General features: G+C 42.8%; 105 protein-coding genes, 1 pseudogene, 1 riboswitch and 2 other annotated features (2 of these 109 running past the window's edge). Of the genes and pseudogenes, 75 read left to right on the top strand and 31 right to left on the bottom strand.

What is annotated here, in order from left to right:
- Window positions 1-35, top strand: partial view of a lysophospholipid acyltransferase family protein gene (locus IGI69_RS10105; protein ID WP_005229679.1) — the final stretch only. 601 nt of this gene lie to the left of the window's left edge; 35 of the gene's 636 nt are visible here — the last part of the coding sequence; its start codon lies beyond the left edge, outside the window; its stop codon occupies window positions 33-35.
- Window positions 36-88: 53 nt separating this feature from the next.
- Here the strand turns inward: IGI69_RS10105 and IGI69_RS10100 are convergent, their stop codons facing one another.
- From IGI69_RS10100 to anmK, 3 genes are all read right to left on the bottom strand, one after another.
- Window positions 89-1,180 (bottom strand): DUF871 domain-containing protein, encoded by a 1,092-nt coding sequence (locus IGI69_RS10100; RefSeq protein ID WP_438740711.1) that lies wholly within the window; start codon window positions 1,178-1,180, stop codon window positions 89-91.
- A gap of 117 nt (window positions 1,181-1,297) precedes the next feature.
- A complete protein-coding gene (locus IGI69_RS10095; protein ID WP_016610823.1) occupies window positions 1,298-2,593 on the bottom strand; it encodes a PTS sugar transporter subunit IIC in 1,296 nt (431 codons plus the stop codon).
- A 21-nt stretch (window positions 2,594-2,614) separates the two neighbouring features.
- Window positions 2,615-3,775, bottom strand: a complete 1,161-nt coding sequence (gene anmK, locus IGI69_RS10090) for an anhydro-N-acetylmuramic acid kinase AnmK (protein ID WP_438740708.1) — start codon at window positions 3,773-3,775, stop codon at window positions 2,615-2,617.
- A gap of 254 nt (window positions 3,776-4,029) precedes the next feature.
- Here anmK and IGI69_RS10085 point away from each other — a divergent pair, with 254 nt between their 5' ends.
- Genes IGI69_RS10085 through IGI69_RS10075 form a run of 3 tightly spaced genes read left to right on the top strand, consistent with a single transcriptional unit; the run spans window position 4,030 to window position 11,463 of the window.
- Window positions 4,030-5,151: an exonuclease SbcCD subunit D gene (locus tag IGI69_RS10085; RefSeq protein WP_438740706.1), complete on the top strand. Its 1,122-nt coding sequence runs from the start codon at window positions 4,030-4,032 to the stop codon at window positions 5,149-5,151.
- Window positions 5,152-5,153: 2 nt separating this feature from the next.
- Window positions 5,154-8,282 (top strand): AAA family ATPase, encoded by a 3,129-nt coding sequence (locus IGI69_RS10080; protein WP_438740704.1) that lies wholly within the window; start codon window positions 5,154-5,156, stop codon window positions 8,280-8,282.
- A gap of 16 nt (window positions 8,283-8,298) precedes the next feature.
- The gene (locus IGI69_RS10075) at window positions 8,299-11,463 is read left to right on the top strand and encodes a DEAD/DEAH box helicase (protein ID WP_438740702.1); all 3,165 of its coding nucleotides are present in this window, start codon (window positions 8,299-8,301) and stop codon (window positions 11,461-11,463) included.
- A gap of 47 nt (window positions 11,464-11,510) precedes the next feature.
- Here the strand turns inward: IGI69_RS10075 and IGI69_RS10070 are convergent, their stop codons facing one another.
- Window positions 11,511-12,245: an HAD family hydrolase gene (locus IGI69_RS10070; RefSeq protein ID WP_087627686.1), complete on the bottom strand. Its 735-nt coding sequence runs from the start codon at window positions 12,243-12,245 to the stop codon at window positions 11,511-11,513.
- 244 nt (window positions 12,246-12,489) lie between these two features.
- Here IGI69_RS10070 and IGI69_RS10065 point away from each other — a divergent pair, with 244 nt between their 5' ends.
- The 5 genes from IGI69_RS10065 to pepF all read left to right on the top strand — a co-directional run bounded on the left by IGI69_RS10065 (window position 12,490) and on the right by pepF (window position 19,112).
- Complete coding sequence (locus IGI69_RS10065; RefSeq protein WP_438740700.1) at window positions 12,490-14,226, top strand: ABC transporter ATP-binding protein; 1,737 nt, start codon at window positions 12,490-12,492, stop codon at window positions 14,224-14,226.
- A gap of 708 nt (window positions 14,227-14,934) precedes the next feature.
- On the top strand, window positions 14,935-15,333 hold the full coding sequence (spxA, locus tag IGI69_RS10060) for a transcriptional regulator SpxA (protein WP_003127030.1): 399 nt from the start codon (window positions 14,935-14,937) through the stop codon (window positions 15,331-15,333).
- A 152-nt stretch (window positions 15,334-15,485) separates the two neighbouring features.
- Window positions 15,486-16,136 carry an adaptor protein MecA gene (locus IGI69_RS10055; RefSeq protein WP_005229698.1) on the top strand — a complete coding sequence of 217 codons (651 nt, stop codon included), beginning with the start codon at window positions 15,486-15,488 and terminating at the stop codon, window positions 16,134-16,136.
- Window positions 16,137-16,236: 100 nt separating this feature from the next.
- Window positions 16,237-17,226, top strand: a complete 990-nt coding sequence (locus IGI69_RS10050; RefSeq protein WP_115232513.1) for a competence protein CoiA — start codon at window positions 16,237-16,239, stop codon at window positions 17,224-17,226.
- Window positions 17,227-17,294: 68 nt separating this feature from the next.
- On the top strand, window positions 17,295-19,112 hold the full coding sequence (gene pepF, locus IGI69_RS10045; protein ID WP_115232512.1) for an oligoendopeptidase F: 1,818 nt from the start codon (window positions 17,295-17,297) through the stop codon (window positions 19,110-19,112).
- 130 nt (window positions 19,113-19,242) lie between these two features.
- Here the strand turns inward: pepF and IGI69_RS10040 are convergent, their stop codons facing one another.
- Both IGI69_RS10040 and IGI69_RS10035 read right to left on the bottom strand, forming a co-directional pair.
- Window positions 19,243-19,899: a ClpXP adapter SpxH family protein gene (locus IGI69_RS10040; RefSeq protein WP_005229705.1), complete on the bottom strand. Its 657-nt coding sequence runs from the start codon at window positions 19,897-19,899 to the stop codon at window positions 19,243-19,245.
- A gap of 108 nt (window positions 19,900-20,007) precedes the next feature.
- Window positions 20,008-20,583, bottom strand: a complete 576-nt coding sequence (locus IGI69_RS10035; protein WP_438740696.1) for a CYTH domain-containing protein — start codon at window positions 20,581-20,583, stop codon at window positions 20,008-20,010.
- A gap of 196 nt (window positions 20,584-20,779) precedes the next feature.
- Here IGI69_RS10035 and IGI69_RS10030 point away from each other — a divergent pair, with 196 nt between their 5' ends.
- From IGI69_RS10030 to mgtE, 4 genes are read left to right on the top strand one after another with little or no spacing between them, the layout of a single operon-like run.
- Entirely contained in the window at window positions 20,780-21,448 is a 669-nt protein-coding gene (locus tag IGI69_RS10030) for a GTP pyrophosphokinase (RefSeq protein ID WP_005229708.1), read from the top strand.
- Between the two features lie 5 nt (window positions 21,449-21,453).
- Window positions 21,454-22,251: an NAD kinase gene (locus IGI69_RS10025; RefSeq protein WP_026008090.1), complete on the top strand. Its 798-nt coding sequence runs from the start codon at window positions 21,454-21,456 to the stop codon at window positions 22,249-22,251.
- 4 nt (window positions 22,252-22,255) lie between these two features.
- Entirely contained in the window at window positions 22,256-23,155 is a 900-nt protein-coding gene (locus IGI69_RS10020) for an RluA family pseudouridine synthase (protein WP_074932946.1), read from the top strand.
- 17 nt (window positions 23,156-23,172) lie between these two features.
- Window positions 23,173-24,537, top strand: a complete 1,365-nt coding sequence (gene mgtE, locus IGI69_RS10015; protein ID WP_010749430.1) for a magnesium transporter — start codon at window positions 23,173-23,175, stop codon at window positions 24,535-24,537.
- 56 nt (window positions 24,538-24,593) lie between these two features.
- On the opposite strand, the gene IGI69_RS10010 is transcribed toward mgtE, so the two are convergent.
- Window positions 24,594-25,430, bottom strand: coding sequence for an AraC family transcriptional regulator (locus IGI69_RS10010; RefSeq protein ID WP_010749431.1), 837 nt, complete (start codon window positions 25,428-25,430; stop codon window positions 24,594-24,596).
- Window positions 25,431-25,574: 144 nt separating this feature from the next.
- Between IGI69_RS10010 and IGI69_RS10005 the strand changes: the two genes are divergently transcribed.
- Both IGI69_RS10005 and IGI69_RS10000 read left to right on the top strand, forming a co-directional pair.
- Entirely contained in the window at window positions 25,575-27,326 is a 1,752-nt protein-coding gene (locus tag IGI69_RS10005; RefSeq protein ID WP_010749432.1) for an ABC transporter ATP-binding protein, read from the top strand.
- Window positions 27,313-29,094 (top strand): ABC transporter ATP-binding protein, encoded by a 1,782-nt coding sequence (locus tag IGI69_RS10000; RefSeq protein ID WP_016610838.1) that lies wholly within the window; start codon window positions 27,313-27,315, stop codon window positions 29,092-29,094. Before IGI69_RS10005 ends, IGI69_RS10000 begins: the two co-directional genes overlap by 14 nt.
- 61 nt (window positions 29,095-29,155) lie before the next feature.
- On the opposite strand, the gene IGI69_RS09995 is transcribed toward IGI69_RS10000, so the two are convergent.
- On the bottom strand, window positions 29,156-29,797 hold the full coding sequence (locus IGI69_RS09995) for a copper homeostasis protein CutC (protein WP_015509972.1): 642 nt from the start codon (window positions 29,795-29,797) through the stop codon (window positions 29,156-29,158).
- 102 nt (window positions 29,798-29,899) lie between these two features.
- On the opposite strand from IGI69_RS09995, the gene IGI69_RS09990 reads away from it, so the two are divergent.
- From IGI69_RS09990 to IGI69_RS09970, 5 genes are all read left to right on the top strand, one after another.
- Window positions 29,900-30,742: a methyltransferase domain-containing protein gene (locus tag IGI69_RS09990; RefSeq protein WP_005229724.1), complete on the top strand. Its 843-nt coding sequence runs from the start codon at window positions 29,900-29,902 to the stop codon at window positions 30,740-30,742.
- A 353-nt stretch (window positions 30,743-31,095) separates the two neighbouring features.
- The gene (gene trmL / locus IGI69_RS09985; protein WP_005229727.1) at window positions 31,096-31,599 is read left to right on the top strand and encodes a tRNA (uridine(34)/cytosine(34)/5-carboxymethylaminomethyluridine(34)-2'-O)-methyltransferase TrmL; all 504 of its coding nucleotides are present in this window, start codon (window positions 31,096-31,098) and stop codon (window positions 31,597-31,599) included.
- Between the two features lie 17 nt (window positions 31,600-31,616).
- Window positions 31,617-32,270, top strand: a complete 654-nt coding sequence (locus IGI69_RS09980) for a histidine phosphatase family protein (RefSeq protein WP_142968244.1) — start codon at window positions 31,617-31,619, stop codon at window positions 32,268-32,270.
- A gap of 20 nt (window positions 32,271-32,290) precedes the next feature.
- Window positions 32,291-34,945, top strand: a complete 2,655-nt coding sequence (gene recD2, locus IGI69_RS09975) for an SF1B family DNA helicase RecD2 (protein ID WP_438740692.1) — start codon at window positions 32,291-32,293, stop codon at window positions 34,943-34,945.
- Between the two features lie 101 nt (window positions 34,946-35,046).
- Window positions 35,047-35,274 carry a hypothetical protein gene (locus IGI69_RS09970; RefSeq protein ID WP_005229738.1) on the top strand — a complete coding sequence of 76 codons (228 nt, stop codon included), beginning with the start codon at window positions 35,047-35,049 and terminating at the stop codon, window positions 35,272-35,274.
- Window positions 35,275-35,377: 103 nt separating this feature from the next.
- Here the strand turns inward: IGI69_RS09970 and IGI69_RS09965 are convergent, their stop codons facing one another.
- Together IGI69_RS09965 and IGI69_RS09960 are read right to left on the bottom strand one after the other, a co-directional pair.
- The gene (locus IGI69_RS09965; protein WP_438740689.1) at window positions 35,378-36,001 is read right to left on the bottom strand and encodes a response regulator transcription factor; all 624 of its coding nucleotides are present in this window, start codon (window positions 35,999-36,001) and stop codon (window positions 35,378-35,380) included.
- On the bottom strand, window positions 35,998-37,107 hold the full coding sequence (locus IGI69_RS09960; RefSeq protein ID WP_438741523.1) for a sensor histidine kinase: 1,110 nt from the start codon (window positions 37,105-37,107) through the stop codon (window positions 35,998-36,000). The genes IGI69_RS09965 and IGI69_RS09960 overlap by 4 nt, the downstream gene beginning before the upstream one ends.
- A gap of 86 nt (window positions 37,108-37,193) precedes the next feature.
- Between IGI69_RS09960 and IGI69_RS09955 the strand changes: the two genes are divergently transcribed.
- From IGI69_RS09955 to IGI69_RS09945, 3 genes are read left to right on the top strand one after another with little or no spacing between them, the layout of a single operon-like run.
- On the top strand, window positions 37,194-38,126 hold the full coding sequence (locus IGI69_RS09955) for an ABC transporter ATP-binding protein (RefSeq protein ID WP_015509966.1): 933 nt from the start codon (window positions 37,194-37,196) through the stop codon (window positions 38,124-38,126).
- Between the two features lie 14 nt (window positions 38,127-38,140).
- The gene (locus tag IGI69_RS09950) at window positions 38,141-39,286 is read left to right on the top strand and encodes an ABC transporter permease (RefSeq protein ID WP_121261029.1); all 1,146 of its coding nucleotides are present in this window, start codon (window positions 38,141-38,143) and stop codon (window positions 39,284-39,286) included.
- Window positions 39,273-40,445: an ABC transporter permease gene (locus tag IGI69_RS09945; RefSeq protein WP_016610845.1), complete on the top strand. Its 1,173-nt coding sequence runs from the start codon at window positions 39,273-39,275 to the stop codon at window positions 40,443-40,445. The genes IGI69_RS09950 and IGI69_RS09945 overlap by 14 nt, the downstream gene beginning before the upstream one ends.
- A gap of 53 nt (window positions 40,446-40,498) precedes the next feature.
- Here IGI69_RS09945 and IGI69_RS09940 read toward each other — a convergent pair whose 3' ends face one another.
- Complete coding sequence (locus tag IGI69_RS09940; RefSeq protein WP_121261031.1) at window positions 40,499-41,470, bottom strand: diacylglycerol/lipid kinase family protein; 972 nt, start codon at window positions 41,468-41,470, stop codon at window positions 40,499-40,501.
- A gap of 646 nt (window positions 41,471-42,116) precedes the next feature.
- Here IGI69_RS09940 and bsh point away from each other — a divergent pair.
- Complete coding sequence (gene bsh / locus IGI69_RS09935) at window positions 42,117-43,091, top strand: choloylglycine hydrolase (RefSeq protein ID WP_121261033.1); 975 nt, start codon at window positions 42,117-42,119, stop codon at window positions 43,089-43,091.
- A gap of 60 nt (window positions 43,092-43,151) precedes the next feature.
- Here bsh and IGI69_RS09930 read toward each other — a convergent pair whose 3' ends face one another.
- Window positions 43,152-43,679 (bottom strand): FUSC family protein, encoded by a 528-nt coding sequence (locus IGI69_RS09930; protein ID WP_074535165.1) that lies wholly within the window; start codon window positions 43,677-43,679, stop codon window positions 43,152-43,154.
- A 390-nt stretch (window positions 43,680-44,069) separates the two neighbouring features.
- On the opposite strand from IGI69_RS09930, the gene IGI69_RS09925 reads away from it, so the two are divergent.
- The 3 genes and pseudogenes from IGI69_RS09925 to IGI69_RS09915 all read left to right on the top strand — a co-directional run bounded on the left by IGI69_RS09925 (window position 44,070) and on the right by IGI69_RS09915 (window position 44,768).
- On the top strand, window positions 44,070-44,327 hold the full coding sequence (locus IGI69_RS09925; protein WP_074535166.1) for a hypothetical protein: 258 nt from the start codon (window positions 44,070-44,072) through the stop codon (window positions 44,325-44,327).
- A gap of 21 nt (window positions 44,328-44,348) precedes the next feature.
- Window positions 44,349-44,405 (top strand): annotated as a pseudogene (locus IGI69_RS09920) (hypothetical protein); the annotation flags it as partial.
- Window positions 44,385-44,768, top strand: coding sequence for a sunset domain-containing protein (locus IGI69_RS09915; RefSeq protein WP_081343849.1), 384 nt, complete (start codon window positions 44,385-44,387; stop codon window positions 44,766-44,768). The pseudogene IGI69_RS09920 and the gene IGI69_RS09915, both read left to right, overlap by 21 nt.
- A gap of 174 nt (window positions 44,769-44,942) precedes the next feature.
- On the opposite strand, the gene IGI69_RS09910 is transcribed toward IGI69_RS09915, so the two are convergent.
- Entirely contained in the window at window positions 44,943-45,395 is a 453-nt protein-coding gene (locus tag IGI69_RS09910) for a hypothetical protein (RefSeq protein WP_142968240.1), read from the bottom strand.
- Between the two features lie 506 nt (window positions 45,396-45,901).
- Between IGI69_RS09910 and IGI69_RS09905 the strand changes: the two genes are divergently transcribed.
- Window positions 45,902-46,411 (top strand): QueT transporter family protein, encoded by a 510-nt coding sequence (locus IGI69_RS09905; RefSeq protein ID WP_005229760.1) that lies wholly within the window; start codon window positions 45,902-45,904, stop codon window positions 46,409-46,411.
- An 84-nt stretch (window positions 46,412-46,495) separates the two neighbouring features.
- Here IGI69_RS09905 and cbpA read toward each other — a convergent pair whose 3' ends face one another.
- Entirely contained in the window at window positions 46,496-47,134 is a 639-nt protein-coding gene (gene cbpA / locus IGI69_RS09900; protein WP_005229762.1) for a cyclic di-AMP binding protein CbpA, read from the bottom strand.
- A gap of 155 nt (window positions 47,135-47,289) precedes the next feature.
- On the opposite strand from cbpA, the gene rpmG reads away from it, so the two are divergent.
- The 4 genes from rpmG to IGI69_RS09880 all read left to right on the top strand — a co-directional run bounded on the left by rpmG (window position 47,290) and on the right by IGI69_RS09880 (window position 49,905).
- Entirely contained in the window at window positions 47,290-47,442 is a 153-nt protein-coding gene (gene rpmG, locus IGI69_RS09895) for a 50S ribosomal protein L33 (RefSeq protein ID WP_005229764.1), read from the top strand.
- A 12-nt stretch (window positions 47,443-47,454) separates the two neighbouring features.
- Window positions 47,455-47,625: a preprotein translocase subunit SecE gene (gene secE, locus IGI69_RS09890; RefSeq protein ID WP_005229766.1), complete on the top strand. Its 171-nt coding sequence runs from the start codon at window positions 47,455-47,457 to the stop codon at window positions 47,623-47,625.
- A gap of 118 nt (window positions 47,626-47,743) precedes the next feature.
- A complete protein-coding gene (gene nusG, locus IGI69_RS09885) occupies window positions 47,744-48,286 on the top strand; it encodes a transcription termination/antitermination protein NusG (protein WP_005229769.1) in 543 nt (180 codons plus the stop codon).
- A gap of 128 nt (window positions 48,287-48,414) precedes the next feature.
- Window positions 48,415-49,905, top strand: coding sequence for a DUF1576 domain-containing protein (locus tag IGI69_RS09880; protein WP_015509956.1), 1,491 nt, complete (start codon window positions 48,415-48,417; stop codon window positions 49,903-49,905).
- A 152-nt stretch (window positions 49,906-50,057) separates the two neighbouring features.
- Here the strand turns inward: IGI69_RS09880 and sdaAA are convergent, their stop codons facing one another.
- Window positions 50,058-50,930 carry an L-serine ammonia-lyase, iron-sulfur-dependent, subunit alpha gene (gene sdaAA, locus IGI69_RS09875; RefSeq protein ID WP_010749448.1) on the bottom strand — a complete coding sequence of 291 codons (873 nt, stop codon included), beginning with the start codon at window positions 50,928-50,930 and terminating at the stop codon, window positions 50,058-50,060.
- 14 nt (window positions 50,931-50,944) lie between these two features.
- Window positions 50,945-51,610 carry an L-serine ammonia-lyase, iron-sulfur-dependent subunit beta gene (sdaAB, locus tag IGI69_RS09870; RefSeq protein WP_005229781.1) on the bottom strand — a complete coding sequence of 222 codons (666 nt, stop codon included), beginning with the start codon at window positions 51,608-51,610 and terminating at the stop codon, window positions 50,945-50,947.
- A 319-nt stretch (window positions 51,611-51,929) separates the two neighbouring features.
- Between sdaAB and rplK the strand changes: the two genes are divergently transcribed.
- From rplK to rplL, 4 genes are all read left to right on the top strand, one after another.
- Entirely contained in the window at window positions 51,930-52,352 is a 423-nt protein-coding gene (gene rplK / locus IGI69_RS09865) for a 50S ribosomal protein L11 (RefSeq protein WP_005229787.1), read from the top strand.
- A gap of 100 nt (window positions 52,353-52,452) precedes the next feature.
- Entirely contained in the window at window positions 52,453-53,142 is a 690-nt protein-coding gene (rplA, locus tag IGI69_RS09860) for a 50S ribosomal protein L1 (RefSeq protein WP_005229790.1), read from the top strand.
- Window positions 53,143-53,205: 63 nt separating this feature from the next.
- Window positions 53,206-53,332 (top strand) — a sequence feature (ribosomal protein L10 leader region).
- Between the two features lie 65 nt (window positions 53,333-53,397).
- Window positions 53,398-53,898 (top strand): 50S ribosomal protein L10, encoded by a 501-nt coding sequence (rplJ, locus tag IGI69_RS09855; RefSeq protein ID WP_005236672.1) that lies wholly within the window; start codon window positions 53,398-53,400, stop codon window positions 53,896-53,898.
- Window positions 53,899-53,959: 61 nt separating this feature from the next.
- Entirely contained in the window at window positions 53,960-54,331 is a 372-nt protein-coding gene (gene rplL, locus IGI69_RS09850; RefSeq protein ID WP_003127081.1) for a 50S ribosomal protein L7/L12, read from the top strand.
- 118 nt (window positions 54,332-54,449) lie between these two features.
- Here the strand turns inward: rplL and IGI69_RS09845 are convergent, their stop codons facing one another.
- The gene (locus tag IGI69_RS09845; protein ID WP_005231922.1) at window positions 54,450-54,623 is read right to left on the bottom strand and encodes a hypothetical protein; all 174 of its coding nucleotides are present in this window, start codon (window positions 54,621-54,623) and stop codon (window positions 54,450-54,452) included.
- Between the two features lie 148 nt (window positions 54,624-54,771).
- Window positions 54,772-55,791 carry a branched-chain amino acid aminotransferase gene (locus tag IGI69_RS09840; protein WP_005229799.1) on the bottom strand — a complete coding sequence of 340 codons (1,020 nt, stop codon included), beginning with the start codon at window positions 55,789-55,791 and terminating at the stop codon, window positions 54,772-54,774.
- A 210-nt stretch (window positions 55,792-56,001) separates the two neighbouring features.
- Here IGI69_RS09840 and IGI69_RS09835 point away from each other — a divergent pair, with 210 nt between their 5' ends.
- Entirely contained in the window at window positions 56,002-56,970 is a 969-nt protein-coding gene (locus IGI69_RS09835; protein ID WP_175496481.1) for a pyridoxal-phosphate dependent enzyme, read from the top strand.
- 201 nt (window positions 56,971-57,171) lie between these two features.
- Here IGI69_RS09835 and IGI69_RS09830 read toward each other — a convergent pair whose 3' ends face one another.
- Genes IGI69_RS09830 through IGI69_RS09820 form a run of 3 tightly spaced genes read right to left on the bottom strand, consistent with a single transcriptional unit; the run spans window position 57,172 to window position 60,360 of the window.
- A complete protein-coding gene (locus IGI69_RS09830) occupies window positions 57,172-57,996 on the bottom strand; it encodes a TPM domain-containing protein (RefSeq protein WP_201689435.1) in 825 nt (274 codons plus the stop codon).
- Window positions 57,993-59,114, bottom strand: coding sequence for a TFIIB-type zinc ribbon-containing protein (locus tag IGI69_RS09825; RefSeq protein WP_438740683.1), 1,122 nt, complete (start codon window positions 59,112-59,114; stop codon window positions 57,993-57,995). Before IGI69_RS09825 ends, IGI69_RS09830 begins: the two co-directional genes overlap by 4 nt.
- 16 nt (window positions 59,115-59,130) lie before the next feature.
- Window positions 59,131-60,360, bottom strand: a complete 1,230-nt coding sequence (locus IGI69_RS09820; RefSeq protein ID WP_438740681.1) for an SPFH domain-containing protein — start codon at window positions 60,358-60,360, stop codon at window positions 59,131-59,133.
- Between the two features lie 283 nt (window positions 60,361-60,643).
- Between IGI69_RS09820 and dnaX the strand changes: the two genes are divergently transcribed.
- The 14 genes from dnaX to IGI69_RS09750 all read left to right on the top strand — a co-directional run bounded on the left by dnaX (window position 60,644) and on the right by IGI69_RS09750 (window position 72,894).
- Window positions 60,644-62,365 (top strand): DNA polymerase III subunit gamma/tau, encoded by a 1,722-nt coding sequence (gene dnaX / locus IGI69_RS09815; RefSeq protein WP_438740679.1) that lies wholly within the window; start codon window positions 60,644-60,646, stop codon window positions 62,363-62,365.
- A gap of 20 nt (window positions 62,366-62,385) precedes the next feature.
- Window positions 62,386-62,700 carry a YbaB/EbfC family nucleoid-associated protein gene (locus tag IGI69_RS09810; RefSeq protein WP_005229811.1) on the top strand — a complete coding sequence of 105 codons (315 nt, stop codon included), beginning with the start codon at window positions 62,386-62,388 and terminating at the stop codon, window positions 62,698-62,700.
- 14 nt (window positions 62,701-62,714) lie between these two features.
- Window positions 62,715-63,311, top strand: a complete 597-nt coding sequence (gene recR / locus IGI69_RS09805; RefSeq protein ID WP_005229813.1) for a recombination mediator RecR — start codon at window positions 62,715-62,717, stop codon at window positions 63,309-63,311.
- Window positions 63,312-63,331: 20 nt separating this feature from the next.
- On the top strand, window positions 63,332-63,979 hold the full coding sequence (tmk, locus tag IGI69_RS09800; RefSeq protein WP_005229815.1) for a dTMP kinase: 648 nt from the start codon (window positions 63,332-63,334) through the stop codon (window positions 63,977-63,979).
- A gap of 32 nt (window positions 63,980-64,011) precedes the next feature.
- On the top strand, window positions 64,012-64,341 hold the full coding sequence (locus IGI69_RS09795) for a cyclic-di-AMP receptor (protein WP_005229817.1): 330 nt from the start codon (window positions 64,012-64,014) through the stop codon (window positions 64,339-64,341).
- 14 nt (window positions 64,342-64,355) lie between these two features.
- The gene (gene holB / locus IGI69_RS09790) at window positions 64,356-65,288 is read left to right on the top strand and encodes a DNA polymerase III subunit delta' (RefSeq protein ID WP_142968236.1); all 933 of its coding nucleotides are present in this window, start codon (window positions 64,356-64,358) and stop codon (window positions 65,286-65,288) included.
- Between the two features lie 29 nt (window positions 65,289-65,317).
- Entirely contained in the window at window positions 65,318-66,118 is an 801-nt protein-coding gene (locus IGI69_RS09785) for a PSP1 domain-containing protein (RefSeq protein WP_005229821.1), read from the top strand.
- 19 nt (window positions 66,119-66,137) lie between these two features.
- On the top strand, window positions 66,138-66,485 hold the full coding sequence (locus IGI69_RS09780; protein WP_026008088.1) for a DNA replication initiation control protein YabA: 348 nt from the start codon (window positions 66,138-66,140) through the stop codon (window positions 66,483-66,485).
- Between the two features lie 70 nt (window positions 66,486-66,555).
- Window positions 66,556-67,416 (top strand): 16S rRNA (cytidine(1402)-2'-O)-methyltransferase, encoded by an 861-nt coding sequence (gene rsmI, locus IGI69_RS09775; protein WP_438740677.1) that lies wholly within the window; start codon window positions 66,556-66,558, stop codon window positions 67,414-67,416.
- Between the two features lie 171 nt (window positions 67,417-67,587).
- The gene (locus tag IGI69_RS09770; protein ID WP_005229828.1) at window positions 67,588-68,805 is read left to right on the top strand and encodes an ammonium transporter; all 1,218 of its coding nucleotides are present in this window, start codon (window positions 67,588-67,590) and stop codon (window positions 68,803-68,805) included.
- A gap of 16 nt (window positions 68,806-68,821) precedes the next feature.
- Window positions 68,822-69,163 (top strand): P-II family nitrogen regulator, encoded by a 342-nt coding sequence (locus tag IGI69_RS09765; RefSeq protein WP_438740675.1) that lies wholly within the window; start codon window positions 68,822-68,824, stop codon window positions 69,161-69,163.
- A 195-nt stretch (window positions 69,164-69,358) separates the two neighbouring features.
- On the top strand, window positions 69,359-70,909 hold the full coding sequence (locus IGI69_RS09760; protein WP_074536951.1) for an IS1182 family transposase: 1,551 nt from the start codon (window positions 69,359-69,361) through the stop codon (window positions 70,907-70,909).
- 184 nt (window positions 70,910-71,093) lie between these two features.
- A complete protein-coding gene (gene dinB, locus IGI69_RS09755) occupies window positions 71,094-72,218 on the top strand; it encodes a DNA polymerase IV (protein ID WP_005229832.1) in 1,125 nt (374 codons plus the stop codon).
- A 19-nt stretch (window positions 72,219-72,237) separates the two neighbouring features.
- Window positions 72,238-72,894: a DNA alkylation repair protein gene (locus IGI69_RS09750; RefSeq protein ID WP_074535176.1), complete on the top strand. Its 657-nt coding sequence runs from the start codon at window positions 72,238-72,240 to the stop codon at window positions 72,892-72,894.
- A 137-nt stretch (window positions 72,895-73,031) separates the two neighbouring features.
- Here IGI69_RS09750 and nrdG read toward each other — a convergent pair whose 3' ends face one another.
- Both nrdG and nrdD read right to left on the bottom strand, forming a co-directional pair.
- On the bottom strand, window positions 73,032-73,628 hold the full coding sequence (gene nrdG, locus IGI69_RS09745) for an anaerobic ribonucleoside-triphosphate reductase activating protein (protein ID WP_005229836.1): 597 nt from the start codon (window positions 73,626-73,628) through the stop codon (window positions 73,032-73,034).
- Window positions 73,629-73,711: 83 nt separating this feature from the next.
- Complete coding sequence (gene nrdD / locus IGI69_RS09740) at window positions 73,712-75,907, bottom strand: anaerobic ribonucleoside-triphosphate reductase (protein ID WP_034869343.1); 2,196 nt, start codon at window positions 75,905-75,907, stop codon at window positions 73,712-73,714.
- 287 nt (window positions 75,908-76,194) lie between these two features.
- Here nrdD and IGI69_RS09735 point away from each other — a divergent pair, with 287 nt between their 5' ends.
- The 6 genes from IGI69_RS09735 to IGI69_RS09710 all read left to right on the top strand — a co-directional run bounded on the left by IGI69_RS09735 (window position 76,195) and on the right by IGI69_RS09710 (window position 83,039).
- Entirely contained in the window at window positions 76,195-76,959 is a 765-nt protein-coding gene (locus IGI69_RS09735; protein ID WP_005229848.1) for an ABC transporter ATP-binding protein, read from the top strand.
- Window positions 76,949-79,003, top strand: coding sequence for an FtsX-like permease family protein (locus IGI69_RS09730; protein ID WP_438740671.1), 2,055 nt, complete (start codon window positions 76,949-76,951; stop codon window positions 79,001-79,003). Before IGI69_RS09735 ends, IGI69_RS09730 begins: the two co-directional genes overlap by 11 nt.
- Window positions 79,004-79,191: 188 nt before the next feature.
- A complete protein-coding gene (locus tag IGI69_RS09725) occupies window positions 79,192-80,274 on the top strand; it encodes a M42 family metallopeptidase (protein WP_010749523.1) in 1,083 nt (360 codons plus the stop codon).
- 9 nt (window positions 80,275-80,283) lie between these two features.
- Window positions 80,284-81,069 carry a DUF975 family protein gene (locus tag IGI69_RS09720; RefSeq protein ID WP_240934886.1) on the top strand — a complete coding sequence of 262 codons (786 nt, stop codon included), beginning with the start codon at window positions 80,284-80,286 and terminating at the stop codon, window positions 81,067-81,069.
- A gap of 206 nt (window positions 81,070-81,275) precedes the next feature.
- Complete coding sequence (locus tag IGI69_RS09715; RefSeq protein ID WP_060793059.1) at window positions 81,276-82,016, top strand: MBL fold metallo-hydrolase; 741 nt, start codon at window positions 81,276-81,278, stop codon at window positions 82,014-82,016.
- A gap of 18 nt (window positions 82,017-82,034) precedes the next feature.
- Window positions 82,035-83,039, top strand: a complete 1,005-nt coding sequence (locus IGI69_RS09710) for a lipoate--protein ligase (protein ID WP_087627656.1) — start codon at window positions 82,035-82,037, stop codon at window positions 83,037-83,039.
- 45 nt (window positions 83,040-83,084) lie between these two features.
- Here IGI69_RS09710 and proS read toward each other — a convergent pair whose 3' ends face one another.
- Together proS and IGI69_RS09700 are read right to left on the bottom strand one after the other, a co-directional pair.
- The gene (proS, locus tag IGI69_RS09705) at window positions 83,085-84,518 is read right to left on the bottom strand and encodes a proline--tRNA ligase (RefSeq protein ID WP_142968228.1); all 1,434 of its coding nucleotides are present in this window, start codon (window positions 84,516-84,518) and stop codon (window positions 83,085-83,087) included.
- 41 nt (window positions 84,519-84,559) lie between these two features.
- Window positions 84,560-84,764, bottom strand: a binding site (T-box leader).
- A gap of 96 nt (window positions 84,765-84,860) precedes the next feature.
- Window positions 84,861-86,702, bottom strand: coding sequence for a hypothetical protein (locus IGI69_RS09700; protein ID WP_438740668.1), 1,842 nt, complete (start codon window positions 86,700-86,702; stop codon window positions 84,861-84,863).
- Window positions 86,703-86,880: 178 nt separating this feature from the next.
- Here IGI69_RS09700 and IGI69_RS09695 point away from each other — a divergent pair, with 178 nt between their 5' ends.
- On the top strand, window positions 86,881-87,399 hold the full coding sequence (locus IGI69_RS09695; protein ID WP_167827059.1) for a S24/S26 family peptidase: 519 nt from the start codon (window positions 86,881-86,883) through the stop codon (window positions 87,397-87,399).
- Window positions 87,400-87,461: 62 nt separating this feature from the next.
- On the opposite strand, the gene IGI69_RS09690 is transcribed toward IGI69_RS09695, so the two are convergent.
- From IGI69_RS09690 to IGI69_RS09675, 4 genes are read right to left on the bottom strand one after another with little or no spacing between them, the layout of a single operon-like run.
- On the bottom strand, window positions 87,462-88,142 hold the full coding sequence (locus IGI69_RS09690; protein WP_081116613.1) for an energy-coupling factor transporter transmembrane component T: 681 nt from the start codon (window positions 88,140-88,142) through the stop codon (window positions 87,462-87,464).
- On the bottom strand, window positions 88,069-89,481 hold the full coding sequence (locus tag IGI69_RS09685; protein WP_438740665.1) for an ABC transporter ATP-binding protein: 1,413 nt from the start codon (window positions 89,479-89,481) through the stop codon (window positions 88,069-88,071). Before IGI69_RS09685 ends, IGI69_RS09690 begins: the two co-directional genes overlap by 74 nt.
- Window positions 89,478-90,080, bottom strand: coding sequence for an ECF transporter S component (locus tag IGI69_RS09680; RefSeq protein WP_005229875.1), 603 nt, complete (start codon window positions 90,078-90,080; stop codon window positions 89,478-89,480). The genes IGI69_RS09685 and IGI69_RS09680 overlap by 4 nt, the downstream gene beginning before the upstream one ends.
- Window positions 90,073-90,696: a YkoF family thiamine/hydroxymethylpyrimidine-binding protein gene (locus IGI69_RS09675; RefSeq protein ID WP_194193740.1), complete on the bottom strand. Its 624-nt coding sequence runs from the start codon at window positions 90,694-90,696 to the stop codon at window positions 90,073-90,075. Before IGI69_RS09675 ends, IGI69_RS09680 begins: the two co-directional genes overlap by 8 nt.
- A gap of 93 nt (window positions 90,697-90,789) precedes the next feature.
- A riboswitch (TPP riboswitch) is annotated at window positions 90,790-90,889 on the bottom strand.
- A 321-nt stretch (window positions 90,890-91,210) separates the two neighbouring features.
- Between IGI69_RS09675 and IGI69_RS09670 the strand changes: the two genes are divergently transcribed.
- The gene (locus IGI69_RS09670) at window positions 91,211-92,749 is read left to right on the top strand and encodes a zinc ABC transporter substrate-binding protein AdcA (RefSeq protein WP_034869348.1); all 1,539 of its coding nucleotides are present in this window, start codon (window positions 91,211-91,213) and stop codon (window positions 92,747-92,749) included.
- A 66-nt stretch (window positions 92,750-92,815) separates the two neighbouring features.
- Complete coding sequence (locus tag IGI69_RS09665; RefSeq protein ID WP_034869351.1) at window positions 92,816-93,826, top strand: plasmid pRiA4b ORF-3 family protein; 1,011 nt, start codon at window positions 92,816-92,818, stop codon at window positions 93,824-93,826.
- A 93-nt stretch (window positions 93,827-93,919) separates the two neighbouring features.
- Here the strand turns inward: IGI69_RS09665 and IGI69_RS09660 are convergent, their stop codons facing one another.
- Window positions 93,920-95,035, bottom strand: coding sequence for an NAD(P)/FAD-dependent oxidoreductase (locus IGI69_RS09660; protein ID WP_438740662.1), 1,116 nt, complete (start codon window positions 95,033-95,035; stop codon window positions 93,920-93,922).
- A 118-nt stretch (window positions 95,036-95,153) separates the two neighbouring features.
- On the opposite strand from IGI69_RS09660, the gene recQ reads away from it, so the two are divergent.
- The 15 genes from recQ to IGI69_RS09585 all read left to right on the top strand — a co-directional run bounded on the left by recQ (window position 95,154) and on the right by IGI69_RS09585 (window position 114,837).
- Window positions 95,154-96,920, top strand: coding sequence for a DNA helicase RecQ (gene recQ, locus IGI69_RS09655; RefSeq protein WP_142968220.1), 1,767 nt, complete (start codon window positions 95,154-95,156; stop codon window positions 96,918-96,920).
- Window positions 96,921-96,976: 56 nt separating this feature from the next.
- Window positions 96,977-97,396, top strand: coding sequence for a GNAT family N-acetyltransferase (locus tag IGI69_RS09650; protein ID WP_087627649.1), 420 nt, complete (start codon window positions 96,977-96,979; stop codon window positions 97,394-97,396).
- A 57-nt stretch (window positions 97,397-97,453) separates the two neighbouring features.
- Complete coding sequence (locus tag IGI69_RS09645; protein ID WP_438740659.1) at window positions 97,454-98,194, top strand: MurR/RpiR family transcriptional regulator; 741 nt, start codon at window positions 97,454-97,456, stop codon at window positions 98,192-98,194.
- 450 nt (window positions 98,195-98,644) lie between these two features.
- The gene (locus IGI69_RS09640; RefSeq protein ID WP_167823176.1) at window positions 98,645-99,010 is read left to right on the top strand and encodes a hypothetical protein; all 366 of its coding nucleotides are present in this window, start codon (window positions 98,645-98,647) and stop codon (window positions 99,008-99,010) included.
- A 45-nt stretch (window positions 99,011-99,055) separates the two neighbouring features.
- The gene (locus IGI69_RS09635; protein ID WP_438740656.1) at window positions 99,056-101,371 is read left to right on the top strand and encodes a lectin-like domain-containing protein; all 2,316 of its coding nucleotides are present in this window, start codon (window positions 99,056-99,058) and stop codon (window positions 101,369-101,371) included.
- A gap of 300 nt (window positions 101,372-101,671) precedes the next feature.
- Complete coding sequence (locus IGI69_RS09630; protein WP_438740654.1) at window positions 101,672-103,816, top strand: glycoside hydrolase family 3 N-terminal domain-containing protein; 2,145 nt, start codon at window positions 101,672-101,674, stop codon at window positions 103,814-103,816.
- A 223-nt stretch (window positions 103,817-104,039) separates the two neighbouring features.
- Window positions 104,040-105,041: a LacI family DNA-binding transcriptional regulator gene (locus IGI69_RS09625; RefSeq protein WP_438740652.1), complete on the top strand. Its 1,002-nt coding sequence runs from the start codon at window positions 104,040-104,042 to the stop codon at window positions 105,039-105,041.
- Between the two features lie 13 nt (window positions 105,042-105,054).
- Window positions 105,055-105,981 (top strand): ROK family protein, encoded by a 927-nt coding sequence (locus IGI69_RS09620; protein WP_428215125.1) that lies wholly within the window; start codon window positions 105,055-105,057, stop codon window positions 105,979-105,981.
- Window positions 105,982-106,029: 48 nt separating this feature from the next.
- On the top strand, window positions 106,030-106,977 hold the full coding sequence (locus IGI69_RS09615) for an ABC transporter permease (protein WP_016610970.1): 948 nt from the start codon (window positions 106,030-106,032) through the stop codon (window positions 106,975-106,977).
- 12 nt (window positions 106,978-106,989) lie between these two features.
- Window positions 106,990-107,865: a carbohydrate ABC transporter permease gene (locus tag IGI69_RS09610; RefSeq protein WP_005236529.1), complete on the top strand. Its 876-nt coding sequence runs from the start codon at window positions 106,990-106,992 to the stop codon at window positions 107,863-107,865.
- Between the two features lie 18 nt (window positions 107,866-107,883).
- Window positions 107,884-109,527, top strand: a complete 1,644-nt coding sequence (locus IGI69_RS09605) for a hypothetical protein (protein WP_016610972.1) — start codon at window positions 107,884-107,886, stop codon at window positions 109,525-109,527.
- A gap of 13 nt (window positions 109,528-109,540) precedes the next feature.
- Entirely contained in the window at window positions 109,541-110,119 is a 579-nt protein-coding gene (locus IGI69_RS09600; protein WP_438740649.1) for a hypothetical protein, read from the top strand.
- Between the two features lie 164 nt (window positions 110,120-110,283).
- Window positions 110,284-111,912 carry a PTS transporter subunit EIIC gene (locus IGI69_RS09595; RefSeq protein WP_008381549.1) on the top strand — a complete coding sequence of 543 codons (1,629 nt, stop codon included), beginning with the start codon at window positions 110,284-110,286 and terminating at the stop codon, window positions 111,910-111,912.
- Window positions 111,912-113,243, top strand: coding sequence for a 6-phospho-alpha-glucosidase (locus IGI69_RS09590; RefSeq protein ID WP_438741521.1), 1,332 nt, complete (start codon window positions 111,912-111,914; stop codon window positions 113,241-113,243). Before IGI69_RS09595 ends, IGI69_RS09590 begins: the two co-directional genes overlap by 1 nt.
- Window positions 113,244-113,463: 220 nt before the next feature.
- The gene (locus IGI69_RS09585) at window positions 113,464-114,837 is read left to right on the top strand and encodes a gluconokinase (RefSeq protein WP_438740647.1); all 1,374 of its coding nucleotides are present in this window, start codon (window positions 113,464-113,466) and stop codon (window positions 114,835-114,837) included.
- A gap of 18 nt (window positions 114,838-114,855) precedes the next feature.
- Here the strand turns inward: IGI69_RS09585 and IGI69_RS09580 are convergent, their stop codons facing one another.
- Window positions 114,856-115,343: the 3' portion of a MurR/RpiR family transcriptional regulator gene (locus tag IGI69_RS09580; RefSeq protein ID WP_438740645.1), read on the bottom strand. The gene runs 253 nt beyond the window's last position; only the last 488 of its 741 coding nucleotides appear in the window; its start codon lies beyond the right edge, outside the window; it ends in the stop codon at window positions 114,856-114,858.

Below are 115,343 nucleotides of genomic sequence, written 5' to 3'. Positions count from 1 at the left end.
TTTATCAAATCGATGAGTCCAAAAGAGAAGATTAATACCTAAGAAAAGCCGCTGACCCTTTTGTGATCAGCGGCTTTTTTCTAATGAGTTAATCCAATAATTCGAAAGCAAATTTGGTCCACGGTTTTAAATATTCCAACAAAGGCAGCTCGTCACTTGAAATGGCGCCGACTTTGTTTTTTCGCGTGTCTTGGTGAGGGGTCAAAACGATCTGCAATTCGTTTTTGTATTGGCCAAAGGTATCATTGCCGATAACGATGTCCCCATAGCCAAAAGGTTCTTGGTTTGTATGAGGGAAGTTTTCGATGGGACGGTACTTCACCCGTGACTGTGTGGAACGAGCGACTAACGCATTACTGTCACCACGACGAAAATGATTGGTTTCGGCTAATATTCTCCGTTCGATTTCGCTGGCCTCTGCGTCTACGGAAACGCCAAAGGTCAGCTTGTAACGATCGATCGCCGCCAGAGCTTTCAGCTCTGCATCCGACGCATAAGCATTGCCGATAATCACGGTATCGATCAACCCAGAAGCAAAAAGCAGCTTCCCTTGCAGTGCCAATGGTAAATCTCGACAAGATTCTAAGGTCGGTAAGCCATCATTGACTTCCCAAGGGCCGATTTTGGCTGATTGACTAGTGATGAAGGCGGCTGTTTTCAACCCGTATTTTTTAAAACGTTGGCTGCAGCTGCGGAAAAAAGCATCCGTTAAGCCTGTGCCTCGTTGGGGGTAAAAATTGTGGCAGCCATATAAAAAAGGTTCATTGGCTTGATAAGAAAGGATATTTTCTAAATAGTTCACATCATTACTCATATTCAATTCAATCGCCAAGCCAAATGGATTAAAGGTCAGCTGGGCTTCTTTACTGCCATCAAACCCTTGATCCAAGCGGATACCGTCCGCACCTAATTCTGCAAAGAAGCTAAGATCGTTATAAGAGATCGCCAGATCACTAAAAACAGCAGGCGAAATATCTAATATCGTTTCAAAGCCAAGGTTCTTGGCAAAGCCGATAATCGAAGAGAATTTTTTTCTGACGGTCTCTTTGCCTTCACTGACTTCTAGCATACTCATAAATAAGCGAGAGTAACCAAGGGCAGCAGCTTTTTTTAAATAGTCTTGATCCAGTAAAGGATCGCTATGGTCGGGGTAAATCGAAAGGCCAATTTCTCGTTTCAATGGTTTTCCTTCTTTCTAAAAAACCGCACGAAGCACCTCTTGGCATTGGAAAAAGCTGGTGAGGAAGGCTTCTTCTGTTTGTCTTGGTGGGTGCTTCGTACGACCTTTATTTACACATTATTGTACGACTGGTTGATTTTCTTTTTCCAATTCGTTTTTGTCATAGATTTTTACGAATGGGTAATAGATCAGGATCGATAAAAGAATCAAAAGAACATTCAGCACGATCGCACGCCAATCGCCGCCAGTCGCTAAGAAAGCGCCAATTGGTCCAGGCAATGTCCAAGGGGCATTGACCGTAACTGCATTGACTAAACCAGCTGAGGTAGCGACCCACGCAATGACGCCATTGATCAGTGGTGCAATGATGAAAGGTGGGATCAAGATTGGGTTCAAAACGATCGGTGTACCGAAAATCAGTGGTTCGTTGATGTTGAAAATAGCTGGAATCAAGGCTGTTTTTCCTAGTTTTGAACCGAATTCCGATTTGGTGCGAAACGCTAACAAGATAGCCAAACCAATCGTTGAACCAGCCCCACCGATCCAGATGAACCATTGATAAAATGGTTCGGCTGCGATATTGGGAATCATATCTCCTGAAGCAAGCGCAGTCGTATTTCCTTCCAATAACTGCAACCATAATGGACGAGCCAGTGAACCAACGATAGAAGCACCATGGATCCCGAATGACCAGAAGAAGGTCGTCAAGAAGGTGATCAAAAGCACACTTGGCAAGGTGTCTGCGGCACTGACTAAAGGATCAACGACTTTTGCCACGATCGTGTGCCAGTCAAAGCCGATATAGTAAGTGATCGCACCCATTCCTAAAATAATGACTAAGGTAGGGGTCAAGGCTTCGAAAGAACGAGCGACTGCAGGGGGGACTTGTTCTGGCATCGTGATTTTAAATTTCGATTTGTCCGTTAACCGATAGATTTCAACGGCAAGAATCGAGGTGATGATCGCCACGAACATACCAGCACTCCCTAAATTGGCCATTGGCAAGACAAAGCCGACCGTTCCAGCAGCATCCAAGGCTTCTGCTGGGATATTGACAGGGGTGAAGGTCAGTAAGAAGGCGGTCGTAGCTAGGATCCCGCCAGAAAGACCATCAAGCTTATAAGAGCGAGAAAGACTGTATCCGATCCCGAATGCCGCATACAAGCTCATAATGTACATCGTCATTCGATAAGGCAATAAGATCGTTGTGGCATTGCTAGACAAGAATTGATAGATGCCCCAACTTTGAGGCAGCGGTGGAAAGGCTAAAATCATAAAGAACGAACTGACGATGATCAATGGCAAGGTTGAAACGATCCCGTCACGAACCGCCCGCAAGTGACGCTGGCTGCCAAGTTTTTCCATCGGTCCTGCCAAATGGCGCTCGATGAATTGAGTGAATTTATCTAACATGGTTTATCCTCCTAAGGTGTTTTACATTTTTGCTTCCCATGGATTCGGAATGATTTTCCCTAAAATCACGCCTTGGGCTGCCCCGGTTGCTGCTGGGGCATTATTGACACGGCTGTGAAGGGTTTCATTTCCTAAGATGGCAAAAGCCACCGCTTCTTTGGCATCGTTGGAACCGCCAATGTCATCTTGTGTTCCAACGGCTACTGATTCTGGTAAATAGCCTTGGATCAGTTCAATCAGCAGAGGATTGTGGGCACCGCCGCCCGAGAGAATCACCTCCAGATCGTTTGTTCCCAACTGAGGAAAAATGAACCGTTGGTAACTGTCAGCGATGGAAAAAGCGGTGAAATCGGTTAAAGTCCTCACCAAGTCTTCAGGTGCTGCTTCGGGATACTTGGTCAATAACTGCTGCACGAAATGTTTTCCAAAAAGCTCACGCCCGGTGCTTTTCGGCGGTTGCTGGGACAAATAAAAATGAGTTCTTAATTCCTTTTGCAAGGTGGGTATAATTGCTCCCGCACGGGCTGTTTCACCAAACGCATCATAAGGCTGGCCGAATAACTGAACCATTAATTCATCGATGACCATGTTTCCTGGACCTGTATCAAAGGCATACAGCTCGTTTAAGCTGCCACTTTTTGGTAGTACAGTAACATTGCCGATGCCGCCAATATTTTGCAGCAAACGATTTTTGCTGTCTGATTGATAGAGCAGATAATCTGTATAAGGAACAAGAGGGGCGCCTTGACCGCCAGCAGCCATATCCATCACTCGAAAATCGGCGACGACTTTCGTTTGTAAGCCATAAGCGATAATCGAAGGTTCGCCAATTTGCAAGGTGCTGTTTTTCGCTGGATCAGAATCGGGGGAGTGCCAGATCGTTTGTCCGTGGCTGGCAACAAAGTCAATGCTTTTTTCTTCAATACCAGCCTTTTGGCAGAGGATTTGACACGCTTTCAAAAATTGATACCCTAGTTCAGTATTTAATTGGCAGATGAGGGGAACATTTGATTCCACCGGATCACAAGCGGTTTTTATTTGTTCCTTCAATTCTTCACCAATGGGTAGTGTGATCATTTCCAACAGCTGTACAGCAGTTTCGGTGCCGTAGCCATTGATTTTTACTAAAGCAGCGTCGATCCCATCCAAACTGGTTCCTGACATTAGTCCTATTGCAAGCATAGCGTTTCTCCTTTCTTTTAGAATAGTGATGAAAGCGATTGTTGAATTCGATTTCACACTCATTGTAAATGAAGTGTAATTATATTTCAAGATATAAATTTATAATTGAAAAAACATTTCAACATAATGATGTCAGGTGTTCGCTCTTTTTATCAAAAATGGGTGGTAAGTGAAATTTCGCTGGCAGAGAGATGTCTAACGATCAGGGAAAGTGGTATAATGGTTGGAAGGATATTTTTTAAGAAGGTGAAGAAATGCGCTTTATACATACAGCTGATTGGCACATCGGAAAAAAACTACATGGCTATGATCTGCTGGAGGACCAGCGAGCAATTATCGATCAAATCATTGCGATCGCTTTAGAAGAAAAAGCCGCTGCCATCGTCATTGCAGGTGATCTGTATGATCGTTCCGTTCCCGCTGTCGATGCGGTCAAATTATTGAATGAAAAAATCGCAGAAATCAATCTAACGAATGAACTGCCTTTATTGGCTATCTCAGGAAACCATGATAGCCCAACGCGGCTAGAAACTGGTAGTCAGTGGTTTCAGCAAACACGTTTTTATCTGTCCACCAGCATCGAACAAAGTTTACAACCGGTCGAGTTTGACGATACACAATTCTTTTTGCTGCCTTATTTTGAACCGATCGAGGCGCGCTTATTTTTTGACGAACCGTTAACGAAAATTTCAGATAGTGTCCAAAGAGTGATCGAGGAGATGACCAAGTACTTTGATTCGTCAAAAAAACAAGTGTTAGTGACCCATTTTTTTGTGGCGGGCGCTAGCCAAACGGATTCTGAAACGAAAATTCAAGTTGGCGGATTGGACAGCGTGCCGACCACAGCTTTTGCACCTTTTGATCGAGTCGTTTTGGGGCATTTACATGCCAATACCGCCCTGAAACATCCGAAAATCGGGTACAGTGGCTCTCCGCTGAAATTTTCCCTTTCTGAACGGACGAACCAAAAAGGGGTCTATCTTGTTGATACTGTAAAAGACACAAATGAATTTATTCCCCTGACACCAAAAAGGGATATCCAGCAACTGACAGCCTCCTTTGAGGAGTTGATCGATCCGGTTTTTTACCGTGAGCTGGATCGTGAGGCGTTTTGGCATTTTCTGCTGACGGATCGTGCTGTGATTCCAAATATGATGAATCAGTTGCGAAAGATCTATCCATTTATTTTGTCTGTCGAACGGTTGAATGGTCGAGAACAGACGAAAAAAAGACAGATAACGACACGAGAAACCGACCCGCAGGCCTTGATCAGTCATTTTTTTCAAGAGATGACGGGAGATTCCTTGCTCGATGCACAAACCAAGTGGATCGAACAAGGATTAAATGAAGCATTTGTCGTGGAAAAGAGGGAATAGTCATGCAACCGAAGTCTTTACAAATGAAAAATTTTGGTCCATTCATTGATGAAAAATTGGATTTTAGTCAGCTGCAAGCTGGCGGTTTGTTTTTGATCAGCGGCAAAACGGGTGCAGGAAAAACGACGATTTTCGATGGCATGACGTTTGCCTTGTTCGGTGAAACATCGGGGAATCTGCGCTCAGGCAAAGAAATGCGCTCGATGTTTGCTTCACCAACCGAAGAGACCAGCGTCACCTTTACTTTTGAACATCAGCGTTTTACCTACCAGATCCAACGGAAACCGGAACAGACCTTAGCAAAAAAACGTGGTGACGGGGTCACCAACCAAACGGCAAAAGTCCAGCTAACGATTTTTGACGCCGAAGGCAAAGAGAAAAAGCAGATCAGTAAACGCACAGAAGTTGATGCATTTATCAAGGATCTGCTGCAGCTGGATGCCAAACAGTTTTTTCAAATCATGATGTTGCCGCAAGGAGAATTTCGTAATTTTTTGATTGCCAGCAGCAATGAGAAAGAACGCGTTTTACGGAATTTATTTGGCACGGAAATGTATCAACAATTTAATGAATGGTTGAAAGAGCAAGTCAAAGCACAAAGTAAAAAGCTTGAGCATCAGCAGCTGCTCGCCTCGCAAATCATGGAGCGCTTTGAATGGGAAGAAGCGCAGGAGGTTTTAACGGTTGCGGAAGGTCTGACTTTGTGGGCGCAGGATTTAGAAAAACAGCAGGCGCAGCTTCAGCAGTTATTACACAAAAAAGACCAAGCGATCCAAGAAATGAAAGCTGCGCAAGACGCTTTTTACCGTGCAAAAGAAATTGAAAATGCACGGATCGAATGGCAAGGTCTACAAGAAAAAGCCCGAGAGCTGCATGCTAAAAAAAACGAGATCGCTCAGAAAAAAGCACAGTTGAACCAGTTGGTGTGGGCGCTTGAACATCAAGAAATTATGCAGCAAAAAGAAGAACGAGTGAAAGAAGCACAGCAAGCTACTCAGCAAATCAACGAAACAAAACAGCAGCTGCAAGAAATTCAGCAGCAACAAGTAAGATGGCAAGACCAACGAGCGTTGATTGACGGCATCAAGAAAAAACAGGAAGCTGCTAGTCAAAAAGTTCAACGAATCCAGCAGCAGATCCCGCTAGCACAGCGCACACAAGCGCAGCAAGAAGAAGTGGTGCAACTTGAAAAAGCCGCACAGCAACAGACCACCGAATTAACGAAGATAAACCAAGCGCAAGCAAGTGCCAAAGCGCAAGCGCAGCATCTGGCAGAAGAAATCGAAGCATTGCGAGGGTTTCAAGCAGAAGCGGTGAAATTAGTAGAAACGCAGGCTCTGGTAGAAAAATGGCAGCAAGCAAAAGCGCAGTTTCGTGAAGCCGAGCAAAAAGCAGGGGAACAGCAACAAATTCATTCGGAGTTGGTTCTTGAACAACAGCAATTAGCAGCATCCTTGCTGGAGCTGCAAAAAACGTTAAAACAAGAAACCAGTCAAAATGCTCGAATGCAAATTGCTCGGCTTCGTCTATTACTGGAAGAAAATGAACCCTGTCCGGTTTGCGGATCATTGGATCATTCGAATACACAAGAGCACACGACCTATCGCATCGAAGACATCATTGCCAGTGAACAAAGACTTGAGCAAACACAAGAAAAATTGACGAAGATCCAGCAGCAAGTATCGGCAAATCAAACGCTGCAGGAGCAAGCCACATTGCGAATCAGCGAATGGCAAGCCACCAGTGCTGCTGCGCAGAAGCAAGTGGCATTCGCTTGGACTACAGTTCAACAGGCATTTGCTGCCTTGAAGCCGTTAGAACACCAAGAGGCGATTACCGAGGAAACGACGGTAGCGGAATTAAAGAAACGGCAATCTTTCAATCAACAAAAAGCCGCATCTTATGAAGACGCACAGAAGAAACATCAGGCAGTAAATGAGAAATTAGCAACGTTAAATGAGTCCTATCAGCAAGTCAGTGAGCAAGCGGAAAAAGCCCAAGAAGCGCGCCAGCTTGCGGAGGGGAAATTGGCTTCTTTACAGGAACAACTTGCAGGCGCAACGTATGAACAATTACAAGCCGATTTAGCAAAAACCAATGGTTTACTGATGGAATATACGCAACAAATTGAGGCTGATGCCCGACAAGAAGCGCAGATAAACGAACAGCAAGCGATTCTTTCAGAGAAACTGAAAAATCTGCAGCAATTTTTTGAAGAAAAGCAAGCGGCTAAGACAAAAGCAGAACAACGACTGACGCAGCGACTCCAAGAAGCTGGTATGACGGAAGAAACGATGCGGGAATTGATTGCCCAAGCCGCTCAAACAACCGTTCTCTCAGAAGAAATCAAAACCTATGAGCAAGAAATGGTGTTTGTTCAGCAACGGCTAGCATTGTTAGATGCACAGTTAAAAGAGCAAGCTGCGATAGATTTAAACCAATTGGAAGCTGACTACCTTCAGTTGCAGACCGTGATGGAGGAACTACAGCAAGAAACAGTTCGCAAACAGGAGAAAGTCAACGGCAATCAACGGTTGTTTGACGAGCTGCAGGTCATTTATCAGCAAAATGTCGAAGAACTGGCCCAATTAGGCCAACTTCAGCAGTTGGCAGAAACCATCAACGGCGAAAACGTCAAAAAAACCAGCTTGGAACGGTATGTACTGCAGCAATTTCTGACAGAGATCTTAGAAGTCGCCAATGAACGCTTGGCTCGGTTGACTCGTGGCCGCTATCAATTTGAATTAGCGGATAAAGTCGGGAGCTATCGAAGCTCAACAGGCTTAGAAATTGACATATATGACGATAATGCGGGACAAGTCAGAAGAGCTCATACACTTTCAGGCGGCGAAAGCTTTATTGCTGCCTTAGCGTTGGCGATCTCTTTGGCGGATGTGATCCAGCAACGAGCTGGTGGGATCGAGATCGAAGCCCTCTTTATTGATGAGGGCTTTGGATCGCTTGATGAAGAATCATTGGAAATGGCGATGGAAGCATTAGAAATGATCGAAAATGAAGGGCGCATGATTGGGATCATCAGTCATGTTCGAGAACTGCGGGCAAGAATCCTGCAGCAAGTTTTCGTAGAAACTAACGGCAGCGGGCAAAGCCGGATCCGAATAAAAGAATAAGGAGAGGAGGGCTCTTATGAAGTGGAGTATTCCAGAAAAAGTAATTGAGCGTGGCAGAACGTATGTCAACGAAGATCGCGTCTTATCTGTCACACCAGACAAAGAAAAAAATGTGTGGCACGCAGAAGTATTGGGGACAGAATTGTACTTAGTGACCTTAGATGCTACAGCCAAAGAGGTAGATTATTGCCAATGTCCGTACTGGGAAGAGCATCATTATTGCAAACACACGGTGGCAGTCGAACTTTATCTACGCAAACAAGGGAAAACACGAAAAATCAATGAGCAAACCCCCATCAAAAAAGCCTTTTCTGCTTCAGAGATGTTTTCCAACGGCTTTGCCCGCTTAGGGAGCGAAAAAGAAACGAGCCAACCCTTACAGGTTGAATTTCGGATAGATACCATCGCCACCAATCCTTACCATCAAGAAATGGATATCTTAGGGATTTCCCTCAAAGTCGGCCATCGTGGCACCGCACGGACCTATGTCGTTAAAAACATTTATAAATTTTTGCAGATGTACCAAGAAAACAAGCAGTACGCAGCGAATAAGCAGCAGACCTTCTTTCTATCTGCGGATGCCTTTGATGAGAAAAATCGAGCCTTGTTGAATCGATTGGCAGGAATCGCGCAAACGCAACAGTTAATCGGGCAAGCAGGCATTCAGATCAGTGGTAAACTTGACAAAAAGTATTTGCTGCTACCAGTTGAGTTCGGCAAAGAATTGTTGTTACAGTTAAACGAAGTCTATACGCAAATAACCATTGGTGAAACAAAAGTCAATGAAGCCGATTTTCAAATCGGTGAACCTTTGTCGTTTTCAGTCACAAAACAGGAGGATCATTTTCCGCTGGAATTCGTGAAAGATTTTGACCATTTACTTAGCTATTATAATTGGGGTCTGCTGGATGGAACCTTTTATGAACTGACTGTCGAACAAAAGGAAATCTATGTCACGATGCAACAGTTGTTTAAACGATTTGAACAGCCAGTCATCGACTATCCGAAAGAAGAACTAGCGAATCTTTTTATGAAAGTATTGCCTTATTTGCGAAAAATCGGGCGTGTCCAAGTAGCACCTGAAGTTCAAAATGAAATCGAAGAGTCTGAATTGAAAGCTGTCTTTTCGTTACGGAAAATCAAAGGACAAGTCGATTTACAAGTAGACTTCACTTATGGAGAAGTCGTTTTTTCAAGTGATGAAAAACATCACTATATGCCAGAAAATCATCCCGAGATTTTACGTGATTTTCAACAAGAAGCACGAATTGAAGCGATTGTTGAAACCTTTGGCTATCAAGCGAGCACTAAAAATTGGCAAAAAAGCTTACCTGCGGGGGAACAACTTTATACCTTTTTTACAAGGGAGATCCCTGTTTTAAGGCAATTAGGTGAAGTCCGTATCGGCAAGAAGCTGCGGGAACTTTACCTTGACGCCCAACACCATCGACCAGAAATCGTTATCGAAGAAAATGGTTCTTGGTTGGATATCAAGTTTGATGTCAGCGGCATTCAAGAGTCAGAGATCAATGAGGTCTTGCGCAGCCTGTTACAGTCTGCACAATTTTATACCACTGAAAATGGGCAAGTCCTTTCATTGGAATCGGAAGAGTTTCAAGAAGCAAGTGCTGCCCTGAAAAAATTGCGTCTTTCACTAGAAGCGAAGGATGGGGCGATCCAAGTTCCTTTGAATCAAGGGCTGCTCCTGCAAGAGCAGTTTGCTGATCAAGCCAGCTTTAGTGCCGGTTTTCAGCAAATGACGGAAGACTTGATCCATCCAGAAAACTTTGAGGCGCAGCTGCCAGAAAACTTGCATGCTGAGTTGCGACAATACCAAGAAGTTGGCTTCCGTTGGTTAAAAATGTTGAGCCACTATCAATTTGGCGGTATCCTTGCTGACGAAATGGGGTTAGGGAAGACCGTTCAGACGATCAGCTACTTACTTTCAGAAAAACAAGAGAAACAAAAATTGAATGCATTGATCGTGGCACCGGCGAGTCTAACATTCAACTGGCAACAAGAAATCAAACGGTTTGCGCCAACGATTTCCGCGTCTGTCATCAGCGGAACGAAAGAAGAGCGCGAAGGGCAGATGGCGCAGCCAGCGGACGTCCGCATCACTTCTTATGCAAGCTTGCGGCAAGACATTGATGCCTATCAAGCACTAGATCTGACTTGTTTGATTTTAGATGAAGCGCAAATGGTCAAAAACAGTGCGACCAAAACGGCACAGGCCTTGCGCTCCTTGGAAGTTCCACAGCGGTTCGCCCTCAGCGGCACACCGATCGAGAATAACTTAGAAGAATTGTGGTCCTTGTTCCAAATGATCATGCCGGGCTTTTTCCCGAACAAGCAGAAATTTAAAGAGCTGTCTACGCAAGAAATTGCGAAAATGATCAAACCCTTTATTTTGCGAAGAGACAAAAAATCCGTGCTGCATGATTTGCCGCAAAAATTGGAAACAAATTATTACAGTGTTTTAACAGAAGAACAAAAGAAAATCTATTTGGCGTACTTGCGGCAAATGCGGGAAGAAATCGCGCAAATGGATTCTACGTCTTTTCGTAAAAATCGAATCAGTATCTTAGCTGGTTTGACTCGACTGCGGCAAATCTGTTGTGACCCACGATTATTCGTGGAGGATTATGAAGGGTCTTCTGGGAAACTTGAACAGGTCAAAGATTTACTCTTAGCAGCCAAAGAAAATGGGCGTCGTGTGCTGTTATTTTCTCAGTTTACTAGCATGCTTTCGATCATTGAAGAAGAGCTAGCACAAGAAGGGTTTGAGTCCTTTTACTTGCGAGGCAGCACACCGCCGCAAGATCGTTTGACGATGGTCGATGCCTTCAATAGTGGAGAAAAGGACGTCTTCTTGATCTCGTTAAAAGCAGGAGGAACAGGACTGAATCTGACCGGCGCAGACACCGTGATCTTATACGATTTGTGGTGGAACCCGGCGGTAGAAGAACAAGCCGCTGGACGAGCCCATCGGATCGGTCAAAAAAATGTTGTCGAAGTCTGGCGAATGATTGCTGAAGGAACCATTGAAGAACGAATGGATGCGTTGCAACAAGAAAAACGTGAGCTTTTCCAAAAAGTGATCCAAGGCAATGAAACACAGCTTCAACAAATGACAGAAGAAGATATTCGCTTGATATTGAGTATCGGCGAAGAAAGTTAGCCAATCAAAAAGATGGACCTGCCGCAGGAGCAAAGGTCCATCTTTTTTTAGTTATACATGTATGCAGGCACTTGCATCAGTGTGTCAATACTGTCTTGCAGCTGTGAAAAAGCAGTGATCGATGCATCTGGTAAGTCTTCCAATCCACTAGGCGCTTGACGGAGACGATGATTGAACCACAAAGCTTGCCAACCGGCTTTCTTACAGCCAACCACGTCATTATCAAAATTATCACCAACGTACAGTGTGGTTTCCGGATCAAGAGCAAAGGCGGTTTCTGCCAATTGGAAAATTTCTAGTTGCGGCTTTTGATAACCAGTTGCTTGTGAAATGATCATATGCTCTGGTTTGATCCATCGAGTCAGTTGCAACTGATCCAATTTTTTTTGCTGGTGGTCAGTGGGACCATTGGTAATAATTCCTAGTTTGACTGGCAATGTGGACAAATAGTTCAAAGTTGACTCAACTTCAGGATGCAGTGTGATGGCATCTAGTTCTTGTTCATAACACAGCTGAAACATACAGCTTTCTTCCATTGTAATAGGTAAGTACCCTAAATCCGTTAATGAATGGGTCAGTCGAAAATAACGAAAATGATCTAGCGTCCATTCATTTGCCAATACCCGTCCAAACTGCTCGTCACTGTGCACCCGAAACCGTAAGTAAAGAGCAGTTAAATCTTTGTGGGCTATTTGTGGGAAACAGGAGGTTACGGCATTGCGAAATGGTTGTTGCTGGTCATATAAGGTATCATCGACATCAAAAAGAATACTAGTGATCAAAAAAGACACGCCTTTCAGAGTTAGTGAAAATTTTCAGTTTGTTTTCGAATCAATCATAAGCCATTATTCCTGTAAAAAAAAGAGGGAAATCCCTGTAAAATAAAGGTTTTATTTACTGTTTTTAGAAATCCGCGTCTTTATAGGTTTTCAAAATTATAGTGAATTTTACCCATTTTCACATGTTTCTCATTTTGCATTTCTACTGAGAGTTGCTTATAATGATAGCTATTGAGGAGGGGGAAATGTGTTAAAAAGGTTTTTTCGTTATTATCGACCGTATCGGTCACTATTTATACTCGACTTTACTTGTGCGGTATTTGCTGGTTTATTGGAACTAGCCTTTCCAGTTGCCGTCAACCAAGTAATCGATAAGATCATGCCCCAGAACAACTTTCGCCTAATACTGTTGGCTTGCTTAGGCTTGTTCTTGTTTTATGTGATCAATACTGTGTTGCAATATGTCGTGGTTTTTTATGGTCATAAACTTGGGGTCAATATTGAAACTGATATGCGTCAAGAGTTATTTCGACATCTGCAAACGCAATCTTTTGAATATTATGATAATCAAAAGACTGGCAAGCTGATCAGTCGTTTGACTACGGATCTCTTTGAGATTTCTGAAGTCGCTCACCATGGGCCAGAAGATGTTTTTATTACCATCATGACTTTGGTCGGTTCATTCCTATTGATGTTAAATATGCATGTTCAATTAGCTGTGGCAACATTTGCGTTGATTCCCTTGATCACGATCGCCTTGGTTTTTTTCAATAAGAAAATGACCAAAGTCAACACACAGATCTATGATAATCTCGGTGAGTTCAACGCCGGAGTGGAAGCATCTGTCAGTGGCATTCGAGTGACACAATCATTTGCCAATGAAACGTTTGAACATAAACGCTTTGACGGGTTAAGTGAGATTTATCGGCAGTCTAAGATCCTTTTTTATAAGGTAATGGCAATCAGTTCAGCGTACAATTATTTCTTGATTCGGTTGATCAACTTGTTTGCTCTGATCTTTGGTGCCTACTACGTGATTCGTGGTGAACTGACGAACGGTCAGTTCGTAGGGTTTATTTTATTGTCAAATGTCTTTGTTAGACCAATTGAGAAGGTTAATACGATGATCGAAAGCTATCCGAAAGGAATCGCTGGCTTCAAACGCTTGACCGAAGAGTTGGATAAAGAACCGACGATCAAAGACAAGCCAGGGGCACGGGCAGTAACTTCCTTAAAGGGAGACATCGTCTACCATGATGTTTCTTTTTCCTATGCGGATGCGACGAAAGTCTTGAATCACATCGACTTGTCGATCAAAGCGGGTGAGACGATCGCCTTCGTTGGGCAAAGTGGTTCAGGGAAAACAACGTTATGCAACTTGTTGCCGCGGTTTTATGAAGTCACGGAAGGCGCCATTACGATTGATGGCATCAATATTCAGGAGATGACCTTGGCATCTTTACGTCAGCAGATTGGTACGGTGCAGCAAGATGTTTTTCTTTTCCCAGGAACGATTCGAGAAAATATTGCTTATGGCAAACTTGATGCAACAGAAGAGGAGATTTTAAAGGCAGTCAAATTGGCACACTTAGAAAAAGTCATTGATCAAATGACGGATGGCTTGGATACGGTCATCGGTGAACGAGGCGTCAAATTATCGGGTGGCCAAAAGCAGCGGGTAGCGATTGCTCGGATGTTCTTGAAAAACCCGCCGATTTTGATTCTAGATGAAGCAACTTCAGCGTTAGATACCGAAACGGAACAAGTGATCCAAGAATCATTGAATTCTTTGGCAGATGGGCGTACAACCTTGATCATTGCCCATCGCCTCGCAACGATCAAACATGCGACACGAATCATTGTCGTTAGTGAGAAGGGGATCTTAGAAGAAGGAACCCATGAAGAGTTGATGGCGAGAAAAGGGCATTATCGTGCATTGCATGATGCTCAATTCGCTCGTGACCGAGAACCAACACTCGCTTAGAAGAAAGACATGGTAAACGATCAGTTCAAGAATAGTACAGTCTATTATGCTTTGTCAGTGACCAAGCAACAAATTGGCTGGCTTCTTGGATTGATCGTTTTTACTGAGTTTTTTGTGAGAGACCCTTTTCATTTATAAGCAGATGTTCATTTCTGCTGCTGTTTTATAGCAGATTATGACAGAAATGCTTCTATGGTTTTCTGATTAAAAAGGAATGTGATACAATAAAACCAAGAAGAAAGAGAGTGGTTGCGATTACTAGCACAAAAAAATAACATTCATTTTCATTGTAGCGCGATCGTTTCTCGGCAAAGGAAGGATCGTGAAAAAGTTCTTTTGAAAACGATTGAGCGACTGCCTTGGTTTTTCTCTCAGTTTTTGATTACATCTGTAATTGTTGTAGTAAAATTAAAAAACGTTGCCTTCTGTTAAAAGAATATTTTAATATTCTGACATCTTTTTGATACACCTTTGACACACTGTTGTATAAAAGGAGTAATATTAAAAAAAAATTTGAGTTTTCTCATTTAAAAATAAACTTTTTGAAAGAAACCTTTTGCCTTAAAGGTTTCGCTTTTAATATAACTTTCGAGTTTTATTAAAAAATATGAGATTTAGACTAGATTTTTTTTAGTTAAACCTGTATAATTGAAATCAAGCGAGGGAACAGGACTTGCTTGATTGAAAATTAAAAAGGAGAGATGCACGTTGTTGACACTATACACTTCCCCAAGTTGCACATCTTGTCGCAAAGCTCGTGCGTGGTTACAAGAGCACGAAATCCCTTTTGTTGAAAGAAATATTTTTTCAGAACCGTTAAATATTTCTGAGCTTAAGGCAATTCTACAGATGACAGAAGATGGCACAGAAGAAATTATTTCCACCAGATCCAAAGTATTCCAAAAGTTGAATATGGATCTAGATGACCTGCCCCTAAAAGATTTATTGACACTTGTTCAAGAAAACCCAGGATTATTGCGTCGTCCGATCATGATTGATGAAAAACGATTGCAAGTTGGGTTCAACGAAGATGAAATTCGTCGGTTCTTACCTAGGGATGTTCGCCAACTGGAACTAAGACAAGCGCAATTAATGGCAGGATTATAAATTTGACTTCATCGACTCGCTTTCTCTTTGAAAGTGAGTCTTTTTTTGAGTTTTTACGTTTTTCTTAAGAGGATATTCGTTTTCTCTTTACTTTTTATCAGGTTTCGATACAATGAACCTATAGTGAGTAGCAAAAGTGAGGTGTAGCTAATATGGAAATGGAACATATCAATGAGAACACCATTCGTGTATTGATCAAAAGTGAAGACTTAGCTGCGAGAGGCATCACTTTTCTTGACCTTCTAGGAAATCACAATGAAATTGAAAACTTCTTTTACAGTATTCTTGAAGAAGTTGATATTGACGAAGAATTTAAGGGCAGTGAAGCTGTAACTTTCCAAGTCTTGCCTAAAGGCGATGGGTTAGAATTGTTTATTAGCAAAAATCTTCCACCAGAAGGAATGGAAAATTTTGATGAGATGAACGATGAAGCGAATGAAGACATTACCGACATGTTGAAAAAGCATGTGGCGGCTCAATTACAAGAGTCGGAGCAAGCAGAAGACATCGGCAATCGCTTTGTATTCGAGTTGTTGCGATTCGAAGATATGATTCAATTGGCATCCGAAGTATATTTGGATTCCGTTGCAACCAATCTTTACCAAATGGGTAACCATTATTATATTGAAATTCGATTCATGGATGCAGAGGTTACTGATATTGAAGTGGAAAATGCACTTTCTTATTTGATGGAATTTGCCCAACGGACATCAGTGACGCCAGAGGTTTTATCTGAATATGGTCAGTTGATCATGGAAAACGATGCACTTGAATTGACTCGTTTCTACTTCAAGAATGATTAATGAATGAAATTCATTTCCAGCCAAGAACATGTTGCTAATGTTCTTGGCTTTTTCAATTGTGTTTGATGAAAATGGCGTATCTTTTATTGAGGTGAGTTAGATGCTGAAAGCATTGAACCAAAGAAAAGAAGTCATTGCAGCGAAAGGGAGAAAGAAAGCATCAGGTCCTTTTTATTGCCCAGGGTGTCACCAAGAAGTGACTTTGCGGCAAGGAACCAAACGACAGCCCCACTTTGCCCATCAAGCAACTGCTGATTGTCAGACTTACAGCGAAGGGGAGACGAAGGAACACTTGGAAGCCAAACAACTATTGTTTGAATGGTTTCAAGATACAGGGATTGAGATCGAAGCCTTTTTGCCTAAACTCCAACAGCGTCCTGACCTTTGTTATAAGAATATCGCCATTGAAGTACAGTGTTCTTCCCTCAAGTTTTCACGTTTTCTTGAAAGAACCAGCACGTATTTAGCAAACGGCTATCGACCATGGTGGATCTTAGGGGAGAAATTGCATCCGAAACGCCAATGGTCACTTTTGGCAAAAGCCTGCTGTAGTTATCAGGCAACTGGTTTTTGTTTGTGGCTGATTGATACGCAAAATCAATCCTTAATGAAGTTAGAACAAATCAACTGGCACTATCAAGAAGGAGTCAGCAGTCAACAAAGCGATGCTCGAAAAGGGGCGCCTTACCATAAAGAAACACTTCGCCCTTTGTGCAAAGGACAAAGATCAAACCATCACCGTCCTCCTGAGTGGCTTGCTGCAGACTATCAGGTGTGGTTGATACAAAAACTGCGAAAGAACCTGCCAAAAATCCGTGTGATCCAAGAAATATTGTATCCGTTAAAAGGCAATGTCTCCCAGCTGCCTATGTGGTGCTATTGTGCAAGCAGCTTTGGCATTTTATTTGAGCATCGAATATTGGTTTTTCGCTTTCTTTATTTAAGTGACTGTCCACTTCGTTTTGATCAATGGGTGGCACGACTGCGGCAGCTGGATTGGCAATGGCAATTCCCGTTACTGGATCAACGGGAAATTTTGCGCGGACTCTTTCAAGAATGCCAATATTTAGAAAATTCGGTTTCTTTTTAAGCCAATGATTTGGTTTCACTGAAAAGTATGATAAGATATTTTTAACCAATGAACAAGGAGTGAAGGGAATGTCAGAAACAAAACAATTACCAGCACGTGAATCGATTCCAGTCGAAAAAACGTGGGACTTAACGAAAATCTATGCCGATGATGCGGCTTTTGACATAGAATTTCAAGAGATCCAAGCACAAGTCAAAGAAGCAAGTCGTTACCAAGGTACTTTAGCCGATGGGCCGCAAGCCTTCTTATCCGCATTAGAATTTGTTTTAGCGCTTTCTCGTCGTTTAGAGAAACTCTATGTATACAGTCATTTGAAAAACGATCAAGATACTGCCAATACGACGTATCAAGGCTTGTATGCAAAAGCAAGTAACTTAGTTGCGCAAGTAAGTGAAGCCGTTGCTTGGTTTGATCCTGAGCTATTGACAATGTCTGATGAAACGATTTGGGACTATTTCGATCAAGAGCCGAAACTAGCTGTTTATCGTCATATGATCGAAAAAACCATCAACGAACGTCCACATGTCTTGCCAGCGGAGCAAGAAGCGTTATTAGCTGGTGCTGGCGAAATTTTTGGGGCACCTGGCAACATTTTTTCTGTTTTAAACAATGCTGATTTGGATTTTCCAGTAGTTGAAGATGAAAACGGGGAAAAAGTGCAGTTATCTCATGGTGTATACGGTGAGTTGATGGAAAGCACGGATCGGTCTGTCCGTGAAGCAGCCTTTAAAGGTCTTTATGGTGTCTATGAGCAATTCCGCAATACCTTTGCCCAAACATTAAGCACCAATATCAAAGCCCATAACTTTAAAGCAAAAGCCCGCAAATTTGATTCGGCACGGCAAGCCGCTTTGAGTGCCAACCACATTCCTGAAAGTGTCTACGATACATTAGTGGATGTCGTCAATCAGCACCTGCCATTGTTGCATCGTTATATGGCATTAAGAAAACGCCTGTTGGCTGTCGATACGTTGCATATGTATGATGTTTATACGCCGATTTTAGGGGAAGCACCCATTCGATATACCTATGAAGAAGCGGTCGAAAAAGCGAAAGAAGCGTTAAAACCATTAGGTGAAGAATACCTTGCGGTGGTTGAAGAAGCCTTCAGCAATCGGTGGATCGATGTCGTTGAAAACAAAGGCAAACGCAGTGGCGCGTATTCTTCTGGTGCCTATGATACGCTGCCATATATCCTGATGAACTGGAATGATCGATTGGATCAACTCTTTACTCTTGTTCATGAAATGGGACACAGTGTGCATAGTTACTTTACACGTAACAACCAGCCTTATGCCTATGGGGATTATTCGATCTTTTTAGCGGAAATCGCTTCAACCACCAATGAAAATATTTTGACAGAGTATATGCTGCAGACTGAAACAGATCCACGGGTCAAAGCTTATGTCTTGAATCATTTTCTCGATGGCTTCAAAGGAACGATTTTCCGTCAAACACAATTTGCCGAGTTTGAACACTTCATGCACGTGGAAGATGCGAAAGGAACGCCATTGACCAGTGAGTTCTTAAGCGAGAACTATGCCGAGTTAAATGCAAAATACTACGGACCTTCTGTTGAAAAAGATCCTGAGATTCGTCTTGAGTGGTCACGCATTCCGCATTTCTATTACAATTACTATGTTTACCAGTATTCAACCGGATTTTCGGCAGCTTCTGCTTTAGCGAAGAAAATCTTAGCAGGTGAACCAGATGCCTTAACCAACTATTTGAACTATTTGAAAGCTGGACGCAGTGATTATCCAATCGAAGTCATGAAAAAAGCGGGCGTCGATATGACAAAAGCAGATTATATTGAAGACGCGATGAAAGTATTTGAGCAACGCTTGAATGAATTGGAAGAACTCGTCAAAGAAATTGAAGCATAATTGAAAAGCGAACCAATCCGTAAAGGATTGGTTTGTTTTTTTGTTTGTCCACAATAAAAAACGCTGCGCAGCGAGCCAAACACAAGATCATCGTTTGGCTCGCTGCGCAGCGTCGCTATTGAATAGGGTTTCATAAAAGAATCAACCCGCGATCAATTTCATGAATAGTGGAAAGTTTTGGTGCTTTCAAAGACTGAGCTTTTTGCAAAAATGTATCGAGTTCTGTTGCTGTACCACAGACGAGCGGAAGACTTCTCAGTTCCTCTGATCCTTCTAAAAGGACCCCATATTCTTCTTCACTTGAAAAATCATACACCACAGCAGAGGGTGTGATCGTGATGCCCATATCTTTGGCTACACGCTGATCGGTGGCAAAGTTCTTTTTCACTAGCTCAGAGGATCGATCTTCTAGGAACATCTCTAAATCACCATTCGTTTCAGAAAATAATTCTTTCACTAAGGCATCGCTATATTCTTGTCTTTCGATCCCTATCCGTTGTTGCAGTTTCAACAAGAAATCCCGCGCAATTTTTTTCCCTTGCAACTGAGCGGCCTTATAGTCCAGTGATGCAGCATAGATTTGGTTGGTCTGTTCATTTCGCAAGACCAAATCCGTCTTATTCATGGACAAATAGTCCATTGAGACACCTACGGAAAACAAGTTAACGAAAGGTAGGATCTGCAAATGGATTTTTTTGCGGCTGGTGTTTAATTTATTGAGAATCTCTTTTTCGATATCATAACAAATAGGCCCAATCGGATTAATAAATAAAAACAGTTCGATCATTTGAATCTCTCCCCAATTAAGATTCTTTTATACCTTGAAAAACAAAATAAGTATGTTTTATTAAATATAGCAAAAAAACGCGAAAAAAGTAAGCAAAAGGACAGCTTACTATGATTTTTCTTCAACGGCTCGGATGATCTTGTTTTTCGCTGGTCGGTAAGGAACGCCAAAGAGACGTAACAAGGAGTGAAAGGCATCTTTCCCTTTAATCGGTTCGTTGACTTCTAACTCCAACTCATAATCATGCTGTTGACCATACCAGCTTTCATCTAACGCGAGCAATCCTTCTTCAATCGGAAATTCCGCCCGTTTCGTTTTTAATGCTGCGATCATACGTAACGTGTCAGGCTCGATACCTGCCGCTTTTAGGCGCTGAGCAACGATACCCGTAGGTAGAATTTTTTCTGAAGCAATCAATGAAGCTGCGGACGTTTTCGTCAAAGGATCAGTCGTCTCTAATAACCCGTGCTCAATGGGGGTTTTTAGCGTTAATTCCGCATTGGTAGCAGTCGTGCGAATACGCAAGCCAAAGTGCTTTTCCCGCAGCTTATGATCTACCGTATCAAAATAGTAATTGGTTTGTATCTTAAATGCTTCTTCTGACAAATTGTAATAAGCAAGCAGCTGGTGGTATTCTTTTTCCGTCAACATCGTCTTGTATTCGATCTCTACTTGTTCGCCCATCGTTTCTCACTCTCTTTCTATTGCAACCATAGTGTACGCTGTTTCAGCTATTCCGTCAAAGAAACCAAACAAAGAAAAGCAGAGATGTTGGGGGAGAGACAAAAAATCTTTTGTTTCTGCTCTTCTGTTCATTCAGTTTTATTCCAAGAGTATGGTAGAATAAGAGGTATGTTATGAACAGAATCGAGGGAGAAGAATGATTCGAGATTGGGAAGAATTCTTAGCGCCTTATGAACAGGCGGTTTCAGAATTAAAAGTAAAATTAAGAGGCATACGAAAACAATATCGGGAACAAAACAAGCATGTTCCCATTGAATTTGTCACTGGGCGGGTCAAGCCAGTGGATAGCATTTTAACGAAAAGTAAATTACGTGGGATTGCTTTGGATCGGCTTGAAGAAGAGATGTCTGATATCGCTGGCTTGCGAATCATGTGTCAATTTGTGGAAGACATTCACCAAGTCGTTGAACTCTTACGAACACGCAAAGACATGAAAGTGATCATTGAACGGGACTATATCACCAATAAAAAAGCCAGTGGCTACCGTTCGTATCATCTAGTGATCGAATATCCCGTTCAACTGATCGACGGGGAAAAAATTATTTTAGCTGAGATTCAAATTCGGACACTAGCGATGAATTTTTGGGCAACGATCGAACATTCACTAAACTACAAATACCAAGGGGAATTTCCCGCTGAAATCAGTGAACGGCTGCGTCGGTCGGCAGAAGCCGCCTATCAGCTAGATGAAGAAATGTCCAATATCCGTGAAGAGATCCAAGAGGCACAACGGTTATTTTCACATGGGAAAGGCAAGCGAGGCGGACATGATCAGAACCCGTTGCCAAAGGGGGAAACGGAATGAAAGGTATCCGCGTGGCAATCGTCCATAATCAAGAAAGCAAGTCGGTAGAAGTGACAAAGCGTTTAACTACGCTTTTAGAACAGTCAGAAAATAAGATCGATCAAGACAATCCTGAATTAGTGATTTCTGTTGGGGGAGATGGCACGCTCCTTTCTGCTTTTCACTTGTACAATCATAAGTTGGATCAAGTACAGTTTTTAGGCGTCCATACGGGTCATCTCGGCTTTTACACGGACTGGCGAGATTATGAATTGGAAGAACTAGTCGAGTCATTATGCAATGACCATCAAAAAAGCGTCAGCTATCCGTTATTAGATGTCCGTATCACGTATGCGAATGGGAAATCAGACAAGCATTTCCTAGCATTGAATGAATCAACGATCAAGCGCGGCAATCGCACGATGGTTGCCGATATTTCTATTAAAGAAGACCTCTTTGAAAAGTTTCGCGGCGATGGCTTATCGATCTCAACGCCCACCGGCTCCACTGCTTATAACAAGAGTGTTGGTGGGGCAGTCTTGCACCCAAGTATCAATGCCTTTCAATTGGCAGAGATTGCTTCGTTGAACAATCGTGTCTTTCGGACCCTTGGTTCGCCGATCGTCGTGGGTCACCATGAATGGGTCAAAGTACAACTGCAGCAAAGCACCGACTATTTAGTGACGATCGATCAGTTTACCATCGAACAAGAAGAAATCGATGCTATCTATTACCGTATTGCCGATGAACGGATTCATTTTGCGTCTTATCGGCATATGCATTTTTGGAATCGGGTCAAAGATTCCTTTATTGGAGAAGAATAAACCCATGGAATTTACGTATCACTATACTGGACAAGGACAGCAAGTCAAATACTTTTTGAAGGAACAAGGGGTGTCCAAAGGACTGTTAGCAAAAATCAAATTTCAAGGCGGAAAGATATTTGTCAACGATCACGAGCAAAACGTCTTGTTTTCTTTGGCGCAAAATGATAGGGTAACTATTGTAATTCCTCCTGAAGGGGAACATGAGACGATGCTGGCTGACCCGACACCGATTGAGATCGTGTATGAAGATGCCCATCTGTTAGTCGTGAATAAGCCAGCAGGCATCTCATCGATCCCTGCGCAATATCATCCGACTGGCACGATGGCCAATCGCGTCAAGGCCTACTATCAAGCGCAGCACTATGAAGATCAAGTGATTCATGTAGTCACGCGGTTAGACCGTGACACATCAGGACTGATGCTTTTTGCAAAACATGGGTTTGCCCATGCGAAGCTGGATAGCCAGTTGCGAAAGAAGCAGGTCGTAAAAAAATATCAAGCCCTCGTTGCTGGTGAACTGCCCGCACTTTCTGCCCATGGTGAGATTGAGCTGCCGATTGCTAGGGACCTGACGTCACTATTGAAACGCAAGGTCAGTGACGAAGGAAAAGAAGCACGGACGGAGTATTGGCTAAAACAACGCAATTCAGATTGCGCTTTAGTTGATATTCAGTTACACACAGGCAGGACACATCAAATAAGGGTCCATTTTTCTGCAATCGGTTGTCCCTTATTAGGAGACGAGATGTATGGCGGTACAATGGCTCTTGGGATCAAACGACAAGCATTACACTGCTGTCAGCTGCAATTTCAGCATCCCTTTACGAATGAACCGTTGGCTTTTAAGCTGCCCTTACCAGCAGACATGGCCGCTGTTTGCTCAGCCATGGATAGGCAATAACAAATGAGGTGAAGAGATTGGATGAAAATCAAGAATTAACTGAACGGTTTGATCAACTGAATCAAGCATTAAAAGACAATGATATCCAGGGATTTCGTGAGGCGTTCTTGGATCTGCATATCTACGAGCAGGGTCAGTTCTACCAATCTCTAGAAGCAGCCGATCGACAAATCGTCTATACGTATCTTTCACCGAAAGAATTGGCAGACATGTTTGACGTCATTGAAGAAGATGATGAACACATGGTGGACTATCTTTCAGAGATGCGCCCAGCCTATGCGGCTGATATGTTGGCGCAAATGTATACCGATAATGCGGTTGACCTGCTGAATACTCTGGATAAAAAACAAACAGCAAAATATTTGAGTTTGATGACCGCTGAAGCTGCTAGCGAAATCAAAGAGCTGTTGCACTATGAAGATGAAACTGCTGGATCGCTGATGACTACCGAGTTTGTTTCCATTGTTGCCAACCAAACGGTTCGTTCAGCGATGTATGTCTTAAAAAATGCCGCAGATGTTGCCGAGACGATTTATTATATTTACGTCGTGGATACTGATAATAAGCTTGTGGGCGTTATTTCTTTAAGAGACTTGATCATCAATGATGAAGATACCATGATCGCGGATATTTTGAACGAGCGGGTGATGTCGGTCCATGTTGGAGATGACCAAGAGGATGTCGCTCAGACCTTCCGAGATTATGACTTTCTCGCATTGCCAGTCACCGATTATGACGATCACCTATTAGGGATCGTAACCGTCGATGATATCATCGACGTTATCGATGATGAAGCAGCCAGTGACTACTCTGGTTTGGCAGGGGTCAATGTGGAAGAAGTCAGTGAGAACCCGATCAAAGCGTCTTCGAGACGCTTGCCTTGGCTTATCACCTTACTCTTTCTCGGAATGGCCACCGCCAGTCTGATCAGTCATTATGAAGAGTTGGTCAGCGAAGCAAGTATTCTCGCTGTCTTTATCTCACTGATCACTGGGACCGCCGGTAATGCTGGTACCCAATCTTTAGCCGTAGCCGTTCGTCGTCTGGCGATCAATGATGACAAAGAAAACAGCTTTATGAAGACGGTGGTAGGTGAAGTGCTGACGGGACTGTTCACAGGTGCCATCACGGGGTTGACGATTTTTGCTATCGTAGCTGTCTGGAAACAAAATCCGATTCTAGGGTTTGTGATTGGAATGGCGATGATGTGTGCCATCACAGTAGCCAACTTAGCGGGAAGTTTGATTCCGATGCTGATGGACAAACTAGGTTTTGACCCAGCAGTGGCAAGTGGTCCGTTTATCACGACCCTTAGCGATTTGACCAGTGTTTTGATCTACTTCAACATTGCCAGTCTTTTTATGAACTATTTTATTCAATGAATAAAAAAGAGCAAGCCGATGATTCTTCATTCGAAGGAAGGTCATCGGCTTGCTCTTTAATTTTTTGGTTTTGGCAATACCCCAGAAGGAGAGACACCATAAAGTTTTTTAAAAGACTTGCTAAAGTGATAAGCATCCTGATAGCCCACAGCAGAGGCGACTTCTTTGATCGTGAGGTTTTCATTTTTTAACATGTCTTTGGCACGCTTTAAGCGAATCTCAATCAAGTAGTTGATGGGACTGACACCCGTCGCCTCTTTAAAAATCTTTGAAAGGTACGTCGGGCTGAGAAATTGATCCTGTGCGAGCTTCTCTAACGTGATTTCTTCTTTGTAATGATTTTCCAAGTAATAGACCGTATAGTTGACGATCTGTTGTTGTCGTCGTTGGCTTTTGGAAAGGTAAGGCACAACATTGATATGGTCTTCATTTAGTCCACGTAAAATGTAGACGAGCATCTCCATCAAAACAGCCTTTTGCATCAATTGAAACTCATCCCGCTCTTCACTGCTTTCTCTCACCAACTGCCAGGCTTTTTCCAAAACTTGATGATGGTATTTGCCTAGCTCCAACAAGGGGTGTTTGTTAGGGAAAAAATTCCGTTTAAACCCTTCCAAAGAAATATTTTTTAAACCAATATGCAGCTGATGGGAGCGAGTGCCCTTAGGCTGCAATTCGCAGTGATCGACGCCAGGATTGAAAAGCATGACGCTGCCAGCACGGATTTTTTTCGCTGGTTCTTTTTCAAAATAATAAGTACTTTCTCCTTCTAATAAGACGCTGATTTCTAAAAAGTCATGATGGTGCATTTCGCCATGACTTTCTGATTGCGTCCATGGGTCAAAGAGATAGATGATTTCTGGATTAAACGTGCGAGGGTTAACTAAATTCATGGCTGATTCACTCCAATTGGGTGCTTATTTCCTGTAAAAAAAGGGAATGGTGCTTCTTACTAATATTTTACATCAAAATGAGTAAGAAAAACCATTCAAATCGCTTTTCAAAACGCTAAGCTTAACAACGAGAGGGGGAATTAGATGAGTAATACACAATGGATCTGGCGCTATGCCAAAAAGAACCGGGGAAAAATCATATTGGCAGTCCTGTTTTTAGTGATCAATGCAGCGCTGATCATTGTTAATCCGTACTTGGGAGGAATGGTGATCGATGATGTCATCAATCAGCAAAAAACGCACTTATTGATTCCATTATTGTTGATCATGATCGCAACGACCGTCATTCGTACCATTGTCCGCTACAGTTATCAAATTTTATTTGAACGGGTCGGGCAAAATACGCTATACGATTTACGGGAAGATTTGTATCAGAAGCTGCAAGAATTGGATTTCGACTTTTTCAATCACACTCGTGTGGGAGATATTATGGCACGGATGACTGGTGATACCGATGCCATTCGCCACTTTGTTTCTTGGGTGACCTACAATATCGCTGAATGTATCTTGTGGTTCTTTTCAGCGGTGGTGGTTATGAGCTTTATTGATTGGAAATTGATGTTGGCGCTGGTGGCTGTCACACCGATCATATTTCTGTTGACCAATCGCATGTCTAAGAAAGCACACCCGTTGTTTTTTGACATTCGTGAGAGCTTTTCGCGCTTGAATTCAATGGTGGAAGAAAATATCGGCGGCAATCGAGTGGTGAAAGCTTTTGCTCGTGAAAATTTTGAGATTGAAAAATTTCGCTCTTACAACGAAGATTTTAAGACCCGCAATATGGCATCTGCCAAAGTATCCCGTACCTATCTGCCATGGCTTGATGGCTTAGCAGGAAGTTTGTCAGTCATTGCCTTGATTTTGGGTGGGATCTTCGTTATCAACGGCGAGATGACATTAGGGGATCTTGTTGCGTTTAATGGCTATCTTTGGATGTTGAATAATCCTATGCGCATGAGTGGTTGGTTGATCAACGATGTGCAGCGATTTTCTGCAGCCTGTATCAAAATTCGGCAAATGTTGGCGCAAGAATCGAAAATTCCTGTTCATCAACAAGAAAAATTAGAGCCAATCAAAGGATTTGTAGAGTTTAAAGATGTTTCCTTCCACTTTTCGGATGATCCGAATCAAAATGTGTTGGAAAACATCAACTTCAAAATTGGCCCTGGCCAAACGTTAGGGATCTTAGGGGAAACTGGGTCAGGGAAAACGACGTTAGTGAATTTGGTTGGACGCTTTTATGATCCCACTGAAGGGGAAGTATTGATTGATGGAAAAAACGCCAAAGAGTATCCCGTGCGCCAAATGCGGGAAAACATTTCAATGGTGATGCAAGATGTTTTCTTGTTTTCCAATACCATCTCCGACAACATTGCTTTTGGAAATCCTTTAGCTGATGAAGGCTTTATTCGGCAAATGGCGGTAGTCGCTGATGCAGATACCTTTATTTCTCGGATGCCTCAAGGCTATGAAACGATCGTGGGCGAGCGAGGTGTGGGGCTTTCTGGCGGACAAAAACAACGGATCTCCCTAGCACGGGCCTTAGCCAAAGATCCATCGATCTTGATTTTGGATGATACGACGTCTGCCGTCGATATGGAGACAGAATCGAAGATCCAACAGGAGCTGACAAAATTAACAGGAGAGAAAACGACGTTTATCATTGCGCATCGGATCTCCTCTGTTCGAGAAGCCGATCAGATTCTGATGATGGAAAAAGGACGAGTCGTTGAACAAGGGACCCATGAAGAACTTGTCAGTCTGCGGGGCAAATACTACGAAGTGTATCAAAAACAATTAGGCTTGTCAGGAGGTGAAGACGATGGCGAGAAATAAATTTGATGTGGATGAGGAATTAGACCAGGAGTTTAGCTGGAAGGATTTCAAACGCTTGTCACAATATGTCGTTCCTTATAAAAGAAGTATTGCGAAAGTACTATTTACGATCATTCTGGCAAACTTAGCAGGAATGTTGGCGCCCGTGTTTACAAAGATCGCGATCGATTCATCGATTCCTGAGAAAAATGTCAACCAATTGCTGCTTCTTGGAGCTGCCTTTCTAGTGACCTTGATCGTTATCGGCGTCTGCATGCGTTACCGTATCTACCATATCACGAATATTGGTCAAGACGTATTGAAGGATATGCGCTTTGATATTTTTGAACATCTGCAGCGACTGCCTTTTTCTTATTTTGATACAAGGCCCCACGGCAAGATCTTGATTCGCATCGTAAACTATATCAATACACTGAGTGACCTATTGAGCAACGGCCTGATCAATTTGATCTCGGATGTTTTCAACGTCATCATCACCTTGATCTTTATGTTTGCGATCGACTTCAAATTGACCTTGTATTCCCTTGCGTTGCTGCCAATTTTGTTCATCATGGTGATGGTGATCAAGAATAACCAGCGCAAAGCCTATCAGGTGTTGAGTAATAAACAATCCAATCTAAATGCTTACATTCATGAAAGTATTGCTGGTATCAAGATTACTCAATCCTTTGCGCGAGAAGAAGAAAATGCTGAGATCTTCCAAGAAGTCAGCAATGATTACCGGACTTCATGGATGAAAGCTGTCAAAATTCAGTTTCTGATGTGGCCAGGGGTGCAAAACATTTCAGTCATTACGACTTGTTTGATTTATTTTGTCGGCATTCGTCAGATCGGTGTCGATGTCAGCACAGGTACTCTGATCGCTTTTATCAGTTATATCAATAATTTCTGGAATCCAGTCATCAATATCGGGAATTTTTATAATTCTTTGATTACAGCAACAGCCTATCTTGAACGAATTTTTGAAACGATGGATGAAGTCCCAGATATCGAAGACAAACCAGATGCAAAAGTATTGCCGACGATGAAAGGGACCGTTGATTTTGAACACGTGACCTTCCGATACGAAGAAGGCAAAAACATTCTTTCTGATGTTAACTTCCACATTGAACCTGGGGAAAGTATTGCTTTGGTTGGTCCTACTGGTGCAGGGAAGACCACGATCATCAACTTGCTGAGCCGCTTTTATGATGTCAATGAAGGCAGTGTTAAAGTGGATGGGATGGACGTTCGTGACGTGACGCTGGAATCGCTGCGCTCACAAATGGGTGTCATGCTGCAAGATACCTTTATTTTCTCAGGAACGATCATAGAGAATATTCGCTATGGAAAATTAGATGCGACAGAAGAAGAGATCATCGAAGCAGCGAAGATCGTCCGTGCCCACGACTTTATCACGGAGTTGAAAGACGGCTATCAAACCGTCGTCGAAGAACGAGGAAGTACTTTATCTGCAGGGCAACGGCAACTGATTTCCTTTGCCCGAGCGTTGTTGGCTGATCCAAAAATTTTGATCTTAGATGAAGCGACCTCAAGTATCGATACGAAGACAGAAGAATTGCTGCAAGAAGGATTGTTGAAGCTGTTAGAAGGCAGAACCTCATTTATCATCGCTCACCGACTGTCCACGATCAAAAATTCTGATCGAATCTTTTACGTGGCAGGGGGGACAATCGCTGAATCGGGTAACCATGATCAGCTAATGGCACAAAAAGGCTTGTATCACCATTTGTATCAATCACAATACGACTTATTGCAAGCCATCTAAAAGAATCCCCACAAACGATAGAAACGCATCGTTTGTGGGGATTTCTTTGTGTCCTTCAAGCTCAATCGTTAAGGTCAACAATTCTGGTTCCATGAACTTCTTTTACACCTAGTGTATCGGCAACTTCTTGGGCATTTTCAAAGGAAATGCCACCGCCAGGTAAAATCGTTAAACGCTCACCAGCATAGGCGATCAATTCTTTCAGACGATCGAAATTTGCTTCGATTGGAGTGCCTGCAGCACCACCATGGGTCAAAATCCGCTGTACCCCATGCTCAGCTAACCAATCGATCGCCTTGAATTGGCGCGCTGCAGGAATCGCGTCGAACGCCATGTGAAAAGTAACCTGCAAGCCTTCTGCGGTTTCTAACAGTAGCTCCAATGCTTCTTCGTCCAACCAGCCGCTAGGTGTTAAGCAACCTAGAACAACGCCGTCTGTTCCTAATTTTTTTGCTTCGATCAAGTCGGTATGCATGATTTTCAATTCTGTATCATTGTAAACAAAATCACCGCCCCGAGGTCGAATGATCGTCATAACGGGTATTCCTTTTTCGCCAGCATATTGCAGAACTTCTTCTTGCACGCCGGTACTTGGTGTTGTTCCGCCGACTGCTAAATTATCACAGAGTTCGATGCGCTTTGCACCTCGGGCGATTGCTAAGGGAATATTGGTATAGTTTTCTGCACAAAATTCTTTTAACATGATTTACCTCCATTTGATGGGTGTTCAATTGATTTGTTATTCTATCCACTAGCATTCTACCACAAGAATATGCTAAAGTAGAGCAGAGATGAGGGAAGTTGAATGTTAAAAAAAATCGATCGCGGGCGCCTATTTTTAAACGCCCATTATCACTTGTTTGAATGTCCATTGTGCCGCCAAGCATTTTTCCCGACCGAAAATGGCTTGGTTTGTCCAAATCGTCATCGATTTGACTTATCAAAGAAAGGCACACTTTTCTTTTTGGATCATCAAGTCAAAGCAGATTATGATCAAGCACTGTTTTTGCCGCGTCAACGAATGATCGCTAGCGGCATGTATGCACCAGTCCTTGAGACCATCAAAGCAGCTTTGGGAGATGCTAAGCATCTTTTAGATGTTGGCTGCGGTGAAGGCAGTTTTCTGGCTCAGCTGGTCAATGAAAAGACTCAGGCGGCTGTCGGCTTTGATATTGCCAAGGACGGAGTCTATCTAGCAACCAATCAAAACGTACCAGCTTTTTGGTGTGTGGCGGATCTGACCAACCTGCCGTTTGCTGAAGCGAGCTTTGATACGATTTTCAATCTATTTTCGCCGTCAAATTATGGGGAGTTTAACCGCATTCTAAGAAAAGGCGGACAGCTGATCAAAGTGGTTCCTGCGGCGGACTATTTAAAAGAGCTACGAGCCGCTTTTTATCCTGATAACGAAACAAAACAGCAGTATTCGAATGAACGGGTCGTTAGCAAATTTTTTGAACACTATCCCAACGCATCCCGTCAAAGAGTGACGCATGTTTTTGCGATCCCTGAAGAAAATCGTCAAGATTTACTTGCCATGTCCCCGTTAGAGTGGGGGGCTTCGGAGGAACGCAAAGAAAAGCTGCGACAAACCCCTTTGACACAGATTACGGTTGATGTTGAGGTGTTGATTGCGAAAATTTCCTGAAAATATTTTGAACTTTTTTGTTATTTACTCTTGCAATCATGCCATGGGAGTGATATATTGTTCTCAAGTCATTTTTCATTGGTTTTTATCAGGTTCCTGTTCTGATAAAAGTTAGTGAAAAGAGCTTCACTAACGTAACGACTCGCAGTGATCGACACCGAGTTGGTACGTTTTTTTTATGCCCAAAAAAGCGCCCAAAAAATGTTGTTTCTAGAAAAACAAGCGTGCCAAAATATGGTACTATAGAAGTTATTGAAGTAGTTACTGAGCATGCAATGGAAAACGTAACGTTTAACGACACAAATCAATGCGAGAACCGATCGGCAGTAACCGATCGAAAGGAGTTTTTATCTATGAATCACATCGTTCTTTTTGAACCTCAGATCCCAGCCAATACGGGGAATATTGCACGGACGTGTGCAGCAACAAATACTCATTTACACTTAATCGAGCCTTTAGGCTTTTCAACGGATGACAAGCAATTGAAGCGTGCTGGGCTTGATTATTGGCATGATGTCAATATTACCTATCATAAAGATTTAGCTGCTTTTATGGACTTTTTAGGAGCGCGTCCGTTGTACCTGATCTCGAAATTTGCTAATCGAGTGTATTCTGATGTCGATTACACCGCAGATGACGATCAGTTCTTCATTTTTGGGAAAGAAACGACGGGGCTTCCAGAAAGCTTTATGCGAGAGCATGCCGAAAAATGCTTGCGGATTCCGATGAATGATGAGCACGTTCGTTCCCTTAATCTTTCAAATACGGCTGCGTTGATCATTTATGAAGTTTTGCGGCAGCAAGGCTTCCCAGAGTTGGAATTGACGCATCATTACGAGAACGACAAATTAGACTAAGAAGCGAGGCTTTTTCGATGCAATTATACTTTACCCGTCACGGAAAAACAGAGTGGAACCAAGCACGCCGCTTTCAAGGAATGCTGGGGGATTCGCCGTTATTGCCAGAAAGTTATGACGAGATCAAATTACTCGGTGATTATCTGGCAGCTATTCCTTTTGAGAAGATTTACTCAAGTACATCTTTGCGAGCAAAAGTGACTGCCCAAGAGATCCAAGCAAGACTCCAACACCCTGTTGAAATCATTTATAATGAGAACCTGCGAGAAATCGGACTCGGTGAATTGGAAGGTCGGTCCATCGATGAAATGCATGAGAAGTATCCCCAACAACTGACTGATTTGCGTAATCACTTGGATAGATACGATCCCAGTGCCTTTAAAGGTGAGCCGATCCAAGAAACATTGAGCCGAATCGAGACCGTCGTCATGGATGCGGTGATGCAGCATGAAGGCCCATTATTGTTCGTCGGTCATGGAGCATCCTTTACGGCTGCTATCCAGTGGCTTGCAGGCAAACCATTAGCCGAATTAAGAGAGCAAGGTGGATTAGTCAATAACAGCGTTAGCTTATTAGAGACGAATGAACAAAAAGTATTGCCTTTTAAACTAAAACTTTGGAATGAAGCAAGCTTTTTAAGCAATCAGGCAGGATTAGACGCTTTATTGTAAACCATGAAAGGAGCGGCACCATGATTCCAGAAAGAACGTTTTTTGTCGGCCATGTTGCCGCCATCTTTTTCCAGAATCCCAGCAATTTTTATAAAGTACTATTAGTTAAAGTCACTGAGAATAATGCCGACTACAAAGACTCGGAGATCGTCGTTACTGGTAGTTTCGGCGAAATCCAAGAAGAGGAAAAGTATCGGTTTTTTGGTGAGCTGGTCAATCATCCCAAGTATGGCGTCCAGTTGAAGGCCGAAAGCTACCAACAAGAACAACCAACCTCTGAACAAGGGTTGATCGCCTATCTTTCTGGAGAAAAATTTCCTGGGATCGGCAAGAAGACCGCTGAAAAAATCGTTGATCTTTTAGGAGAAGAAGCGATCGACCGGATGCTGGAAGAACCAACATTGTTGGAGCAGATTCCAGGATTGAATGAAAGTAAGCAAAAAATGATTTTAGATACCGTTCGGCAAAATCATGGGATGGATCAAGTGATCGTTGGCTTGAGCCGTTATGGTTTTGGTAGTCAGCTTTCTTTTGCAATCTACCAAGCCTACAAAAATGAAGCATTAGAAATTATCGAAGAAAATCCTTATCAGCTGGTGGAAGACATTGAAGGCATTGGCTTTAAACGTGCAGATGGCATCGCTGAGCAACTAGGGATCGAAGCATCGTCACCGCAACGGTTTCGAGCGGCGGTCTTGCATCAGATCTTTGCCCAGTCCTTGCAGACGGGTAATACCTTTATCCACGCCCAGGACTTGTTAGAGCAGACACTGCGTTTATTAGAGACGAGTCGACCTATTGAGATCGCGCCAGACGACCTGGCATCAACGATCATTCAATTAGTGGAAGAAGGAAAAATCCAGCAAGAAGAAACTCGTTTATATGAAAACAGTTTGTACTTTTCTGAGTGGGGAATCGCTAGTTCCATCGAACGCTTGCTTTCTCGCAAAAAAGAGATCGTGTATCCTGAGAAAACAATCAGCAAAACGCTGCGAAAAATTGAGAAGCATTTAGGAATCACCTATGGGTCTTCGCAAGAAGAAGCAATCAAAGAAGCCATTCGTTCGCCATTGTTTATTTTGACAGGAGGACCTGGTACTGGGAAAACGACGGTGATCAATGGGATCGTACAATTGTTTGCTGAGTTGAACGATTTGGACTTAGAGCCATCAAAATACAGCGACGAAACCTTTCCGATTCTCTTGGCAGCACCGACTGGTCGAGCCGCCAAACGAATGAACGAAACGACTGGCTTGCCAAGTGGTACGATCCATCGTTTGTTAGGCTTGAACGGACGTGAAAAAGCGCCATCGATCAGTCCAAAAGAATTAGAAGGCGGCTTACTGATCGTCGATGAGATGTCTATGGTGGATACATGGCTGGCGAATACCCTCTTTAAGTCGATTCCTACGAACATGCAAGTGATTTTTGTGGGGGATAAAGATCAGCTTCCTTCTGTGGGGCCAGGACAAGTTCTTCATGACTTGCTAGCGATCAATGCGATCCCGAAACAAGAATTGACGGAGATCTACCGCCAAGGCGATGGGTCAAGTATTATTCCACTCGCCCATGCCATAAAAAACGGGCAGCTGCCTGCAGATTTTACACAAAACCAAAAAGATCGTTCTTTCTTTGCGTGTGATGCTTACAAAATCGAACCGTTGATCGCTCAGATCGTGAAACGGGCAAAAGACAAAGGCTACACGCCGCAAGATATTCAAGTGTTGGCACCGATGTATCGTGGGGCAGCGGGTATCGATGCCCTTAATAAAATGATGCAAGAGATCTTTAACCCCAATGATGGGACCAAAAAAGAGGTGACCTTCAATGATACGGTGTATCGTATCGGAGATAAGGTCTTGCAGTTGGTAAACTCTCCTGAAGATAACGTGTTTAATGGCGATATGGGCCAAATCGTTGGGATCACTCTAGCCAAACAGTCGGAAGACAAGGTCGACGAGCTGGTCATTCAATTTGATGCCAACGAAGTGACCTATAAGCGGAATGAATGGAACAAGATCACGTTATCCTACTGTTGTTCGATCCATAAATCTCAAGGCAGTGAATTTCAAATGGTTATTTTGCCGATGGTTCATCAATACCAACGCATGCTGCAGCGCAATTTGCTATATACTGCTGTGACCCGTAGCAAAGAGATGCTGATTTTACTTGGTGAACCACAAGCGTACCAAACTTGTGTCAACCACGAATCTGCGACTCGTTTAACGACGCTGAAAGAACGCATCAATGGCACAGAAAAAATGACGCCGTTACAACGAGCAAAATTGGCCCAATTTGAAGAAGCGGATGATCCATTTTATGAGGATTCCTCTGTTGACACGAAAGTAAAAACGTCTTCGACGAAGATAAAGGAGCAATCCAGCACTGAAGTTAGTGCTAACAAGCAAGCGGTAGAAAAGACCTCAGATAGTGGGCTTGATTTGTTTGCTTTTGCCGAGACGGAACCGTCAGCATCAAATCAGACAGAAATGGCAAAGCCTCTTTCAGGGGATAAGGTTCTAAGTGAAGGGACTACGGGGGAAGAAGCACTCATCGAAGAAACGCCAAACGATGGTGTATTGACCTTAACGATGGTCAAAAAGCATTTAGTGGATCCAATGATTGGCATGAAGGATTGTTCTCCATACGACTTTATGCCCGCAAAAAATGGTTGATTCAAAGATGAGAAAATACTAAAAAAGGGTCGTTAGTGAGCGCTTTCTTTTGGTTTTTTAGCTTCTTATGCTAAGCTAAAATCAAAAGGAGGCGTTACGTTATGGCGAAAGAAACCGAAGATAAATTAGCAAAATTAGCAAAAGAATCTGGCAACGACTTTAAAAAATTAGATGAGATGGAAAAAGAATTCAAATTGGATGAAAGTCCTGAGTCAGAACGAGGCGATCGGGAAGAATCAGGGTTAGAAAAAACGTTAGATAAGGCGCCGATTTTTCCGCCTAACACACCGAATAACCCAACGAATCCTGGCAGTCCTGGAAATCCATAGCTTGTCCACAAAAATACTATGACAGTCGGATAATCGAGTAGAAAACAAAAAGCCTGAAGAATGCAGCTTCGCATTCTTCAGGCTTTTTTGCAATCGATGAGGTTTACTGTAAATGCTGATAATAATAGATCGCTAATTGCGTGCGATCCCGCAACTCCAGCTTTTCTAGTAATTGACTGATGTAATTACGAATGGTTCCATCACTCAAATACAAGGCATCAGCGATTTCTTTATTATTTTTACCCGCTGCTACTTCTTTGATGATCGCAAGTTCACGTTCGCTAAAAGATGCTTGATTATCTATCGCTGGTTGGTTCTTCATCATTTGCGTGAAGGTCCCGACGATCTCATTCCCAAACACGACTTGCCCATTGTATGCGGCTTTGACAGAAGGGATGATCGCTTGCAGGTTCTGTTTGATCAAATATCCTTTGACACCGATAGAAAAGGCTTCACGAATGTATTCTTGATCTTTGAAGGTGGTCAAAAGCAAGAGGATCGCTTGGGGAAATTTAGCCAGTATTTCTTTGGCAGCAGCGATCCCAGTTTGTTCCGGCATACGGATGTCGGTCAACAAAACGTCAGGACGATGGGCTTCGTAAAGAGCAATGGCGTCTTTGGCACAATGACCGATATCCAACACCTGAATCTCTTCTGTGCTTTCAAGAATGGTTTGTAACGAGGTCGTCACGAACGGGTCATCATCAATAATGACTACAGTAATCATTGGTGTTCCTCCTTTGGTAAAATGATCGTCAACTGAAAGCGTTGGTTTTCTTGCAAAATATGAACTTGACCTTGTAGCTCCTGGACCCGTTGACGCATCGTTTTTAGACCGATTCCGCTGTTTGCAGTTTGGGGTGAATTGACGTCCTCGTTGGTGATCTGCAAACGGTAAAAGGCGGGCAACGTGCGAAAATGCACGACAACGGTTTTGGCATGACTGTGTTTGATGCTGTTGGTCAAGGCTTCTTTGATGACCATTAAGAAACAGTTTTGCTGTGCTTCGCTCAATCCTTCAAACAAGTTTCCTTCAATCGTTACGGAAGAGGGGAAATCAGCAATCATAAACTCTATGGCCTGCGGAAAAGAAATCGAGGTTTCATGGAGATCATGAACACTTTGCCGAATGCGATCCATCCCAGTGTGAACCGTTGCACTCAAATTTGCTAACGGCACATTTAATTTCGGCTCTTGATTGATCATTTCAAGCGCACCAATTTGTAAAATGGCACTCGAAAGTAGATGGCCGACATTGTCATGGATATCTCGCGCGATTCGATTTCGTTCTTCCGCGATTTGTAAGGCTAATTTTGTCTCTTGTGACAGGGCTAATGCTTTGTTTTGTTCCGATAACTGCTGCTGCTTTTCCCAATGGGTATCTTTTGAAGCAATATATTTTTTCTCAAGATCGATCATTCGCTGCTCTTTTTTTCGTAAATAAAAAGCGAAAAGCAGTAGCAGGATGATAAAGGCGAGCTCAGTGGGTGAATGGTTGCCAACCGTCGAAATCAACAAAAAACCTAATAGGAATAAACCATCATCTTGTCTTTCTTTTGGAGCGATCACCCGCATCATTGCGGGCAAAAAGAGGGCAAGCGCTGGCCAAAAGGCACATAGCAGCAACAGAATAACTTGAAAAAACCAGCTTGGTTTCTTAGGCAGCAAATAACTGACGCCAGTAAATAAAACAGCGATCAGCAGATAGATGACTTGCACAGCAACAAATCCTTGGTTTACCAATAAGAACAATGAGATAGCGAGGAAAAAGCCCGCTTCGGTGAGTGGTCGATAGTTCGTCATAGGAGACTCCTTCATTGTGACAAATGTCATGGTTGGTTTAGCCAATCGTCACTAGTTTCTTTCCTTGAACTTTATTATAGTCAGATTAACAAGAAATTTGGAAGGAGTTTTTCATCATGATTATCGAAATTGATAAATTAGTAAAACGCTATGGTGATTTTGTGGCATTGAACCATTTTGATCTGCAAGTTCAAGAAGGAGAAGTTTTAGGATTATTGGGACCAAACGGGAGCGGAAAATCCACCGCCATCAACTGTATGCTCTCTTTGTTAAATTATGACAAAGGGACCATTAAACTGTTTGGATCAATCATGACGCCGGAAAATTATGCCGTCAAGGCAATGATTGGCGTCGTTCCTCAAGATGTTGCCGTCTTTGAAGAACTTAGTGTGCAAGAAAATATCGATTACTTTTGCGGTTTATATGTTGCTGACAAACAGAAACGCCAAGCCTTGATCGAAGAAGTGATTCAATTAGTGGGATTGGAAAATTTTGTGACGTTTCACCCAGGCGAGCTCAGCGGTGGGTTGAAGCGACGATTGAATATCGCCTGCGGGATCGCTCATAAGCCGCGCTTGATCTTTTTAGATGAACCCACGGTAGCGGTCGATCCTCAAAGTCGGAACAAAATTTTAGAAAGTATCAAAGAACTGAATCGTCAAGGAGCGACGATTGTTTATACGACCCATTACATGGAAGAGGTGGAGATTCTTTGTGACCAGATCGTGATTATGGATCAAGGACAGGTGATTGCTAAAGGAACCAAAGAATCTCTAAAAGATATGGTACGGACAGCGGATCGTTTGACCATCGATATCCCCTTACTGCCTGAGCCTGTATTGACAACGATTCAGCAAACCATTGCTTCTGATGGGATCGCCTATAAAAACGGTCAGCTTGAAGTAACAACGACGGAGCTGAATACAGTTTTATTACCGATTCTGACGCTCTTACAAGCAGAGCATATCACTTATGGAAAAATTGCAACCAAAGAAGCCACCTTGAATGATGTCTTTTTAGAGATCACGGGCAAGGAATTGAGAGACTAAAGGAGGGAATCACAATGTTTTGGCATTTTTATAAATACCGCACAAAAGTGTTGCTGCGAAATAAATCCATGCTATTTTGGACGTTGGCGTTTCCTATCCTCTTAGGTCTAATGTTTATGGCTGCCTTCGGGGAGATCGATCAAGCGGGCAATCTAGAAACGATCACAACGGGGATCGTAAAGACTGGAGATCAATCAGCGCTTTCGGAAAATTTTTCCACCGTCCTTGAACAAGTAAAAATCAATGAAAAACCATTATTTGAACTCGAGGAATTACAAGAGGCAGAGGCAGCTGAGAAGCTGACTGCCGGTGATTTAGCTGGGTATTATCTGATTGATGATGAAACCATTTCTCTGCATGTGGGCCAAGCGGGCATGAGCCAGTCGTTGATGAAAAATGTAATGGATCAATTTTTACAACGCACAGCAATCATTGCTAGTAAAGCGGCAGAACTTGAGAGCCTTGATCTGGCACCAATTCTATCGGCTTTTGAGCAGGAAGCGACTTTTCAAGAAGTGAATGCTGATCGTGACATGAGTTTCAAAAGTTTCTATTTCTTTACGTTGATCGGGATGGCGATCCTCTACGGGACGATGTGGGGTGTCCGCAATGTCCAGGATCAGCAAGCCAATCAATCCGCGAATGGTATTCGGCTTTCCTTGATACCAAGGAAACGGACATTGGTTTCAAGTGCGAATTTAGCGGCAAGTTTTACGATTGTGTTAGTCGAAATCTATCTTATCTTAGCCGTCTTTCGTTTTGTCTATCAAGTAGACTTCGGCGAACGTTGGCAGTGGTTACTGCTGGTTGCCGCATTAGGATCATTGTGTGCGATTTTGCTAGGGACATTGATTGGGAATCTGACACCAAAAATGAATTTGGTGCAAAAGGACGGAATTTTGGTCTCCGTGACGATGGCAATGAGCTTTTTTGCCGGGATGATGGGCTCGGAACAAATCAAGTATTGGCTTGATCTGCATGTGCCACTGTTGGGGCAAGTGAATCTCGTCAATTTGATCAGTGAAAGCCTGTATCAATTGTACTACTATACAGATTTGACTAGCTTTTATACCAATCTTCTATGGCTGACTGGCTTTATCGTCCTATTTGCCATCGGGAATGCTTGGATCGAAAGAGGGGTGCGCTATGACGCTTTATAAAACGATTTGGACTTTGCTTAAAGCAAATAAGTCGAACTTACTGATTGGGGTATTGATCACTGTTGTTGTCACATTCTTTTATGCACAAAGCATCGATGTCGAAAACACCTCTTTGCAAGAGGCAAAAATTGCTTTGATCAGTGAGGAGGAGTCGCCTGTCGTGGATGGTCTCCGAGCCTATTTAAAAGAAAAGCAAACCTTGGTCACGTTGGATGGCACCTCGCAAAAACAAATTGATGATGCGCTTTATTTTAATCGTGTAAACATCGTCTTGCATGTGCCAGCAGATTTCACTCATCAAGTTGAGGCAGGCAAGATGCCGACGATCGAGATTCAAAGTCGACCCGATGCCTTTTCTAAAACAGTCGTCACTCAGCAAGTGAACACTTTTTTACAAACAGTCCTTTTGTTTCAGGAGGAAGGCAAAACCGTCGCAGCGGCAATAGAACAAGCGCAATCTGCACTGGCGGTCACAGGGGATGTGAAGCTGAGTGCAGAGTATGGGCAGCGAATGAAAAAACTGTTGACTGGCATGACCTTTAACTTATTGTCTTATGGGCTCTTTCTCTCGGTATTTAGCGGGTTTGGTGTGATCAACTTGGCATTCAATCGCAAAGAAATCAGCAAGCGAAACCAGAGTGCACCACTTCCGAAGCGTGTATTGCAGCGGAAAATCCTTCTAAGTTTGATCAGCTACTCGCTACTCTTGACCTTCGGCTTTCTACTACTGATGGTGCTATTAGTGATTCGCACGTCTTGGGATACAGCAGCCTGGTACCACATTTTGAATACGTTCTTGTTTTTATTGCCAGTTATCAGCTTTTCAGCTTGTGTCACTTCCCTGGTGAAAAACTCAGAAGCAATCGGTGGGATCAGCAATATCTTCATAACAGGAAGTTGTTTTGTCGGTGGTGTCTTTGTATCCGCGAATTTCCTGCCAGATATCGTCAATAAAATTGCAGCGTTTACGCCAACCTATTGGTTTGTACAAAACAATACATTGATCAGTGAAACCCTCACTTATAATCAAGCGTTCACAGAATCCTTTTGGTTCAATGGCTTCGTACTAGTCGCTTTTGCTGCCGTGTTTTCAATGCTCCAATTTATTTTGGGAAGAGAAGGAAGCCGTCGTTGGCAATACCACTCGGCGAAAAATTAATGATCGAACGGATAGAAAAACGATACAAATCAGCAGCGATTTGTATCGTTTTTTTATGGGCACCAGAATAATTGTGAAGCCGTGGTAAAGGTAATATCAAAGGGGCGTTGCCCCATTTCCTCGCCATCTTCTTGTCCATGTTGAGGAACGGTGGAGATGATTCTCAGCTTCGAAGTGGAAAGATGGTGAAAGTAACGTGAATTCATGTGTTTCTTTCGCATCAGTAAGCCGATCAGCCAAAAAATCTTAAAAAGCGACACACGTTCGACAAGAACGAAATCAAACTTTTTCTCTTTGACTGAAGCAGTTGGGGCAATCGCCACACCGCCGCCAAAGTAAGGATGATTGGTCGTGGTACATAAAAAAGCTTTTTTGTAACTGAACTGCTGCCCATTGCACTCAACTAAGATCGGGAAGCCTTTTTGGCGAAACAAAACCCGAATAATCGCAGCGATATAGGAAAAGGAGCCAAGATTAAACTTATTTAGATTGCTTTTTGCCACAGAGTGATTGGTGGTATAGACGATTGCCGCATCAAGACCAATTCCGACATTATTAAGAGCAATGCCATTTTCTTCTTGGATCTGCTCCTCATAACGGATAATGGTCAATTCTTGAGGCTTAGTAGTACCAGCAATTTTCCAAAATGCTTTTTCTGGTTCCCGCGGCAACTCGATACTCCGAGCAAAATCATTTCCTGAACCAGCAGGGATATAGGCAACGGGGATTTGTTGTTGTTCAAGTTGTAACTCTGATACTACTTGGTGCAACGTTCCATCACCGCCGATAACCACCAATAATGGATAAAGCATCTCGCCGTTTTCTAAATAGACCTCATCCCAAGGAATGAGGCGCTCTTTTAAGAGTTTTCGTGTAATCGTTCGTTCATCACCTGGAGACTTTGTTAAATAGACTTGATGGGGGAAACGATGTTTTTTTACGATTTTTTGCACACGTTCCACCGCTTTTTTTCCTCGTCCACTGCCTGAGACAGGGTTCACGAGGAAGTGATAATAATAGTTCATTTTATGAATAGCTCCATATCGTTTTTTCGTTCAATGCGATTAATTATAGCATGTTTCGACAGAAGGAGGGGGGACGATGCCTGAAAAAAAGAGCAAAAAAATAGATTCGACGATTGTGCTTTCTAGGTTCTCAAAGGTTCTTATGTCCACTTTGATCCTCAGGTAACGATGCCCATCGCCGAATCCTATTCAATTAGTAAGGAGTAACTCAAATTCCCACATCCTTTGTCTTTTATTCTAAGTTGACAACAATTCTTTTCTTGCAGAACCTGCTTCGTCTGCTTTACTGGGAATCCTTGCTCCTTACACTTACAGTATAGCAGGTTTTCCTGTTTTGGCAATCGCTTACAACGTTTGTTTTGTGCTTTTTAGAGAATTTTAAACTTTCTAAATGAAAGGTAAAGAAAAAAATAAACTTCCTCTTTTCGCACCAAATTCGGAAGCTGTCGTCCAAGTGTTCCCGAAGTGTGCAAACTGTGAGAAGGCAGGCATTTAGGTTGAAAATTTATTTGAATTTTAGTTCATATTAAAATAATTATAGAGTGTCTAATTATCTTTTTATTAATACTGCTTCCGTTTCACTTGTTAAAAAAATGCGATAGGAGTAAATTAAAGGTGTAAAAAACTTATTTTAGGAGGAATTAGGATGTGTACTGCGCTAACGTATGTAACGAAGGATCATTATTTTGGCAGAAATTTTGATTACGATATTTCTTATAAAGAAGTGGTGACCATTACTCCGAGAAATTATCAATTGAAATTTCGCAAAGTAAGTGAAATAGATCACCATTATGCGATGATCGGGATTGCTGCTGGAGTCGCTGAATACCCACTCTATTATGATGCGGTCAACGAAAAAGGCTTAGGTATCGCTGGTTTGAATTTTCCAGAAAATGCTGTATACAATGAGTTTCAAGAGGGGAAAGAAAATGTCACGCCTTTTGAATTCATCCCATGGATACTAGGACAATGCGCTACCGTGGAAGAGGCAAAAGCCCTGTTGGCGAAGGTTAATCTGGTAAAGATCAATTTTAGTGAAGAACTACCATTATCGCCATTGCATTGGATGATTGCTGATAAAAAGAGCGCCATCGTTGTTGAGAGTATGAGTGATGGTCTTCATATTCATGAAAATCCGGTCGGGGTCTTAACGAATAATCCGCCATTTAACTACCAGTTATTCAATTTGAATAACTACCGTGTGTTATCATCGAAAACACCAGAAACGCATTTTTCTGACAAGCTGGATTTTGATGAGTACAGTCGTGGAATGGGGGGCTTAGGTCTTCCAGGAGATCTTTCTTCGATGTCTCGTTTTGTCAAAGCGGCATTTACCCGATTGAATTCCGTTTCTGGAGAATCTGAATCCGAAAGCATTAGTCAGTTTTTCCATATTCTAGGTTCTGTCGAACAGCAAAAAGGACTATGTGATATTGGAAATGAAAACTATGAATACACGATTTATACTTCTTGCTGCAATACAGATAAAGGGATCTATTACTATCGTACGTATGAAAATAGTCAAATCGTTGCAGTCGATATGAATAAAGAAGATTTGGAAGGCAATGTACCGATCGCTTATCCATTAGTTGAAGACCAACAAGTATTTTTCAGTAACTGATCCATTTTTAAAACCCCATCTCAATGCCGTTTTGAGATGGGGTTCTTTTTCTGCTTTGTTTCAAACCGAATCGCTCTGACTCGGTGTTGCCTTCGTTTGTGCAGTGCGTTTATTGGGAAATGGGAAAAAGCGATTCACCAGTATGGCGATCGTCATGCCTATGAAGCTGTCAATAATCCGATTAAAGGCATACAAGTATGATTCAGTTTGAGGAATCATAAATAAAATCGTCAATAGTGTGGCACAGGCGCCAACTGTTCCCTCGGAGTAATCAAATTTGACCAATAAAGCGATCATCAACATGATCACTAAAGGGATCGCAATGATTTGTATAACGGACGAATGTCCGAAAAAGTTAAATATCGCAATACAAAACACGGAAGCGATTGCGCCAAAGCTGTTGCCGGCAATCCGATGTTTCCCGTATTTGACAGTGTTTTCATGGTCTTCTCGTAATGTGAAAACAGCTGTGATCGTCGATACAACATACGTTTCACGATTCAAAAGAAAACTAATCAAAATACATAGAAATACGCTAATGCCAGTTTTTACATTTCTTAAGCCAAAGGTCAATCCAAATAATTTCAATCATGCCATCCTCTCAAAACAATTTCAACGAAATAGATTATACCATATCGCAAGCACTCATATTTTAGATTTTCAGAAAAATGAACAACGATTCTTTCATCGTGCGTTGAGAGGTAAATTCTACCAGTAGTCGAAAAGCTAGTTTTATCCTATGCACTTATCAACTTTGAGTATTGAAAGGAATACAATAAGTAAACCTAACTTAAAATGAATTGATTTTCGCATTCCTCGTTTAAAGCTCCTTTCCATTTCCATGAGTGATCCTTCTTTTGATTTTTCAGTCCTGTTATCATTTATATAAGTTGTTTTGATAAAAAACTACTTATTGTTTATAAAAAGTTTGTTTTTTAGATATTATATTGAGATAATCAAAAATAAGGATGGGATAAAATGAAAAAAGTTTCTGTATTACTTGTTTTCTTACTTGGTTTTGTTGTTTTTCCAGTGACAGTTTTCGCTGCTTCTTCACCGAGCGTGAGCTATCAAACGAATGTCCAGTCTCAAGGGTGGCAATCATGGAAAACAAACGCTCAGACGTCAGGGACTACAGGAAAAGGGAAGCGACTTGAAGCAATCAAAATAAAAATTACAAACGAAAAATATAAAGGAAGTATTGAATATAAAACATCCATTCAGAAACAAGGATGAGAAAAATCTTTTAGAAAAAATGGTGCGCTATCTGGTACAAGCGGTAAGGGGCAACGTTTGGAAGCGATCCAAATCAAACTTACCGGTGAGATCGCTAAATATTATGATGTCTATTATCGAGTCAATGCACAACAATTTGGCTGGATGGGCTGGGCAAAAAACGGGCAGTCCTCAGGAACTTCTGGCTTTGGCTTTCAATTGGAAGCAATTCAGATTAAGCTGGTAAAAAAAGGTGGGAAAGCACCTGGAACGACGAATAATGGCTTTCGAGATGGACGAAAAAAATATGTAGATAAACGGGGCAAAGGGTTGATCAAAGGGTCAAAACAAAAGATTTATCACCTGCCGGGCAGTCAATACTATAAGAAAACGACCAGTCCGATTCGTATGTTCAAGACAGAGGTGGAAGCTTACAAAGCGGGCTTTCGACCAGCTAAATAGAGAAAGACTCAGTCAATGTGTACACAATCGGGCACTTGAAACTGGTTCGATCACTATAAACAATTCCTTCACCTCAGCGGGAAAGGAGTTTTTTATTCCATAGTATTTTTTGCTAGATATGAGGATTCACAAAGTAAGTTTACTGGCTGCCCGCTTTATAGGCTGATCCTTTTTTTAGCGAGGTTTCAGCACAAAGCTACCATCTTCATCGTTCATTCCTTCAATAAATGTAAAAATAATATTTTTACCATCTCTTTCAAGGAAGAAGTAGGACATCTCAGTTTCATATTCTGGATCTTGCATCACTAGCTGATTGTCTTCAAGGGTATAGTTGTAGGTATACTCGAATTCTTCCCAGACTACCCCATCAAAAGCTACTCCAAGCTCTTCCAGTTCATCATCTTCTTCTGATTGTAGCGAGCTATTATCGGTACCAATAGTAAGATTCGTTTCACTAAATGTGGCTGTCATCACTGCATACTCACCATCATCATCATCTATCTCAATAAGCCAGTCATTTTTTTGTAAGTCTTCTTTTGTGATATTTTCATTACCATTACCATTTCCACAACCAACAGCTATGACCATCAGAAGGAGAGTTATTAAGCTGATCGCTATTTTTTTCATTATTACAACTTTTCACCTTTTTATTTTTGTTTATTTGAGTATATTGTAACATATTTATTGCGTACCTCGTTAAAGTAAAAAAATATGATTATCCATCACGTGATTTGCGACATCGATTACAAGTGCTTCTCTCCCTTCTTTTTTTTAGTTTTGCTATCTGAAAGATCAGCATGACTAGCGGTACTTTTTTATTAGTAAGCGTAGGCTTTGCAAGAGTATTTCTCATTGAGTTTGCTTTCCAAAAGTATGCTTTTATTGGAAGCCGAAAAGAAAAGCTACCCCATGAGCCGTGACTAGCTTGTTTAAGTAGAATAAAGAAGCACTGAATGAATGGCAATCGGTGAGAAACTTGACTTAGAAAAAGCTTTTAAGGTGATTTAGAAAAGGATTTGGCTGGTTTAACATTGATATATGGCTATTAATGTGTATAATAAGTACTTGTGCGAAGCGCACCGCGGTTCATCAACCATCCCGCGTAATCAAAACTCGGAGAAAGTAGGGATCAAATGGAAAAATCAACAAATCTAACCAATCAACGTTTGCGTGTCGTCGCAGCCAATGGGATCATTATGGCACTTTATGTTGCTGTAACGGTTCTGGTCGCACCAGTCGCCTCAGGAGCGATTCAATTCAGAATATCTGAAGGGTTGAATCACTTAGTCGTTTTCAACAGAAAATTGATGTGGGGTGTCGTCGGTGGGGTCGTTGTGTATAACTTGTTCTTTGGAATGGGGATCTTGGATGTCGTATTCGGCGGTTTCGGAAGCTTTTTAGCCTTAGGAGCAACTGCCTTGGTACATAAGAAGATTCCAAATGTTTTCTTAAGACTCGCATTTAATACAATTGTTTTTTCATTAAGCATGTTCCTGATTGCGATTATGCTAAACATCACCTTAGCATTACCTTTCTGGCCAACCTTTGCAACAACGGCATTGAGTGAATTTATCGTGATGACGATCACTGCACCTGTGATGTATATCATCAATCGTGCCGTTCGTTTCGATAAGCGCGTTTAAAAAAAATCTTGTTTTTTGCTTTGATGGTTCTCAAAAAACAAGAAAAAAGATCATTCCTTTCTTTCTTAGGAATGATCTTTTATTTTATTCTGCTTTTAGGTCTTCGATCTCCACAACTTTGAAATTTTTTGCTTCCAGTTGAGAAACGATCTTGTCGCATAATTCTTTTGATGTGTTCGCTGGTAAAGTGATCATCGTACGACGGATAAATTCATCTTTACCGATATCCAGTGTGATACAGCTGGCAATACTGCTGTATTTTGCGATTATTTTTGCGATGACTGCTAAGTCGCCTTGTTGACCAGTTGATGCGATCGTCAACACATAGCTTCCTTGCTCAACACTCCATGACTGTGACAACATGTTCAACAAAGAACTGTGTGTCAAGATGCCATAAAATTGATTGTTTTCATCTAATACAGCAATATAAGGCAATTCTTTGATCGTGAAGAAAACGTTAAAGAAAGAAGAATTGACATAAATAAATTTGGTCGCATTTTTTAGTAGATAAGTGACTGGCAAAGTCATGTCGCCGCCGTTTGCTTTGTGGCGATAAATGTGCATTTTATAAATATTTCCTCTGAAAATCTTGCCTGATTCATCTAGGATAGGCACACAACGATAACCAGATTCTTCCAAAATTGCCAGCGCTTCTTCTAAAGTAGCTGTTTCTTTTACCGTTGTTAAATCGCGTTTTTTGTAAACCATTGTTTTTAATAACATAATTTTCCCTCCCAAATACCCATTTAACACCATTATCATACCACAAAATTAGAAGAAACTATATTTTTACGACAGAAAATCAAAAATTGACACATTCTTAAATAAATGGTATTTTTAGTGTTGGAAAACTTTATAAAAAGGGGGAGGACACTAAGATGGCAACAAAAAAAGCTGCTTTGGCTTGTTCTGTCTGCGGATCCCGCAACTATTCAAAATCAGTCAGTGAAGGTAAAAAAGGCGAACGCCTTGAAATCAACAAATTTTGCAAGTATTGTAATCAATATACGTTGCATCGTGAAACGAAGTAAGGAGGGAATCAAATGAAATTTTTGAAAAATGTTGTTGAAGAAATGAAAAACGTTTCTTGGCCATCGAAAAAGCAATTACGTAAAGATACCTTTGTGGTGATTCAAACAACCATTATTTTTGCATTGATGTTCTTTGTGATGGACACACTGATTCAAACAGTCTTCAATTGGATCCTAAAGTAAGACTTCTTACTGATAGCGCTAGTCATTTATCGCAAATCATGCTATAATCGCTTTGAGGAAAAACTTCGGTGCAGCTGAGGTTTTTTTATTTTACAAAAAGATGGGGAGTCCGAAAAAAATGGAATCTTTTGAAAAAAATTGGTATGTACTGCATACGTATTCTGGCTATGAAAACAAAGTAAAAGCGAACCTAGAGTCACGTGCACAAAGCATGGGTATGGGTGATTATATTTTCCGTGTCGTCGTTCCCGAAGAAGTAGAAACAGAAGAAAAAAACGGCAAAACCAAAGAAATCGTTCATAAAACATTTCCTGGCTATGTATTAGTTGAAATGGTCATGACGGATGAATCTTGGTACGTTGTACGTAATACTCCTGGGGTAACAGGTTTCGTTGGTTCCCATGGTGCAGGAAGCAAGCCAGCGCCTTTATTACAAGAAGAAATCAATTCAATTTTACGTTCGATCGGTATGAGCACTCGGACAGTTGAACTGGAAGTAGAAATTGGCGAAACCGTCAAAATCATCGAAGGTGCGTTTTCTGGTCTAGAAGGACAAGTAGCAGAAATCGATGAAGAAAAACAAAAACTAAAAGTGAACATCGATATGTTCGGTCGTGAAACGAGTACAGAACTTGATTTTGAGCAAGTAGATAAGATTTAACTACTGGATTCACTAGCAAGAATGACTCTTTTACGGTAAAATAACAGTAATGAGAATAAAGTGGACCAATTCGTTGGCCCACTTTTTTTCTCAAAATAAGTAAGCGCTTTATAAGAGGAAGGGGTCCTATGTCAAAACTAGTCACTTTTTTTAGAGTAAAGTTTCACAATGATTTTCATCCCCATGGTAAAGGGATGATCTCTGTACATAATGGATATAGCTTGTTATTTCTTTTCAATTTGCTGCTATTTTTCTTTGCTATGTTGTTTTTTGATCCAATGGTGGCAATCGAAGAGCTCAAGTTGATTTTGTTTTCGGAAAGTCATTTAGTCACCGATTATATTGCCATGACCTCGGTAGGGACGGCTTTGTTAAATAGCAGTCTGATGACCTTTGTAGCGATCTCGATTTGCTATCACTATCGGGTACCGATCACGGGCGGTGCAGTCTCTGCGATCTTCATGGTGACTGGCTATGGTTTTTTTGGAAAAAATCTCCTTAATTTTATCCCAATATTTTTAGGCGTTCGACTGTATTCGTATTTTATGAACGAACCATTGAAAAAATTTCTGTTGATCGCCCTCTATGGGTCATCGGTTTCCCCAATCGTCAGCTATTTTGCTTTCAATGATTCCTTACCACCATACTTTAGTCTAGTGATGGGGTATGGCATTGGGATCTTCACCGGTTTTTTGATGGTTCCTATGGCCTTATACTTTCAAGCGCTGTTTCAAAGCGTCAGTCTATACAGTGCGGGATTTACTTCAGGGATGCTATGTACACTGGTCGCTGCCATCTGCCGAATGTTTGGCTTGACGATCGAGCTAAGAACATTAGTATCTCAAGAGCAGCAACCTCGATTGATTTTTATGATGCTGGTTTTAGGAGGGGTATTCGTCGGCTATGGCTTGTTGATGGCGATCAAGAAAAAACGATTGAATATGCGAGCGATTTGGTCGCATAGTGGCAAAATCGAGCGAGATATTTTAAGGGATACTGGCGTTTATAATACGATGATCAATATGGGGTTAATGACATTCTTGTTAGTGGCTTACGTTGTCAGTATTGGAGCGGTTTTAAATGGACCAGTTATCGGTGCGATCTTTTGTGTCATCGGCTTTTCTGCTTGTGGCTCTCATGTGTTTAACTCGCTGCCTTTATTGGCAGGGGTGACGATCGCCAATCTATTGAGCGTATACACCATCAACGAGACGGTTACAGTCACGTCAGCGATTTTTGCGATGATGCTCTGTGCAGTAACGAATGCCTATGGCTGGAAAGGCGGCTTGGTGGTCGGTTTTGTCCACGCCTCAATGGTACTGAATATTGATTTCTTACATGGAGGTTTGAATCTGTATAACAATGGTTTTTCTGGCGGGCTCGTCGCCATGATGATCATTCCCTTATTGGATCTCAGCAAACAGCTCTGGCAAAAATCAGCCGATCAGGCACAAGCTACCCAGGAAGAAAAACCACAAATGGACTTGAAAGCACAAGAAAGCGAGCAGCCATTGGTCACGTTGGATCAAACAGAAGGGAAACCTAAATTTTCCGAGCCTGTGAAGGTATTAAAACCCGTTGCCCAAAAGAAACACTATAGGTTAGGCGAGTGGGAGTAGAAAAACCGCCAATGTCGTTTGTTACTTGTTTAACAAGTGTGGATTACTTGTCTTTTCGTCGCTGGAAATCATGGGAAAATGAAAACCAACCAAGAACAAGCAACGATTGGTTGTTCTTGGTTGGTTGTTATTCGTGTTCGTTTCTAAAAAAATCAACGATTGGCTTCTAAGATTTCTGCCTGCAAGCGTTGGGCAGTCGGTGTCATGGCTAGACCGCCTTCAGCCGTTTCCTTGAAAATGCTAGGCATTTGGCGACCGACTTGATACATCGCTAAGACCACTTCATCAGGTGGGATAACACTTTCGATTCCTGCCAGTGCCATGTCGGCAGAGATAAAGGCTTGGGAAGATCCCAGGGCATTGCGCTTCACGCATGGGACTTCGACTAAGCCCGCGACAGGGTCACAAATCAAGCCCATCATATTTTTGAGGGTGATCGCCACCGCTTGAGCCGCTTGGTGAGGGGTGCCACCTTTTGCACAAACCAAAGCTGCCGCTGCCATTGCGCTAGCAGAACCGATCTCCGCTTGACAACCGCCTTCGGCTCCAGAAATCGAGGCATTGTTGGCAATCACTAGACCAAAGGCGCCGGCTGTAAACAAAAAGTCGACTTGTTGCGCTCGAGTCAGTGCCAAACGTTCACGTACGGCCATCAAGACACCAGAAACAACACCCGCACTACCGGCGGTCGGTGTTGCACAGATCAAGCCCATTTTCGCATTGACTTCGTTGACTGCAATGGCATTTTGGACCGCTTGTAGAATGGTTTCTCCGCTTAAAAAATCACCGGCAGCAAGGTAGTCGTTCATGCGTGTCGCATCGCCGCCGGTCAATCCCGTCACCGATTTTACACCAGCGACACCTTCAGCGACTGATTGTTCCATAACAACTAAATTCTTTTCCATGATTGCAAGGATCTGTTCGCGACTACGGCCAGTATTTTCAGCTTCGATCGCAATCATCATCTCTGCAACGGAAGGATAATTTTTACTCTCTGTTACTAATTCTTCTATTGTATAGAACATGTGCCTTTTCTCCTTTAATCAAAATACGCAGCGCTGTAAACGTGTGGCAAAACTTTGATTTGTTGCGCCAGCTGATCATTGCGCTGATCGACTTCGATGATCATGATTGCTTTATCACCGACAGCTTCTCTTGTTACGGTCATCGTACCGATATTGATTTGAGCCTCTGATAGTAAATTGGTTACTTTTGCAATCATTCCTGGAACATCTTGATGAACGATCACATAAGTTGGCGTACCCAGCGTCAGAGAAATTTTGAAGCCGTTAAGCTCTGAAATTTGAATATTACCACCACCGATCGAGATACCAGTGACAGAAAGTTTGTGGCTACCTTTTGTCAAAATCATCTTGACCATATTTGGATGTTCCGCTTTTTCTTTTTTAGGAACGAATAGGACTTCGATCCCTTTCTCATAAGCGATTTTTAAAGAGTCTGCTAGGCGAGCATCATCTGGCTCCATGCCTAAAAGACCGCCAACTAACGCAATATCGGTTCCATGACCGCGATAGGTTTTGGCAAACGATTCATACAAAAGGATATCAACACTGTCTGGCTGTTCGCCAAAAATACTGCGAACGATTTTTCCGATCCGAGCCGCACCGGCTGTATGAGAACTGCTGGGACCCACCATGATGGGACCGATTATATCAAATACACTGCGGTATTTTAATTGTTCCATTTTTTTTCACCTCGATAGTAGTAAACGAATAGGGAAGAATTCCAGTAGTAGTGTAGCATAAAAAAATGAGAGAATGAAAAAAGCAGACCAAAAGCAAGGGATTTTTATTTATTTTTTTATCAAAGGAATGACGAAAAGCGATGGTGAGTATTTTTTCAAAAAAATCAGCTGAAAAACCTTGAATTATTCCTTAAAGATGCTATAATATTCCAGTGTGCTTTCGTCACACGTTTTTTGTGTGTGCACATGAATCACCAAAGTGGGAGGAGAAATTTGGATCTCCAATTAACCACATCACGGACTCAAGGAGGTATGTCTCGTGGCAAAAAAAGTAGAAAAAATCGTTAAATTGCAAATTCCTGCAGGTAAAGCAACACCAGCTCCACCGGTAGGTCCTGCGCTAGGTCAAGCGGGTATCAACATCATGGGATTCACTAAAGAATTCAATGCTCGTACAGCTGATCAAGCAGGTTTGATCATTCCAGTAGTGATCTCTGTATACGAAGACCGCTCATTTACTTTCGTTACAAAAACACCACCAGCAGCAGTATTGTTGAAAAAAGCAGCAAACGTTGAAAAAGGTTCAGGCGAACCAAACAAAACAAAAGTTGCAAAAGTTTCACGCGATCAAGTAAAAGAAATCGCTGAATTGAAAATGGAAGACCTAAACGCAGCTGACGTTGAAGCAGCAATGCGCATGGTTGAAGGAACTGCACGAAGCATGGGGATCACTGTAGAATAATTACAGCCCTAAGGAAGTAGCTTCTCAGTCGGCTTCATATTGAAAAATATGGGACACGTGGGAGGTTCTACCGTTATAACCACATCAAGGAGGAAACAAAATGGCTAAAAAAAGCAAAAAAATGCAAGAAGCATTGAAAAAAGTTGATGCTACAAAAGCTTATTCAGTTGAAGAAGCAGTAGCTTTGGCAAAAGAAACAAATATTGCAAAATTCGACGCAACGGTTGAAGTTGCTTACAAATTAAACGTAGACCCTAAAAAAGCGGATCAACAAATCCGTGGCGCGGTTGTATTACCAAACGGTACTGGTAAAACACAAACAGTTTTAGTTTTTGCTAAAGGCGATAAAGCCAAAGAAGCAGAAGCAGCTGGTGCTGATTTCGTTGGTGACGACGATATGGTTCAAAAAATCCAAGGTGGCTGGTTCGATTTTGACGTTGTTGTTGCAACGCCTGACATGATGGCTACTGTTGGTAAATTAGGTCGTGTGTTAGGCCCTAAAGGTTTGATGCCTAACCCTAAAACTGGTACAGTAACAATGGACGTAACAAAAGCAGTTAACGAAGTTAAAGCTGGTAAAGTAACTTACCGTGTTGACAAAGCTGGAAACATCCACGTACCAATCGGAAAAGTTTCATTTGAAGATGACAAATTAATCGAAAACTTCAAAACAATCCATGAAACATTGTTGAAAGCTAAACCTTCAGCAGCAAAAGGTCAATACATGAAAAATATCTCAGTTACAACAACATTTGGACCTGGGATCCATGTAGAACAAGCTTCTTTCTAATTTAATACAAAAATTTAAAACTTTTATTGACTTGACTGCCTTATCTATGGTAAGGTAGTCAAGGTTAAAAGTTTAACTGTACCGAAGACAGTAGGTGGCATTTGCCTTAATTTCCTACCGAGGACGTTTATTGAGAACCTTCAATAGTCCCTCTATGTCTACGGTGGCATAGAGTTTTTTATTGTCTTTTTTTAAGACATAGGAACCGTTCGTTTCGAAGAAACTCTTCCATCAAAATCAGGAGGTGAAATATAAATGAGTGAAGCAGCTATCGCTAAAAAATCCGCGATCGTTGATGAAGTGAGTGCAAAATTCTCTGCAGCCGCATCTGTAGTCGTTGTTGACTACCGTGGACTAACTGTTGATGAAGTAACTCGCTTACGTAAACAATTGCGTGATGCAAACGTTGAGATGAAAGTTATCAAAAACTCAATTCTTTCTCGTGCTGCTGAAAAAGCTGGTCTAGAAGGTTTAGGTGAAGTATTCACTGGTCCTACTGCCGTAGCATTCAGTAACGAAGACGTTGTTGCACCTGCAAAAATCATTAACGATTTCGCAAAAGACGCAAAAGCTTTAGAAATCAAAGGCGGTATCATCGAAGGCAAAGTTTCTTCATTGGAAGAAATTACTGCATTGGCGAAATTGCCAAACCGCGAAGGACTTCTTTCTATGTTGCTATCTGTGCTACAAGCACCTATCCGCAACGTGGCTTACGCTGTCAAAGCAGTGGCAGAAAAAGAAGAAGATGCAGCATAATTGCCGCATGATTTTTCAGTATTAAAAAACTAAACTACTTACTTAAATGGAGGAAAACAAAATGGCATTGAACATTGAAAACATTGTCGAAGAGCTAAAAGGCGCGACAATCTTAGAATTAAACGATTTAATTAAAGCTATCGAAGAAGAATTTGGCGTATCTGCTGCAGCTCCTGTAGCTGTAGCTGGTGGAGCTGGCGATGCTGGTGCTGCTGAAGAACAAACTGAATTCACTGTAGAATTGACTGCAGCTGGCGATCAAAAAGTTAAAGTTATCAAAGCAGTTCGTGAAGCAACTGGCTTAGGCTTGAAAGAAGCGAAAGCAGTCGTTGACGGAGCTCCTTCAGCAGTTAAAGAAGGCATCTCTAAAGACGAAGCTGAAGCATTGAAAGCAGCTTTAGAAGAAGTTGGCGCTTCAGTAACAGTTAAATAATTTTTCTTAGTGTCAAATCCTTTCGTATGAAGGGGTTTGGCGCTTTTTTTTTAGTAAATGAAATTCCTGCAAAAGGAATAAGCAGCGATCCCCGTTTCTTACTAGCGAGGATCACTGCTTATTTTTTTCGGAATTGTTGGAATAGGAACACAAAAATAAAAAAGAAAAATGCTTCCCACAATGTTGTGGTCCAGCTAAAGCTGCGGTTGATACCAAAAACGAGATTACCGATATTGGAAACCACCAAATACAATGCTGTTGCAAGCAAAGAATAGCCGAGTCGTTTACCCATCATTACGCCTCCTTTTGCTATGATTGTAACAAGTCGAAAGAGTTGTGGCAATCAATTCTCTCCTGATGGAAAGGAATTGTTAGGCGGAAAGAGAATAAAACGAACGATCACAGTGGACCGTTCGTTTTAAGATGGTCCATGGGTGTGACTATTTCAATGGGACATCAAAGATCCAACCCGTTGGAGCCGCAATATCCCCAAATTGAATGCCAGTCAATTGATCATACAATGCTTTGGTTTGTGGTCCAACTTCCGTTTCACTATAGAACACATGAAAATCCTCACCGTTTTGGATCCCGCCGATTGGGGAGATAACAGCAGCTGTTCCGCAGGCACCCGCTTCGACAAACCGATCCAGCTCATTGAGATAAACATCGCCTTCGACAGGGGTCAATCCTAATGAGTGTTGCGCTAGATGCAGCAATGAATATTTTGTGATACTTGGCAAAATAGAAGGAGATTTTGGTGTCACAAATTCATTGTCAGCCGTGATTCCGAAAAAGTTAGCAGAACCGACTTCTTCGATTTTGGTATGCGTTTCTGGATCCAGATAGATGCAGTCGGAAAATTTCCGCTGATGGGCTTCGTATCCAGGCAACAAACTCGCCGCATAATTTCCACCAACTTTGGCTGCGCCAGTACCATTTGGAGCCGCGCGATCATAGTCAGAAACAATGAAATTGGTCGGTGTCAATCCGCCCTTAAAGTAAGGACCGACAGGCATACAAAAAACCGTAAAAATATACTCTGGTGCTGGACTGACACCGATGTTTTCTCCCACCCCAATCAATAGAGGACGAATATACAAGGTGGCGCCGCTACCATAAGGTGGAACATATTCCTGATTTGCTTTTACTACTTGTTTTACCGCATCTAAGAAAAAGTCCTCAGGAACCTCTGGCATGCGCAGGCGATAGGCACTGCGATTCATCCGTTTGCTATTTTCGTCTGGACGGAACAAATTGATGCCGCCATCTTTTCTTCGGTAGGCTTTTAGTCCTTCAAAACATTGCTGTCCATAATGAAGAGCGGTTGATCCCTCGTGGATATGCAGATAATTATCCTCGGTAAGTTCGCCTTCATTCCAAGAACCGTCTTTCCATGTTGCCAAAAAACGCCATGGCGTCTTGATATAAGAAAACCCTAAATTTGACCAATCGATTGTCATTCGTTCACACCCTTTTTTAATTTTTCTAAGTATAGCACTTCAGAAAAGAAATGTCATTATTTTCTGAAAATTCTTCTGTAAGAAGAGTTGGTGACATTGACGTGTAAAGGATAGGGAAGTGCTATTTGCTTGTACGAGTTCCCCAGTTTGTTTTTCTACAAGTTCTGTGCTTCAATGAGAGTATAAAAAAACAAAAAAGGGGGAACGTTTGTGATTGAGGAAGTGTTGACGGACAGTCAGGGGATCGCTGCTGCGTATCGACGATTGAAACCAATCATGATCCATACACCACTTGCACCAAGTAATATTTTAGGCAAAGAAAAAGAGGGCACGATATTTTTGAAATTAGAAAATCTACAGCGTACAGGCTCCTTTAAAGCGCGGGGGGCGTATAACAAGCTCGCTTCATTGACTGATGCAGAAAAACTTCGCGGTGTCATCGCCTGTTCTGCAGGAAATCATGCGCAAGGTGTTGCTCTCGCCGGATCGTTACTGGGGATCAATGTCCGAATCTTTATGCCATTAACGGCTGCTAAAACAAAAATAGAGGCGACAAGAAGCTATGGCGCACAAGTCGTTTTAGCAGGAGAGACGTTTGATGAAACCAAACAACTGACAGTAGACGCCATGAAAGACAGTGGCGAAGTTTTTGTCTCTCCCTTTGATGATCGTGCAGTAATGGAGGGGCAAGGAACGATTGCGATCGAACTGTTGGAGGATCTTCCAGATGTTGATAATGTCATTATTCCCATCGGCGGTGGTGGGTTGATCGCTGGGATGGCTTTAGCCTTAAAAGAACTTCGTCCAGAAGTCAAAATCATCGGCGTTCAATCCTATGGCGTTTATGGTATGATCGCATCGATCTGGCAGCAAAAGCTGGTAGCCAATCGCCGCAGTAGAACGATCGCCGATGGCTGTGATGTTGCTTTAGCAGGGGAGCTGACCTATGATGTTTTAAAGACCCGTATCGATGAAACGGTCTTAGTTGAAGAATCCGACATCGAACAAGCGATCCATTACTTGGCTTTGAAGGAAAAAGTCATTGCAGAAGGTGCTGGTGCATTAAGTACAGCGGCGATTTTAAGCGGACAGATCGATCATTTACTTCGAGGAAAGAAAACTGTGGCATTAGTCTCCGGCGGCAATATTGATTTCTCTGTGTTTAAGGAAATGATTTGAATAAAAAGCATACTCAAGTAAAATCGATGAGGTTCATTTGAAATTATCAAAAGGATCTCTATATCTTTACCTGCGATAGGGTCAAAATCATTGTGACGATAGCTAAAGGATCTTGTCGATTCATGGTATGAAAAGCAGCAAAAAAAAAAGAGTTCCCGTTTGAAGGAACTCTTTTTTACATTCAAAACAACTATTTAACGATTAGAAACTACGTCCGCCGCCGCCGAAAGTACCGCCGCCAGAAGAGTGGGTCGTACTGCCACCGCCACCGCCAGAAAAACCGCCACCACCGCCGCCTCCGCCATTATTCGAAGGACGGGGGATGCGTCTGGTTGTGACAAAGGAGTTGACTAAGCGATCTTCTTTTTGGGTCAGATCAATACTTGATTTTTCTAGATAGTTAAATTTGTAGCCGCCCATTTTTAATTGGTAACGGGATTTAACAATGATGAAAAAGGCGATACTGATCACTGCTGCGATCGCTAAGCAAATAGCAATTTCTAGTGGCGTCATCACTTTGTAATAAGTAATTTTTCCAGTATCACGATCGATACGATAGTGATCGGCAGGAACACCTGCTTCCACAAAACCAGCTGCTTTTTGCAGATAGACCAATGCCGCTTGGTAATAATTTCCCTCTGCCATCTGGTCAAATACCGCATCAAGAAGGTTGTCTAGACGTGAATCGGTGAGGTAATCGATCATATTTCCAGAAGTCGAAACGTGAAATTTACGTTGCGACATATCGATCACCAAAGCGGATCCGTTGTTGTCGTTGCCGATCCGTCTTGAAAGATATCGATTAGTATACAACTCGATATCTCCCGTGTTGCTGTTCGTTGTTTGAATAAACACTTCGCCTTTGATTTTCGCATTCAGCGCTTCTGCTTCTTCATTCAACTTCTGGATTTCTTGTTCGGTAAAAAGTCCAGCGTGGTCTGCGACTGTCTCTTCGGCTGCAAAGGCGGGCAGGGTGGTTAAGAAAAAGCCAACCAGCAGAAGCAACAAATAAGATAGTTTTTTCATAGGAAATACGCTCCAATCAATGCGAGGATGGTCGTTGCCGCGAAAATTGCGCCACTGACGATTCCCAAGCGTTTGTAACTGATCGGTAAAACACCGCTGACTTTTCCTGTTTGCCCATTCATCGCATAATAAAAGGCACTCTTGTTTTCATCATCGGCTCGATAGGTCACTAGCCATACAGGAAGCAAAACGTAGTTGTTTTCTTCTTTTGTTAGATTGATGGATCGATTGTTGCGTTTAAAACTAGTATAGCCATTGACCGTACCTGCTAGCAGATTTTCAGCATAACCCGATAATTCGTTTTTGACTTCGTCGGAAAGATCAATGTATTCAATGTCTCTTTTTTCTGCTTGGAAGCCGGCTAAATACTGACTGCGAAACGCAACGGCTTTTTCCAGGGGAAACGGCTGAACACCAGTTACCATTTTTTGCTGAACGTTTTTTGACAACGCATGCTTGAGTAATTCGTTCACCTTGATTTTGCCTCGTCGCAAGACGTCGTATTGTTTATGCTCGGTATATTCAATGTCACCCACTCGCCAAATTCGCAAGGAGGTACCCATTCCTGAAAGGGAGCCGTTCATCTCGGCATCGACGACCCAATAAGGGAAGTATACGCCAGTCAATTTCTCTACTTGTGCTTGATCGAAGAAATCCCGTGGGACAAATTTTTTCTTTTGTGCCCATTCTAAGAACTTTTGTGTTGCTTCTTCTTTTTCAATCGCAAAGGGAAGGACTTTGTTTGGCAAAAATTCTCCCGAAAGCCGTCCAGATAAAACGACCGGGTTATGGCAAAAGTAGCAATAGGTTGCGGCCGTCGTTGCATCCGTCACGATTTCAGCACCGCAGCTGGGGCAGGTGAAAAGGTCCATCTGTCCCGCTTGTGCATTGGCTTGTTGCTGCACTTCTTCTTCCAGGCTCGGCTCCGTCACTGAGGCAGCCGTGACATCTACAGAAGAATCAGTGGCCATTTGCGCTTCTTTTTGCTTTTCTTCAAAGGCAGTGACTTCGTCTTCAGTAAAAATACTCAGACAAAATGGACAATGAAATTTTTGATCACCAGGATCAAAAGTTAAAGCGCCCCCGCAATTGGGGCACTTATGTGTGATAACATCCATCAGCAATCCTCCTCAATTAGTCTACTGGGACACCTTTGAAAGGTTTGCCGCAATTCGGACAGAATTTTGGAATGCCGTTGGCTAAATCGATCACTTCACCACAATCGCTGCATTTCATTTTCAGGCTTGGTCCATCGCTCGTTGGTTTTGGCGTGCCGCAATTGCTGCAGAATTTACCAGTATTGGAGGTGCCGCATTGTGGGCAGTCCCAATGATCTGCGTTGTTTTGTGCAGGTGCTTGTTGCTGCTGCATCTGCTGTTGGTTATTTTGTGACGCTTGGTTCAAATAACCGCCACCAGCGTTCATCCCCATGCCCATGCCAACAAACCCAGTCGTAGCGCCAGCGGCATTGCTACCGGCAGATTCCATACCACGAGCAACCGAACCTTGAACATAGCCTTCACGAATCGAAGGGTCGCCTAACATTGCCCCTTGGTTCCGCATGTTGATCAATTTTACGGAATCATCCGTATAAGAGATGCTTGCGACGGCAACCGAAACGATTTCCATTCCTCGGAGTTCTCGCCAGCTGTCATCAAGAACCGTTCCCATATATTTGCTTAATTCCATGCTCTTAGATGGAACGTAAGAAATTCGTTCGCCATCAGCGGACATTTTGTTGATCGCTGTTTGTAGGGCGGTCAAAAATTCAGCTAAGTACTGCTCGTTGATGTCGTTGATATCGACTTGACTTTTGTTTTTTGGGATCGCATTCGTATAGAACAAAATTGGATCGGTAATTCGTAAGGAATAGTTTCCGTGCGCCCGCAAGAAAAGTTCTGCGTTGTAAAAGTTGTCAAAATAATTCAAAGGCGAGGAAGTACCGAAGCGAATCCCTTTGATTTCTTGTAGATTGATATAAAAAACTTGTTGTTTTTGCGGTGTAACGCCACCAAACTTAAAGCGGTCAAACGTTTCAGAAATCGCATCTTTCAATGAACCGTTTAACATTGAAGGCGCTAATTCGTTTTTCACTGTATAGTAGCCTTCTTCGGCGGTATAATCGATGATTCGCCCGCCATCAACCAATAACATCATCATATTCGGATAGACATGGATCACTGAGCCATCAGTGATGACATCTTCCGTGCCTTTTCTGTTGGCACCGCGTTTGTCATTACGCCGCACTTTGACACCTTTTGTCATTACTGTCGAATCGCTCATATTGTCAGGCTCGATCACCTCTAGCCATTGATCTGCTAATCCGCCGCCAATTGCGCTTGTTGCCGCTTTGATAATACCCATTTTCAGTCCTCCTTTAAATTGTTTTCATCACAATAGATGAACATAGATTCATTATACCATAGGAGGTGAGATTTACGTTATCAGTCTAAAGTTGGAGAGGAGTTTTTCGCAAAATCCATCAATAAACGGTTCGTTCGCAGGTGGATTTGAATAAAAGAGACAAATGGTAGGTTGCGGATTAAATTTCCATTTCTTTTGAGATTCCCCCACGCAAACGGTGGTTTTTTTGGCTGATATTACGTATAATAGAAGGTAGCGAATTTTGAAATGAGTGTGGAAAACTATGGCTTATCAAGCATTATATCGTGTTTGGCGTTCTCAGCGTTTTGATGATGTTGTCGGACAAAAAGCAATTACCCAAACCTTAAAAAATGCAATCGATCAAAACCAGATCTCGCATGCCTATTTATTTACGGGTCCTCGAGGAACCGGGAAAACAAGTGCAGCGAAAATTTTTGCCAAAGCCATCAATTGTCCGAACCAGGTCAACGGTGAGCCTTGCAATGAGTGCGATATGTGTCGCTCAATCACAGCAGGGACGCAAGAAGACGTGATCGAAATCGATGCGGCAAGCAACAACGGTGTAGAAGAAATTCGCTTTATTCGTGATCGTGCGAACTATGCACCGACCCAAGCTGAATACAAAGTTTATATCATCGATGAAGTGCACATGCTGTCAACAGGCGCATTCAACGCTTTACTAAAAACATTGGAAGAACCACGGAAAAATGTTGTCTTTATTTTGGCAACAACAGAGCCCCATAAGATTCCAGCAACGATCATTTCCCGAACCCAACGCTTTGATTTCAAACGGATCAATACGCAAGATATCGTGGGTCATTTAGAAACGGTCCTTACTACTAGTGAGATCAATTACGAAGCAGAAGCTTTACAGATCATTGCGCGAGCCGCAGAAGGCGGTATGCGGGATGCCTTGAGTATCACCGACCAGGCGATCGCTTTTAGTGATGGAACCGTAACGACCCAAGATGCTCTTGAAGTGACGGGCAGCTTGTCCTATGAAATGATGGACCGTCTGATGCAGGCTTGCGGGGAAAAAGAAGTTGCCGATGCGTTAGCGACCTTGCGGGAGTTATTAGCCTCTGGTAAAGAAGCCCGACGTTTATTGGAAAACTTGTTGGTTTATTGTCGAGACTTGCTGATGTATCAACAAGCGCCGCAGCTGCTATCTGAAAAGTCGCTGCAGTTGACTGAAGCGTTTCAAACACTGGCAAAAAATACCCCGCCAGCAAAAATCTATCACTGGATCACGGTCTTAAACGATACGCAAAATGAAGTACGATTTACGAACAATCCTACGATCTATCTGGAAGTGGCTGTGGTCAAATTAGCCAATGATCCAGAAAGTGCTGCTGTTGCTAGCAATTCAGCTGATAATAGTCAAGAAGTGGCGCAGTTACGGCAAGCATTGCAAAAACTTCAGGGAGAGGTGCAACGACTGCAGGAGAATCGACCGGCAGGTGCCGTTGCGGAAACCACTGCGCCAGTGAAGAAAGCCAAGGCGACCACTACGTTCCGTTTACCAAAGGAACGCGTGTTCCAAGTACTGAAAAGTGCAACGAAGAAAGACTTGGCAAACGTTCGCAATGTTTGGGACGATCTTTTGATGTCTCTTTCCGTGACGCAAAGAGCTATGCTGCATTCCAGTGAAGCAAAAGCTGCCAGCGAATCGGGCGTCGTGATCGCTTTTGATTATGAGATTTTATGCCAGCGAGCAAGTAACGACCAAGAGTTCCAATTGATGATCCATAATCAATTGTCTCGGATGATCAAAGACTACGCCCCACAGGCTGTCTTTATCACAAAAGAAAGTTGGCCGGCACTACGGCAAGAGTTTTTGGCCGGCGGTCAAGCAGCGGCAGATTCGGAAATTGAAGTAGACCAAGAAGAGACCGAAGCCGCTCCTGTCGAACCAGAAAATGACGACTTAGTGACAAAAGCGCAAGAGTTATTTGGTGAATTAACCAGCATTGAAGAAAATTAATGAAAATGGAGTGATTGATAATGATGCGAGGCATGGGAAATATGCAAGGCATGATGAAACAAATGCAAAAAATGCAAAAAGAAATGATGAAAGAACAAGAAGCGCTGAACAGCAAACAATTTATCGGCGAATCGACAAATGGCTATGTCAAAGCGACCTTTACTGGCGATAAGACGTTACAAGACATTACTATCAATGAAGCGATCGTTGATGCTGACGATGTGGAAATGCTGCAAGATATGATCATTTTAGCTGTCAATGACGGATTGAAGAAAATTGAAAAAGAATCGGAACAAACGATGGGCAAATATACAAGAAACATTCCGGGTCTATAAAAGGAGAAATGACGGTGCAATATCCTGAACCGATCGCCCGATTGATCGACAGTTACATGAAACTGCCGGGAATCGGACAAAAAACCGCGACACGTTTGGCATTTTATACGATCGATATGAAAGAAGAAGTCGTCAATGAGTTTGCCAAATCGTTGCTTAGTGTCAAACGAGATTTGCACTTTTGCAGTATTTGCGGAAATATAACTGAAGAAGATCCTTGTGAGATCTGTAGTGATCCAACAAGAGACAAAGAAACGATTTTAGTGGTTGAAGAGCCTAAAGATGTCATGGCACTAGAAAAAGTCCGGGAGTATCATGGACTTTATCATGTGCTGCATGGCGTGTTATCCCCGATGGAAGGGACAGGTCCAGAAGATATCAACATTGCATCGCTGATACAGCGGCTGCATGATGATCAGGTCAAAGAAGTGATTATTGCGACCAATGCGACCACGGAAGGTGAAGCAACGGCGATGTATATGTCACGTTTGATCAAGCCTGCTGGTATTAAAGTCACGCGTTTGGCTCATGGCTTATCTGTGGGCAGCGATATTGAATACGCGGATGAAGTGACCTTGCTAAAAGCAGTAGAAGGTCGCCGAGAATTATAAAGATATTGGAGGCAATTAGGGTGAATGGATTGTTTATAACCATCGAAGGACCGGATGGTGCTGGAAAAACCAGTGTGATCGAAGAGTTGTATCCTCGGTTACAGCTTGAAGCAACAAGAAAAATCGTGAAAACAAGAGAACCTGGCGGAGTTAAAATCGCTGAAAAGATTCGTAAAATTATTTTAGATCCGCGAAATGAAGAAATGGATGAGCGGACGGAAGCCTTACTTTATGCAGCGGCCCGCCGCCAACACTTGATTGAGGTTGTCCTGCCGGCATTGAATGCTGGTCACATCGTGATCTGTGACCGCTTTGTTGACAGTTCGCTTGCCTATCAAGGAGCTGGACGCCGCATCGGGATTCCTGAGATCGCACGGATCAACGAGTTTGCGACGGAAGGAACGACGCCTGATTTTACCTTGTATCTAGATGTTGACTCTGATACTGGCTTGCGTCGCATCCAAGAAAACCGCGCACATCAATATGACCGCTTAGATTCGGAAGGATTGGAGTTTCACCAACGGGTTCGTCATGCGTATCTTAAGCTGGCGGAAGAAAATCCTGTACGCATTCATAAGATTGATGCTAGAATGGGGTTACAAGAAGTTGTTGAATCCAGCTATTCAGCAATCGTTGAATCGTATCCTGCTTACTTCAAGTCAATCTAGGGTAGGTTGGATAACACAAAGGAGATGGTCCCATGAAATTAATTATGGCAATCGTACAAGACAAAGACAGTAATCGTTTGGCAAATGAGTTTATTGATGCCAATATCCGTGCTACAAAATTGTCCTCAACGGGTGGGTTTTTAAAGGCTGGCAACAGTACGTTTATCATTGGTATTGAAGACGATCGGGTACAAGATGCATTAGAATTGATCAAAAAAACCTGTCAATCAAGAAAACAATATGTCTCGACACCGATGTCTTTAGACATTTCCTTAGACGGTCAAGTTCCTTATCCAGTCGAAGTCGAAGTCGGCGGAGCAACTGTGTTCGTGCTACCGGTTGACGGATTCCATCAATATTAAAAAAGGAGCTTTTCATGGAGGAGTTATTTCTACAAGAATATCAGCCTCTTGTTTTTGCCCAACTAAAAAAAAGTATCAAGCATGGGCGCATTGCTCATGCTTATCTTTTTGAAGGGGACAAGGGGACTGGCAAGCACGAATTAAGTCTGTGGCTCGCAAAACGCCTTTTTTGTACCAATGTGCAAGAAGAAGCCCCTTGCGGCATATGCAGCAATTGTCTGCGGATCGCCCAAGGAGAGCATCCTGACGTCATCCAAATCGAGCCGGATGGGCAGATGATCAAAGTCGATCAGATTCGGCAGCTGCAAGAGGAGTTCTCAAAGAGCGGCTTTGAAAGTCGTCTGAAAATCTTTATTTTGTCTCAAGCAGACAAAATGAACAACAGCGCTGCCAACAGCCTATTAAAGTTTTTAGAAGAACCGGTGGGAAACTTTTTGGCGATTTTAGAAACCGAGAGTTTAGGACGTATTTTGCCGACGATTCAGTCTCGCTGTCAGATCATTCATTTTTCGCCGCTGTCAAAAGAAAAACTACAGGAGAAGCTGCAAGAAGAAGGACTTTCCAAAGAGACGAGTCGACTTCTGAGCCACTTGACTAATAGTTATCATAAAGCAGTTGAAATCTCGCAGGATGAATGGTTTAATGAAACTAAGGATGCTGTTAAGCGTTGGGTGAATTACCTTTTGAAGAAAGACCCGCAAGCATTTATTTTTGTTCAGAAAAAATTATTGGGTCTAGCAAAAGAAAAAAATCAGCAATCAGAAATCTTTTTGCTCTTGTTATTTTACTTTCAAGAGGAACGAGATCGATTGTTGGCACAAGGTTTATGGGGAAAAGAGATCAATCGTGCCATTGAAGCCGCATTGCAAGCACAAAAAAAATTGCAAGCCAATGTGTCTTTCCAAGGAGTGGCAGAACAATTTTCCGTGAAAATCATCTATGGATAAAACGCAGCAGCCGGAAAAGGAGACCAGAGATGATCGAAGTTGTCGGAGTGCGTTATCATGACGTAGGCCAGATTTATTTTTACACACCAAAAAAACAGACCTATACCATAAATGAACAAGTCATCGTGGAATCACAAGATGCCAAATGTCTTGCCACGGTGGTTACCAAAAGCAGAAAAATGAATGAGAGCGATTTGCCTCAAGCAGTCAAACCGATCCTGCGTCGAGCGACGAAAAAAGATTTGGAGCAAGCTGCCGCCAATCAAAAAGCAGCAGACGAAGCGTTGAAAATTGGGAAAGAAAAAATCCGAGCACACCAGCTGCCAATGAAGCTGATTCGGGTGGCATATACCTTTGAGCGCACAAAACTGATTTTTTCGTTCACGGCAGAAAGCCGCGTTGATTTTCGTGAGTTGGTCAAAGACTTGGCAAGTGAATTTCATACACGGATCGAACTGCGCCAAATTGGTGTCAGGGATGAAGCAAAGGCGCTAGGCGGAGTTGGACCCTGCGGTCGCAAACTATGCTGTGCGACGTTTTTAGGCGATTTTATCCCAGTGTCCATCAAGATGGCTAAGGATCAAGGACTCTCCTTAAATCCTGCAAAAATTTCAGGGTTATGTGGTCGTTTGATGTGTTGTCTTAAGTACGAAAGTGAAGAGTATGAGCGTGCAAAAAAAGAATTGCCGGATCGCGGCAAGGAAGTTGAAACGCCAGATGGCAAAGGACGTGTGGTTGGGCTGGATCTGTTGAGCCGAGTGATCAAAGTCCGTTTGCATGATCGGCAAACACCAATCGAGTATGATTATGAAGAACTAGTGACAAAATAAGTAGGTGACCATAATGAGCATGGACAAACGATCAATATATGACGGATTGAATCAGTTAGAAGTGGAGTTGCAAAATTCCTTGAATAATCTAGCGGAAATGAAGCAGTCTTTGCAAGAAATCGTCGAAAAAAATACGACATTAGAATTGGAAAATCAACGCTTACGTGAACACATTCGTGAGTTGAACCAAGTGGCAGATGCACCCGCTGAATCGGTCAAACAAGAGCTTTCTAAATCACGGATGAATTTAGAAAAGATTTACGAAGAAGGATTTCATGTTTGTTATGACTTATACGGTTCTCGCAGAGAACATGACGAACCTTGTGCGTTTTGTCTAGAAGTGATCTATCGTGAAAGCGGCAAATAGCTGACAGACGAAGCGGTTCGTTAGAAAAAAGATCAGTTTCTGCTGGTCTTTTTTTCGAAAGGAGCAGTACATGCAAAAGCAGCAAAGTTATAAACATGACACTGGAAAACTGTATCTTGTTCCAACACCGATCGGTAACTTGGAAGATATGACGTTCCGATGTGTCAAAATTTTAAAAGAAGCGGACCTGATCGCAAGTGAAGATACTCGAAATACCCAGAAATTGTTAAATCATTTTGAGATTGCGACACCGCAAAAAAGCTTACATGAACACAATTATAAAGAACGGGTGCCACAGCTGATAGAACAGCTGCAAATGGGCAAGACTATTGCCCAATGCAGTGATGCTGGTATGCCCTCCATTAGTGATCCAGGTCATGAATTAGTCAAGGCGTGCTTGGTCGAAGGAATCGCAGTGATTGCGCTCCCAGGACCTACGGCTGGTTTGACCGCGCTGATCGCTTCTGGCTTATCACCGCAGCCGAATCTTTTTTATGGCTTTTTACCTCGTAAGAAAAAAGAACAAAAGCAAGCGTTAAGTGAATTGGCAAGCCAAGAAGCTACGATGATTTTTTATGAGTCACCGTATCGAATCGCAGCGACGATCGAAACGATGAAAGAGGTATTGGGAGAACGTCAAGCAGTTATCTGCCGTGAATTGACGAAAATCCACGAAGAATACTTGCGAGGGACCTTTTCAGAATTGATTGAATACCTCGACCAACAACCAATCAAAGGGGAATGCTGTCTATTAGTGGAAGGCGCTTCTGAAATTCCTGAAGTCGTTTATGAAGGAAGCTATGCTGAACAGGTGGCAGCCTTGATGAAAGAGGTAGACTTGTCCTCAAAAGAAGCCATCAAAGAAGTGGCTAAACGCAATCAAGTGAAGAAACAGCTTGTTTATCAAGCCTACCATCAATTAGAAACGTAATCATACCGAGAATTCTCTCGGTATTTTTTTGTCTTTTTTCGGACTTGTGTTAAATTATCTCACATCGACAGTTAGCTATTTTCAGAAAATTCAAGATTTTCTCAGAAAAATCTAGATTATTTGAAAATATGATGTTAGGATAGCTAACATAAAGAAAAGGGGGCGTCAAAAATGAACACAGGGAATATTGCATTTATTTTAATTTGTAGCGGCATGGTTTTTCTTATGACTCCAGCATTGGCATTTTTTTACGGAGGATTGGAACGTCGCAAAAACATCCTCAATACCATGATGATGGTGATTTGTACGATGGGCTTGGCGTCTGTGCTATGGGTCGCTTTAGGGTATACCTTATCTTTTAGCGGCACAGGCTCATTTATTGGGAATTTAGATAAAGTCTTTTTCAATCATGTCTCGATGACAGAAGGAGAAGGGATTCCTGAAGGGTTATTTGCGGCCTTTCAAATGATGTTTGCCTTGATCACAACGGCGATCATTACTGGATCTGTCGTGGGCAGAATGCGTTTCTCAGCTATTTTCCTATTTATCGGCTTCTGGCTAGTTCTCGTGTATTTTCCAATGGCACATATGGTATGGGGCGGCGGTTTCTTAGATGCGATCGGCTCGATCGATTTTGCAGGAGGCAATGTCGTTCATATCAGTTCGGGTATCAGTGGGTTAGTCTTAGCGATCGTTGTCGGTAAGCGGCGAGAATTTCATCAAACCGAATATCGTCCTCATAATATTCCCTTTGTTGTACTAGGTGCTGGCCTTTTATGGTTTGGCTGGTTTGGCTTTAATGCTGGCTCTGCGTTAGCAGCTGATGGTCTAGCGATCCACGCCCTAATGACCACGAATACGGCAGCAGCCAGTGCGATGCTTTCTTGGATGCTGATCGAAAAAATCGTGTTGGGCAAACCGACGATCGTTGGTGCGTGTACTGGAGCCGTCGTGGGCTTAGTTGCCATCACACCAGGTGCGGGATTTGTCTCGCTTTGGTCTTCCTTTATCATTGGCGCTTTAGTCAGTCCGTTTTGCTACTTCTTTATTTCTGTCATCAAACATCGTCTAGGATTAGATGATGCGCTGGATGCCTTTGGCTGCCATGGCGTAGGCGGGATCTTTGGCGGTTTGATGACGGGGATCTTTGCGGATCCAGCAGTGGGTGGACGGTCAGGGTTGCTCTATGGCGGCGTTGATCTTTTTCTCGCACAAGCCGAAAGTATCGTATTTACGATTCTATTCGCAGGTATCTTATCCTTCGTCATTATCACTTTGATCAAATGGGTAATGCCGATTCGCGTATCGCAACAAGAAGAAGCAGTGGGGATGGATCGGATCGAACATGACGAAACGGCCTATCCTACCTTTATGGGGTTAGACTCTTAAGAGTGGAGGAGCAGTCATGAAAAAAGTTGAAGCGATTATTCGCCAAGAAAAATTAGAAAAACTAAAGGCCGCTTTGGATCAGTCTGATTTGATCAGCGGCATGACAGTCAGTCAAGTGCTGGGCTGTGGCAATCAAAAAGGCCTCAAAGAGTTTATTCGTGGCCAAGAAGTGATCACAACTCTTTTACCAAAAGTAAATGTCCGTTTTGTTTTAGCAGATGAAAAAGTCGATGCGGTGATTGAGCTGATTGTATCGATCTGTCGGACAGATGAAGTCGGTGACGGCAAAATATTCGTCTACCCGTTGGAAGAAGCGATTCGGATTCGCACTAATGAACGAGGGGAAGCTGCCTTATAGTAGAACTTCTTGGACCACGAAGAGGGCCGCAAAAGCAGTGAATGTAGAAGGAAGGAACTGTGACATAAGTCCATAGAAGAAAACCGCAAGAAATGACGAGAAATCGTTCATTTCTTGCGGTTTTTTGGGTAAAATAAAAAGGAGCACCGGTTGCCGCCAATGCCCCATCATTTAATCCTGAAAGGACTAAACAAAATGTATACTAATTATAACATGAATCAACTCACTTTGGATCTATCTACTTCATTTTCTCCAAAAGAAAATCATGTCGCCGTTTTTATCCATGAACTGGTCGAAGCGCTTCAGATTAATGACCCCTATCTTTTTGGTCGACCAAGAGAATATGATTTAGGTGCCATGTTGAAGTTGGTTCTTTTTGCGTATACGCGAGAAACCTTTACAAGTCGCAAGATTGAACGCTTAGCTGAAGAAAACCTATATGCTCGCTGGTTGACGCAAGAACGGGTTCCAACTTATCGAACGATCGCCCGTTTTTGTGTATCTAATGATGTGCAGGAGTTGACCAATAAAGGCTTAGATCAGTTGACAGAGTATCTGCGTGCACGGAATCTGATTGATGATGCGTTGTTTATTGACGGTACAAAAATCTTGGCAGATGCGAATAAGTACAGCTTTGTCTGGAAGAAAAACACGATCCGATTCGATCAAATGAATCGCGAAAAACTGCTTACTATGATGACGGAACTAAGAGAAGCGTATGCCCTGAAACAGATTCCCGAAGGGACGACCTTGACAGTAGACATGATAGATGAACTGTTAACACGGATGGAACTACGTCTGGAAGAATTAGAAAAAGAAGTTGAGGCAACGAAACGTCTTTCGCCAAATCCAGCGAAACAACAACGGCGAACGTTGAAAAGCCAAGTACGCAAATTAAATACAAAACGAGAAAAACTTCTGGAACATCAAACGCAGTTTTCTACTTATGGGACAAGAAACAGTTATTCAAAAACTGATCATGATGCGACATTCATGCGCGTAAAAGAAGACCCTATGAAAAATGGCCAACTTAAGCCTGCGTATAACCTGCAGATCGCTACTTGTAATCAATTTGTACTCGGCTACGATGTCTTTCAAAACCCAACAGACACTAAGACGCTGAAACCATTACTGGAAAAGATGAAGATTGCACAAAAGTCCCCTCATTATTTGGTCGCCGATGCAGGCTATGGTTCAGAAAGCAATTACCGCTATATAGAAGATGAACTTCCCCAGCATACTGCACTGATTCCTTATGGAACGATGTTTAAAGAACAAAGCAAGAAATGGCAGACAGATGATCGGAAAGTAATGAATTGGGATTATGAGCCTAAGGAGGACTTTTACATCGACCCCAAAGGGGTACGATTCAATTTTCATGCTTACCGTCAACGAACAGATGCGGATGGCTTTGTCCGAGATTTTAAAGAATACCAAGCAGAAAAAACGGATGCGAACCAAGCGCTCATTCCTGAAGCCTTAACCCCAAAGGGGAATCGCAGAAAGATCACTGTAAATCCGTCTTGGGAATACCATAAAGAAAAACAAAAAGAGCGCTTATCAACGCCTGAAATTCAAAAAATATATGGTCGGAGAAAGATCGACGTGGAAACAGTCTTCGGATTTATGAAGGCTTGTTTGGGTTTCACTCGATACACGGTTCGGGGCTTAGAAAAAGTCAGAAAACAGACGGGTTTACTCATTACGGCAATCAATATGATGAAATTGACAAAAATAGGTACTTGAACTACCCAAAATGAATAAAAAAAACAAGGAGCACTCGAAAAATCACATGATTTTCGAGTGCTCCTTATATTTTGGAGAGCGTAACTAATTAACTTATGTCACGCCCCCTTTTGCGTGCTTCCCTCGATTCCTTGCTTGATAGGGAACCTCTGTTCGTTTATAATAAGAAGTGAGGTGAACAACGATGTCGGAACTGCAATTTCCCTTAAAAAATGATACGAGCCGCAAAATTATTCATATTGATATGGATGCTTTTTTTGCTTCGGTGGAAGAACGGGATGATCCAGAGCTTGCTAAGCATCCCCTCGTCATTGCCCGTCACCCAAGTGATACTGGCGGACGAGGAGTGGTCACGACCGCCAATTATCTGGCACGACAATATGGCATCCACTCGGCAATGAGTGCGCAAAAAGCCTATGAGCTTTGTCCGCAAGCGATTTTTAAACCGGGAAATCATCAAAAGTATCGTGAAGTGTCCCAGCAAGTCAGAGAAATTTTTCATCGGTACACCGACATCATCGAACCAGTTTCTATTGATGAAGCGTATCTAGATGTCACAGTCAACAAGATCAATTGTCCTTCAGCAATTAAGATCGCTCGTTTGATTCAACGAGACATCTGGCAAGAGACTCATCTGACCTGTTCGGCAGGAGTCAGTTACAACAAATTCTTGGCAAAACTGTCTTCGGATTATCATAAACCACGAGGATTGACGGTGGTGATGCCAGATGAGGCAGTGGCATTTTTGCAACAATTACCCATTGATAAATTTCACGGGATCGGGAAGAAAACTGTTCCGCGGATGCATGAGTTAGGTATTTTTACAGGAGCTGATCTGTATGGCTGGAGTGAGATGGCGCTGATTCGTGAATTTGGCAAAATGGGGTATTCCTTGTATCGGAAAGTTAGAGGGATCCATGATTCCCCAGTTAGTGTGACGAGAGAACGGAAATCAGTTGGAAAAGAGCATACATACGGCAATCCATTAACCAGTGAAGAACAAGTATTGAGCCAGTTACGGGCTATCGCAGAAGAAGTCGAAAGATCACTGAAGCGCACACAAAAACATGGCAAGACGGTCGTGTTGAAAGTTCGTTACAGTGATTACTCTACGATCACCAAGCGAGTGACCTTGCCAACCTATGTTCATAAAAAAGAACAGCTATTTTCCGAAGCAAGTCTGATTTGGGAAGAAATTTTAGGTCTGGAAAAAGGCATCCGTCTTTTGGGGATCACCGTCACAAATCTTGATCCACTGACCTATGAAAATATCGTACTGCCCTTATGGCAACTATCTGACGAGCAGTAGGCTGAAGAGGAGGAGCAAAATGACACTCTATCAAGTATATGACACGATGACAGGATTGGCTAATCAGGAGCGAAGTGAAAAAATGGCCGCCTACATGCGGCATCAGTTTGATTTTTTAGGCATTCCTACGCCGTTGCGCCGCCAGCAGGAGAAAGCGACCTTCAAAGCAGCAAAACAAACGAAAACGGTTGATTGGGACTTTATCGATCATTGTTGGCAAAGCAGCTATCGGGAACACCAATACCTTGCGATTGATTATTTAGTGGTGATGGAGCCGTTTCTAGCAGCCATCGATCTGGCAAAAATTGAACAGCTAGTCATAACAAAAGCTTGGTGGGATAGCGTGGACGCCCTAAGTGAGGTTGTCAGAAAACTAGTTCGCCGACTGCCAGCGTTAAAAGCTGAAATGCTTCGCTGGAGTCTTGAGGAAAATCTTTGGCTGCGGCGAGTGGCAATACTCCATCAACTGCTGCAAAAAGAACAGATGGATCGACCACTGCTTGAAGAGGTCCTCGTCAATAATTTGGGGAGTTCTGAATTCTTTATCAACAAAGCCATTGGCTGGAGCTTACGAGATTATGGCAAGACGAATCCTCAGTGGGTCCAAGACTTTCTGCTTCGCTATCAAACAAGTCTGGCGCCTTTGACGATTCGTGAAGCAAGTAAGTACCTGTAAAAAGCTTGGTCACTGAGTTGATATAACATAAAAAAACACCGTGCATCATCTTTGAAGGAAGAGGAGGTGACCGCCAAAAGTTCGATTTTTTGGTCTAACTTTTGGGGTCACCTCAAGATGCACGGTGTTTTTAGTTTTTAAATTTGTTTTTTGATTTGTTCGTAGCTTGCTTCAGCATCTTTGCACTTTGCCCAGATAACCGCTTTTCCTTGTTCCCGAGATGCAGCAAGATCAATGATTCGTTGATTGCTGCTGCCGCGAAACTGCAAGTTTAAATTTCGTTTGCTCAGTTCAAAACGACCGTCGACTAAAATATCGATTTTGGATAAAAGTTCCAATTTATCGGGTGTTTCCAAAAGCAATTCTTCATAGGTGTAGCCTGACCAGCTCCAAATATCTTTGCTGTGCCCAAATTCAGCACGAACCCGATCAACGACTTTCAGACAGACTGTTGTGTTCAAGAAAGGTTCGCCGCCTAGGAGGGTCAGCCCTTGGACATAATCATGCCGCAGATCTTCGATGATTCGATCCTCTAGTTCTTGCGTAAAAGGTGTACCATAGCGAAAGTTTTGGACCGCTTTGTTAAAACATCCTTCACAAGCAAAGAGACAGCCGCTCACGTATAAACTATTTCGAATGCCTTCACCATCAACAAAGTTGAAGGCTTTGTAATCAGCAATATAATTTTGGCTATATTCTTTGGCTTGCCATTCTTTAGGTTTCGGATTTCTCATAAGAAAACTTCTTTCTATCATGAATTACAGGGATTGGTCTTCAAGAAAAGGAGTGTAGAAGAATTCTAGCACTCCTTTTTCGTTTATTCTTGCAAATGTTTGACCCGGGCAGAAATTTCTTTGTGCCGTCCATTGACCATTGGACGAGCTTGAGGATTTCCAAGATACCCACAGGTTCTTTTGACGACGTCACAACTTTTTGGGTCATGATTGCCGCATTGCGGGCATTCGAAGCCCCGTTCGGTTGGATTGAAATCTCCTTCATACCCACACTCATAACAGTGATCGATAGGGGTATTTGTTCCAAGATAGGCGACCCGATCATAAGCGTAATCCCAAACCGCTTCTAACGCTTTTGGATTTTGCTGCAAGACTGGGTATTCACAGTAATGAATAAACCCGCCAGAACAGTATTTTGGATATTCTTTTTCAAAATCAAGTTTTTCAAATGGTGTCGGATTTTTCCGCACATCATAGTGGAAGCTGTTGGTGTAGTATTCTTTGTCGGTAATGTTTTCAACTTCACCGAATTTTTCGGTATCTAAGCGGCAGAAACGATCAGTCAGGCTTTCACTAGGCGTCGAGTATACGCTGAAATGATAGCCGTATTCATCGCCCCAAGCATCTGCATGAGCTTTCAATTCTTTCACGATCGCTAGGGTAAAGGCTTTTGCTTCTGGATCTTGTTCCCATGTTCCACCATAAAAAGCCGAAGCAGCTTCATACAAACCGATATATCCAAGAGAAACAGTAGCACGTTTGTTTTTGAATAGTTCATTCACATTGTCTTTGCGATCCAAGCGTTCACCGAAAGCCCCATACATATAAAGGATCGGCGCATTCGCAGGGCTGGCTTCTTTACAGCGCTCCACCCGATAGACAAGAGCATCCTTGACGATTTGCAGACGATCTTCCAGCAGCGTCCAGAATTTTTCTTGATCACCATTTGCTTCTAAGGCGATCCGAGGAATATTCAATGTTACGACGCCTAGATTCATCCGACCGACATTGACTTCTTCGCCACGTTCGTTTTTCCAGCCTTGCAAGAAAGAACGACAGCCCATCGGCACTTTAAAGCTGCCGGTCAATTCAACCAATTTATCATAATTCAAAATATCAGGATACATCCGTTTGGTGGCACACTCTAAAGCCAGTTCTTTAATATCATAGTTCGGATCGGTAGGGGCCAAGTTGACGCCACGGCGAATACTAAAGATCAATTTTGGAAAAATAGCGGTACGCTTCTCACTGCCTAACCCGTTGATGCGAATTTGGAGAATCGCTCGTTGGATCTCCCGTTCGAACCAGTTGGTTCCTAAACCAAACCCAAGGGAAGTAAACGGCGTTTGTCCGTTTGAGGTGAATAACGTATTGATTTCGTATTCTAGACTTTGCATTGCATCGTAGATATCTTTGCGCGTTTTGCTCTTCGCATAAGCTTCCCGACGTTCAGGCGACTCGATCCATTCTTCGGCATCTTTTAGATGCTTTTGATAATTCAACTCAGCAAAAGGAGCCAATAATTCATCTGTTCGATCAGCAGAACAGCCGCCATATTGACTCGATGCTACGTTTGCAATGATTTGTGAGATTTGAGCGGTTGCCGTTTGGATCGATTTTGGCGATTCCACTTCGGCGTTCCCAATTTTAAACCCATTATTCAGCATGCCTTTAAAATCGATCAAGCAACAGTTGGTCATTGGGGTGTAAGGATGATAATCCAAGTCATGGTAATGAATGTCGCCTTTTTGGTGAGCATTTGCCACGTGAGGAGGGAGCATTTTCAAACCGATCGATTTTCCTACGATCCCAGCGGTCAAATCACGTTGTGTATTGAACACATTGCTATCTTTATTGGCATTTTCATTGACGACCGATTGATCTTTATTCATCAATTTGTTGATCGTAAAGTTGATGTCTGTGGCTTTGCTGCGCTCGAAATCACGATGGGTCCGATAGTTGATATATTCTTCAGCCAAGGCATACTCGTTTTTTGCTAACAAGATATGCTCGACGATATTTTGGATCTCATAGATTTTTACATTTGTACGAAAACGTTCCGCGATCTCGTGATCGACACTGTCAACGATCTCGGTGATTTTTTCGTGGTCGATGGGAGAAAGCTCGCCGTTGATTTTTCTTAGGGCTTTCACTAACGCATCGTAAATTTTTTGATCATCAAAATCGACAAGCCGTCCATCACGTTTTACGATTTTTAACTGACGCAAAGCGGACTGTCTTTCCAACCCTTGCTCAGGATTTCTCTTAATGTTCATCATTTCTACCACTCCTTATCTTCCTCAATATAATAAAACAAATTGCAGAAATGAGCAACTATATATAGTGGTGAATGAGGGTTGGTAAATTGGATATACACAATATATGGTGTATATTCATTGGGGTGTTTTCTGAGAAAACTGATAAGATTAAGGATTTGGTTGTTCCATGTTTCACATAATGAATAAAAAACTTTTTTAAATTTATTTTTTCTCTGTTTTGAAGCAGAAGTATTCAATGAAAAAGTATGCTACCATAAGGAGAGAATTTTATTAAAGGAGGGTTCTATGTGAAAAATATGATTGATGTGAAGCATCTGACCAAAAGTTACGGCACTCGTTTCAATCAAACCAAAGTATTAGATAACCTTTCTTTTGCAGTGGATCAAGGAGAATTTGTCGGGGTCATGGGGCCCAGCGGCGCTGGGAAAACGACCTTGATGAATCTGTTGTCTTCAATCATGCGACCTAGCTTAGGCTCGATCTATATCGATGGCAAAGACATTACCCGAATGTCGGAAAAAGCCCTCAGTGATTTTCGTCGTCAGCAGATCGGTTTTATCTTTCAAGACTTTAATCTTTTAGAGACGTTGACTGCCAGAGACAATATCTTGCTTCCCCTTGCCATTGATCGTTTGCCCGTGAGTGAAACCCAAGAGCGCATTGAACAAACGGCCAATTTGTTAGGAATCGAGCACTTGTTAGATCGCTACCCAGAAGAATTGTCTGTAGGGCAAAAACAGCGGGTCGCTGCTGCTCGAGCAATCATTAGTCGTCCGGCGGTCCTTTTTGCTGATGAACCCACTGGCGCCCTTGATTCAAAAGCGGCGACAGAATTGTTACGGTATTTAGCACAAATCAATCAACAAGAGAAAACAACGATCTTGATGGTCACCCATGATCCTTTCACCGCCAGCTACTGCAACCGAATTTTATTCATCCGAGACGGTGTCTTCTTTGCAGAAGTCGTCAAAAAAGGCGGGCGTCAGGAATTTTTTGAAAAAATCATCGATATGCAGGCAACGATTGGAGGCGGTCCGCGCCATGTTGTTTAAAATCGGCTGGCGGAGTTTTTTACGGCAGTTTCGCAACTATATGGTGTACTTTATTTGTATGATGACCGCCGTGATGATTTTCTATTCCTTTAACGCCTTGATGAATGATCGTCTGCTGAATCAACGGGTCCAGCAAGATATCCGCATTGAAGGGGTTTTAGGATTCGGCAGCAGTGTGGTTGCCTTTGTCGTCTTGTTTTTTATGCTGAGTGCCAATCATTTTTTTCTTAGTCAGCGACAAAAAGAAATCAGTGTTTACCAGCTTTTGGGGCTGCGGCAAGGTCGTCTGGCTTGGCTGTTGCTGCGAGAAACGTTTCTATTGAATTTTTTCTCTTTAGTGACCGGCATCTTTATGGGGATTATTTTTTCGAAATTTTTTTCTATGATTTTGATTCGAGCGATGGGCTTGAATTTAACGAGTCATTTCTTTAATTCGCCCCAATCGATTTTTTCAACGGTTTTTGTCTTTATCGCGGCGATGATTATTTTGAGTATTCAAGTGATCCTTTTTGTATGGCGTACCCCAATGAGTGAGCTGATCAAGACTGAATACCGCTTACCGATCAAGAAAATGAAAATGACCCCGTTTCGTTCATTAATGGGGGTTCTAGGTCTGATTCTACTGGGGGTAGGCTACTATTTGTCTTTGACCCTGCGGGAAACTTGGACCAACTATATCACGTACACACAAGATTTTTCAGCAATTTTATGGATTCCTTTATTGATTCTGTTTTGTTGTGTGACGGCAACCTATCTTTTTTTTGATTGCTCCTTGCCAGCATTGTTATATTTTTTGAGTAAGCCGAAAAAACGTCTTATCAAAGGGGCGAAACTGATTGCTTACAATAACGTGCGGGCTTACTTGCAAAGAACGTGGAAAAGCTATGCGCTTTTGACGATCATCACAGCGATCGCAATCTCCCTGATCGGGGGAACGATGGGGGTCATCTCATTAAACTATCAAGCAACGAACCGCATTTATCCAACGTCCTTTCAAGTGTCAGAAGAGCAGGCAGATACCTTGCGGGACCTTTTAGAAAAAGCCGATACACCGATTATTGCCGAACAATCGATTCCCTATAAAATGACCAATATGACGGTTCAAACCCGTTACCTTGGAGAGTTGCAAGACGAAAATATTGAAAATATCATGGTGAATCTGGTCGCTTTTTCTGATTATCAGCGTCTGCGAAAACTGGTTCCCGATGCCCCGGAGATTCAACTGAGTACCGATAAACAAGCGGTGCTTTTTGACAGTCAATACGATGTGACTCGTTCGTTCATCACCTATCGCGATGAGGTCAAAATCGGCAGTCAACATACGTTCAAACTCATTCAAGCAGAACAGGATTATTTTGGGGATTCTGCCTTGCGCTATTCCTTGCCGAATGTCCTTGTCATCCAAGATGATGCGTACCAGCAAGTTGAGGGCTTCACCTATAGCGTTGCTTATTTACAAACAGACAAGGTGCAAACGGAGAGCTTGACTCAGCTGCTAGATGAAGACCTACCGATTGAGTGGACGCATCCTTTGACCTATGAGTTTAGCGATGACCAAAAAAGCGTGCTTTTTTATCCAGAGACTGCCCGAGATTCCACCAGTGAGAATAACCAGATGACCGCATATCGACTGACCTTAGCGAATCGTTTTACAACGATGCGCGGCGTGCGGCGGCAAGCAGGAATCGTTTTGTTTGTGTCATTATTTGTAGGTGTGATCGTTTTGATCACGACATCCAGCAGTTTGATCGTTCGGCAATTTTCAAATACCGAGCGGGAGAAACACAATTACCGATTATTGACCAAACTAGGTTACACCCGAAAAGAAGTACGCAAACTCGTTTACTGGCAAAACATCTGGATTTTTATGCCAGGTACGCTACTGGCGATCTTGCATGCCGTCTTTGCCATCAATACCTTCACCCAAATCATCGACAGTCCTGGGTATTGGGTCGCTCATTTGTTTGCGGCAGTTGCAGCAGTCGTCTATCTATTTGCCTATTTGATTACCGTCAAGCTGTGTCTGCGAATAATTGAAACTTGATTGAATTCTTGATAAAACGATCCTTAGAATTGAAGCGAACCTTACAAGTTAGACCAAAAAATCTAATCTTGAGGATCACTACAAAACGAGGATCGTTTTTTCATTTAACCAATCTTTTTGTATTTCCCTCTGGCACCAGATTAAGAGAATGGTATAATCATAATCAATGAGACAAAGGAGGAAGCAAGATGGAGAAAAAAGAAGAACAGCTTTTAATAGACCTAACGACTGCACGTGGGGTTCCTGGGAATGAGGAGGAAGTGCGTGAAGTCTTTAAAGAATATGCCAAAGACTTTGCTGAAGATATCTTTTTTGATGGTTTAGGAAGTGTCATTGCCAAACATGTTGGTGATGGCGGTGGACCGAAAATTTTTATATCGGGACATATGGATGAAGTCGGCTTTATGGTAACTAAAATCACAGAAAAAGGCTTTATTGAATTCCAGACCCTTGGTGGTTGGTGGGGGCAAGTGATGCTGGCACAGCAAGTCGAGATCAAAACCAATGAAGGCAAATTGATCCACGGTGTCGTCGGTTCAAAACCACCCCATGTTTTGAGTCCAGAGACTCGAAATAAACCGTATGATATCAAAGATATGTTCATTGATATCGGCGCTTCAAGTGAAGAAGAAGCCAAAGGCTGGGGGATCCGTCCGGGAGATATGATCACCCCTTATATCCAATACAAACGGATGAACGACAGCAAATTTTTATTAGCCAAAGCATGGGACAATCGCATCGGTACGGCGGTATCACTGCGGGTATTAGAAACCTTGGCAGCAGAAGGACATCCCAACTGCTTGTTTGCTGGCAGTGACGTGATGGAAGAAGTTGGCCTAAGAGGGGCGCGAACAAGCACTCACTTAGTGAATCCCGATATCGCGATCGCACTAGATACTGGTACCGCTGGGGACACACCTGGAATGACACCAAAAGAAGCGGATTCTGTGTTAGGCAAAGGCCCACAAGTCCTGATTTTCGATGCTTCCATGATTCCTCACAAGAAATTATTGAATTTTGTGATCGATGTCGCAGAAGAGATGGAAATTCCTTTCCAATATACCGTAATCACTGGTGGAGGAACCGATGCTGGACAAATGCATTTGACTCGTGATGGGGTCCCTTCGATCGCTATTACCGTGCCAGTTCGTTACCTGCATTCTCATACTTCTGTCATTCATGAGGATGATTACTTCAATACAGTCAAGCTTGTAACGGAAGTGGTTCGCCGCTTAGACGATAAGACCGTTAAAGCATTGCGTAGCTATTAAGGTGAGTCTATGAGATCAAATACAATGATTCGAGAGACAGCTAAAAACTCCTTGCGCGGATTCTGGGGAACGTTCGTCTTAAGTATTTTAGCGACGGTTGCTGTACAAGCGGTCGTCAATTCACTGTTCAGTAGTTTAGGCTCTTCCGTAGGGACAACCAACGCAGGAAATTGGCTTGATTTTATTTTGGACAATTTTGTCTTCTTTGCGTTTTCAGTAGCATTGAGTATCATGGCACTCTATCTGGTTCGTGGCAGAGGAATCAAGGTGGCGGATATTTTTCTCGTATTTGATAAACGATTCTATGTGCCGTTTTTGCTATTAAATTTGGTGAGTACCTTCTTAAACTATCTTTTAAGCTTTGCGATTTTCTTGCCGCAATTTGTCTTATCAGGCCTTAATCAATATTTGGACTTGGTATTCAATTTTAATCGGGGAATCTCTATTGATTTGGCGATGTTTAATGGCTCCCTAGCTTTTGTACTCGGGACTTTTCTCGCCATCATTTTGTTCTTCTTTTTGTCACAAGTCGTTACTGGTGTGATCCAATTAGCGATCTATCTGCGCTATGATCAACCGGAATTAGGGGTTCTTCAGTCAATTAAAGTGGCCTTTGCGCTCTTGCGTCCACATCTGGGTCAATACATTTGGCTACAGTTATCATTGATTGGTTGGTTTATTCTCGGCTTTTTGGCACTGATGATCGGTATGCTATGGGCAAACGCCTACGCTTATGCAGTTAATGCAGTATTTTATGAGGAATTGATCAATGAACAACGAGCGCTGATCAGATAAACAAAAAAGACGATGGCCCATTGGTCTGGCTCCCTGCAGATAGAGTAAAAAACTCATTCATAGGGTTCTACCAATAGACGTCGTTTTTTTCTCGTTTTCTCGCTCTTTTTTTGCAAAAAAATGGTCGGATTTTAGTCAAATCAGCTGAGATGTGATAGCATAAAAGAAGTAGAAAACCAGCTTGAGCCAAAGAGGAGGAAACACAAGTGAAAATAACTGTCTTAGGTTGTTTAGGTGCCTATCCGTATAATGGTGAAGGGACTACTGGCTATTTAGTTGAGTCGGAAGGCTTTCATTTGCTGCTTGATGCGGGAAGCACCACCTTGGTCCAACTAGAAAAAATCCTTGATCCCTTAGACTTAGATGCAGTGATTCTGACGCATTACCATCACGATCATATTGCGGATCTAGGCGTATTGCAATACTATTGGCAATTATATCCAGGAAACGAAGAACGCCAGGTTTTGCCGATCTACGGACATGGGGAGGACACTGTTCATTTTGAAAGCCTGACGATGCCTGGAGTGACACAAGGAATTGATTACCTCCAAACGGAGTCATTGGAATTGGGCCCGTTTACCATTACCTTTATGAAAACGATCCATCCAGTCACTTGCTATGCCATGCGATTTGTTGAGAAAAGCACAGGCAAGGTTTTTGTTTTTACAGGCGATTCTGGCTACTTAGAATCTTTTGTTCCGTTTGCACAAGGAGCTGACCTGTTTTTGGCAGATACCTATCTTTTTGCAGGCAATGAGCGGCACAAGGCTCATTTTACGTCAAAAGAAGCAGGGGAGATTGCCCATGCGGCGCAGGTAAAAAAATTAATGTTGACGCATTTGCCGCAACACGGTGATTTAGAACAGTTACGAGAAGAGGCTGCACTAGCTGCCAATGGGATCCCCGTTGAATTGGCGGCTGTTCAAAAAATAATTGAAATCATCTAATTAGGAGGAACGAATAGTATGCTTTTTGTACCGAACGAACTGAATGACCCACGCATCAATTTAGCCATCGAGATTTTTCTTCTTCAAGAAATGAAAGTGGATGAACCAATCTTACTTTTTTACATTAATGAACCATCGATTATCATTGGACGCAATCAAAATACGATCGAAGAGATCAATAAGGAATATGTGGATGAACATGGGATCCATGTCGTTCGTCGTTTCAGCGGCGGCGGTGCAGTCTATCATGATTTCGGAAACTTGAATTTCAGCTTTATTATGCCTGACGATGGGAATTCTTTCAGAGATTTTGAAAAACTGACCAAACCAATCGTCCAAGCTTTACATGAGATGGGGGTTGAAGGGGCGCAACTAAAAGGCCGCAACGACCTTGTGATCAATGACATGAAGTTTTCTGGGAATGCGATGTACGCAACAAATGGTCGGATGTTTGCTCATGGCACGATCATGTTTGACAGTGACATCAATGAAGTAGTCAACGCCTTGAAAGTCCGTAAAGACAAAATCGAATCAAAAGGCATCAAATCGATCCGTTCAAGAGTGACCAACATCAAACCATTCTTGCCAAAAGAGAAGCAAGACATGACGACTGAAGAGTTCCGTCAAGAAATCTTATTGAAGATTTTTGGTGTCGATTCCGTGGAAGACGTCAAAACCTATGAACTAACAGAAGAGGATTGGGTCAAGATCAATGAGATTTCCGATAAGTATTATCGTAACTGGGATTGGAATTACGGCAAATCACCAGCCTTTGATATAGAACGTCGTCATCGATTCCCGATCGGCTCCATCGAAGTTCGTTTAAATGTGGCAGAAGGAAAAATCACAGATGCCAAAATCTTTGGCGACTTTTTCGGCCTAGGGGACATTGCAGATGTAGAACAAGCACTGATCGGTACTCGTTATGCCAAAGAAGATTTGGCACAAGTCATTGCCAACATTGATGTCAAAAAATATTTTGGCAACATCACGACTGAAGATTTTCTTTCATTGATTTATTAAAAAAAAAACGAAGCAGCCTTTTCCATCTGGCTGTTTCGTTTTTTATTAGTATGCGCGGGCGATCCAAACGGTGTGTTTGGCAGGTTTCCCGCTGACGATATCGACCGTTTTTTCCATTGGCGCTTCAAACGGAATGTTTCGGGTAGTAAAGCCAGTTTCTTCTTTGATTTTGGCTTCGGTTTCTTCCGAGCCGTCCCAACCGATCAAAACAAAACCAGTCACTTTGTCTTCTTGTTTGCACGTTTCGATATGGGCTTTTAGTTCATCCAATGTATCGATGTTGGTATACTCATTTTCTTTGTTTCGTTCCTTCGCAGCTGCTAATAAACGTGGAGTCATTGCTTGTAATTCTTGGTCAACAAACGCTTCTAATTCCTCAAGCGCCACCGTTTGCTTGTCAGGTAGGTCACGGACTTTGACCATGACTTTGCCAGCTTCTAAATCTCTTGGGCCACATTCGATTCGCAAGCAAGCGCCTTTTAGTTCCCATTCATTGAATTTATAGCCAGGTGAGTTATCAGAATCATCCAAACGAACACGAATGCCCTTGGCTTTAAAGTTGGCATACAGTTCTTCTAATTTTTCTAAGATGGCTGGATTCTTTTTCCAAGGACCGACTGGTAACAACACAACTTGGGTTGGTGCAATGGTTGGTGGGAAAACTAAACCATTTTCATCGCCATGGGTCATGATCAAGGCACCTAACAAGCGGGTAGAGACACCCCAAGAGGTTGTGTGGGCATGGGTATGCTTGTTTTCTTTCGTTAAATACGTAATATCAAATGCTTCAGCAAATTTTGTCCCCATGTAGTGGCTGGTTCCTGCTTGGACTGCTTTGCCGTCTTTCATCATCGCTTCGATCGAATACGTATCTACTGCCCCCGCAAAGCGCTCAGATGGGGTTTTTTGTCCACGATAAACAGGGATCGCTAGAAATTCTTCGCAAAGGCGGGCATATTCATCTAAGACTTTCATGGTGCGTTGACGAGCATCTTCTTCATTTTCGTGAGCGGTATGACCTTCTTGCCATAAAAACTCTGAGGTACGCAAGAAAGGCAGTGTTTTCTTTTCCCAACGAAAGACGTTTGCCCATTGATTGATTTCATAAGGCAGGTCACGGTAGGAGTTGATCCAATCAGAAAAGGCAGAGCCGATCATGGTTTCTGAGGTTGGACGCAAGGCCAAAGGTTCTTCCAGTTTTTCGTTGCCGACTTCTGTGACCCAAGGTAATTCAGGGGCAAAGCCTTCGATATGATCCGCTTCCTTCATAAAGAAATTTTGCGGAATCAGCATTGGGAAGTATGCATTGCGAATGCCTTCTTTTTTCAAGAAACGATTGAACTCCTCTTGAATATGTTCCCAAAGTTCGAAACCGTCAGGACGGAAAATAATGGAACCTTTCACTGGGGAGTAAGCCATTAATTCGGCTTTTTGGATCGTTTGGATATACCATTCTGTAAAATCATTTTTTTGTGTCATTGTTTTTCCTCCTTAAAAAAATAAAAAAGCATCTCGTCCTAAAAAAGGACGAAATGCTTGGATTTCGCGGTACCACCTTTGTTGATTATCAATAGGGATAATCCAACTCGTAAAGGATAAGGCCTTTCCACCGACCGTTTTGCGGTCATTGCCATTGGGTAGGTTCATTTTATCAGCGGGTGTCGATTTTTCAGCTACCATCGACTCTCTAAGACCATCATAAAATTACTATTCCAATGCTTGTTGCTGTTCTTTATCATGCTAAAGCGAAAAAGCGAAAAAAGCAAGAGTTTTTTCGCTTTTTCTTAAAATAGACCGTTTAACGTATCGGAGAAAAGGCAGTCAGTCAAAAGACAGCAGATCCGCTTTAGCGGCAAGTGTCAAACGCAAAAAATGAAAACCATCTGAATCCTCGATACGCAGACTTCCTTGATAGACAAGACAAATTTGTTCCAGCATTTGCACATCGGTATGGATCGCCTGTCGTTTTGCTTCGTCAGTTTGCAGTTTTTCTGCCTCATCCTCTGTTAAAAGCGGCATTTGACAGTCGATATGCAGCTGTTCTTTTGTGTCAGTCACTTTCAACGAAAGCCTGCGATTTTGAGGATCTGTGACCGAACAGGTGTAGCGGATGGCGTACTCTAAGCAATGGGCGATCAAGGACAGACGATCATTTTCTTCCAATCGTTCCAGTGGTTCCGTGAGGTCATCGCAGGTAAGCGTGATCCTTTTTTGAGCGGCGGTGTGTTGATAATCAGCAAGCAGCATCGTCGTGATCGATTCTTTTTCAACCGCAGGGATCGTTAGCTGCTGCTTGATTTCTTCTTCAATCTCGCAAAGACCTTCATACGCAGCCGCTAGTTGTTCATCTTCTAACATGTCCTTAACGGTATGGGTTCTCTTTTTGATGGTTTGTAAAACTTGCTGCCATTGTGCCGTTTGATCTGGACCGATCGCTTGCTGATTTTCATACAATCGCACTTTGATGTCTGCCGTGTCGATCTGCTTATTTTTGCCTTCACTGGCAAAAAAGAGTTCGAGGAACCCATAACAAGTAAAAATAAGTATCAGTAAGAAAAAGATGATCGAGCGCCAATTGATGTCAGATTGCGGGAGGACTAAAATATCCTGGATATACAAGAACCCATGACCGATTGCCGCGACAACGATCCAAGGTGCACAAAGGACATAAAATTGATTCTTTTTTAACGCCTCATAAATCGCCGCAAACGAAGTCACAAAGGTGCTGGTGATATTTAATAAAAACAGATAGTTCATGACGACAGGCAAACTTTGTTTTTGAAAAAGTGCCAGAAACATGGCAAAGATCCCGAAGGAGTAGTGAACAAACAACCATTTCTGATAATACTTACGTACGAAGTGCATGTTTGTGTAGTAAAACCCAATCAAAAACATGGGCGTAATAATCGAAAGAAAATTTAACATAAATGAATTCACGATGGGAGAAAAAAGCAGTCCGCCTAGCAGATCCCCGAAGCCGGCTTCTAAACCTGCACTTAAGGCAAAGCCACTGAATAAAATGGAAGATACTTTCAGCTTTCTTTGGTTGATAAAAGAAACGAAGAGATAAAATAAATTAAGGATACAAATAAATCCGGTAAATAAGAGGATATAGATATTCAAAATTGAAAGACTAAAAACATAACCGATCAATGCATTGGCAGGACCGAAAAAGACTTCGGCTGGAAAGCCAGAATAGGTGTCGAAAGGACTAGTCACGTAGATCTTCAACGTTTTTCCAACGTAATCCTCTGGCAATGTGATAAAAGATAAGGTTTTTCCGGGATGGTTGAAGGTCAATGAATGTTCGGCAGCTTCATTGGTATAAATTTCTTGATCATCCAAATAGACGGTCATGTGTTGATGATCGCCAATCAGTAGCATCGTTGGATATTTGTATTCATTGGTCATTTTTCGCTGCATGACAAATCGATCATTGGCTTTTACGCTAGGTAAATATTTCACATAACGGCTAATAAAAGTAGAATCAGGATTGTCTTCCGCATAAAAAATCCAATCTTCCTTCTTCTCCACGGTATGGTTATCAGAAGTAGGAGATAAGAAGAGTATAAGAAAAAAACCGATGCTTCCTAGCAAAAATAGAACGAGTAGGATAAAAGGAATCCAACGTTTTAAAAAGAACTTGTTATTTAAAAAAAGCATACTTTTTCTCCTATGTTTTTTAATCGCCTTTAGCATAATATAAATAGTAAAATAATGTCAAATAATAATCAGAAAAAATACGCATAAAAATTCAATGAATCGTTTTTAAATATTTGAAAAAAAATTAATTATGTTATAGAATCGAAAAAGAAACTGAGGCTTAGAAGGAGAAAAGAAAATGAAACTTTTGCCAAAACAAAGTATCATGCTCTCGCTTTTTGTACTGCTGTTTATGCTGATTTCTGTTTTAGCGGTCGTGATTCCTCATGCGTTTGGTTTCACAATGGCCATCGTTAACAGCGATGCAATGGAACCTACCTATTCCGAAGGGACATTACTTTTTGTTAAAAAGGCTTCAGAAGACAATTTGGTCGTTGGCAATGAAGTGACCTATTATGTCGATCACGGCAGACAGATGCGCACACGGCGAATCGTTGCAGTGGGAGAAAACCAATCGGTGCTTTATGCGATCGGTGATAACCAAAGCCAGATGGAACCAAAAGAAATCCAAAAAAGCCAATTGATTGGGCAACCCATTTTTTATATCCCTAAAGTAGGGGCTTGGTTCAATCAAACGACGATCCAGCTTTTTAAAAACATGTATTTCCTTTTCGCAATGTATATTTTAGTGACCACCTTGTTTGTAACGCTCTATCAAATCAAATCTGGATCCATAAAAAAATCAATCATCTCTTAGCCATAAGAAGGAAAAAGCCAAAGAAACGGCAGTGTTTCTTTGGCTTTTTCTCTTTTTCCCCTTCATAAGATCAGGGTTCCAGCGAGGCCGATTATCAGACAAAAAGATAGAAAGAGCATATCGGCGAAAGTGATGCGAAATGACTTGGCGTAGGTTCGCTTTGCCTCGCTGTCAAATCCTCTTGAAAGCATCGCAGTCGCCAAGAGCTCAGACCAACGAATCGATTTGACCAGTAAAGGGATCAGCATCTTGAATGAAAATGGATTGACGGGGATTCCTCTAGAACGCATGCTATTACGGATATTCTGATACTCGGCTGGAATGATGGGCGCAATTTGAAACGCAGCGAGCAGACCATAGGCAAAAACGGCGGGGAGTCGCAGCTGTTGCTGCAGCGAATAGATCAGCTCATTGATCGTGGTCGATACACTGAAAGAACTACCCAACATACCAAAGCAATAGATACGGCTCGCCATGTCAAGTCCATAGCGCATAGCTGCTGCTGAGGAGGAGCCACCTTGGTTGTCCTGGTAGTAAAGGAGTCCGGTGAAAAAGACCCCCACAGCTGCCAAGGTCAATGCAGAAACAAGCAAAAGGCTTTTTTTCAAAGAGCGTTCGTTTACAGAAACAGCAAAGAACAGGACACAGAGTAGCAGATTCAATCTGAAATTATTTTGAAAAGAAACCAGTAAGGCGAGTCCTAAAATGGCGAATAACTTGACTGTCGGGTTGAGGGTGCGCATCTATGTCCTCCTTTTCATAATGATTAAAATCAATGATTTGTGAACAAAATGCTTCCAATAATAAGACATCGTGACTAACGATCAACACTAAGGTGCCGCTTGCGGCTTTTTCGGCTAACAGCTGCATGACCTGCCAAGCTTGCTTGACATCTTGGCCATAGGTCGGTTCATCCACCAACAGTAATTTGACTGGTCGCTGCAATAAAGCTGCTACTGCCAAGCGTCTTTGCTGGCCTTGGCTGAGTAGAAAAGGGGACTGAGTGCTCTTGTTTTGCAGTCGCAATTTTTCCAGCAATTTGTCACTCTCGGTCGCTGCACGTCCTTGGCTAAGCTCCTGTGCCACTGTCGCAGCCAAAAACTGATCCTGCGGATTTTGCATGATCCAGCTGATGGACCGAAAAGGGGAGGGATGCTTCTTGATCGGATCCCCGCACAGGCGAATGGTTCCTGAGTACGCCTGCTGCTGCAAGATCGCTTTTAAAAAAGAAGATTTGCCGCTGCCGCTACGTCCGGTAAGCCCAATCATTGCCCCACTATCAAAGGTAAGATTCGGAAAAACAATCGCTTGGTTACGGATCGGCAGGCGAAAATCTTGAAAAGATAGCCGCTCTTTTGCAGAAAGTTTCTTAATCTCAACAGGCGGTAGTGACCTGCGCAGCTCCTGATCGAGTGTGCGCATCTTTTCTTGATCGACGGATCTGAACCCTTCTTCAATCAGCAGCCACTCAGCCACCCAGTCAGCAGTTTCTTTGATTTGATGGTCGATCAGTAAGATGCCAATGGCATGTTGCTTTTGGAGCTGTCGCAGTTTTCGAATGACTTTTTGACTTGTGTCGGCGTCCAAATTGGCAAATGGTTCATCCAAAAGCAAGTAGCGACTCTTTAAAATCAGACAACAAGCCAATGCTACTAACTGTTTTTCACCGCCAGACAGAGTCGTAAAGGGCTGATCGGCAAGATGGCTGATCTCGCAAAACGTCAAGGCTTCCGCTACTTTTATTGGCATGTCGGCTTGGGGAGTACATTGATTTTCAAGACAAAACAGTAGTTCTTCTCGAGGAGTAGCCATACAAAATTGCATATCAGGATTTTGAAACAGTAAGCTGATCGACGTGCTTCTTTCTCGAATGGAAAGCTGGTTTAGCGTTCGGTCATCGATCGTATAGGTTCCTTCTTCAAACCCTTTATCGTTAAGCCCCGCTAAGAGGTGGAAAAGAGTGCTTTTGCCTGTTCCTGAAGCACCATAGATTCCTTTTGTTTCTCCGGGGGCTAAAGACAGTGTCAGATCAAGCCGTTTTTGATCCACAAAAAAGCAGCCGTTTTTCACGAGCAGACTCATGCCGCTTCTCGTTTGGCGCTAATGGTTTGGTCTTCAGCAATCGGGTAACTGTTGAGAACGCCCATGCGTGTCAGATGGTCACAGACGATCTTCACCAAAAAGGCGGAAAAGAATAAAGAAGAAAGCAAGCGAATGATAAAAATCAGCGCCAACAACTGCCATTGCAAGTCAACGAAATTTGACCGAATGATCCCCCAAAGAAAACTCGTGATCGTGGCGCCAATGGCACCAGTGATCAAAGGGAACCAGCCATAGCGACGGTAGCCACCCAATGCAAAGCCAGCTTCTGTTCCAATCCCTTGTACAAACCCGCTGATAAAAATAATCGGTCCATAAAAATTCCCCATAAACACTTCTAAAAGTGCGGCGATCATCTCAGTGATCGTCGCTGCGCCCGGTTTACGCAGCACATAGCCAGCAAAAGCCGCTGCCATGAACCAAACCCCGAAAATAAACTCATTCGCTAAAACAGACAAACCAAAGGGGGTTAAAAGCGTACCTAACAACAGCCCAAAATGAACAGCGCCCAAATAGATCACGCCAAAAATCAACGAAGCGATCCCCACCATAATGACATCTTTTAAGACCCATTTAGTCATGCGACACCGCCTTGTCTTTGGAAGGACTGTTGACTGAGACCGTTGCTTCTAACACATAATGGGGGAGATGGTCATGGGCATACGCTAATGCCGCTTCAAAATACCCAAAGAGTTGGTTGGCCGTTCCCGTCAGCATCGTGACATAATGGGCGGAGCGAGGCGCCAGACCATAGGTTTCTGCCAGTTGGACGATGGTGGCGATTTCTTCCATATAATTGTTTTCCCCAAATACATAAAACGAATATTTGCAATCCACGTCAAACGTACCATTTACAAGATTGCTTGCTTTATTGGGTTGTGCCTGTTCTCCATTCAAAAACGCGTCACCTGCAGAATCGCCAGGACAGCCCTTGGAAAAAGTAAACTCACCCACGAGGTGTGTCTTGGATTCGTAAGCGTTGATAAATAGCCCAGCTGCCGCATCGACAACACTTGGGGCTTCCCCTCGGAAAAGGGTGCTGAACAGATCGGTTTGCTGCCAAACAGCTGTTGTATCCGTCCGCTCAATGCTCGTTACGATTTGTTGCGCAAAGTGGTCTTTCATGGGGTACAAACTTACTCGGCACCCAGTGATATCGATCCCGCCTGCGGTACAGGCGATTGGTTCATTTGTCATTTTCTCTTCTCCTCTCGATGGTTTTTCTGTCTACAAAAAAAGCGTTCCTCCTTTTTCTATCCACACGTAGACAGAAAAAATGGGAACGCGAAAAATCATGCGCTGCCACTTCCCTACGTTGGTACTAACCAAATCAGGTTCTAAGGGACCAGACTTACGTCTATCTCAGCATAAAGCGCCCCTAGTGGATAATCTTCTATTCAATTACCCCTCGAGTGTAGCACAGGACCCAGCAAAGGACAATAAAAAGAGATGTTCGACGATTGAAAGAAATCAGCAGAGCAAGTCTTTCAAGGAAATTTCTTCGCTGATATCTGTGGTGGTACATATGAAGGTTTTTACATATAAAAAAACAAGTGAAAAAGCGGTTGACAGGTTGCAAATAGTTGTGTAAAGTATAAAACCGATGGTAAAACGTAAACGTTACGTTTTGTTTTTATAAATCGTAATTGATTTATCAGTATTTTACCAAGGGAAAGAAAAAGAGGAAAAATAAAAGGAGTGTAGTTAGAAAATGAAGAAGTTTTTTAAAATAACGATGTTATCAGCAGTAGCCCTCGCTTTGGCTGCCTGTGGTCAAGGTGGATCTGACGCTACGGAGCAGTCAGGAAACGCCTCTTCTGAGAATGAACAAATTCAGGTCATGGCCACGTTTTATCCGATGTATGATTTTACACGCCAAGTTGTAGGGGAGGAAGGGCAGGTCGAATTATTGATGCCCGCAGGCACTGATTCCCACGACTACGAACCGTCTGCAAAGGACATGGCAAAGATCCAAGATGCGGATGTCTTTGTCTACAACAATGAAAACATGGAAATGTGGGTTCCTTCGATTGAAGCTACATTAAATGATGGAGATGTGACAGTGGTCAAAGCCACAGAAGGAATGGTCTTACTTCCAGGAGACGAGGATCATGATCATGACCACGATCATGGCGATGATGGTCATTCCCATGAATTGGATCCCCATGTTTGGTTAGCACCAAGCTTAGCCATGAAACAAGTAGAGGCGATCCGTGACCAACTAAGTGAGGCGTATCCAGCGAAAGCGACAGCCTTTGCTGAAAATGCTGCGAATTATTTAGCGAAGTTACAAGAGCTTCATGCGTCTTATGAAGAAGCGTTTAGCAATCCAGCGCAAAATCACTTCGTGACCCAGCACGCAGCTTTTGGTTATTTGGCATTGGAATACGGGTTGACCCAAGTACCGATCTCTGGTCTTTCACCAAGCGAGGAACCTTCCGCTTCACGAATCGCAGAACTAAAAGAGTTCGTTCAAGAAACAGGTATCCAAACGATTTACTTTGAAGAAAATGCCAAAGACAGCATTGCACGAACGTTAGCTTCAGAAGCAGGTGTCGAACTGGCTGTCTTGAATCCATTAGAAGGGTTGACCCAAGAACAAATGGATAACGGGGAAGACTATATTTCGATCATGGAACAAAACCGTGATGCCTTGAGAAAAACGACCGATGTAGCAAATGACAAAGAAATAGCGGAAGCCGAAAAAGAAAAAACGGTTTATAATGGCTATTTCGAGGATGCAGATGTACAAGATCGTCCATTATCTGATTGGGCAGGAGAATGGCAATCCGTGTATCCATTTTTACAAGACGGAACATTAGACCAAGTGTTTGATTATAAAGCAAAAATGGACAAGAAAATGACGGCTGACGAATACAAAGAGTATTATACGACCGGTTATCAAACAGATGTTGCTCAGATCAAGATCACAGACAATACAATGACGTTTATCTTCGATGATGGCACAGAGAAAGAAGCCAATTATGTGTATACTGGCAAAGAGATTTTGAACTATTCCGCTGGTAATCGGGGCGTACGTTTCTTGTTTGAAAGCACTGACGAAGATGCGGCATTCAAATACATTCAATTCAGCGACCATATGATCGCACCAAGTGCGTCCCATCATTTCCATATCTACTTCGGCAATGATAGTCATGAAGCCTTATTAGAAGAAATGGATCATTGGCCAACCTATTACCCAACTGGGATGAGTGGATTAGAAATTGCACAGGAAATGCTTTCCCATTAAAAAAAAGATTGACAATCCTCGCTCTTTTCGTCAAAGTAAACTTGATAGGAAGGGGCGAGAATTTTTTTGGAAAAAACATTGAAGAAATTAGCGAAAGTGATTGACCGCATGATGGATCACGTTGATTTGTATGGCGGACCAAGTGTGGTTAGTGACGACGATCTTGAACACTACTTAGATCCTGTTTTTTACTTGATCTTTTGCGCGGAAACAGATGGTGGCATGACTAAATTAAAAGACAAAGTCTTTGTCGAATCGGTGTACACCGAAATGCTGCCTCAAGAAGTACCGTACAGTTTAAATTTTCTTCCGTTTGCCAAAACAGCCATTGAAGACTTTTATTACTGCATGTATAAAGAAAAGCATATCACCAAATCACAATACCAAGAAATCGCCTTTGTATTGGCTGAAAAACAACCTATCTTTTTCGCACGGATGTCCAAACCCCAGTTTTGGTCAGCTGAAAAGAAAGAAGCGATGTTAGCGATGATTCAAGACACCGATCCTGAAGAACATGAACTATTGCCTGTTGATGACCCGCGTATTGCTGCAATCTCGCCAAAAATCGTCCCATTTCCAACGAAACACACGGCCTTTGATGAAACGGCGAATACACCAGTCGCCTATCAGATCCGTATTGATTTAGAAGGATACCGTCCGCCAATTTGGCGTCGTTTGATCATTCCTGCAGGGCTGACCTATGAGCAGCTGCATATGTTGATCCAGATTGCCTTTGAGTGGATGAATCAACATTTGTACTTGTTTATTGCCGGTTCGAAATCGATCGGCTTAGGCAATTCCGTACCAACGGATGCTTCCGGTATTGACCAAGATTTTCAGTATTGCAAGTCCATGACCTACATTTATGATATGGGGGCAGATTGGACGCATAAGATCAAAATTGAAAAAGTGTTGACCGCAGAAGATCACCCAGATCCCGTCGTTCCAGTTTGTATCAAAGCTGTTGGCGATGTTCCGATCGAAGATGCCTTTGATGATGATTTCCGAGAACCACTGGATCGTGAGATCATCAATGAAGTGTTACTCGATTATTGGGAAACAGGAGAATATGTTTAACTAGTAGTTAGGAAATTGTCCGTAATTTTACAAGAATCAAACAGCACAACCACCAGATCGTAACGGTTCTGGTGGTTTTTTAGTGGTTTCCTATCAAAGGCGCTTCTTGATATACTCTGTCATCGGTTTGGTGTAGCACGAGAAGTCTGTTGGTTGCGCATGTACCTCATTGATCCGATTTGCTAGCAGATAACCGATGTAAGGTCCCGTCGTTAAACCGGAAGAACCTAGCCCGCTGGCGGCGAACAAATTCGTTTCATCAGGCACTTCCCCAAAGAAAGGCGCAAAATCAGAGGTGTAAGCGCGTGTGCCGACTCGCATAGTCATTGGGGCAGCAAAGAGTGCTTCGGGGTCTTCAAGAAAAGCACCGATTCCTGTCATCAATTGCTGTTGGGCTGCTTCAGTAGGTGTCAAATCCCAACCAGCATCATTTTCATGAGTAGCGCCTAATAAAATTTGACCATTAGAGAAGGGAATCAAGTCGCCTTCGCCTTCTAGCATGGCGACCGGCCAATTGTCTGTCGGCAGGTTAACGGCAAAAGAGAGCAATTGGCCTTTTTGCGGACGGATATCGACTTGATACCCTAAAGGTGATAACAAGTCTAGTAATCCCGGTCCAGCTGTCAGGCAAAGAATCTCGGTTTCAAGAAAGTGATCCTTGGTTCTGATTTGCCAATGGTTGTCGGTTCTGACGATCTCAGCTTTTTCTTCAATAAAAGTCACTTGCTGCTGCTGAGCGTTTGCTTTTAAGTGGGCAAGATAAGCCTGACCATCTAAGCGGCCACCGCCTGTGATTCGTAAAGAGGGCATTTCTTTTAGTAACGGCAATACCTCTTTGGTTTGTGAGCCCGTCAGTAAGTCGATTTCGCCGATTCCTGGTGCCGACTTACGTCGATTTTCAGCTAATTCTGACAGTTCTTGAAGCGCCTTTTCTGGTCGCACTACCAAAGTGCCACATGGGGCATAGATGGATTCATCTAAAGCAAAATCCCGCACCAATTGTGGAAAAAACGCGGCACCGTCTTGTGCTAGCTGGTACCATTTTTTATTGCGGCGTTTGGAGAGCCAAGGGGAGATGATGCCAGCGCTAGCAGACGTTGCTTGCCCGATAAGGGAATCAATGACAGTCACGTCAAATTTGGTTTTATCAAGATAATTGGCGAGGGTCAAACCGATGATCCCACCGCCGATAATCACAACTTTTTTCATAGTAGAAGACTCCTTTGGTTGATTTCAATGAAAAGCGAATAAAAAGCGAAAGTTCTCTTAATGCCGTTTTCTTTGCGTACTTAATTGCGTATAATAAGGAAATGGAAAAGAGGGTATTATGCAAACTATTCAAACAGTCTTAAAAGAACATTTTGGCTATTCACAGTTTCGTGAAGGTCAAGAGACGATTATTCAATCTATTTTAACACAACAAAATGTTTTGGGAATCATGCCTACTGGTGGCGGGAAATCGATTTGTTATCAATTGCCTGCGCTCTTGCTGGATGGAGTGACCTTGGTCATTTCACCCTTGATTTCTTTAATGAAAGATCAAGTAGACAGCCTCGTTGATATGGGGATTCCAGCTGCCTACATCAATTCTTCCTTGACAGGGGCACAGATCAATCAACGCTTGCAAGAAGCTCGTCAAGGACGAATCAAGCTGCTGTACGTTTCTCCAGAACGTCTAGACTCAGAAGCTTTTCGCTATTCGCTGCGGCAGATGCCGATCGCTTTGTTAGCTGTTGATGAGGCCCACTGCATTTCCCAATGGGGGCACGATTTTCGCCCCAGCTATCTGCGGCTCGCCGAAACGATCGACAATTGGGAACAAAAGCCAACGATCGTAGCCCTTACCGCGACAGCTACGCCCAAAGTTGCCGAAGACATCGAAAACTTACTTTCGATTCCAGCTGAAAATCAAGTCAAGACCGGCTTTGCGCGGGAAAATTTGGCTTTTCAAGTCGTCAAGGATCAAAAAGATACCTACATCACAACGTATTTGAAAATGAACCAAGGACAATCAGGTATTATTTACGCCAGCACCCGTAAAGAAGTGGAACGAATCTATCACCTGTTGAAGCATGAACACGTGTCAGTCGGGTATTACCATGGCGGGCTTTCAGAAGAAGAGCGCTCCTTTTTTCAAGAAGAATTTCTCTATGACCGCCTACAAGTGATGGTAGCCACCAATGCATTCGGAATGGGAATCAACAAAAGCAACGTCCGCTTCGTGATCCATGCCCAGATACCAGGTAATTTGGAGTCTTATTATCAAGAAGCAGGGCGTGCTGGACGAGATGGGGAACCTAGTGATGCGATCTTGCTTTATGCGCCGCAAGACATGCAGATCCAGCAATTCTTTATCGATCAATCCGAATCAGACATTCTTTATCGCCAAAACGAATACTTGAAGTTGCGGGAGATGAGCCAATACGGACATACCCAACTGTGTTTGCAGCGCTATATTTTGCGTTATTTCGGAGAAGATGGACCCGATTGCGGTCGTTGCAGCAATTGCCTTGATGAAAGAGAACAAGTGGATATCACAGTGGATACACAAAAAGTGTTGTCATGTGTGAAACGAATGGGCGAACGCTTTGGGAAAGCCTTGGTGGGGAAAGTGCTAACTGGCTCTGGCGATCAAAAAGTCAAACAGTGGGGCTTTGAAAAGTTACCAACTTATGGATTAATGAAAGATTGGTCCCAAAAGGAAGTCAATCAGCTGATCGATTATTTAACAGCATCAGGGTATCTTTTGCCGTCTGAAGGGCAATACCCTTTGTTAAGTGTGACCAATGCGGGGATTGATGTGTTGCTTGGAAAAGCAAAAGTTTATAGAAAACAAACCAAAGTCAAACAGTTAGTGGTGGATGATGAGCTATTCGATCAACTGCGCACCTTACGATTGAATCTCGCACAAGAACAAAATTTGCCGCCATATGTGGTTTTTTCTGATAAAACACTACGAGAATTGGCGGAAGTTCAGCCAAAAACGCCGATCGAGTTTTTACAGATCAAAGGAGTTGGCCAAAACAAGTTGGATAAGTATGGCTACGCCTTTTTAGCATTGCTTTCTGAATACGAAAAGACGGAAAGTGACTAAAATAGACATTTTTCTAAGATAATACAAAAAAGACAGCAGGAAGGGACGAAACATCAGTGATTACGATTCGACCGGCAGTAGCTGCAGATCAAGCATTTTGGTTTTCTTTGGATACTCACTTACCAACGGAAGTCTTCGCCAAAAAGATAATGGAAAAAACTGCTTATGTTGTAGTTGCAGACGACCAGCCAGTAGGGTTGCTGCGCTACAATTTTTTCTGGGACACGATTCCTTTTTGTACCATGTTAGTGATCGCAAAAGCGCATCAAGGCAAGGGACTCGGGAAACGGTTGGTTACTTATTGGGAACAACAGCAAAAAGCAGCTGGCCACGCTCTTTGCTTGACTTCCACACAAGTCGACGAGCAGGCACAGCATTTCTATCGCAAACTCGGTTACCAAGATGCCGGTGGGTTACTTTTGACAAGTCCTGGATTTGAACAGCCGATGGAATTGTTCCTTGTCAAACAGTTGTGATGTTTCTGCCAGCTTATGGTACATTGATAGGAGAACAAAAAAATAGGAGCGTTTAACATGTCTTTTTTTGGAAAAATCGATTTCAATGAGTTATCAGAGACCGATCGTGCAATCTATCATTACATGTCCAGCCAAAGTGATAAAATTCCTTACATGCGTGTCCGGGAGATCGCGCTTGAATCCCACACTTCAGCTTCTTCGGTCATGCGCTTTATCCGTAAATTAGGGTACGAAAGCTTTACGGAGTTTCGTACCCAGTTTAAAGTCCCTGAATTAGATGCCGTTAGTTTTTATAGCAGCATGAATGTCCTGAATGCTGAACATTTTCCGCGAGATATTGAAGGAAAGATTCGTCGGATCGCAGAAAGAATGTTGGAATGCGACAACATCATTTTTTATGGCATCGGTGCCTCTGGTTCAATGTGTGAATATGCTGCCCGCCGTTTTGCCACGATCGGATTTAACAGTTATGCTTTGGTGGATAATACCTATCCAATCTTTGCGAAGCTGAAACATACTTCAGACAATATGATCGTGGTCCTTTCAATCATCGGAACGACCACTGAGATCATTGAAGTGGTCAATGGCTTTCGTAATAATCCTGACTTCACCACTGTAGCAATCACCAGTGACGCCAACAGCACACTGGGGCGAATGTCCGATTATGTCTTAGACTATTCAGTTGATGTGAAACGCATCAACAAGTATGAAGATTTGACGACGCAAATTCCTTGCCTTTTCTTAGTCGAAGCGTTGTCGGAGACGGTTCGTCAGTTTTCTTTATCCGCAGGGGAATAAGCTACATTTTTCCTTTAATAAATGAAAAAAACAAACAGGTTTAATGGATCAAGAGACTTTTCTTTTGATGACTTTTGGACCTGTTTGTTTTTTTGCATTTTAGCAAGCTAATTACGGTTCAGTCTTGTTTATAGAAAATGAGAGGGACGCCTGACATGAAGCGTCGATTCAAGGTGTCGAGGATTACGAGAACAACGTAATCCAAGATCATTGAGCTTTTTGTTGTATAAAAGAGAGATGGCAAGTTTCTAAAATAGTTTCAACAATAACATATGAATGAAACGTATGTTTTTTAAACTTCATGCAGGATATTCATCGATCGAGGAATATCGTGAATTTTAATCTAAGTAGAACATCGATATAATTAGTATGACATGTTTGAAAACCATCGTTTTTGAGATATCAAAAACGATGGTTTTCGAAATGAACAACTCACAAGGAGGAGGGAGAATGGATATTAACGGTGCGTCAATTAGAGGAAGGGCTTTGAAAGTATGTTTGGTCTTATTGTTCGCTTTCGGGTATACAAGAACGAGTTTTGGCGATGAGAGACGTTCAACGGAAACGGAAGGGACAGTGATGTTTACCGGGATTTATGAGCCTGTGGATCAACCAGAACCATCTCCGCCAACCGGTCCTGTTCCGCGTCCACCGCAAGACACGGGTAAACCCGGCGGGCAGCTGCCCCAGACAAACTTCATTCAACGGTTGGATTGGGTGATTCTTGGAAGTCTCTTGCTGATCACCGCACTTAACATATACGTAGTAAAACAACTTATCAAAAAAGGGAAATCAACATTCCCTAAGTGGGGCTAGATCCCATGGGAAAAATAAGAGAAATGACATTTAGGAGTGAATGCGATGAACTCATTTTTTCGCAAAAAAAATAAGTGGTTGCTGGTTCTACTTGCCTTACTCCCACTGATTACAACATTAACCATCATGAATGCCGAGACGATTTTTTCGTGGACACCAGAGGAAGAACACGAGGAGAAGGCCGACGATGAAGTGAGTGGAAAAATCTCCTTTGCGGAGGAACTGATCCAAGGCGAGGTCGAGCACATAATAGATTTTATTTTCTACTCAGAAGTTGCCCTCGAAACGGTGGACATCGCGTTGCCTCAGGAAGTAAGCATTGATCAGGAAGCTTTGAACGATGAACTAACGGTGGTAGCAACAGACCACGAAGGTGTGTGGCAACTGAACAGCGAGACCCCACAAACGACTTTTGTCTTACCGATTCTTGTGGATACGATCGGAGAATATGAGATCATCGTTGCCGAGACTGCTACGCAGCGCCTGCTGATCTTAGATCATACGGATGCCGAAGACACTGATTCGACGGAAGAAGAGAATGACTCTGCGGAAGCAGATCAGGCTGCGGATGCGGAAGCGAGAGAGCCAGAAGTAGATGATAGAAGTGGACAGATGGTCGAAGTGACAATTAACAAAAGCAATTTTAGAGAACACTTTGATGTCCAAGGCACTGCTACTTACAATGATGAAACGGGGCTATTAGTACTAACAGAAGATATATCTGGGTCAGTCGGTTATGTTACCTTAAAAGACAGAATTAGTCTGGATCAGCCATTTACGCTTAAAGGTAAAGCCAATATTGGGTCTAAACCACTTGGTGCTGACGGTATGGCATTTGGCTTTCACAATTCTGAGACCAATAGAATAGGTTATGAGGGCAATGCGTTTGGAATCGGAGGTTTGAGGGATGCTTTTGCTTTTAAACTAGACAATAACTATAATGCTACTCGAGGTTTTTTTGACCAGAATAGGTTTATCGTTGAAAGAGACCCTATAGCTGTCAATGGAGCGCCCTTTGCTGGCTTTATCTATCATAGGACACCATTATTACTGGAAACATATATGGAAGGTGATGCTCCAGCAGCAACTACGGGTGCTAGAAATGGAGCAGATGACCCGATCCTAATTGAATATCAGCCAAATAATGAAGGTCGCTGGTTTCAAGTTACTTATAGAGATATGATTTGGGAACGTGACATCAGTGATTGGCAGCCATCAGATATTTCTGCAATGGCATTTATTATATCCGGTAGTACTGGTGCGAGAAGTGATCGCCATACCTTTTATTTTGAAGAGATGAATTATTACATTGGTACCGGAACCGTCCATGTGAATTATCGAGATCGAGAGACAGGGGAGGATATTCTACCAACTGAAACATTAGAACTACCATTACGTTTCCTTCATACCCTTGACCCCAAGAACCGAGAGAGCGATGAACCCTATCAGTTAGGGTATGACTATTACGGGGTTGAGTTTGACACAGAACACTTTGACCCAGGTACATTTGATATTATGCCGCAGCCTTTCCATCAGGAGGTGACTTTTTTATTTGATCGCGTGCCATCGAACATCAAGATCAATCATATAGATGAAGAAGGGATAACACTGAGGGAACCAACCTATCAAGGAGAATTCGTAAATGAATCGGTTGATATCTTGCCTTTGACAATTCCTTATTATCAATATCTTTACGAGCGGGACGGTCAGCCGCTGGAAACAAGCGTCACCCGAGCTGAACAAGAATACTGGCTAGTTTATGGTTTGGAAAGTACTCCGCAACCAGTAGACCCTCTTGATCCGGATACGCAAGTAAATCCTGAGAATCCGCCTGAGATTGATGAAGAACAAGGGTTTGTCAGCTTGGATTTTGTTTCCCAATTCCAGTTTGGGACAGTTGGCATTCGGTCAGAAACGACGACCTACGATGCCCTGCCGCAAAAACTCCTTCAGCCGGCTGATCCAAATGATAATCTACGCCCTAATTATGTGCAGGTTTCAGATCGGAGGAGGGAAAATTCCGGTTGGACTCTCCGTGCAACCTTACGAGAGCCTTTTGAAAGTGATGAAGGGCATCAACTGACTGGTGCTAGAATTTTATTAGACAATATCGATGTAGTAACGAGTCGAGAAAACGTGTCTGATCCACCTACTCATAAAAAGCAAGCAGCACTGACTGTTGGAAATGCGGAGATAATCGCACAAGCAGGTGCCAATCAAGGCAGAGGCACTTGGGTCCAGCGCTTTGGCGATCGAGACACAATGGATCAAAGTGTCAAACTTGAGGTGCCAATTAGTGCGACTCCTCAAGCCACGAGATATTCAGCAACCATTCTTTGGGAACTATCATTTGTTCCTTAACAATAAACAAAAAGAAGCTGCAGCAAATTGCAGCTTCTTTTTGTTAGCATCGGAGAAGACACAATGTCGGATGTATCAGGGGATTTGGTGTTATCCATTATTTATGGTACACCTTGTACCATGATGAAGATTTTTCCTTTTTCCCATGAGTTGCACCAAAGTAGGAACACTATCTTTTTTTGAAAACGTTTTTAATTATACTGGATGAAAGGAATAGATACTCTTTTGCTTCTGCTAAGAAGGCGCAAATAAGGATTTTTTAAGCAAAAGAAGAGAACCTAATGATTGGAGAGAATGATAGTGGAGACCGTAAAACTAAAAGAACTGATTGACCAAATGACCGTAGCTGAAAAAGTGGGCCAGTTAGTCCAACTGACGCCAGATTTTTTTGTACAAGGAGGAGAAATCACGGGTCCGATGCAGCAATGGCACATGAGTGAAGACCAATTGTTTACGATTGGTTCTGTGTTGGGCACTCATACTGCGGAACAAGTGTATGCCATCCAAACGTCTTATCTTGAGAAAAGTCGTTTAAAGATTCCCCTTGTTTTTATGGCAGATGTTATCCATGGGTATGAAACGATTTTCCCAATTCCGCTTGCCTTAGCCTCTTCCTTTGATGCGCAGTTAGTGGAAGTGGTTGCTAAAGCTTCAGCGAAAGAAGCGGCAGAAGCTGGTGTCCATGTCACGTTTTCACCGATGGCGGATCATGTCAAAGACGCGCGCTGGGGAAGGGTCTTGGAAAGTAATGGGGAAGATCCTACCTTATCTTCTGTATTGACGGCTGCTTATGTACGAGGGTATCAAGGAACTGCTTCCCTTGCAGAAAATAAACAGCGAATTGCTGCTTGTGTCAAACACTTTATCGGCTATGGCGCTGCAGAAGGCGGCCGGGATTACCATACTGTCGATTTGTCTGATCTGGAGCTCTACCAAAATTATCTGCCCGCGTTTCAGGCGGCGATTGAAGCTGGTGCAGAATTGGTCATGACTTCTTTTAATACGATCCATGGTGTGCCGGCCACAGCCAATCAACCATTGTTGCAGGAAGTATTGCGAGAAAAGCTTGGGTTTGACGGCTTGATCATCTCAGATTGGGCAGCGGTGGCGGAATTGATGGCGCATCGTGTAGCTGCTGATCGAAAGGAAGCCGCACAGAAAGCTTTTACTGCAGGTGTCGAAATGGATATGATGAGTGATTGCTATTTGAACGCACTGGAGCAAATCATTCAGGCAGATCCTGCTATGAAAGAGCAGTTGAATAAGGCGGTTTTTCATGTGCTACATTTAAAGAACAAGCTAGGCCTTTTTGAAGACCCTTATAGAGGGTTAGCACCGGAAAAATTAACGCCTAGACTCCTAAAGGAAACCCGTCTTCTTTCACGAGAAGCAGCAAAGAAAACAACAGTTCTTCTGAAAAACCAAGCACTGTTACCGTTGCAGAAAAAGCAAAAGGTCGCATTGATCGGCCCCAAAGCAGCTTCGAAGGATCTTTTGGGGGCTTGGTCGTGGATCGGCAAACCGGAGGCTGCGGTCTCCTTAGCGGAGGGGCTTTCTCAAAAAGAAATTGACTTAACTGTCTTATCGTATCCTGACGGGGAAATGTTGACGAGCGCCTTTATTGATGAGGCGTGTAAAGTTGCTAAAGAAGCTGAGGTTGTTTTATTGGCTCTGGGGGAAACTAGCGAGGAAGCGGGAGAAGCGGCAAGTTTGACCAAACTTTCTTTATCAAGAAAGCAAGAAGCATTGATTGAAGCAGTAAGTCAGGTCAATCCTAGGATCGCAACGATTCTTTTCTGTGGCAGACCACTGGTTTTGACCGCCATCGAGCCTCTTTGCCAAGCCATCATGATTGCTTGGTTCCCTGGATCAGAAGGAGGCAATGCGTTGGCAGATTTGTTGATGGGCGAATCTGAACCGCAAGGACGTTTAGCTATGAGTTTTCCTCGAGCAGAAGGTCAATTACCGATGACCTATGCTCAACTCTCTACAGGGCGTCCACTGACTGAAGAGAATAGTGATCAAAAATATATTTCGCGTTATATGGATGAAAAAAATGAGCCATTGTTTTCTTTTGGCTCGGGGATGGGCTATGGTCGATGCACGATCACCCACACCCAAATCATTAATCCTCAGGAAAAGGATGCACCATTTGAGGTCAGCTGCACGCTGAAAAATGAGGGAGATGTACCGCATACCACGACACTGCAACTCTATAGCAGAGACGATGTTACAGAAGTAGCGCGACCGATGCGGGAATTAAAACAATGGCAAAAAATCCATCTTGCTGCAGCCGAAGAAAGGCAGCATTCATTCTATGTTACACCAGAGGATTTTGCTTATGTTCATTCCGATTTCTCGACAAAAAGTGATCCTGGTACGATTTCCTTATACCTTGGCTTTGCTGCTGCCTCAGCGAAGTTGATTGGTACGCTCACGATTTAAAAGCCTTTCGAGGCTTTTTTTTTGTAGGTACAACTTGTACCATGATGGCACAGGTTTCAAGTTGCTGGTACAAACGCCAATCAGCCCTAGAATCATTGTGGATGAAAACGTTTTTATATATAGTTGGATTATCAGATGACCAGTGAGGAAGCGGTCGTTCATTTTTCCGATAAAATAAAAACGTTTTTATTTTTGTGGGATCAGTTTAGGAGGTGAGGGTCATTTGGCAAATCGAATCACGATCCGAGAAGTGGCGAAAGAAGCAAATGTGTCGATTGCGACGGTTTCTAAAGCACTCAACGGTGTCGATGTTGTTCGTCCAGCTACGAAAGAACGCGTGATGGCGGCAGCACAACGTTTGCATTATGTTCCCAATTTAATGGGCAAACAATTGAAAAACACGAAAACGAAAATGCTCGGTTTCTACACTACCAGCATGAAAGGGCCTTACTTTAGCGTATTAGTTGAAGCGATTGCCAGAGAGGCAGAAAAACATGGTTATGCGGTCAATGTCTTCTTATCCACGGATAAACGAGTGGTTCTCAATAGTATATTAGGCGGTGTTGTTGATGGCATTATTGGCTTTGAAGATTTTTTAACGAAGCAGGATTTGGCTGCGATGGAACGAGAACAAATCAAAGCCGTCTTTATCGATCGAAACATTCAAGAAAAGAACTTCGGCAGTGTAGTCTTTGATTCTTTCGAAAAAGGAAAAGCAGCCACCGAGTATCTTTTATCACTTGGTCACAAAAAAATTGCCTTTATCAGTGGTATTACTGGTGTTTATGATAGTGATGAGCGCTTAAGAGGGTATTTAGAAGCATTAAACGAGGCAGGGGTTTCTAAACGGTCGGACTATCAATTGCAAGGGTTCTTTGAAGAAGAACGAACGAGAGTCCGTGTGCAACAGTTTTTGCTAGAGCAGAAAGATTTACCCACAGCGTTTCTGGCGGGAAATGATCTTAGTGCGATCGGAACGGTCAAGGCGATCCATGAGACCAAGTGGCGGGTGCCAGATGATTTCAGCGTAATTGGTTTTGATGGCATCGATCTTTTGGACTATTTCATGCCTCGGTTGACGACTGTGAAAAATCCAATCCAATTGCAAGGGGTCACGGCAGTCAAACACTTGATCGAAATGATTGAGGAAAGTGCCATTGGGATCTCCTACGTTTTATCAGGGGAATTGTGCATCAATCAATCGACAAAACAAGTAAATGAATAATGAGGGTGAAGCAATGTTTATTGGAATCGATGTTGGAGGAACCACCATCAAATATGGTGTGATCTTGAAAAACGGTGAAATTGTCAAAAAAGGACAGATGCCGACGATCCATGAAAAGGAGGGATTTTTGCAATCCATCACAGCATTGATCAAATCATTGCAGCAAGAAGCAATAGTCGATGGTGTCGGGATTAGCGCACCGGGCATCATCCAAAAAGATGGCACGATGATTACAGCAGGATCAATCAAATCCCTTTATGGAATCAATTTAAAGCAAGAAATAGAAGAACGTGTCAAGCTACCGGTCATGGTTGAAAATGATGCCAATGCAGCGGCGATCGCTGAAAAATGGCTTGGGCACGCACAGAACTGTGAGAACTATCTATGCCTTGTCGTCGGTACAGGCATTGGCGGTGGGATCATTGTTAATGATCAGCTCTATCGCGGCAGCCATGGCATGGCAGGTGAATTCGGATGGATGCTGATCGATAGCTTACCTGACCAAGGAAATTTAGAAACTGTTTCCTTGAACCAAAGAGCTGCTGTCGTGGGTGGTCTTTTCCATCAGTACCAGTTGGCACTTCAACAGCTTGGTCGGAGTGATTTCCCTCAAGATGCGGTGGAGATCTTTCAGCGAGGAGCGCAAGGAGAAGTGGTAGCGAACCAAGTGCTTGCACAGTTTTTTCAAGATTTATCGGTGGGCTTGCTCAATTTGATCAGTACATTTGATCCCGAGCTGATTTTGATTGGTGGTGGGATCAGTGAAAATGATGGGTTTATGGCAAGGCTTGAAGAGACCCTCTGTCAGCTAAAAGTTCGCCATGAAAGTATTGGTTACTTAGAAGGACGCACGATTGCACCGATTCGACGTGCAAAATTAAAAAACGATGCAGGTATGATTGGTGCGGTCTATCAGTTGATGAACCAACGAAGGAAGTAACTCATTTCCTTCAGATGGAAAAGTAAGCGTTTTAGAAAGGGTGGAACAATGGAATCTAAAGGAGTCGTACTTAAAGCAACCCCAAAGAAAAGAACCTTTTTGCAGAAACTAAAAGGCCAAAGTTTTTATCAAGCAATGGTTTGGCCAGGGATTATCCTGATGATTATTTTTAATTTTATCCCACTATACGGGATCGTCATCGCATTTAAAGATTACTCAGTGCTTGATTCGATCGCGAATGCAGAGTGGGTCGGTACCCAATACTTCCAAGAATTTTTTAGTGATTCAATGTTTTGGACGGTGATGAGTAATACGTTAGGCATCAGCTTTTTTAAACTACTGATTGGTTTTCCAGCAGCGATTGGCTTAGCGGTATTGATCAATGAAATCGTTCATGTGCGCTTGAAGAAGGTCGTTCAAACGGTGTCTTATTTGCCGCATTTTCTTTCTTGGGTCATCTTAGGAGGCATGTTTATTACGTGGTTGTCTGATACCGGTTTGGTCAATAATTTACTGTTAGGTGTTGGGTTGATCGATGAACCGATTCGCTTCTTGACTGATCCCGAAAAATATTGGGCGATTGCAGTCATTTCCGATATTTGGAAAGAAGTTGGATGGAATACGATTTTATACATTGCTGCTATGACAGGGATCAATCCAGCTCTTTATGAAGCAGCGAGAATGGATGGCGCCACGAAGTTTCAGCAGATCACTCGGATCACGATCCCTTCGATCCGTCATATTATCGCCTTGACATTTGTTTTGTCAGTCGGTGGGTTATTGGGTTCAAACCTCGATCAAACACTCGTCTTACAAAACCCTGTCAATTATCAGTCCAGTGAAGTCATTAATTCATTCGTCTATAAAATGGGGATTCAACAAGGAGACTTCTCCTATGCGACCGCCGTTGGTCTATTTGTGTCGGTTGTCTCATTGATCCTTGTGGTCGGTAGTCATCTTTTGACAAAAAAAATCAGTGATGAATCAGTCTTTTAGAGGAGGGAAAGTATGAAACAAACATTTTCAAAAGATGAGAAGATCTTCAATACTGCCAATGTGATTTTCATGGTGTTCTTCTTAGCCATCATTGCGTTGCCACTATGGAATATCGTCGCCTTATCTTTCAATGATGCAACCGATGCCGCAAGAGGGGGGATCTATTTCTGGCCACGGGAATTTTCACTAGAAAGTTACTACACCGTTTTTGAAGATTCTGCGATCTATAAAGCCTTTGTCATCTCAGTTGCAAAAACAGTGATTGGTGTTGTTTTGCATACGGCATTGACGGCGATGGTTGCTTACGGGATGAGTCGTAGAAACTTAATGGGGCGGAAAATCTATATGAACATGGGGATTTTAACGATGTTCGTTTCTGGAGGGATGATTCCTACCTTTCTCTTATTTAAAGAACTCGGCTTGTTAAATAATTTTTGGGTCTACATCATACCTGTCTTATTTTCTTTTTACGATATGGTGATTTTGATGAATTTTTTCCGGAGCATTCCATTTTCGCTGGAAGAATCTGCCATGATGGATGGCGCCAATCCTTTTATTATTTTCGTAAAAATCATTTTGCCATTGTCCCTTCCAGTTTTGGCAACCATCGCATTATTCCACGGCGTCTTTCAGTGGAACGACTACATGACCGCCAATATCTATGTTGATGATCGTAGTTTATATCCTTTACAAATGCTACTATTTCGGATCGTTTCGGAAAATCTATCGCCTGCAGTAGCAACAGGCACCAACGTGGTCAGAAATACGACTTCTCAGTCACTGCAATTAGCAACTATGGTGGTAACGACGGTTCCTGTCGTCGTGATCTATCCATTTTTACAAAAGTACTTTATTCAAGGGATGACTCTTGGATCAGTAAAAGAATAGACAAAAGGAGAGAAAAAAATGAAAGCAAGCAAATTATTCTTAGGAATCGGTCTCGTATGTACATCAGTCGTGGTATTAGGCGCCTGTGGTAATTCCAACAGCGAGTCAAAAGGGGCTGCTGTAGTAGAAGATCTGCCAGAAGCTCGCTTTGAAGCAGACAAAGATACCCCAAGCTGGCAAAAAGACACTGATCATGAAGCGACCTTGAAGTGGTATGTCAACTTTGATTGGTATGCTCAGCCAGGTTGGGGAAAAGATACTGTGACGCGAAAAATCAAAGAAGATATGAATATCAATGTCGAATTTATTTCAGGGAATGATGAGAACCTTAACACGATGTTAGCTGGAGGCGATCTGCCAGATATCATGACCTTCGATAAAAATCTATCTGCTGCCAACGAAGCGACGAAATTTGCTTTACCACTGAATCTTTTAGCAGAAAAATACGATCCATATTTTCTAGAACATGCAGCGAAACCGGAATCTGTTCAATGGTTTACTTTAGAAGATGGCAACATTTATGGATACCCGAGCTTTTCCACGACTGCACAAGATTATGAGGACGGCAATGTAGTGGGAGACCAAGTTTTCATTGTCCGCAAAGATATTTACGAAGCGTTAGGTGAACCCGATATGTCGACGCCAGAAGGATTTTTAGATGCGTTAAAACGGGCAAAAGAAGCATTTCCGACTGCAGATGATGGTGCAGCTCTAGTCCCATTTGCTTCGACTGCACTAGATATTTCCAATGGCGGGGATGGCGCATATGGTGGTACTTTGCAAGATTTTCTAAGCATTGCACCAAGTGTTGATGGGCAATTTAATGATCGAGATGCTGATGAGGAGTATATCACGTGGATCGAGACTTTTAGAAAAGCTTACAATGAAGGATACATCACCAACGACCAATTTTCAGACAATGACAACACGATGAAAGAAAAACTAGGGCAGGGCCGTTACTTTGCTTACTTGCATACAAACACGAAAGGACTCAATGAGTTCATGTCAGACAATAATGCTCGTAACCCTGAACAAACCTATATTGCCGTCGATGGGCCGAAGAATTCGAATGGCGATGATTCCACTTTTACTGGCGGAAATATTGGTGGATGGACACAAACCTTTATCACGACGTCGACAAAAGAACCCCAAAAAGCTATGGAGCTTTTGACCTATTTGGCAAGTGAATATGGTACGATGGTCACGACCTTTGGGATTGAAGGGGAAACATACAATCTCGTAGATGGCGTGGTTGAATACTCAGAGGAAACAGAGGCCTTACGAAATTCGGACATAGCTCGTTTTGACAAGGAAGTTGGGCTAGGGTCTTATTGGTTTGTTGGGAATGACAATTATGCTATCCAAATGGGACAAAAACCAGCTACATCGATTCGTCAGATGGTGGAATGGTCCCAAGATAAGTTAGCACCACGTTTTGAGATCGAAGATATTGATCCTCGCACCGGTTCTGAAGCAAGAAACCTCACTTCCATCAACACAGCAAGAGTGCAAGCGTTGGTCAACTTTATTCAAGCAGACTCGGAAGAAGCGGGCCGTCAGATTTGGGAAGACTACCTACAAGAACGAGAAAACAATGGATGGTCAGCAATCGTGGATTACCGAAATGAGAAAATCGCTGAAAATATTGAAAAACTAAACTAAAGGTGTGTGTGTGATGTTTGCTTTAGAGAGTCGTTTTTATCGTATTTGCGAAGTTATTTTTCGTATGCTGGTTTTGAATCTTCTATTTTTGGTGGTGTCGTTTCCGATCGTCACTTTTCCTGCAGCTATGCGAGCGGTCGTAGATGCTTATGAACATCCTGAAGCAAAACTGCTACGCCCCTTTTTGAAAAACAGCAAAAACGCCTTGTTGAAGACCCTACCATTAGGGGTCTTCAATCTCTTCTCATTTTTATGCGGACTCAGCTTGTGGCGTTCAGCTGCTTTGACGAATTCATTGTTTTTCTCTTTTTTGACCATCATTTTTCTTACCTTTTTGTTGTCCTACAACATTAACCTTTATGTGATGCAATCAAAAATAAAAGATCGGCAAAACCTGTTTATCCTTTTTCGAAGTAGTTTTTTCTTTACGATGATGCACTACCATAAAGGGATCGGAATCTTAGTCCTAGCAGCGATCGGTTATTTCTTCACATGGCAATCAGCACCAGGTATCTTCTATCTGTTTTGTCTGTCTGGGCCCTTGTATTTCTATCAAAAAGTGTTGCATCTAAAAAGAGTGGATCAATCTTGATTCACTCTTTTTTTGTTGCTTGTATTCACCACTAGCAAGGAAGTAAACAGGATGAAACACATTCCAATCTTTGAAACGCATTGAATTGAAAACGTTTGCTATTCTATTAGTAACAAATGTTTCCTATAATTAACCTACAAATCAATTACAAAGGAGTTTCCTCAATGAAAGAAAAAGTGATGGATGCGATGCAGAAATTCTCCAAGGCAATGTTTGTGCCCGTCTTGATTTTGCCGATCGCAGGGATATTGATTGCCGTTGGGAATGTGTTTACAAATGTCCGCTTGCTTGAGCAGTTTCCCTTTTTGGATAATCCGATAACCACCGGTTTTGGTAGTATCTTGTCCGCTTCCTTATTACCGATTTTAACCAATTTGGGCATTATTTTTTGTGTCGGGATTGCTCTAGGGTTAGCTAATAAGAAAAAAGCTGAAGCGGGATTTACCGCGTTGTTAGGTTATTTCGTCTTCTTGAATGCCATGAATAAATTCATGGAACTTCGGGGGATGTTGGTTCCAGCCGATGCCCTTCAAGGTTCAGGACAAGCGATCGTTTTAGGAATCCAAGTGTTGGATATGGGGGTCTTTCTGGGTATCATTTTAGGGATCGTCGTAGCATTGATCCATAATCGTTTTATCGATACGACCTTTAACAACGCCTTTCAAGTTTATGGCGGCGCGCGCTTCGTCTTTATTGTCTTGATTCCGGTCGTCGTGTTATTAGCCATCGTTTTCACGTTTATATGGCCAGTAATTCAAACTGGCATCGACGGTTTAGGCGGCATCATTCAACAAACGGGCAACTTTGGCATCTTCTTGTACGGTATGTTGGAACGCTTATTGATTCCAACTGGCTTGCATCACTTGATCTACACGCCGTTTTTGTATACTTCATTAGGCGGTGTCGCAGAAGTTGGCGGTCAAGTCTTTGAAGGGGCACGAAACATTTATTTTGCGGAAATTGCTGACCCAGCAGTCCGCGTATTATCGCAAAGTGTCATTTGGGACGCTCGTGGGATCTCAAAAATGTTTGGACTGATCGGTGCCTGTTTGGCGATGTATCAAACGGCAAAACCAGAAAATAAAGTCAAAGTCAAAGCCATTTTGATTCCAGCTGTCGTCACTTCCTTTATTGCAGGTGTGACTGAACCAATCGAATTTTCTTTTATGTTCGTGGCACCTGTTTTGTTCGTCATTCATTCTGCACTTAGCGGCTTGAGCATGGTGGCGTTAAATCTCTTTGGTTCTCGCGCCATCGGACCGAATGGCTTCATCGACTTTCTTTTGTACAACTTGCCCTTAGGGATCGAGAAAACTCGCTGGCCAGTGTACTTGATCGTCGGAGTCGTCTTCTTCTTTCTTTATTACTTCTTGTTCCGCTTTTTGATCACGAAACTGAATTTGAAAACGGTCGGGCGTGAAGAAGATGGGACAGAGACCAAACTGTATTCGAAGAAAGAGTACAAAGAAAAACAACTTGCTGGAGCAGGTGTCGGGGTCATGGCGAGTGACCAAGCCGCCATTAGTCCGACTGGTGAAACAAGTATCTCAGCAATCATCACCAAAGCGCTAGGTGGCGATGACAATATCAAAACCATCGACAACTGCTATACCCGCTTACGTTTAAAACTAAAGGATCCTGAACTCGTGGATGAAGCGCTACTAAAAGACGAAACACAAGCCAAAGGCGTGATCAAAAATGGTGAAAATGTCCATGTCGTTTACGGGTTGACTGTGCCGAAAGTGCGGGAAGAATTAGAAAATTATCTTGGAAGAGAAGGAGAGATTGAATGATGAAAAATTTTTCAGTAGTGATCGCAGGGGGCGGCAGTACCTTTACCCCGGGAATCGTTATGATGCTACTTGACAATCAAGAACGCTTTCCTTTAAGAAAGCTGAAACTATACGACAATGATGAAGCACGCCAAGCGATCCTTGGTGAAGCCCTAGCGATTTTATTAAAAGAACAAGCACCGCAAATCGAATTTTCGTTTACGACGGATCCTGAAGAAGCCTTCAGCGATGTCGATTTCTGTATGGCGCATATCCGAGTAGGAAAGTATGACATGCGGGAAAAAGATGAAAAAGTTCCCTTGCGTCATGGCGTCTTTGGCCAAGAAACCTGTGGACCAGGAGGGATCGCTTACGGGATGCGCAGCATCACTGGTATGCTGGAGATCATTAATTACATGGAAAAATATTCCCCCGATTGTTGGATGCTGAATTATTCCAATCCAGCTGCAATCGTAGCTGAAGCATGTCGGGTCTTGCGTCCGAAATCAAAGGTTCTGAATATCTGTGACATGCCCGTGGGCACGTTGCGTCGCATGTCGCAAATCATTGGCAAACAGCCAGAGGAACTAGAAGTTCGCTACTTTGGCTTGAATCATTTTGGCTGGTGGACCAGCGTCAAAGACAAAGAAGGCACGGAGTACATTCAAACCATTCGTGACTACGTTGCAGAACACGGCTATTTGACGCAGGTCGAAGTGGATACCCAACATACTGACCCAAGTTGGCAAGACACCCACAAAAAAGCCAAAGACCTCTTGGCGCTCACACCAGAATATCTGCCAAATACGTACTTGAAGTATTATTTATACCCAGATTACGTCTACGAACACATGAAAGAACATCCAGAGTATACGCGTTCCAATGAAGTGATGGAAGGACGGGAAAAACGAGTGTTCGATCATGCCAAAAAGATCACTGCCCAAGGCTCTGCTGAAGGGATCGCCTTTGAGATTGATGCCCATGCAACCTTTATCGTTGATTTGGCACGCGCCATCGCTTTTAACACGCATGAGCGAATGGTTATGATTGTGGAAAACAACGGCGCGATTGCGAACTTCCCAGATGATGCCATGGTGGAAGTGCCATGTATCGTCGGTTCTGATGGACCAGAAGCTCTCGCTCAAGGAAAAATTCCTGCCTTCCAACAAGCGCTCATGTTCCAACAGGTGACTGTGGAAAAATTAGTGGTCGAAGCATATGTGGAAAAGAGCTATCAAAAAATGTGGCAAGCGTTAAGCCTTTCCAAAACGATTCCTAGCGCAAAAGTAGCCAAAGAGTTGCTCGATGATTTGGTCTCGGAAAATGGTGATTACTGGCCAGGATTGTCTTGATTTGTTTCACATTTGCGAAACATTCGCTGGTTGGATAACTGAAAGAGGAAGATTCTCCAAGAATCTTTCTCTTTTTTGATTTTTGGTGTGGAAGGATAATTCTCTGAAGAAAATCACCACGAAACGTCTTATCAACAAAACGATCAGACAGGTATACTAGAATATGCCACTAACTATGGTAGAATAAAGCTAATTGAATCAGATGAGAGGGAGCAATGCGATGTTTTTAGGGATTGATATCGGCACGACAGCCATAAAATTTGGGGTCATTGAAGATCGGAAAATCATTTACTCACAGTCATTACCAATCAAAACCCATAGCCACGGGTTAAACCAGACCCAATCAGCGACCCAGATCAGTAGCCAATTGATCAGTGGTGTCACAACGATTCCCGCTCAATTAAAAGCGGCAATCACAGTGATCGGGTTCAGTACCGCCATGCACAGCTTGATGCCAGTGGCTGGTGAGACAGCAGAAGAGATTTACATTTGGTCAGACAATCAAGCGAGTCAAACGATGACGGCCTTTCGTCAAACGGATCTGGCGGCAACGTTTTATGAAGAGACAGGGACACCGATCCATGCGATGTCTCCCTTTGCGAAACTGGCTTATTTTCAAACGAATGGTTCATATTCCAAAGAGACGAAATGGTTTGGCTTAAAAGAACTAGCAATGGCGTTGTTTACCGGACAAGCACGGATCGATTATAGTACCGCATCAGCGACCGGTCTTTTTTCTTTGAAAGAAAAGCAATGGAGTCAAAAGATTCTCAATTATTTATCCCTTTCAAAAGCCCAGTTAGCGCCTTTATGTGCACCGACTGATCGTTTTTTGATTACCGAGGAGATGGCGCAGCGGTGTGGCTTGAAGCCTGAGGTAGAAGTGATGTGTGGGGCTAGCGATGGGTGTTTAGCAGCATATGCTGGCTATATTTCTACAGGGATCCGCAACAGCTTGACGATCGGAACCAGTGCGGCGGTTCGTAAAGTAAGTGAGACCACGGTCTTTGATCGCCAAAAACAAAATTTTTGCTACTATCTGCAAGATGACCTCTATGTCGTAGGGGCACCTTCGAATAATGGTGGCTGTGTCCTTGCTTGGGCAAAAGAGACCTTATCAGAAGATCCTGATGCGTTTTATCATTATCTGCCTCAAGTCATGGAGGAGTCGCCGATCGGCAGTAACGGCTTACGTTTTTTTCCCTATTTAAACGGGGAGCGGGCACCTTTTTGGACAAATGAGATCACAGGCGGCTTTTCTGGCTTGACCCTGAAACACAATCGCTCAGACATGTTGCGGGCAGTCATCGAAGGCATGCTGATGAACATCGATTTATTAAAGCAAATGGCGCAGTTGGAAGGGGCAGTCACTGTAAGTGGTGGTTTCTTTCAAACAAAACTTTTAGGTCAAATGACCGCGGATGTGTTGGGGCTGACCTGTTATCTTTCCGATGAAAACGAACCGATATTCGGCTTGTATGATTTATACAAAAGCTCTGTTGTGCGGCAAGATCAGCCAGATGAAAAATTTGTTCCTGATCCGCAGAACCAAGCGCTCTATCAAGAATTGGCAAAAACCTATTTTCAAGCATAAGCAAAAACCAGCAATCCACTAGGGTTGCTGGTTTTCTTTTTCAACATGGGTAAAAGCGTCGACGATATATTCCATCAATAAGAGCAGTTTACCAAAGAAGCTAGTGTACTGGATGTTTTGGGTGTCGTAGGGACGTTCATCTGTCACTTCAAAGGAAAAGGTCGCTAGTTGATTGGCGCGATGATCACCGTTCCCGCAAAACAAAACAGTTGGTATGTGATGCTCATTGGCTAACGCCATCTTCTCCAGCACTTTTTGTGTTTCGCCAGATTTAGAGATAGTAATCAACATACTGATGTTCTCGATGTTGTTACTAATGATCCCACCTGAGTCAGAAGCACTAACTAATAAGGTTTTGATGCCGTTGACAAGCATTTTTTTGTGGAGGTATTCTGCCACGATCCCCGAAAAACCTGTGGCATAAATCGTAATAAACTTGTTCTTGTTTTGTCCATAGATTTCTTTGATCGCTTCGATCGTATCTGCAATACTGGCAGCGTCAATTT

Origin of the sequence: Enterococcus sp. DIV1083b (assembly GCF_051713705.1) — a bacterium.
Lineage (GTDB): Bacteria > Bacillota > Bacilli > Lactobacillales > Enterococcaceae > Enterococcus_D > Enterococcus_D casseliflavus.
The sequence above is the reverse complement of the archived record's forward strand: the minus strand, read 5'-3'. Positions and strand labels throughout refer to the sequence as shown.

Coding starts and splice junctions, on each gene's coding strand:
- IGI69_RS10095 (WP_016610823.1), bottom strand. CDS start 2,593: ATGTTAGATAAATTCACTCAATTCATCGAGCGCCATTTGGCAGGACCG.
- anmK (WP_438740708.1), bottom strand. CDS start 3,775: ATGCTTGCAATAGGACTAATGTCAGGAACCAGTTTGGATGGGATCGAC.
- IGI69_RS10085 (WP_438740706.1), top strand. CDS start 4,030: ATGCGCTTTATACATACAGCTGATTGGCACATCGGAAAAAAACTACAT.
- IGI69_RS10080 (WP_438740704.1), top strand. CDS start 5,154: ATGCAACCGAAGTCTTTACAAATGAAAAATTTTGGTCCATTCATTGAT.
- IGI69_RS10075 (WP_438740702.1), top strand. CDS start 8,299: ATGAAGTGGAGTATTCCAGAAAAAGTAATTGAGCGTGGCAGAACGTAT.
- IGI69_RS10055 (WP_005229698.1), top strand. CDS start 15,486: ATGGAAATGGAACATATCAATGAGAACACCATTCGTGTATTGATCAAA.
- IGI69_RS10050 (WP_115232513.1), top strand. CDS start 16,237: ATGCTGAAAGCATTGAACCAAAGAAAAGAAGTCATTGCAGCGAAAGGG.
- pepF (WP_115232512.1), top strand. CDS start 17,295: ATGTCAGAAACAAAACAATTACCAGCACGTGAATCGATTCCAGTCGAA.
- IGI69_RS10040 (WP_005229705.1), bottom strand. CDS start 19,899: ATGATCGAACTGTTTTTATTTATTAATCCGATTGGGCCTATTTGTTAT.
- IGI69_RS10035 (WP_438740696.1), bottom strand. CDS start 20,583: ATGGGCGAACAAGTAGAGATCGAATACAAGACGATGTTGACGGAAAAA.
- IGI69_RS10030 (WP_005229708.1), top strand. CDS start 20,780: ATGATTCGAGATTGGGAAGAATTCTTAGCGCCTTATGAACAGGCGGTT.
- IGI69_RS10020 (WP_074932946.1), top strand. CDS start 22,256: ATGGAATTTACGTATCACTATACTGGACAAGGACAGCAAGTCAAATAC.
- IGI69_RS10010 (WP_010749431.1), bottom strand. CDS start 25,430: ATGAATTTAGTTAACCCTCGCACGTTTAATCCAGAAATCATCTATCTC.
- IGI69_RS10005 (WP_010749432.1), top strand. CDS start 25,575: ATGAGTAATACACAATGGATCTGGCGCTATGCCAAAAAGAACCGGGGA.
- IGI69_RS10000 (WP_016610838.1), top strand. CDS start 27,313: ATGGCGAGAAATAAATTTGATGTGGATGAGGAATTAGACCAGGAGTTT.
- IGI69_RS09995 (WP_015509972.1), bottom strand. CDS start 29,797: ATGTTAAAAGAATTTTGTGCAGAAAACTATACCAATATTCCCTTAGCA.
- IGI69_RS09990 (WP_005229724.1), top strand. CDS start 29,900: ATGTTAAAAAAAATCGATCGCGGGCGCCTATTTTTAAACGCCCATTAT.
- trmL (WP_005229727.1), top strand. CDS start 31,096: ATGAATCACATCGTTCTTTTTGAACCTCAGATCCCAGCCAATACGGGG.
- IGI69_RS09980 (WP_142968244.1), top strand. CDS start 31,617: ATGCAATTATACTTTACCCGTCACGGAAAAACAGAGTGGAACCAAGCA.
- recD2 (WP_438740692.1), top strand. CDS start 32,291: ATGATTCCAGAAAGAACGTTTTTTGTCGGCCATGTTGCCGCCATCTTT.
- IGI69_RS09970 (WP_005229738.1), top strand. CDS start 35,047: ATGGCGAAAGAAACCGAAGATAAATTAGCAAAATTAGCAAAAGAATCT.
- IGI69_RS09965 (WP_438740689.1), bottom strand. CDS start 36,001: ATGATTACTGTAGTCATTATTGATGATGACCCGTTCGTGACGACCTCG.
- IGI69_RS09960 (WP_438741523.1), bottom strand. CDS start 37,107: ATGACATTTGTCACAATGAAGGAGTCTCCTATGACGAACTATCGACCA.
- IGI69_RS09955 (WP_015509966.1), top strand. CDS start 37,194: ATGATTATCGAAATTGATAAATTAGTAAAACGCTATGGTGATTTTGTG.
- IGI69_RS09950 (WP_121261029.1), top strand. CDS start 38,141: ATGTTTTGGCATTTTTATAAATACCGCACAAAAGTGTTGCTGCGAAAT.
- IGI69_RS09945 (WP_016610845.1), top strand. CDS start 39,273: ATGACGCTTTATAAAACGATTTGGACTTTGCTTAAAGCAAATAAGTCG.
- IGI69_RS09940 (WP_121261031.1), bottom strand. CDS start 41,470: ATGAACTATTATTATCACTTCCTCGTGAACCCTGTCTCAGGCAGTGGA.
- bsh (WP_121261033.1), top strand. CDS start 42,117: ATGTGTACTGCGCTAACGTATGTAACGAAGGATCATTATTTTGGCAGA.
- IGI69_RS09925 (WP_074535166.1), top strand. CDS start 44,070: ATGAAAAAAGTTTCTGTATTACTTGTTTTCTTACTTGGTTTTGTTGTT.
- IGI69_RS09910 (WP_142968240.1), bottom strand. CDS start 45,395: ATGAAAAAAATAGCGATCAGCTTAATAACTCTCCTTCTGATGGTCATA.
- IGI69_RS09905 (WP_005229760.1), top strand. CDS start 45,902: ATGGAAAAATCAACAAATCTAACCAATCAACGTTTGCGTGTCGTCGCA.
- cbpA (WP_005229762.1), bottom strand. CDS start 47,134: ATGTTATTAAAAACAATGGTTTACAAAAAACGCGATTTAACAACGGTA.
- rpmG (WP_005229764.1), top strand. CDS start 47,290: ATGGCAACAAAAAAAGCTGCTTTGGCTTGTTCTGTCTGCGGATCCCGC.
- secE (WP_005229766.1), top strand. CDS start 47,455: ATGAAATTTTTGAAAAATGTTGTTGAAGAAATGAAAAACGTTTCTTGG.
- nusG (WP_005229769.1), top strand. CDS start 47,744: ATGGAATCTTTTGAAAAAAATTGGTATGTACTGCATACGTATTCTGGC.
- IGI69_RS09880 (WP_015509956.1), top strand. CDS start 48,415: ATGTCAAAACTAGTCACTTTTTTTAGAGTAAAGTTTCACAATGATTTT.
- sdaAA (WP_010749448.1), bottom strand. CDS start 50,930: ATGTTCTATACAATAGAAGAATTAGTAACAGAGAGTAAAAATTATCCT.
- sdaAB (WP_005229781.1), bottom strand. CDS start 51,610: ATGGAACAATTAAAATACCGCAGTGTATTTGATATAATCGGTCCCATC.
- rplA (WP_005229790.1), top strand. CDS start 52,453: ATGGCTAAAAAAAGCAAAAAAATGCAAGAAGCATTGAAAAAAGTTGAT.
- rplJ (WP_005236672.1), top strand. CDS start 53,398: ATGAGTGAAGCAGCTATCGCTAAAAAATCCGCGATCGTTGATGAAGTG.
- rplL (WP_003127081.1), top strand. CDS start 53,960: ATGGCATTGAACATTGAAAACATTGTCGAAGAGCTAAAAGGCGCGACA.
- IGI69_RS09845 (WP_005231922.1), bottom strand. CDS start 54,623: ATGGGTAAACGACTCGGCTATTCTTTGCTTGCAACAGCATTGTATTTG.
- IGI69_RS09840 (WP_005229799.1), bottom strand. CDS start 55,791: ATGACAATCGATTGGTCAAATTTAGGGTTTTCTTATATCAAGACGCCA.
- IGI69_RS09830 (WP_201689435.1), bottom strand. CDS start 57,996: ATGAAAAAACTATCTTATTTGTTGCTTCTGCTGGTTGGCTTTTTCTTA.
- IGI69_RS09825 (WP_438740683.1), bottom strand. CDS start 59,114: ATGGATGTTATCACACATAAGTGCCCCAATTGCGGGGGCGCTTTAACT.
- IGI69_RS09820 (WP_438740681.1), bottom strand. CDS start 60,360: ATGGGTATTATCAAAGCGGCAACAAGCGCAATTGGCGGCGGATTAGCA.
- dnaX (WP_438740679.1), top strand. CDS start 60,644: ATGGCTTATCAAGCATTATATCGTGTTTGGCGTTCTCAGCGTTTTGAT.
- IGI69_RS09810 (WP_005229811.1), top strand. CDS start 62,386: ATGATGCGAGGCATGGGAAATATGCAAGGCATGATGAAACAAATGCAA.
- IGI69_RS09795 (WP_005229817.1), top strand. CDS start 64,012: ATGAAATTAATTATGGCAATCGTACAAGACAAAGACAGTAATCGTTTG.
- holB (WP_142968236.1), top strand. CDS start 64,356: ATGGAGGAGTTATTTCTACAAGAATATCAGCCTCTTGTTTTTGCCCAA.
- IGI69_RS09785 (WP_005229821.1), top strand. CDS start 65,318: ATGATCGAAGTTGTCGGAGTGCGTTATCATGACGTAGGCCAGATTTAT.
- IGI69_RS09780 (WP_026008088.1), top strand. CDS start 66,138: ATGGACAAACGATCAATATATGACGGATTGAATCAGTTAGAAGTGGAG.
- rsmI (WP_438740677.1), top strand. CDS start 66,556: ATGCAAAAGCAGCAAAGTTATAAACATGACACTGGAAAACTGTATCTT.
- IGI69_RS09770 (WP_005229828.1), top strand. CDS start 67,588: ATGAACACAGGGAATATTGCATTTATTTTAATTTGTAGCGGCATGGTT.
- IGI69_RS09765 (WP_438740675.1), top strand. CDS start 68,822: ATGAAAAAAGTTGAAGCGATTATTCGCCAAGAAAAATTAGAAAAACTA.
- IGI69_RS09760 (WP_074536951.1), top strand. CDS start 69,359: ATGTATACTAATTATAACATGAATCAACTCACTTTGGATCTATCTACT.
- dinB (WP_005229832.1), top strand. CDS start 71,094: ATGTCGGAACTGCAATTTCCCTTAAAAAATGATACGAGCCGCAAAATT.
- IGI69_RS09750 (WP_074535176.1), top strand. CDS start 72,238: ATGACACTCTATCAAGTATATGACACGATGACAGGATTGGCTAATCAG.
- nrdG (WP_005229836.1), bottom strand. CDS start 73,628: ATGAGAAATCCGAAACCTAAAGAATGGCAAGCCAAAGAATATAGCCAA.
- nrdD (WP_034869343.1), bottom strand. CDS start 75,907: ATGATGAACATTAAGAGAAATCCTGAGCAAGGGTTGGAAAGACAGTCC.
- IGI69_RS09730 (WP_438740671.1), top strand. CDS start 76,949: ATGTTGTTTAAAATCGGCTGGCGGAGTTTTTTACGGCAGTTTCGCAAC.
- IGI69_RS09725 (WP_010749523.1), top strand. CDS start 79,192: ATGGAGAAAAAAGAAGAACAGCTTTTAATAGACCTAACGACTGCACGT.
- IGI69_RS09720 (WP_240934886.1), top strand. CDS start 80,284: ATGAGATCAAATACAATGATTCGAGAGACAGCTAAAAACTCCTTGCGC.
- IGI69_RS09710 (WP_087627656.1), top strand. CDS start 82,035: ATGCTTTTTGTACCGAACGAACTGAATGACCCACGCATCAATTTAGCC.
- proS (WP_142968228.1), bottom strand. CDS start 84,518: ATGACACAAAAAAATGATTTTACAGAATGGTATATCCAAACGATCCAA.
- IGI69_RS09700 (WP_438740668.1), bottom strand. CDS start 86,702: ATGCTTTTTTTAAATAACAAGTTCTTTTTAAAACGTTGGATTCCTTTT.
- IGI69_RS09695 (WP_167827059.1), top strand. CDS start 86,881: ATGAAACTTTTGCCAAAACAAAGTATCATGCTCTCGCTTTTTGTACTG.
- IGI69_RS09690 (WP_081116613.1), bottom strand. CDS start 88,142: ATGCGCACCCTCAACCCGACAGTCAAGTTATTCGCCATTTTAGGACTC.
- IGI69_RS09685 (WP_438740665.1), bottom strand. CDS start 89,481: ATGAGTCTGCTCGTGAAAAACGGCTGCTTTTTTGTGGATCAAAAACGG.
- IGI69_RS09680 (WP_005229875.1), bottom strand. CDS start 90,080: ATGACTAAATGGGTCTTAAAAGATGTCATTATGGTGGGGATCGCTTCG.
- IGI69_RS09675 (WP_194193740.1), bottom strand. CDS start 90,696: ATGACAAATGAACCAATCGCCTGTACCGCAGGCGGGATCGATATCACT.
- IGI69_RS09670 (WP_034869348.1), top strand. CDS start 91,211: ATGAAGAAGTTTTTTAAAATAACGATGTTATCAGCAGTAGCCCTCGCT.
- IGI69_RS09660 (WP_438740662.1), bottom strand. CDS start 95,035: ATGAAAAAAGTTGTGATTATCGGCGGTGGGATCATCGGTTTGACCCTC.
- recQ (WP_142968220.1), top strand. CDS start 95,154: ATGCAAACTATTCAAACAGTCTTAAAAGAACATTTTGGCTATTCACAG.
- IGI69_RS09645 (WP_438740659.1), top strand. CDS start 97,454: ATGTCTTTTTTTGGAAAAATCGATTTCAATGAGTTATCAGAGACCGAT.
- IGI69_RS09640 (WP_167823176.1), top strand. CDS start 98,645: ATGGATATTAACGGTGCGTCAATTAGAGGAAGGGCTTTGAAAGTATGT.
- IGI69_RS09635 (WP_438740656.1), top strand. CDS start 99,056: ATGAACTCATTTTTTCGCAAAAAAAATAAGTGGTTGCTGGTTCTACTT.
- IGI69_RS09620 (WP_428215125.1), top strand. CDS start 105,055: ATGTTTATTGGAATCGATGTTGGAGGAACCACCATCAAATATGGTGTG.
- IGI69_RS09615 (WP_016610970.1), top strand. CDS start 106,030: ATGGAATCTAAAGGAGTCGTACTTAAAGCAACCCCAAAGAAAAGAACC.
- IGI69_RS09610 (WP_005236529.1), top strand. CDS start 106,990: ATGAAACAAACATTTTCAAAAGATGAGAAGATCTTCAATACTGCCAAT.
- IGI69_RS09605 (WP_016610972.1), top strand. CDS start 107,884: ATGAAAGCAAGCAAATTATTCTTAGGAATCGGTCTCGTATGTACATCA.
- IGI69_RS09600 (WP_438740649.1), top strand. CDS start 109,541: ATGTTTGCTTTAGAGAGTCGTTTTTATCGTATTTGCGAAGTTATTTTT.
- IGI69_RS09595 (WP_008381549.1), top strand. CDS start 110,284: ATGAAAGAAAAAGTGATGGATGCGATGCAGAAATTCTCCAAGGCAATG.
- IGI69_RS09590 (WP_438741521.1), top strand. CDS start 111,912: ATGAAAAATTTTTCAGTAGTGATCGCAGGGGGCGGCAGTACCTTTACC.
- IGI69_RS09585 (WP_438740647.1), top strand. CDS start 113,464: ATGTTTTTAGGGATTGATATCGGCACGACAGCCATAAAATTTGGGGTC.